Annotated in this window: 102 protein-coding genes and 2 pseudogenes; 47 read left to right on the forward strand and 57 right to left on the reverse strand. The window is 68.3% G+C overall.

All coding sequences use genetic code 11. The features are described 5' to 3' along the window. Nucleotides 1–126, forward strand: a pseudogene (locus tag DIE15_RS22140) (electron transfer flavoprotein subunit alpha/FixB family protein); the annotation flags it as partial. A gap of 207 nt (nt 127–333) precedes the next feature. Further along, the gene (locus DIE15_RS22145) at nt 334–1,764 is read left to right on the forward strand and encodes a cytosine permease (protein WP_124834349.1); all 1,431 of its coding nucleotides are present in this window, start codon (nt 334–336) and stop codon (nt 1,762–1,764) included. On the opposite strand, the gene DIE15_RS22150 is transcribed toward DIE15_RS22145, so the two are convergent. Next, complete coding sequence (locus DIE15_RS22150; protein ID WP_260428303.1) at nt 1,738–3,240, reverse strand: PLP-dependent aminotransferase family protein; 1,503 nt, start codon at nt 3,238–3,240, stop codon at nt 1,738–1,740. The two genes, DIE15_RS22145 and DIE15_RS22150, sit on opposite strands and share 27 nt — an antisense overlap. Before the next feature lie 126 nt (nt 3,241–3,366). Between DIE15_RS22150 and DIE15_RS22155 the strand changes: the two genes are divergently transcribed. Continuing rightward, complete coding sequence (locus DIE15_RS22155) at nt 3,367–4,254, forward strand: DMT family transporter (RefSeq protein ID WP_057929404.1); 888 nt, start codon at nt 3,367–3,369, stop codon at nt 4,252–4,254. A gap of 65 nt (nt 4,255–4,319) precedes the next feature. On the opposite strand, the gene DIE15_RS22160 is transcribed toward DIE15_RS22155, so the two are convergent. The 7 genes from DIE15_RS22160 to DIE15_RS22190 form a co-directional block, all read right to left on the reverse strand. Continuing rightward, the gene (locus tag DIE15_RS22160) at nt 4,320–4,937 is read right to left on the reverse strand and encodes a hypothetical protein (RefSeq protein WP_057929403.1); all 618 of its coding nucleotides are present in this window, start codon (nt 4,935–4,937) and stop codon (nt 4,320–4,322) included. 70 nt (nt 4,938–5,007) lie between these two features. Next, nucleotides 5,008–5,625, reverse strand: coding sequence for a hypothetical protein (locus DIE15_RS22165; protein ID WP_057929402.1), 618 nt, complete (start codon nt 5,623–5,625; stop codon nt 5,008–5,010). Between the two features lie 111 nt (nt 5,626–5,736). After that, nucleotides 5,737–6,357: a hypothetical protein gene (locus DIE15_RS22170; RefSeq protein ID WP_057929401.1), complete on the reverse strand. Its 621-nt coding sequence runs from the start codon at nt 6,355–6,357 to the stop codon at nt 5,737–5,739. Further along, nucleotides 6,354–6,590, reverse strand: coding sequence for a hypothetical protein (locus DIE15_RS22175; RefSeq protein ID WP_057929400.1), 237 nt, complete (start codon nt 6,588–6,590; stop codon nt 6,354–6,356). The genes DIE15_RS22170 and DIE15_RS22175 overlap by 4 nt, the downstream gene beginning before the upstream one ends. A gap of 167 nt (nt 6,591–6,757) precedes the next feature. Beyond that, entirely contained in the window at nt 6,758–7,204 is a 447-nt protein-coding gene (locus DIE15_RS22180; protein ID WP_057929399.1) for a lysozyme, read from the reverse strand. Next, nucleotides 7,188–7,880 carry a DUF2589 domain-containing protein gene (locus DIE15_RS22185; protein WP_260428304.1) on the reverse strand — a complete coding sequence of 231 codons (693 nt, stop codon included), beginning with the start codon at nt 7,878–7,880 and terminating at the stop codon, nt 7,188–7,190. Before DIE15_RS22185 ends, DIE15_RS22180 begins: the two co-directional genes overlap by 17 nt. A gap of 213 nt (nt 7,881–8,093) precedes the next feature. Further along, nucleotides 8,094–8,789, reverse strand: coding sequence for a DUF2589 domain-containing protein (locus DIE15_RS22190; protein ID WP_124834350.1), 696 nt, complete (start codon nt 8,787–8,789; stop codon nt 8,094–8,096). A 283-nt stretch (nt 8,790–9,072) separates the two neighbouring features. Here DIE15_RS22190 and DIE15_RS22195 point away from each other — a divergent pair, with 283 nt between their 5' ends. Then, the gene (locus DIE15_RS22195) at nt 9,073–9,756 is read left to right on the forward strand and encodes a response regulator transcription factor (RefSeq protein ID WP_057928878.1); all 684 of its coding nucleotides are present in this window, start codon (nt 9,073–9,075) and stop codon (nt 9,754–9,756) included. 224 nt (nt 9,757–9,980) lie between these two features. Here DIE15_RS22195 and DIE15_RS22200 read toward each other — a convergent pair whose 3' ends face one another. The 7 genes from DIE15_RS22200 to lysA form a co-directional block, all read right to left on the reverse strand. Then, nucleotides 9,981–10,325, reverse strand: a complete 345-nt coding sequence (locus DIE15_RS22200; RefSeq protein ID WP_057928877.1) for a DUF3088 domain-containing protein — start codon at nt 10,323–10,325, stop codon at nt 9,981–9,983. Between the two features lie 77 nt (nt 10,326–10,402). Next, nucleotides 10,403–11,590 (reverse strand): cystathionine beta-lyase, encoded by a 1,188-nt coding sequence (metC, locus tag DIE15_RS22205; protein WP_057928876.1) that lies wholly within the window; start codon nt 11,588–11,590, stop codon nt 10,403–10,405. Nucleotides 11,591–11,639: 49 nt separating this feature from the next. Then, on the reverse strand, nt 11,640–12,365 hold the full coding sequence (locus DIE15_RS22210) for an amino acid ABC transporter ATP-binding protein (RefSeq protein WP_124834351.1): 726 nt from the start codon (nt 12,363–12,365) through the stop codon (nt 11,640–11,642). Between the two features lie 44 nt (nt 12,366–12,409). Beyond that, nucleotides 12,410–13,069, reverse strand: coding sequence for an amino acid ABC transporter permease (locus DIE15_RS22215; RefSeq protein ID WP_057928874.1), 660 nt, complete (start codon nt 13,067–13,069; stop codon nt 12,410–12,412). Between the two features lie 87 nt (nt 13,070–13,156). Beyond that, nucleotides 13,157–13,957 (reverse strand): transporter substrate-binding domain-containing protein, encoded by an 801-nt coding sequence (locus DIE15_RS22220; protein WP_057928873.1) that lies wholly within the window; start codon nt 13,955–13,957, stop codon nt 13,157–13,159. Nucleotides 13,958–14,118: 161 nt separating this feature from the next. After that, nucleotides 14,119–14,385 carry a hypothetical protein gene (locus DIE15_RS22225; protein ID WP_124834352.1) on the reverse strand — a complete coding sequence of 89 codons (267 nt, stop codon included), beginning with the start codon at nt 14,383–14,385 and terminating at the stop codon, nt 14,119–14,121. Between the two features lie 143 nt (nt 14,386–14,528). Next, nucleotides 14,529–15,767, reverse strand: coding sequence for a diaminopimelate decarboxylase (lysA, locus tag DIE15_RS22230; protein ID WP_059600097.1), 1,239 nt, complete (start codon nt 15,765–15,767; stop codon nt 14,529–14,531). Between the two features lie 108 nt (nt 15,768–15,875). Here lysA and DIE15_RS22235 point away from each other — a divergent pair, with 108 nt between their 5' ends. Then, nucleotides 15,876–16,790, forward strand: coding sequence for a LysR family transcriptional regulator (locus DIE15_RS22235; protein ID WP_124834353.1), 915 nt, complete (start codon nt 15,876–15,878; stop codon nt 16,788–16,790). Nucleotides 16,791–16,858: 68 nt separating this feature from the next. Further along, nucleotides 16,859–17,458 (forward strand): GNAT family N-acetyltransferase, encoded by a 600-nt coding sequence (locus tag DIE15_RS22240; protein ID WP_057928870.1) that lies wholly within the window; start codon nt 16,859–16,861, stop codon nt 17,456–17,458. Between the two features lie 109 nt (nt 17,459–17,567). Here the strand turns inward: DIE15_RS22240 and DIE15_RS22245 are convergent, their stop codons facing one another. The 4 genes and pseudogenes from DIE15_RS22245 to DIE15_RS22260 all read right to left on the reverse strand — a co-directional run bounded on the left by DIE15_RS22245 (nt 17,568) and on the right by DIE15_RS22260 (nt 19,910). Next, the gene (locus DIE15_RS22245) at nt 17,568–18,140 is read right to left on the reverse strand and encodes a DUF4142 domain-containing protein (RefSeq protein ID WP_057928869.1); all 573 of its coding nucleotides are present in this window, start codon (nt 18,138–18,140) and stop codon (nt 17,568–17,570) included. A gap of 397 nt (nt 18,141–18,537) precedes the next feature. After that, on the reverse strand, nt 18,538–19,161 hold the full coding sequence (locus tag DIE15_RS22250) for an HAD hydrolase-like protein (RefSeq protein WP_057928868.1): 624 nt from the start codon (nt 19,159–19,161) through the stop codon (nt 18,538–18,540). 223 nt (nt 19,162–19,384) lie between these two features. Next, nucleotides 19,385–19,653, reverse strand: a pseudogene (locus DIE15_RS22255) (Txe/YoeB family addiction module toxin). Further along, complete coding sequence (locus DIE15_RS22260) at nt 19,650–19,910, reverse strand: type II toxin-antitoxin system Phd/YefM family antitoxin (protein ID WP_057928892.1); 261 nt, start codon at nt 19,908–19,910, stop codon at nt 19,650–19,652. Before DIE15_RS22260 ends, DIE15_RS22255 begins: the two are co-directional and overlap by 4 nt. A 152-nt stretch (nt 19,911–20,062) precedes the next feature. Between DIE15_RS22260 and DIE15_RS22265 the strand changes: the two genes are divergently transcribed. Both DIE15_RS22265 and DIE15_RS22270 read left to right on the forward strand, forming a co-directional pair. Next, complete coding sequence (locus DIE15_RS22265) at nt 20,063–20,506, forward strand: GNAT family N-acetyltransferase (protein WP_124834354.1); 444 nt, start codon at nt 20,063–20,065, stop codon at nt 20,504–20,506. Between the two features lie 65 nt (nt 20,507–20,571). Beyond that, on the forward strand, nt 20,572–20,790 hold the full coding sequence (locus tag DIE15_RS22270; RefSeq protein ID WP_006751720.1) for a DUF1653 domain-containing protein: 219 nt from the start codon (nt 20,572–20,574) through the stop codon (nt 20,788–20,790). A gap of 127 nt (nt 20,791–20,917) precedes the next feature. Here the strand turns inward: DIE15_RS22270 and DIE15_RS22275 are convergent, their stop codons facing one another. Both DIE15_RS22275 and DIE15_RS22280 read right to left on the reverse strand, forming a co-directional pair. Next, the gene (locus DIE15_RS22275) at nt 20,918–22,129 is read right to left on the reverse strand and encodes a winged helix-turn-helix domain-containing protein (RefSeq protein WP_124834355.1); all 1,212 of its coding nucleotides are present in this window, start codon (nt 22,127–22,129) and stop codon (nt 20,918–20,920) included. Nucleotides 22,130–22,477: 348 nt separating this feature from the next. After that, nucleotides 22,478–23,866, reverse strand: coding sequence for an MFS transporter (locus DIE15_RS22280; RefSeq protein ID WP_057928863.1), 1,389 nt, complete (start codon nt 23,864–23,866; stop codon nt 22,478–22,480). Between the two features lie 330 nt (nt 23,867–24,196). Here DIE15_RS22280 and treA point away from each other — a divergent pair, with 330 nt between their 5' ends. Further along, nucleotides 24,197–25,909 (forward strand): alpha,alpha-trehalase TreA, encoded by a 1,713-nt coding sequence (gene treA, locus DIE15_RS22285; protein WP_057928862.1) that lies wholly within the window; start codon nt 24,197–24,199, stop codon nt 25,907–25,909. A gap of 93 nt (nt 25,910–26,002) precedes the next feature. Here the strand turns inward: treA and DIE15_RS22290 are convergent, their stop codons facing one another. Continuing rightward, nucleotides 26,003–27,493: a carbohydrate porin gene (locus DIE15_RS22290; protein WP_124834356.1), complete on the reverse strand. Its 1,491-nt coding sequence runs from the start codon at nt 27,491–27,493 to the stop codon at nt 26,003–26,005. A 114-nt stretch (nt 27,494–27,607) separates the two neighbouring features. Beyond that, nucleotides 27,608–27,877 (reverse strand): hypothetical protein, encoded by a 270-nt coding sequence (locus DIE15_RS22295; RefSeq protein WP_057928860.1) that lies wholly within the window; start codon nt 27,875–27,877, stop codon nt 27,608–27,610. A 1,066-nt stretch (nt 27,878–28,943) separates the two neighbouring features. Here DIE15_RS22295 and DIE15_RS37095 point away from each other — a divergent pair. Continuing rightward, a complete protein-coding gene (locus tag DIE15_RS37095) occupies nt 28,944–29,081 on the forward strand; it encodes a hypothetical protein (protein WP_185734531.1) in 138 nt (45 codons plus the stop codon). Between the two features lie 108 nt (nt 29,082–29,189). Then, complete coding sequence (locus DIE15_RS22300) at nt 29,190–30,836, forward strand: NRAMP family divalent metal transporter (protein WP_124834357.1); 1,647 nt, start codon at nt 29,190–29,192, stop codon at nt 30,834–30,836. Nucleotides 30,837–30,919: 83 nt separating this feature from the next. Here the strand turns inward: DIE15_RS22300 and DIE15_RS22305 are convergent, their stop codons facing one another. After that, nucleotides 30,920–31,825 (reverse strand): LuxR family transcriptional regulator, encoded by a 906-nt coding sequence (locus tag DIE15_RS22305; RefSeq protein WP_057928891.1) that lies wholly within the window; start codon nt 31,823–31,825, stop codon nt 30,920–30,922. A 278-nt stretch (nt 31,826–32,103) separates the two neighbouring features. On the opposite strand from DIE15_RS22305, the gene DIE15_RS22310 reads away from it, so the two are divergent. The 15 genes from DIE15_RS22310 to asnB all read left to right on the forward strand — a co-directional run bounded on the left by DIE15_RS22310 (nt 32,104) and on the right by asnB (nt 48,446). Next, nucleotides 32,104–32,937, forward strand: a complete 834-nt coding sequence (locus DIE15_RS22310) for an autoinducer binding domain-containing protein (protein ID WP_124834358.1) — start codon at nt 32,104–32,106, stop codon at nt 32,935–32,937. Between the two features lie 238 nt (nt 32,938–33,175). Then, a complete protein-coding gene (gene sctV, locus DIE15_RS22320) occupies nt 33,176–35,389 on the forward strand; it encodes a type III secretion system export apparatus subunit SctV (RefSeq protein WP_057928890.1) in 2,214 nt (737 codons plus the stop codon). Continuing rightward, entirely contained in the window at nt 35,386–35,664 is a 279-nt protein-coding gene (gene sctS, locus DIE15_RS22325) for a type III secretion system export apparatus subunit SctS (RefSeq protein WP_006751731.1), read from the forward strand. The genes sctV and sctS overlap by 4 nt, the downstream gene beginning before the upstream one ends. Next, nucleotides 35,664–37,703, forward strand: a complete 2,040-nt coding sequence (sctC, locus tag DIE15_RS22330; protein ID WP_124834359.1) for a type III secretion system outer membrane ring subunit SctC — start codon at nt 35,664–35,666, stop codon at nt 37,701–37,703. The genes sctS and sctC overlap by 1 nt, the downstream gene beginning before the upstream one ends. Further along, a complete protein-coding gene (sctD, locus tag DIE15_RS22335) occupies nt 37,684–39,033 on the forward strand; it encodes a type III secretion system inner membrane ring subunit SctD (RefSeq protein ID WP_124834360.1) in 1,350 nt (449 codons plus the stop codon). The genes sctC and sctD overlap by 20 nt, the downstream gene beginning before the upstream one ends. Before the next feature lie 141 nt (nt 39,034–39,174). After that, nucleotides 39,175–39,384, forward strand: a complete 210-nt coding sequence (locus DIE15_RS22340) for a hypothetical protein (RefSeq protein ID WP_057928855.1) — start codon at nt 39,175–39,177, stop codon at nt 39,382–39,384. 124 nt (nt 39,385–39,508) lie between these two features. Next, nucleotides 39,509–39,991, forward strand: a complete 483-nt coding sequence (locus DIE15_RS22345; protein WP_057928889.1) for a hypothetical protein — start codon at nt 39,509–39,511, stop codon at nt 39,989–39,991. A 47-nt stretch (nt 39,992–40,038) separates the two neighbouring features. After that, nucleotides 40,039–40,905 carry a type III secretion system inner membrane ring lipoprotein SctJ gene (gene sctJ, locus DIE15_RS22350; protein WP_057928854.1) on the forward strand — a complete coding sequence of 289 codons (867 nt, stop codon included), beginning with the start codon at nt 40,039–40,041 and terminating at the stop codon, nt 40,903–40,905. Further along, nucleotides 40,902–41,642: a SctK family type III secretion system sorting platform protein gene (locus DIE15_RS22355; RefSeq protein WP_057928853.1), complete on the forward strand. Its 741-nt coding sequence runs from the start codon at nt 40,902–40,904 to the stop codon at nt 41,640–41,642. The genes sctJ and DIE15_RS22355 overlap by 4 nt, the downstream gene beginning before the upstream one ends. After that, entirely contained in the window at nt 41,624–42,241 is a 618-nt protein-coding gene (gene sctL / locus DIE15_RS22360; protein WP_124834361.1) for a type III secretion system stator protein SctL, read from the forward strand. Before DIE15_RS22355 ends, sctL begins: the two co-directional genes overlap by 19 nt. Further along, nucleotides 42,238–43,623 carry a type III secretion system ATPase SctN gene (sctN, locus tag DIE15_RS22365; RefSeq protein ID WP_057928851.1) on the forward strand — a complete coding sequence of 462 codons (1,386 nt, stop codon included), beginning with the start codon at nt 42,238–42,240 and terminating at the stop codon, nt 43,621–43,623. The genes sctL and sctN overlap by 4 nt, the downstream gene beginning before the upstream one ends. Continuing rightward, a complete protein-coding gene (locus DIE15_RS22370) occupies nt 43,616–44,371 on the forward strand; it encodes a hypothetical protein (protein WP_124834362.1) in 756 nt (251 codons plus the stop codon). Before sctN ends, DIE15_RS22370 begins: the two co-directional genes overlap by 8 nt. Continuing rightward, complete coding sequence (sctT, locus tag DIE15_RS22375; RefSeq protein ID WP_057928849.1) at nt 44,365–45,174, forward strand: type III secretion system export apparatus subunit SctT; 810 nt, start codon at nt 44,365–44,367, stop codon at nt 45,172–45,174. The genes DIE15_RS22370 and sctT overlap by 7 nt, the downstream gene beginning before the upstream one ends. Nucleotides 45,175–45,198: 24 nt before the next feature. Beyond that, nucleotides 45,199–46,230 (forward strand): EscU/YscU/HrcU family type III secretion system export apparatus switch protein, encoded by a 1,032-nt coding sequence (locus tag DIE15_RS22380; RefSeq protein ID WP_057928848.1) that lies wholly within the window; start codon nt 45,199–45,201, stop codon nt 46,228–46,230. A gap of 248 nt (nt 46,231–46,478) precedes the next feature. Then, nucleotides 46,479–48,446 (forward strand): asparagine synthase (glutamine-hydrolyzing), encoded by a 1,968-nt coding sequence (gene asnB, locus DIE15_RS22385; RefSeq protein WP_124834363.1) that lies wholly within the window; start codon nt 46,479–46,481, stop codon nt 48,444–48,446. A 56-nt stretch (nt 48,447–48,502) separates the two neighbouring features. Here the strand turns inward: asnB and DIE15_RS22390 are convergent, their stop codons facing one another. From DIE15_RS22390 to DIE15_RS22410, 5 genes are all read right to left on the reverse strand, one after another. After that, nucleotides 48,503–62,002: an LWXIA domain-containing protein gene (locus DIE15_RS22390; RefSeq protein WP_124834364.1), complete on the reverse strand. Its 13,500-nt coding sequence runs from the start codon at nt 62,000–62,002 to the stop codon at nt 48,503–48,505. Between the two features lie 252 nt (nt 62,003–62,254). After that, entirely contained in the window at nt 62,255–63,058 is an 804-nt protein-coding gene (locus DIE15_RS22395; RefSeq protein WP_124834365.1) for a lytic transglycosylase domain-containing protein, read from the reverse strand. Continuing rightward, nucleotides 63,055–63,729, reverse strand: a complete 675-nt coding sequence (gene sctR, locus DIE15_RS22400; RefSeq protein WP_057928844.1) for a type III secretion system export apparatus subunit SctR — start codon at nt 63,727–63,729, stop codon at nt 63,055–63,057. The genes DIE15_RS22395 and sctR overlap by 4 nt, the downstream gene beginning before the upstream one ends. A gap of 3 nt (nt 63,730–63,732) precedes the next feature. Further along, on the reverse strand, nt 63,733–64,905 hold the full coding sequence (sctQ, locus tag DIE15_RS22405; RefSeq protein ID WP_057928843.1) for a type III secretion system cytoplasmic ring protein SctQ: 1,173 nt from the start codon (nt 64,903–64,905) through the stop codon (nt 63,733–63,735). 366 nt (nt 64,906–65,271) lie between these two features. Further along, the gene (locus DIE15_RS22410) at nt 65,272–65,670 is read right to left on the reverse strand and encodes a winged helix-turn-helix domain-containing protein (protein WP_057928842.1); all 399 of its coding nucleotides are present in this window, start codon (nt 65,668–65,670) and stop codon (nt 65,272–65,274) included. 434 nt (nt 65,671–66,104) lie between these two features. Between DIE15_RS22410 and DIE15_RS22415 the strand changes: the two genes are divergently transcribed. Beyond that, on the forward strand, nt 66,105–67,307 hold the full coding sequence (locus DIE15_RS22415; RefSeq protein ID WP_124834366.1) for a Fic family protein: 1,203 nt from the start codon (nt 66,105–66,107) through the stop codon (nt 67,305–67,307). A gap of 114 nt (nt 67,308–67,421) precedes the next feature. On the opposite strand, the gene DIE15_RS22420 is transcribed toward DIE15_RS22415, so the two are convergent. Both DIE15_RS22420 and DIE15_RS22425 read right to left on the reverse strand, forming a co-directional pair. After that, entirely contained in the window at nt 67,422–69,632 is a 2,211-nt protein-coding gene (locus tag DIE15_RS22420) for a xanthine dehydrogenase family protein molybdopterin-binding subunit (protein ID WP_124834367.1), read from the reverse strand. A 2-nt stretch (nt 69,633–69,634) separates the two neighbouring features. Continuing rightward, complete coding sequence (locus DIE15_RS22425) at nt 69,635–70,096, reverse strand: (2Fe-2S)-binding protein (RefSeq protein WP_124834368.1); 462 nt, start codon at nt 70,094–70,096, stop codon at nt 69,635–69,637. 180 nt (nt 70,097–70,276) lie between these two features. On the opposite strand from DIE15_RS22425, the gene DIE15_RS22430 reads away from it, so the two are divergent. Beyond that, the gene (locus DIE15_RS22430; RefSeq protein ID WP_057928838.1) at nt 70,277–71,203 is read left to right on the forward strand and encodes an AraC family transcriptional regulator; all 927 of its coding nucleotides are present in this window, start codon (nt 70,277–70,279) and stop codon (nt 71,201–71,203) included. A 1,430-nt stretch (nt 71,204–72,633) separates the two neighbouring features. Here DIE15_RS22430 and DIE15_RS37100 read toward each other — a convergent pair. After that, nucleotides 72,634–73,143 carry a hypothetical protein gene (locus tag DIE15_RS37100; RefSeq protein ID WP_185734533.1) on the reverse strand — a complete coding sequence of 170 codons (510 nt, stop codon included), beginning with the start codon at nt 73,141–73,143 and terminating at the stop codon, nt 72,634–72,636. Between DIE15_RS37100 and DIE15_RS22440 the strand changes: the two genes are divergently transcribed. The 6 genes from DIE15_RS22440 to DIE15_RS22465 all read left to right on the forward strand — a co-directional run bounded on the left by DIE15_RS22440 (nt 73,142) and on the right by DIE15_RS22465 (nt 78,468). After that, nucleotides 73,142–73,465 (forward strand): hypothetical protein, encoded by a 324-nt coding sequence (locus DIE15_RS22440; RefSeq protein ID WP_057928888.1) that lies wholly within the window; start codon nt 73,142–73,144, stop codon nt 73,463–73,465. The genes DIE15_RS37100 and DIE15_RS22440 overlap by 2 nt on opposite strands. Nucleotides 73,466–73,576: 111 nt before the next feature. Then, the gene (locus DIE15_RS22445) at nt 73,577–74,167 is read left to right on the forward strand and encodes a hypothetical protein (RefSeq protein ID WP_124834369.1); all 591 of its coding nucleotides are present in this window, start codon (nt 73,577–73,579) and stop codon (nt 74,165–74,167) included. 74 nt (nt 74,168–74,241) lie between these two features. After that, nucleotides 74,242–74,514, forward strand: a complete 273-nt coding sequence (locus DIE15_RS22450; RefSeq protein WP_082664857.1) for a hypothetical protein — start codon at nt 74,242–74,244, stop codon at nt 74,512–74,514. Nucleotides 74,515–74,558: 44 nt separating this feature from the next. Continuing rightward, nucleotides 74,559–76,196 (forward strand): chemotaxis protein CheA, encoded by a 1,638-nt coding sequence (locus DIE15_RS22455; protein WP_124834370.1) that lies wholly within the window; start codon nt 74,559–74,561, stop codon nt 76,194–76,196. 155 nt (nt 76,197–76,351) lie between these two features. Further along, nucleotides 76,352–76,936 (forward strand): hypothetical protein, encoded by a 585-nt coding sequence (locus tag DIE15_RS22460; RefSeq protein ID WP_057928836.1) that lies wholly within the window; start codon nt 76,352–76,354, stop codon nt 76,934–76,936. A gap of 110 nt (nt 76,937–77,046) precedes the next feature. Next, nucleotides 77,047–78,468 (forward strand): sigma-54 dependent transcriptional regulator, encoded by a 1,422-nt coding sequence (locus tag DIE15_RS22465; RefSeq protein ID WP_057928835.1) that lies wholly within the window; start codon nt 77,047–77,049, stop codon nt 78,466–78,468. A gap of 58 nt (nt 78,469–78,526) precedes the next feature. Here DIE15_RS22465 and DIE15_RS22470 read toward each other — a convergent pair whose 3' ends face one another. Then, the gene (locus DIE15_RS22470; protein WP_124834371.1) at nt 78,527–79,018 is read right to left on the reverse strand and encodes a hypothetical protein; all 492 of its coding nucleotides are present in this window, start codon (nt 79,016–79,018) and stop codon (nt 78,527–78,529) included. 361 nt (nt 79,019–79,379) lie between these two features. Between DIE15_RS22470 and DIE15_RS22480 the strand changes: the two genes are divergently transcribed. After that, a complete protein-coding gene (locus tag DIE15_RS22480; protein ID WP_124834372.1) occupies nt 79,380–80,033 on the forward strand; it encodes a response regulator transcription factor in 654 nt (217 codons plus the stop codon). A gap of 133 nt (nt 80,034–80,166) precedes the next feature. On the opposite strand, the gene DIE15_RS22485 is transcribed toward DIE15_RS22480, so the two are convergent. Then, nucleotides 80,167–81,720, reverse strand: coding sequence for a methyl-accepting chemotaxis protein (locus DIE15_RS22485; RefSeq protein ID WP_057928832.1), 1,554 nt, complete (start codon nt 81,718–81,720; stop codon nt 80,167–80,169). 275 nt (nt 81,721–81,995) lie between these two features. Here DIE15_RS22485 and panE point away from each other — a divergent pair, with 275 nt between their 5' ends. After that, nucleotides 81,996–82,934 carry a 2-dehydropantoate 2-reductase gene (gene panE / locus DIE15_RS22490; RefSeq protein WP_057928887.1) on the forward strand — a complete coding sequence of 313 codons (939 nt, stop codon included), beginning with the start codon at nt 81,996–81,998 and terminating at the stop codon, nt 82,932–82,934. 77 nt (nt 82,935–83,011) lie between these two features. Here panE and DIE15_RS37105 read toward each other — a convergent pair whose 3' ends face one another. The 7 genes from DIE15_RS37105 to DIE15_RS22520 all read right to left on the reverse strand — a co-directional run bounded on the left by DIE15_RS37105 (nt 83,012) and on the right by DIE15_RS22520 (nt 88,748). Beyond that, complete coding sequence (locus DIE15_RS37105; protein ID WP_162840573.1) at nt 83,012–83,155, reverse strand: hypothetical protein; 144 nt, start codon at nt 83,153–83,155, stop codon at nt 83,012–83,014. A gap of 200 nt (nt 83,156–83,355) precedes the next feature. Beyond that, on the reverse strand, nt 83,356–83,940 hold the full coding sequence (locus DIE15_RS22495; RefSeq protein ID WP_124834373.1) for an NTP transferase domain-containing protein: 585 nt from the start codon (nt 83,938–83,940) through the stop codon (nt 83,356–83,358). A 366-nt stretch (nt 83,941–84,306) separates the two neighbouring features. Beyond that, nucleotides 84,307–84,702: a type II toxin-antitoxin system VapC family toxin gene (locus tag DIE15_RS22500; protein WP_057928886.1), complete on the reverse strand. Its 396-nt coding sequence runs from the start codon at nt 84,700–84,702 to the stop codon at nt 84,307–84,309. Then, nucleotides 84,699–84,938, reverse strand: a complete 240-nt coding sequence (locus DIE15_RS22505; protein WP_057928830.1) for a type II toxin-antitoxin system Phd/YefM family antitoxin — start codon at nt 84,936–84,938, stop codon at nt 84,699–84,701. Before DIE15_RS22505 ends, DIE15_RS22500 begins: the two co-directional genes overlap by 4 nt. Nucleotides 84,939–85,059: 121 nt before the next feature. Further along, nucleotides 85,060–85,743, reverse strand: a complete 684-nt coding sequence (locus DIE15_RS22510) for a Fe2+-dependent dioxygenase (protein ID WP_057928829.1) — start codon at nt 85,741–85,743, stop codon at nt 85,060–85,062. Continuing rightward, a complete protein-coding gene (locus DIE15_RS22515; RefSeq protein ID WP_124834374.1) occupies nt 85,740–86,501 on the reverse strand; it encodes a tetratricopeptide repeat protein in 762 nt (253 codons plus the stop codon). Before DIE15_RS22515 ends, DIE15_RS22510 begins: the two co-directional genes overlap by 4 nt. A 3-nt stretch (nt 86,502–86,504) precedes the next feature. Further along, the gene (locus DIE15_RS22520; RefSeq protein ID WP_124834375.1) at nt 86,505–88,748 is read right to left on the reverse strand and encodes a TonB-dependent siderophore receptor; all 2,244 of its coding nucleotides are present in this window, start codon (nt 88,746–88,748) and stop codon (nt 86,505–86,507) included. 322 nt (nt 88,749–89,070) lie between these two features. Here DIE15_RS22520 and DIE15_RS22525 point away from each other — a divergent pair, with 322 nt between their 5' ends. Then, nucleotides 89,071–89,310, forward strand: coding sequence for a FitA-like ribbon-helix-helix domain-containing protein (locus tag DIE15_RS22525; RefSeq protein ID WP_057928885.1), 240 nt, complete (start codon nt 89,071–89,073; stop codon nt 89,308–89,310). Beyond that, entirely contained in the window at nt 89,307–89,726 is a 420-nt protein-coding gene (locus tag DIE15_RS22530) for a type II toxin-antitoxin system VapC family toxin (RefSeq protein WP_057928826.1), read from the forward strand. Before DIE15_RS22525 ends, DIE15_RS22530 begins: the two co-directional genes overlap by 4 nt. A 137-nt stretch (nt 89,727–89,863) precedes the next feature. Here DIE15_RS22530 and DIE15_RS22535 read toward each other — a convergent pair whose 3' ends face one another. Continuing rightward, entirely contained in the window at nt 89,864–91,159 is a 1,296-nt protein-coding gene (locus DIE15_RS22535) for an aspartate carbamoyltransferase (protein ID WP_057928825.1), read from the reverse strand. 235 nt (nt 91,160–91,394) lie between these two features. On the opposite strand from DIE15_RS22535, the gene DIE15_RS22540 reads away from it, so the two are divergent. Continuing rightward, complete coding sequence (locus DIE15_RS22540; protein WP_057928824.1) at nt 91,395–91,529, forward strand: entericidin A/B family lipoprotein; 135 nt, start codon at nt 91,395–91,397, stop codon at nt 91,527–91,529. 98 nt (nt 91,530–91,627) lie between these two features. Here DIE15_RS22540 and DIE15_RS22545 read toward each other — a convergent pair whose 3' ends face one another. From DIE15_RS22545 to DIE15_RS22555, 3 genes are all read right to left on the reverse strand, one after another. Further along, nucleotides 91,628–92,200, reverse strand: a complete 573-nt coding sequence (locus DIE15_RS22545; protein ID WP_057928823.1) for a hypothetical protein — start codon at nt 92,198–92,200, stop codon at nt 91,628–91,630. 125 nt (nt 92,201–92,325) lie between these two features. Beyond that, a complete protein-coding gene (locus tag DIE15_RS22550; RefSeq protein WP_124834376.1) occupies nt 92,326–93,285 on the reverse strand; it encodes a DMT family transporter in 960 nt (319 codons plus the stop codon). Nucleotides 93,286–93,483: 198 nt separating this feature from the next. Further along, entirely contained in the window at nt 93,484–94,278 is a 795-nt protein-coding gene (locus DIE15_RS22555; RefSeq protein ID WP_124834377.1) for an AraC family transcriptional regulator, read from the reverse strand. Between the two features lie 170 nt (nt 94,279–94,448). On the opposite strand from DIE15_RS22555, the gene DIE15_RS22560 reads away from it, so the two are divergent. Together DIE15_RS22560 and DIE15_RS22565 are read left to right on the forward strand one after the other, a co-directional pair. Beyond that, nucleotides 94,449–95,282 carry a molybdenum cofactor biosynthesis F family protein gene (locus DIE15_RS22560; RefSeq protein ID WP_124834411.1) on the forward strand — a complete coding sequence of 278 codons (834 nt, stop codon included), beginning with the start codon at nt 94,449–94,451 and terminating at the stop codon, nt 95,280–95,282. Further along, a complete protein-coding gene (locus DIE15_RS22565) occupies nt 95,279–96,088 on the forward strand; it encodes an SDR family oxidoreductase (RefSeq protein WP_124834378.1) in 810 nt (269 codons plus the stop codon). Before DIE15_RS22560 ends, DIE15_RS22565 begins: the two co-directional genes overlap by 4 nt. Nucleotides 96,089–96,196: 108 nt before the next feature. Here the strand turns inward: DIE15_RS22565 and DIE15_RS22570 are convergent, their stop codons facing one another. The 6 genes from DIE15_RS22570 to DIE15_RS22595 all read right to left on the reverse strand — a co-directional run bounded on the left by DIE15_RS22570 (nt 96,197) and on the right by DIE15_RS22595 (nt 101,569). Then, nucleotides 96,197–96,874, reverse strand: a complete 678-nt coding sequence (locus tag DIE15_RS22570; protein WP_124834379.1) for a dihydrodipicolinate reductase C-terminal domain-containing protein — start codon at nt 96,872–96,874, stop codon at nt 96,197–96,199. Nucleotides 96,875–97,036: 162 nt separating this feature from the next. Then, entirely contained in the window at nt 97,037–97,813 is a 777-nt protein-coding gene (locus tag DIE15_RS22575) for a DUF4410 domain-containing protein (RefSeq protein WP_124834380.1), read from the reverse strand. 201 nt (nt 97,814–98,014) lie between these two features. After that, nucleotides 98,015–99,367, reverse strand: a complete 1,353-nt coding sequence (locus tag DIE15_RS22580) for an ATP-binding protein (RefSeq protein WP_124834412.1) — start codon at nt 99,365–99,367, stop codon at nt 98,015–98,017. Then, on the reverse strand, nt 99,361–100,074 hold the full coding sequence (locus DIE15_RS22585; protein ID WP_057928818.1) for a response regulator: 714 nt from the start codon (nt 100,072–100,074) through the stop codon (nt 99,361–99,363). The genes DIE15_RS22580 and DIE15_RS22585 overlap by 7 nt, the downstream gene beginning before the upstream one ends. A gap of 44 nt (nt 100,075–100,118) precedes the next feature. Next, nucleotides 100,119–100,424, reverse strand: a complete 306-nt coding sequence (locus tag DIE15_RS22590; protein WP_124834381.1) for an EF-hand domain-containing protein — start codon at nt 100,422–100,424, stop codon at nt 100,119–100,121. A 107-nt stretch (nt 100,425–100,531) separates the two neighbouring features. Further along, the gene (locus DIE15_RS22595) at nt 100,532–101,569 is read right to left on the reverse strand and encodes a hypothetical protein (RefSeq protein WP_124834382.1); all 1,038 of its coding nucleotides are present in this window, start codon (nt 101,567–101,569) and stop codon (nt 100,532–100,534) included. Between the two features lie 810 nt (nt 101,570–102,379). Here DIE15_RS22595 and DIE15_RS22600 point away from each other — a divergent pair. After that, nucleotides 102,380–103,288, forward strand: a complete 909-nt coding sequence (locus DIE15_RS22600; RefSeq protein ID WP_124834383.1) for a sterol desaturase family protein — start codon at nt 102,380–102,382, stop codon at nt 103,286–103,288. A gap of 103 nt (nt 103,289–103,391) precedes the next feature. After that, complete coding sequence (locus DIE15_RS22605) at nt 103,392–104,105, forward strand: SDR family NAD(P)-dependent oxidoreductase (RefSeq protein WP_057928816.1); 714 nt, start codon at nt 103,392–103,394, stop codon at nt 104,103–104,105. Nucleotides 104,106–104,134: 29 nt separating this feature from the next. Here the strand turns inward: DIE15_RS22605 and DIE15_RS22610 are convergent, their stop codons facing one another. Then, nucleotides 104,135–104,545 carry a RidA family protein gene (locus DIE15_RS22610; RefSeq protein ID WP_124834384.1) on the reverse strand — a complete coding sequence of 137 codons (411 nt, stop codon included), beginning with the start codon at nt 104,543–104,545 and terminating at the stop codon, nt 104,135–104,137. Nucleotides 104,546–104,654: 109 nt separating this feature from the next. On the opposite strand from DIE15_RS22610, the gene DIE15_RS22615 reads away from it, so the two are divergent. Continuing rightward, nucleotides 104,655–104,864: an oxidoreductase-like domain-containing protein gene (locus DIE15_RS22615; RefSeq protein ID WP_409364312.1), complete on the forward strand. Its 210-nt coding sequence runs from the start codon at nt 104,655–104,657 to the stop codon at nt 104,862–104,864. Between the two features lie 82 nt (nt 104,865–104,946). Here DIE15_RS22615 and DIE15_RS22620 read toward each other — a convergent pair whose 3' ends face one another. Further along, complete coding sequence (locus tag DIE15_RS22620) at nt 104,947–106,407, reverse strand: MFS transporter (protein WP_124834385.1); 1,461 nt, start codon at nt 106,405–106,407, stop codon at nt 104,947–104,949. Nucleotides 106,408–106,562: 155 nt separating this feature from the next. On the opposite strand from DIE15_RS22620, the gene DIE15_RS22625 reads away from it, so the two are divergent. Then, nucleotides 106,563–107,435 carry a LysR family transcriptional regulator gene (locus DIE15_RS22625; RefSeq protein WP_124834386.1) on the forward strand — a complete coding sequence of 291 codons (873 nt, stop codon included), beginning with the start codon at nt 106,563–106,565 and terminating at the stop codon, nt 107,433–107,435. A gap of 48 nt (nt 107,436–107,483) precedes the next feature. After that, entirely contained in the window at nt 107,484–107,804 is a 321-nt protein-coding gene (locus DIE15_RS22630) for a hypothetical protein (RefSeq protein WP_057928811.1), read from the forward strand. A 211-nt stretch (nt 107,805–108,015) separates the two neighbouring features. On the opposite strand, the gene DIE15_RS22640 is transcribed toward DIE15_RS22630, so the two are convergent. Beyond that, complete coding sequence (locus DIE15_RS22640; protein ID WP_124834388.1) at nt 108,016–108,915, reverse strand: LysR family transcriptional regulator; 900 nt, start codon at nt 108,913–108,915, stop codon at nt 108,016–108,018. A gap of 99 nt (nt 108,916–109,014) precedes the next feature. On the opposite strand from DIE15_RS22640, the gene DIE15_RS22645 reads away from it, so the two are divergent. After that, the gene (locus DIE15_RS22645; RefSeq protein WP_124834389.1) at nt 109,015–109,995 is read left to right on the forward strand and encodes an NAD-dependent epimerase/dehydratase family protein; all 981 of its coding nucleotides are present in this window, start codon (nt 109,015–109,017) and stop codon (nt 109,993–109,995) included. A gap of 122 nt (nt 109,996–110,117) precedes the next feature. Here the strand turns inward: DIE15_RS22645 and DIE15_RS22650 are convergent, their stop codons facing one another. The 3 genes from DIE15_RS22650 to DIE15_RS22660 all read right to left on the reverse strand — a co-directional run bounded on the left by DIE15_RS22650 (nt 110,118) and on the right by DIE15_RS22660 (nt 112,967). Further along, entirely contained in the window at nt 110,118–110,819 is a 702-nt protein-coding gene (locus tag DIE15_RS22650; RefSeq protein WP_124834390.1) for a DUF2848 domain-containing protein, read from the reverse strand. A gap of 49 nt (nt 110,820–110,868) precedes the next feature. Beyond that, the gene (locus tag DIE15_RS22655; protein WP_124834391.1) at nt 110,869–112,188 is read right to left on the reverse strand and encodes an MFS transporter; all 1,320 of its coding nucleotides are present in this window, start codon (nt 112,186–112,188) and stop codon (nt 110,869–110,871) included. 89 nt (nt 112,189–112,277) lie between these two features. After that, nucleotides 112,278–112,967: a DUF4286 family protein gene (locus tag DIE15_RS22660; protein ID WP_124834392.1), complete on the reverse strand. Its 690-nt coding sequence runs from the start codon at nt 112,965–112,967 to the stop codon at nt 112,278–112,280. Nucleotides 112,968–112,970 lie beyond the last annotated feature (3 nt).

Here is a 112,970-nt window from a genome sequence, read left to right on the forward strand (position 1 = left end):
ATGAAGGATTCGAAGGTGATCGTCGCGATCAACAAGGATCCGGAAGCGCCGATCTTCAGCGTGGCCGATTACGGCCTGGTCGGCGACCTGAACGAGCTTGTTCCGGCGCTGACCGCGTCGGTCTGATTTCCGTAATCGTCAGGATCGACCGATCCTGCACGCACGCCGTGTCGTCGCGACTGGCGCGCAACCCCCGCGAAGGACCGTGTCCGCTTCACCGGCCGGCCGTCGTCGACGAGCATGCGGGCATGTCATCGCATGCCGTCGACCTGGCCCGATGTCGGCGGTCCGAGCGACCCACAAGCGCAGTTTTCCACCGGTCGGGAGCCGAGCATGGAACGTACCGCTTTACCTGTCGCCAATACATCGCTGATCGAGCGCCGCTCGATCGACTATATCCCCGAAGCCGAGCGCCACGGCAACCTGTTCAGTCAGTTCACCCTGTGGTTCGGCGCGAATCTGCAGGTCACGGCGGTCGTTGTCGGCGCACTGGCTGTGGTGCTCGGCGGCGACGTGTTCTGGTCGCTGGTTGGCTTGCTGGCAGGCCAGGTACTCGGCGGCGCGGTGATGGCGCTGCACGGCGCACAAGGGCCGCAGCTCGGGCTGCCGCAGATGGTCTCCAGCCGCGTGCAGTTTGGTGTGTACGGCGCGATCGTGCCACTCATGCTCGTTTGCGTGATGTATGTCGGATTCTCTGCGGGCGGAACGGTACTCGCCGGGCAGGCGATTGCGGAACTGTTGAACGTTGGCCATACCACCGCGATCCTGATCTTCTCCGCGCTCGTCGTTCTGCTCACCGGCCTCGGCTACCGAACGATTCATGCGATGGGGCGCGTATCGAGCATCGTCGGCACGCTCGCATTCCTGTATCTGTTCGCGAGCCTGTTGCAAGGACACGCGTTCGCAGCGTTGCTGGCGAATCGTCACTTCACGCTCGCATCGTTCCTGCTCGCCGTGTCGTTGTCCGCGTCGTGGCAGATCGCCTACGGACCCTACGTCGCCGACTACTCCCGCTATCTGCCACGCACGACGTCGCCGGCGAAAACCTTTGCCGCCGTGTTCTGCGGCACCGTGATCGGTGCGCAGGTGTCGATGACGTTCGGCGTGCTGGCCGCCGCGCTCGCCGGTGACCGCTTCTCGGGACACGAGGTCGCCTTCATCGTCGGCCTCGGTGCGACGGGCGCCATCGCCGCCGTGCTTTATTTCACGATCGCGCTGGGCAAGCTGACGATTACGACGCTCAACGCGTATGGCAGCGTGATGTCGGTCGCAGCGATCCTGACCGGCTTCGGTGGGCGGCGCGAGATCTCGCCGCGTACCCGCATCGCGTTCGTGCTGCTGAGCGTCGCCGCGTCGAGCGGCATCGCGCTGGCCGGGCAGCATGATTTCCTGAAAGCGTTCTCGTCGTTCCTGTTGTTTCTGCTCGTGTTCTTCACGCCGTGGAGCGCGATCAATCTCGTCGACTACTACTGCGTCACCCGGGAACATTACGACGTGCCGGCGCTGTTCGATCCTGACGGACGATATGGCCGCTGGAACGCCGTGGGCATCGCTGTCTACGCGATCGGCGTACTCGTGCAGATGCCGTTTGTCGCGACGGGGTTCTATACCGGGCTGTGGGTCGACGCGCTGGGTGGCGTCGACGTGTCGTGGATCGTCGGCATCGTCGTGCCGGGCCTGCTGTACTACGTCGCGTCGCGCGGAGCACGGGCGAGCGCGCCGGAGCGCCTGATCATGTCAGATTCGGCCGGTGACATCGAGTGAGACGCGGTTCGAGTGCGATTGCGTCGCCTCCGGCGGCGCTTCGGTATCGCGCGCGGCGCGGCGCGCCGCCTCCATCGCCCGAGCAAGCGCATCGAACACCGCCGGCCCCTTGCAGCGCGACACGTTGAAGCGCATGAACGATGTCGCGCTGTGCGATGCGCTGAACACATCGCCCGGCGCGAGCACGACATCATGGTCGAGCGCATGGCGTGCGACGCGTGCGGCATCGAGCCCGTCGGGCAGCTCGGCCCACACGAACAGGCCGCCGCGCGGTTCCGTCCAGATTCCGAGTCCGGCGCGCGCGAGCCGTCGGATCGTTTCGCCCATCGCATCGGCCAGCAGCGCCCGCAGGCTGTCGAGATGCCGCCGGTACGTGCCGTCGACCAGCAGCCGATGCACGACGTTCGCGCCGATCTGCGCATTGCCGAACGACGTCGCGAGCTTCAGGTCGACGAGCGCATCGATCCATTCGGGGCGCGCGGCGACATAGCCGCACCGGATCGCGGCCGACAGCGTCTTCGAGAAACTGCCGATCGATACCACGCGCGACAGCCCGTCGAATGCCGCCAGGCGCGGCGCGGGCGTGCTCTCGAAATCCGCGAAGATGTCGTCCTCGACGATCAGCAGGCCGTGCTCGGCCGCCAGCGTCAGCAGCCGGTGCGCGACCGGCGGCGCGAGCGTCGCGCCGGTCGGGTTGTGCAGCGCCGAGTTGGTGATGTAGAGCCGCGGCCGGTGTTCGGCGAGCACCTGTTCGAAGCGCGCGAGATCGGGGCCGTTCGGCGTGTACGGCACGCTGACGATCCGTGCGCGATGCGCGCGCAGCAGCGCCTGGAAGTTGAAGTAGCACGGATCGTCGAGCACGACGGTGTCGCCCGGCTCGAGCAGCAGCCGGTACACGAGATCGAGCGCATGCGTGCCGCCGTCGGTCAGCATGATCTGCGTGGGTTCCGCATGGACGCCGTGCTGCGCGAGCCGCCACGCGAGCTGCTGGCGCAGCGCGGGCAGCCCGAGCGGCGTCGCGTAGTCGGTCAGCGCGTCGGGTTCGTCGCGCGACACCGCGCGCAGCGCGCGGCGCAGGCTCTCGTCCGGCAGCCACGACGACGGCAGCCAGCCGCAGCCGGGCTTCACGGAACTCGGCGCGGCTTCGAGCGCCTGGCGCGACAGCCACAGCGGATCGAGTTCGCGATCGAGGCGCGGGCCGAGTTCGCCGAGCGCAAGCGGCGGTGCGTGGCCCGATACGTAGAAGCCGGAGCCGCGCCGCGCGACGAGCGCGCCTTCGCTCGCGAGCCGCTCGTAGGCGTCGACGACGGTCGATTTCGATACGTGCAGCGCGTCGGCCATCATCCGGATCGACGGCACGCGCGCGCCGGGCATCAGCGCGCGGCTCGCGATCCGCGCGCGCAGCGTGTCCATCACGGTTTCCACGCGCGTGCGCGACGGCGCGGGCGGAGCGGGGTTCGGCACGGAGCGGTTCATGGCGAGAAGGAACTGTACGGCCAGTTGTCCAGTACAGTTTGTCCGAATTGTATTGGGCTGTAGCTTACGCGCTTTTCGCGGGCGGCGGATCATCGGTCATCCACCTTTTTTCGACCAGGATTTACCGTGCAAAAGACGACCGACGGATGGCTCAGCGGCTTGCTGGGCGTGATCATCTTCAGTGGCTCGCTGCCGGCGACGCGCGTCGCGGTGCAGGGGCTCGACCCGCTGTTCCTCACGTTCGCGCGTGCGACGATCGCCGGCGTGCTCGGCCTGAGCCTGCTCGTCGCGCTGAAGCAGAAACGGCCGACGCGTGCGGAAACCGCGTCGCTCATCGTCGTCGCGCTCGGGGTCGTGGTCGGTTTTCCGCTGCTGACCGCGCTCGCGCTCAAGCACGTGACGTCCGCGCATGCGATCGTGTTCGTCGGGCTGCTGCCGCTCGCGACCGCGCTATTCGGCGTCTGGCGCGGCGGCGAACGGCCGCGGCTGCCGTTCTGGATCTTCTCGCTAGTCGGCAGCGGCGCAGTGGCCGCGTTCGCGCTGCGTAACGGCGGCAGCGCGTCGGTGCTGGGCGATGCGCTGATGCTGGCCGCGATCGTCGCGTGCGGGCTTGGCTATGCGGAAGGCGCGCGCCTGTCGCGCCAGCTCGGCGGCTGGCAGGTGATCTCGTGGGCGCTCGTGCTGTCGCTGCCGGTGATGCTGCCGCTCGCGTGGTTCACGTGGCCCGCGACGTTCGACGGCGTCGATGCCGCCGCGCTGTGGGGGCTCGCGTACGTGTCGCTGTTCAGCATGCTGATCGGCTTCGTGTTCTGGTATCGCGGTCTCGCGCTCGGCGGGATCGCGGGCGTCGGCCAGCTGCAGCTGCTGCAGCCGTTCTTCGGCTTCCTGCTCGCGGCCGGGCTGCTGCACGAGACGGTGCCGCCGTCGATGCTCGTCGTGACGGTCGTGGTCGTCGGCTGCGTCGCGGGTGCGAAGTACTTCTCGAAGATGGCGCCCGTGCAGCGCGCGGGCTGATTCACGCACCGCGCCCGCGCGACGACGCGACGGGCGCGACCCGTTCGCCGTCGCGCGCGCGCCGTTTACCCCATCACCACGTTGGCGAGCCGGAACTGGTACGCGGTCGCGGTGGTGCCGCCGCCGCCGCCCGTCATCACGATGTCGGCGCTCTTGATCCCCAGCAGCGACAGTTCGGTGTTGATGTCGGACAGCACGGCCGAATTCATCACCGCGCCCTGTTCGATCTGCGACGCGGTGCCGATCCACAGCGTCGGCTTGAACTCGAACACGGCCTTCTGGCCCGGCACGATACCCGTCTTGTTGGCGAGCAGCCGGTTGTCCTTGAAGACCGACGCGGTGATCGCCCCCTGGCTCAGGTCGTTGCGCAGCTGGATCTCGCGCGACGTCGGCGCCGCGCCGGCCAGCGCGAGCACGTTGCCCGATGTCGAGCGCGACACGTTGAAGACCTGTCCGTTGTCCGCACGCTTTTGCGGCATGTAGTTGCCGTCGGCATCGCTCGCGGAGACGGTCGTCAGCATCGGGAACACGAACGGATGATTGTCGCCGCGTCCGCAGTTGGTGATGACCTTCCACGCGATCGCGAGCTCGTCGAAGTCCGTCGACACGTTCTTCTGGAAGATCACGATCTGGCTGTTGTTGACGTCGTTCGACAGGTTGACGAAGTTGAGATTGATGTCCATGAGTCACCTTGCTTTGCTTTGGATAACTGATTGAGTGGGCGCCGGCCGTGCATCTCCGGCGCACGGGCCGTTACGCCATCACCACGTTTTCCAGCCGGAACGTGAACGGCATCGAGCGCGGGCCCGGGCCGCCGCCGGTCATCACGATGTCGGCGCTCGCGATGCCGAGCAGCGACAGTTCGGTGTTGATGTCGGAGATCACCGCGGAGTTCATCAGCGCGCCCTGTTCGATCTGCGACGCGACGCCGATCCAGATCGTCGGCTTGAACTGGAACACGGCCTTCTGGCCCGGCGCGACGGACGTCTTGCGCGCGAGCGCGTTGCCGTCCTTGTAGATCGTCGCGTTGATCGCGCCGGCCGGCAGGTCGTTGCGTACCTGCACCTCGGAGCTCGCGCCCGGGTCGCTGCCGAGCTGCAGTACGTCGCCCGAGCTGGAGCGCACGACCTGGAACACCTGGCCGTTCGCCGCGATTTGCTGCGGCATGTAGTTGCCCCAGCTATCGCTCGCGCTCACGCTCATCGTCATCGGGAACTTGAACGGATGGTTGTCGCCCTGGCCGCAATTGCGGATCACCTTCCACGCGATCGCGAGTTCGTCGAAGTCGGTCGCCACGTTCTTCTGGAAGATCACGACGCTCGAGTTGTTCGCGTCGTTCGAGCGGTTGATCAGGTTCAGTTGGATATCCACGTCGTTGCTCCTTGAGTTTGAAAAAACGGCAGTCGGTCTGCCGCACACCTTTCCCGCCGGCCCGGCCGTGAAGCCGTGCCGTCAAGCCGGTCCAAACCGTGTCGGGCGACGCTATGCGCGCACGATGTGTTCGAGCACGAACGCGAACGGCTGCGCGTCGGTGCCGGTGCCGCCGCCCATCATCACGATGTCGGCCGCGGCCACGCCCGCCAGCGGCAGCAGCGTGTTCGCGCTCGACATCACCGCCGCGTGCAGCGCGCGGCTTTCCTGCACCTGCGACGCCACGCCGATCCATAGCGCCGGCGTGAAGCGGAACACTGCCTTTTGCCCGGGCACGACCGCTTCCTTCACCGCGATCAGCCGGCCCGCGCTGAACGCGTTGACGTTCACTGCACCGCGCCGCATCCGGTTGACGACCTCGATGTCGCCGCCCGGCGCGTCGGCCGGGTCGGGCACGAGCCGGCCGCGTCCGGTCGGCTGCGCGTCGACCACGAAGCGCACGCCGGCGGGTGCCGTGACGCGCGGCGAGAAGTTGCCGTGCTCGTCGCCGAGCGCGACGTCGATATCGGTCGAGTAGTCGAACGGATGAAAGCAGTCGCGTCCGCAATAGCGGATCACCTTCCACGCGATCGCGAATGCGTCGAGATCGGGGATCACGTCGCGCTGGAACAGCACGACCTCGCTGTTGCCGCAGTCGTTCGAGCGATTGATGAAGCGGAGCTTGATGTTCATGACATTTGCTCCTGATCGGGCGTGCCGCGTGCGTCGCGCGGCAACCCCGCCCCCGACGTGCGCTGCAGGTCCGCCGCATAGGCGGGCAACGGGGCGGCGGCAACGAGGGCGTGCGGCGCGGCCGTTGCCGCGGTGGCGACGGCGACGCAGGCGGCGCCCGGCGTGCGGCGCGTCGCATGCGAGACGACGAGGCGCGGCGGCATCGTGGGGCCTGGCGAGCGAATGACGTTCATGCGGGACTCCTGTCGTGACGAGTGGCAAATGACGAATGATTGGAACGGATCAGGTGCGGCAAGATTTCAGCGACGGTTTCAGCTTACGGGCAGCCGACGTCATGCGAAATGGCGCGAACGACATGCGCGGCGACCCGTGACGTTCGGCCGGTGCGGCGTCACGGCGCTCATGACAGAAACAGCGCACGTTCGGCACGGCGGCGCTTCGTGAGCCCCGCGAGCGGCTTGCCTCCGGCCTTGTTCCAGACGAGGAACTGGTCGGCCGCGCGCGCGCTCGCGCCGGCGTTCAGGTAGCGCAGCAGCGTGGACGAGCGCAGCCGTCCCGCGCCGAGATTGAAGACGAACGACATCAGCGCATCGAATTGCTGCTGCGTGACCGGCACGTGCAGCAGCTTGCGCAGGTTCAGCTCGGCGCCGCGCAGGTCGCGCCGCAGCAGCGCCTCCGCCTCGGCTGGCGTGAGCGCCCGCGTGAAGCGCTCGTTGGGCAGGATCAGGTGCCCGTAGCCGATCGTTGGCTTGCCGACCGCATCGAGATAGCGCGAGAGCCGCAGCCCCTCGAACTGCTTGATCAGCGCGATGCCTTGCGCGCCGGTGCGTTCAGGCTGGGTCGCCATCGTCGTTCTCCTTGCTGCCCGGCCGTGCGCGCGGCACCAGGTGATGCGTGTATTCGTCGATCACGCGCATGATCGCTTCGGGCGGCGGCAGCGCCGCGAACTGCATTTCGATGTCGATGTGCTCGGTGTCGCGTTGCCGCGTGGTCCCCTGCGCGTCCTTTTTCCCGGAACGCGGCGCGAACGTCACGTAGAAGCGGCCGCGCTGGTCGTCGTTACCCGCGACGCCGCCGGCCGGCAGCGCCTCGGTGAAGTCGCCGCGCACGGTCAGGTGCACGACCATCCGGTCGAGCGCGAGCCCGCGGGGCGTGGCGAGCGCGACGAGCGGCACCGGCATCGTGTGCTCCGCGTCGAGCGCGACCGTGACCTCGCGCGGCGCGAGCAGGCCGTCGTCGCGCAGGTCGAAGAACTGGTCGAGCACGGCCGTGTACTGGTGCGCGAGCAACTGGTTCGCGGCGGCGGCGGCATGCTGCATCCCGCGTGCGATCTCGTCGAGCGCGATGCCGCGCGGCGGCGGGCGCGTATCGTCGGCCGGCGCGCCGGGCGGAGGGGCCGGGGGCGCCGGTGGGGCGGGAGGCGCGGGCGGCAAGCTGCCGGCGGACGCGTCGGGCTCGGCGCCCGGCGTGTCGCTCGTGCCCGATGCGGCGCCGGCCGGCCCGCCAGCGCCATCCGGCGACACGCGGCGCGCCGGATCCGCGGCTATCGCCGCCGGTGCGGCGGCATCCGCGCTCGCGCCGGCGTTGCCCGCTGCCGGCGCGGCCGTCGGCGGGACCGGCCCGTCTGGTTCCTGCCGGGGGTTGCCGCCGCCCGGATGCGCGTCCCCGTCGTCGTGCCCGCCGCCGCCCGCGCGGCGTGACCGCCTGAAGAGCCTGAACATGGCCGGCCCGCGCGCTTACGCGTGCGCCGGCTGCTGGGCATCCGCACCGGCACCGGCGGCAGGCGCGGCTGCCTTGGCGTCCGACCCGGACGCATCGCCGACCAGCTTGCCGTCGGTCGGCGTCGCCGGCAGCGGCTTCACGTCCTTCGCGTTGCCTTCGGTGACGACCGGCTTGGTCGCGGCTTCGGTCAGGAAGTCGATCACGCGCATCAGCGCTTCGGGCGGCGACTGGCGCTTCACCTGCGTATGGATCGAGTATTTCGCGCGCGTATCGGTGCTGCGCGTTTGCTCCGCCTTGTGCGACACGCGCCCCGACACACTCACGCTGATCGGCCCCCAGCCGAGCTTCGCCTGGAATTCGCCGCCGGCCTCGGTCGACGACGACGACTTCTCCGACTGCGTGATCTCCATCTCGAAGTCGATCGTGCCTTCCTCGATCGCGATGATCGGGTGGACGATCGCCGCGAGCAGCGGAATGCGCATGGTCTTCTGCACGACACCCTTCGATACGCCGCTTTCGTCGACCAGCGTCTCGTCGTAGTCGAACTGGACGGCCACCGCCTTGCCGCCCTGGATGCAGACCTGCATCAGGAAATCCGCGTAGCTCTTCGCAGCCTGCGTCTGCGCGCTGATCATCGCTTTTAACGGGCCGGCGATCATTTGGTCCATGGGTAAAGCGTTAATCACTGAACCGATGAAATTCGCGTCCATGAATAAACTCCTCTTCGTGTCGAAGACAACGGAAATTCGCTGTCGTTATTCACGTTAGGAAATTGAAGACGTTTACCAAATATGACGTCCGTCACGACCGGCGGCCCGGGCCGGCCCGCGACGGGCATCGGCATGCGTGGCGGGGTCCGGCGTGGACGAATTAGGCCATTCGTCACGGAGCGACGGGCCTAGTGCGCGGTGCGGAAAACAGCGGTAAAAAAAACGCCGGGTAGGGAAGCAAAAAAACCTAAACCGAGCATCCCGATTTCGAGGAAACCGCGCAATGAACGTTCTGATGATCGATAGCCCGCCGTTGTTCGTCGCGGGCGTGGCGGACGTACTGTGTAAACGCGATGTCAACTGGCATGTGTGGTCGGCCCGCTGTCCCGAGGACGTTTTGCGCTTGCGCGACGCGTTGCTGCCCGAGACGGTCGAGGCGATCACGATCGAATGCGACGAGCACGCCGCGCGGCCGAGCTGGCCGCACCTGCTGCACGAGACGTTTGCCGGCGCGCCGTGGCTGTGCGTGGTGGCCGCCGTGTGCCGCCGCACGATCGCCGATGCGCTGCTGGCAGGGGCGGCCGGCATCATCGACCGGCATGCGAGCGCCGACGAGTTCGCGGACGCGCTCGGCCGGGTCGCGGCCGGCGCGATCTATGTGCCGCCGAACGACGGCGGCGCGACGCAGGCGCGCCCGGGCGGTGTGCCCGCCGGCGACGATCGCGCGTTCGAACGCCTCACGCCGCGCCAGCGCGACGTGCTGCGGCTGCTGGCCGAAGGCAAGTCGAACAAGCAGATCTGCCGCGTGCTGAACGTCGCGGAAGGCACGATCAAGAACCATCTGTATGCGCTGTTTCGCCAGATCGGCGTGAGCAACCGGACCGAGGCCGCATTGTGGCTCGCGCGCCACGTGCCGTCCGAACCGGCTGCATTCGCGTTCGCGCCTGCCGGCAGTTCGCCCGGCTGACGCGGGCCGCGGCGGGCTCCGGTGCGTGCCGGCATCCGGTGTCGTGTTGCGTTGAAGGTCGTCCGGCCGGGGGGCGGGGTGCCCGGGCCGATCATCGGTAGCGGTGAGTCCGCGTGGCCGAGTACATGGCGCGCGTGGCGACGTGCCGACCGGAAGCGGCGAACGGGCCGCGCCGGCCGCGCGTCCCGTTCGGCGGCGCCCGTCGACAGCGGGCGCCGGCATGCTTACGCGACGTGCGCGACGCCGTATTGCGAGGACAGATAGCGCCGGATATCGGCCGGCGAATCGATGAAGCGACGGCCGTTGTGTTCGCGAATCGCGACCGCGTCGTCCTTCGGCGTCTGCGCATCACCGAGCACGAGCACCGGCGCGGACTGGTTGTCCTCGCCGATCAGCGCGACGATCGGCTGGCGCGGCCGCGGTGCGTCGATATACTCGACCGCGACGGCGTCGCGCAGTTGCGGATAGAAACTCAGCAGCCCTTCGACGGCAACCGAGTCGCCGCAGTAGAACGGACCTTCGGAGTCCTTGAAAAAGCCCGGACGGAGAATGAACAGCGTGTCTTTCATGATGGCCTCGCTATCAGTGGTGGTCGAACGTTGAAAAAAAGGGGAGTGCGGGATGACGCGGCTGGCGTCGACCGATTTCAGGCTTCCGCGAGTGCGGCCACGGCGGCGCGCATCCTGGCGAAACCGGCGTCGAGGTCGGCAATCATGTCGTCCGGATGCTCGAGCCCCGCGTGAATGCGCAGCAGCGGGCCGGCCGCCTGCCATTGCGTCGCGGTACGGTGGCGCGACGGATTCGACGGGATGATCAGGCTTTCGAAGCCGCCCCAGCTGTAGCCCATCCCGAAGCACGTCATGCCGTCGAGCAGCGCGCGTACCGCTTCGTCGGGCTGCGGCTGCAGCACCAGGCCGAACAATCCGCATGCACCCGTGAAATCGCGCTGCCACAGTGCGTGGCCGGCATCGCCTGGCCGCGCCGGATACAGGATCTGCGCGACTTCGGGCTGTCGCGCGAGCCATTCGGTCAGCACGTGCGCGTTGCGCTGGTGGCGCTCGAGGCGCACCGACAGCGTGCGCAGGCCACGCAGCGCGAGATACGCATCGTCGCCGCTGACGGTCATGCCGAGCTGCCGGTAGCAACGCGTGACTTTCTGCGCGAGCGCTTCGGTCGTCAGGATCACGCCCATCAGCACGTCGGAGTGTCCGGCGATGTATTTGGTCGCCGCGTGAATCGACACGTCGACGCCGTGCGAGAACGAGCGGAAGTTCAGCGGCGTGCCCCACGTGTTGTCGAGCAGCACGACCGCGCCGTGCTGGTGCGCGACGCGACAGATCGCGGGGATGTCCTGCACCTCGAAGGTCAGCGAGCCCGGCGATTCGGTAAAGACCGCGCGCGTGTTCGGCCGCATTAGCGCCGCGATGCCGGCGCCGATCGACGGATCGTAGTACGTCGTCTCGATGCCGAGGCGCGCGAGCGTCTCGTCGCAGAACGAGCGGGTCGGGTCGTACACTGAGTCGGCCATCAGCAAGTGGTCGCCGGGATTCAGCACCGCGAGCAGCGCGGTCGTGATCGCGCTGAGCCCGCTCGGCGTGAGCAGCGCAGTGTGCGCGCCTTCGAGGCGCGCGAGCGCCTTCTCGAGCGCCCGCGTGGTCGGGCTGCCGTGACGTCCGTATGCGAGCGGCGTGCCGCGCACCGCGTCGAGCGCGTCGGTGCCGTGAAAGAGCAGCGTCGACTGGCGATACACGGGCGGGTTCACCGGCGAGCCGGGCTGGCCGTGCGAGCGGCCTTCGTGAGCGAGCAGGGTGTCGGTCGAATGCAGATGGTTCAAGATGTCGTCCTTTGAAAGTCAGTCAAATCGGAGCGAGACCGCCGCACGGTCAGTGCAGGATCTTGTCGAGGAAGTCGCGTGCGCGTTCGGAGCGCGGCGCGGCGAAGAACGCGTCGCTCGCCGCATCCTCGACCACCGCGCCCTGGTCCATGAAGATCACGCGATGCGCGACCTTCCTCGCGAAACCCATCTCGTGCGTGACGCACACCATCGTCATGCCGTCGCGCGCGAGTTCGACCATCACGTCGAGCACTTCGTTGATCATCTCGGGGTCGAGCGCGGACGTCGGCTCGTCGAACAGCATCGCGACCGGGTTCATCGACAGTGCGCGCGCAATCGCGACGCGTTGCTGCTGCCCGCCGGACAACTGCCCCGGATACTTGTTCGCATGGGCCTTCAGGCCGACGCGGTCGAGCAGCTTCATCGCGTTCTCGATTGCCTCGTCCTTGCGGCGGCCGAGCACCTTGACCTGCGCGAGCGTCAGGTTGTCGGTGATCGACAGATGCGGGAACAGCTCGAAATGCTGGAACACCATGCCGACGCGCGCACGCAGTTGCGCGAGTTTCGCGGCGGGATCGCCGAGCCGCATGCCGTCGACGACGATGCTGCCTTTCTGGAACGGCTCGAGACCGTTGATCGTCTTGATCAGCGTCGACTTGCCGGAGCCTGACGGCCCGCAGACGACGACCACTTCGCCTTTCGACACCGCCGCGCTGCATGCCGAAAGGACCTGATGCTTGCCATACCACTTCGATACGTTGTCGAGCGTAATCATGGATTCTCCGTGGTTGAGGTTCGGGTTGGATGACGTACGCATGCTCAATGCGTGGACGGCAGCGAGAGGCGCGTCTCGACGCGGCCCTGCAGCCGTGTGAGCAGCGTGCTCAGCACCCAGTAGATCGCGGCGGCCGCGAGGTACAGCGGCAGCGGCTGGAACGTCGCGGCGATCACTTCCTGCGTCGAGCGCAGCAGCTCGGTGACGGTGATCACGGATACGAGCGACGTATCCTTGATCAGGCTGATCAGCGTGTTGCCGAGGCTCGGCACCGCGAGGCGCAGCGCCTGCGGGCAGACGATGTAGCGCAGCGTCTGCACGTGCGTGAGGCCGAGGCTGTGCGCGGCCGCCCATTGCCCGCGGCCGATGCCGAGGATCGCGCCGCGCATGCTTTCGGACAGGTACGCGCCGGCGTTGAGCGTCAGCGTGAAGATGCCGGCCGTCGTCGGGTCGAGCGTGATGCCGAGATCGGGCAGCCCGTAGTAGACGACGAACATCTGCACGAGCAGCGGCGTGCCGCGCATCAGGCTGACGTAGCCCTGCGCGAGACCGGACGCGAGCCGGTTGCTGCCGATCCGCATGATCGCGACCACGAGCCCGACGACGAGGCCGAGCGCCATCGACGCCACCGCGAACTTCAGCGTGAGCAGCGCGCCCTTCACCATCACGGGCAGGGTATGAATGACCAGATCGAGTGCTTCCATCGCGTGTCTCCTGATTGTGTGTCGTGTGCCGCCGAGGTGTCGGCGGGCCGCCCGCGCGTTCGTGCGCGCGGGCGCGTGATGGTTGCGTTATTGCGCGATCGGCTTCGTCGTGTCGGCACCGAACCACTGCATCGAGATCTTCTTCAACGTGCCGTCCTGCCGCAGCGACGCGACCGCGTCATCGATCGCCTTCGCGAACTTCGGATTGCCCTTGCGGAACGGGATGCCCATCCGGTCCTCGCCGCCGGCGAGCACGGAGCCGGGACGCAACGGCAGGTGCGAGTTCTTGATCAGGTAGCTCAGCATCAGGCGGTCGTTCACTGCCGCGTCGATGCGGCCCGCCGCGAGGTCGCGCAGGTTCTCCGGCGTGCCCGGATAGACCTGCAGATCGACCGCTGGCACCGTCTTCACGAGATCGACGTAGTTGCTGCCCATCGTCACGCCGACCTTCTTGCCCTTGAGCTCGTCGAGCGACTTGAACGCACGCGTGTCGTTCTGGCGTTGCAGCAGTTGCGCGGACGAATACACGTACGGCGTGCTGAAGTCGAGCGCCTGCTGGCGCGACGGCGTGATCGCGACCTGGTTGACGATCACGTCGAACTTGCCGGCCTGCAGCCCCGCGAGAATCCCGCTCCATTCGGTCGTGACGAATTGCGGCTTCACGCCGAGCCGCGCGGCGACCGCCTTCGCGACGTCGACGTCGAACCCTTCGAGCTGCCCGTCGGCGTTGCGGTAGTCGAACGGCGGGTACGTGCCTTCGAGCGCGATCTTCAGCACGCCGGCCTGCTTGACGGTGTCGAGCAGGTCCGCCGCATGCGATGCCGTGGCGGCCACGCAGAGGAGGGCTGCGGCGAGGGTTTGCTTGAGCGTCGGGGTGAAGGGCTTCATGGTTGTCTCCGGGTTGTTGTCGAAACGTCGTTGTCGAAATTTTTGGGCGTACGTATCCGCGGCGACGCGCGGCGTCGCCGTGGGCGGGAAGCGGGCCGCAGTGGAATGCGGCGCGGGAAAGGGAGCGGCGAGAGACGGCGCGAGCCGTTTGCCGCGATGCGTTACGGCAGGCGTTCGCGCGCGGTGGCGTAACGGTGCGCGGCGAAGAGTTCAAGCATCGTGTTCATGAGTGCCCGTGCGGCTTGCGAGTGGGGTAGATCGGCTGCATCGTCGATGCGTATCCGGCGACGCAAATGCTGAACGACTGAGGGCAATCTTAGATTTGTCAAAAAGGAAAGTGCTTCCAAAAATGCACGGACTTTCCGCGTGGCGTGGAATGTTTTTCTCCCTGCTTGGAGTGCGATGCATGCGATCTGCTGCGGTTGCACGGGGTGCGCAGCATCCGGTGCTACGCCATGCGCGTGCGGTTGCCCTGAGGGCAACCGCCGAAAAGCAAAACGGCCAGGCATGCCGGTAGCGGCAAGCCTGGCCGTTGGCGTCCGGTGCGTCGGACGCGGCGCGTAGGCGCGTGTTACTCGAACGTTTCGAGCGCGAGCAGTTCGTCGATCGTCTGCCGGCGGCGGATCAGCCGCGGCGTGCCGCGATCGACGAGCACTTCCGGCGCGAGCGGCCGGCTGTTGTAGTTCGAGGACATCGATGCGCCGTACGCGCCTGCATCGTGCAGGAACAGCAGGTCGCCGATCTGCGGTTGCGCGAGCTTGCGGTGCGTGACCACGCCGCCTGCGTCCTGCGTGAAGACGTCGCCGGACTCGCACAGCGGCCCCGCGATCGCGATGTCGACGAGCGGCCGGCCCGCGGGCAGCGCGCCGTCGTGCGTGTGCACGGACACCGCGTGGTAGCTGCCGTACATCGACGGACGCATCAGGTCGTTGAAGCCCGCATCGATCAGCACGAAGTCGTGCTTCGGCCGGTGGTTCACGGCCTGCACTTCGGTGACGAGCGTGCCGGCCTCGGCGACGAGGAAGCGGCCCGGCTCGATCTCGATGCGCACCGCGTGGCCGAGATGCCGTTCGATCCGCTTGCGCGCGGCGTCCCACTGGCTGAAGTAGTGACCGACGTCGACGCGCGGTTCGCCGTCGCGATACGGGATCGACAGCCCGCCGCCGGCGGAGATGGCTTCGATGTCGTGGCCGAGCGACGTGACGAGGTCGACCATCGCATCGCACACCTGCGACAGGTGGCCGTAGTCGACGCCCGAGCCGATATGCATGTGGATGCCGACCAGCTTCAGGCCATACTGGCGCACGATCTCGATCGCGCGCGGCACGTCGTCGATCCAGATCCCGTGCTTGCTCTGCGGGCCGCCGGTGTTGGTCTTGTTGCTATGGCCGTGGCCGAAGCCCGGGTTCACGCGCAGCCACACGCGATGGCCGGGCGCATGCTCGCCGACGCGCGCGAGCATGTCGAGCGAGCCGGCGTTCACGGTCACGCCGTGCTTCAGCACGGCCGCGAGCGTCGGCCGGTCGATCAGGTCGGCCGTAAACACGACGCCTTCCGGCTCGCCTGCCGGACTGAACCCGGCCGCAAGGCTGCGCTCGATCTCGCCGAGCGACACGGCGTCGACGCACGCGCCTTCGTCGCGCATCAGCTTCAGGATATGCAGGTTCGAGTTTGCCTTCTGCGCGTAGCGGATCACGTCGAACTGACGCAGTTGGGCGATGCGGTCGCGGATGACGTCGGCGTCGTACACCCACAGCGGGGTGCCGTATTGCTGCGCGAGCGCCGCGAGCTGGCGGGAATCGAGGGACATGGCGGATGAGTCTGATCGAATGAACGGATAGCGTGATGATGCGCCTGAACGCCTATACAGTAAAATGCCTGTTTATCGACATTCGATTCATTTTTGATATAGAAGATCATGCTCACACATCGGCACATCGAGGTCTTCCGCGCGCTGATGGTCACCGGCAGCACGACGCGAGCGGCCGAAATGCTCTACACGTCGCAGCCCACGATCAGCCGCGAGCTCGCGCGGATGGAGCAGGTGGTCGGCTTCGCGCTGTTCGAGCGTTCGCACGGCCGGCTGCGGCCGACGATGGCCGCGCTCACGCTGTTCGACGACGTGCGGCTCGCGTATGTGGGGCTCGAGCGCGTCGCGGCGACGGCCGCGCGGCTGCGCGAGTTTCGCGACGGGCAGCTGTCGGTGATCGCGCTACCGGCGTTTTCGCACGCGATCCTGCCCGGCGCCTGCCGGCGCTTTCATGATGCGCACGCGGGTGTCAGCGTGTCGGTCGCGACGCAGGAGTCGCCCGTGCTCGAAGAGTGGCTGACCGCGCAGCGTTACGATCTCGGGCTGACCGAGCACGACGTCGCGCCGGCCGGCACCGTGCTCACGCCGCTGCTCGAAGTCGACGAGGTGTGCGTGCTGCCCGACGGCCATCCGCTGCTCGCGCAGCGCGCGATCGATCTCGCGGATCTCGCCGATCGTCCGTTCGTGAGCCTGTCGCTGAACGACCCGTACCGGATCCTGATCGACGAGGCGTTCGCGCAGCTCGGTGTCGCGCCGCGTTCGGTGGTCGAGACGCCATCGGCCGTGTCGGTGTGCGCGTTCGTGCGGCAGGGGCTCGGCGCCGCGATCGTCAATCCGCTGACCGCGCTCGATTTCGTCGGGCGCGACCTGCACGTGCGGCCGCTCACGCGCTCGTTTCCATACCGCGTCAGCGTGATCGTGCCCGAGCACCGGCCGAAGAGCCTGCTCGTCGACGCATTCGCCGATGCGCTGCGCGACGAAGCGAAGGCGATTCGCGAGCGGCTCGCTGCGCTGCCGCGCTGACGCTCGCCGTATGATGGCGTGTCGCTGCGCGCAGCGTCATCCTCCTCTTCACGGAAACGGAACCCGTCATGACCGACGCTTCATCTTCTGTCGAACAACCGACACTCACGGGCGAGCGCATCGTACTGCGGCCGCTCGAGGCATCCGACCGGCAGGCGCTGCTCGATGCCGCCGCGGACGGGCAATTGTGGAACCTGAAGGTCACGGTCGTGCCGGGAGAAGACACGGTCGACGCGTATCTCGACAGCGCACTGCAAGGCCGCGCGGCCGGCACCGTGATGCCGTTCGTGATCGTCGAGCGTGCGTCGGGCCGCGCGATCGGCAGCACGCGCTTCTGGAAGATCGACCGCAAGAATCGCAAGCTCGAGATCGGTCACACGTGGCTGAGCGAATCGGCGCAGCGCACGCACGCGAATACCGAAGCGAAATGGCTGCTGCTGGCATACGCGTTCGACACGCTGCACTGCGTGCGCGTGCAGTTCACGACCGACGAGCTGAACGAGACATCACGCGCGGCGATTCTGCGGCTCGGCGCGAAGCAGGAAGGGATCGTGCGCCACGAACGGATCATGCCCGACGGCCGCAAGCGCAATTCGGTGCGCTTCAGCATCATCGACGACGAATGGCCGGAAGTCAGCGAACGATTGAAAGCGAAGCTCGCGACGTAACGTCGGTCGCATATCGCGTGCGGGATGTGCGTCGCGCCGCCGGAGAGGGGAACGGCGACGCGACGGGGGGAAGCGGGGTGCCGCGCACGATGCGCGGCGGTGCATCGCGTTACTGCGCCGATGCGAGGTGATGACGCTGCGCGAGCTTCTGCGCGTCCGCGTAGTGCGCCTGCAGGATCGGCAGCGCCTGGCGTGCGACTTCCTTCAGCTTCGTGTCGCGGCCCGACGCGATTTCGGCCTGGAATGCCGAGATCGTCTTCTGCTGGCCGGCGAGCGCGACCTGCTCGATGTACGCCTTGTCGAATTCCGCGCCGCGCAGGTTCTTGATGCTGTCCAGCACGGTCGTGTCGGGATTGTTGGCCGGCACGTCGATGCCGCGCGGGCTGGCCGCGCGCATCGCCTGGATGATCTTCTCATCGTCGGTCGACACGCGTTGCGCGAATGCCTTCACCTGGCTGTCCGACGTGCGCGAATCGGCGATGCGCGCGGCGTCGTGCTGCGTCGACACGGTTTTCGTGCCGTCCGTGATGAACGTCTGGTCGGCTTCGTGGATGCGTGTTTGCGTGGTGGTGGCCGGTGCGGAAGGCGCCGGTTGCGCGGTTTGCGCGGTCGCCGTCACGGCGACGAGAAGCAGGCCAGCGGCAGACAGTGCAAGGCGCGAGATTTGGGGAAAGCGGTTCATGGGACCTCCTTTCGATCGGGGCTCTGATTAACGGGCGGATCGCGTGATCCGCAGCTGTGCGAGAGACCGGGCGCGCCCGGGCCGGACTCGATTGCCGCTCTGCCGCGGCGGCGTTCGAAGTGTTTCCCGGCCCGACTGATTCTAGGAGAGCGATCCGGTAGCAGGTGCAACCGCGCTGTGGTTTGTGTAACGGTTGGTAAGACGAATCGACGCGTGCGCGTGCGGACAGGTAGTGCGTACTTGTCGCGTGCATCGCGGCGGCAATTCTTGCGTGCGCGACGCGTATTTAACCGATGCGATGTGCCCGCATGTCATCGGCGTTTCATCGTCGTGCGTGCAGGGCATCCGTGGTTACTTCACGACGCGTCGAGTCGAACGAGCGATTCGCGCGGCACCGTCACACGCGATCGAGCAATGCGTCGAGGCTCGGCAGCAATGGCGTCGCGCAATGCGCCTGCAACGCGTCGGGGGCCGTGTAACCCCAGGCGACGCCCTGGAACGCGACGCGCGCGCGGCGTGCCGCTTCGGCATCGCGGATTTCATCGCCGACGTACAGCACGTCGGCGGGCTGCACGCCCGCTTCGCGCACGAGCGCGCGCAGCCGGCGCGCCTTGCCGAACAGTGGAATGCCGCACGCGAACGTATCGACGCAGCGGCTCGCGTGCGGGCCGAGCCGGTCGCGCACGATGTCCTCGGTGTTCGACGTGGCGATCGCGATGCGGATGCCGCGCGCGGCGAGCGCGTCGAAGGTTGCGTCGACGCCGGGGAACAGCGTCACGTGTGCGATGCGCGGCCGCATCAGCCGCCGCATGTCGATCGTCACGCGCGGCACTTTCCACATCGGCACCTCGAGCGCGCGGATGATCTCGCGTGCAGACATGCCGCGCAGCGCAGGGCGCAGCTCGGGCGTCGCATCGCGAAAGCCGTGCATGCGTGATGCCTCCGTCAACGCCGCGAGAAAGCAGTCGAGCGAATCGGCGAGCGTGCCGTCGAAGTCGAACGCGATGAGTCGATAGGGCATGAAGCGATGCGGGAGGTTGATCGAGCAGGCGACGATATCACCGAATCGGCCCCCCGTTGCTGCAAGATCAGTTGTGCCTGCGGCGAAGCGAGATAGTTGAGTCGCCGCCGAAGATCATCGCGCGGGGTTCAGTTGCCTGACTGGTAGCGACGAGCAAGCGAGCGTGGCGTCCCGGCCGCTGCCGGCGCCGTAAGCGGGTGAGGAGAGGGCGGGAGGATTGACGCTACTCGTAATGATAGCGGCAGGACACGATGCTGATCTGAAGATCGTCCGCTTCGTAAACCAAACGGTTCGTATCGTCGATGCGGCGCGACCAGAACCCGGACAGATTGGCCTTCAGTGGTTCGGGTTTGCCGATGCCTTCGAACGGCGCACGTTGGGCTTCGCGAATGAGCTGGTTGATGCGCTTGAGCGTCTTGCGGTCTTGCGGTCTTGCCAATAAACGTAGTCGTCCCACGCGTCGGAAGTAAAGAGCACGCGGCGTACGCTCATTCATCGTCCCCCGTCAGCTTGTGCTCTTTCGTCTTGCCCTTGCGCAATTGCGCAATCGAGCGTTCGAGGTGGGCGACGTTGGCCGGCGAGCGGAGCAGGTGAACCGTCTCCATCAGGCTGTCATAGTATTCCTGCGACATGATGACCGCGTTCGGCGCGTCGCGACGCGTAATGAGCGTCACGTCGGCGTCGTCGACGACCTGGTCGATGACCGTCTTCAGATTGCCGCGGGCATCCGAAAAGTGAATCGTGCGCATGATTTTCCTCACTTGTACTATAAGCCGTACAAGTGTGGCACAGGTGGATGTGTTGTACGGGATATTGTACGTGTCGGGCTGGGCGTCGCTTGTGGCCCACCCCACACCGCGCTATCGTTGCTGCTCCGCCCCGATCCTCCCGGAGAGCCGACGTGCCCGACGCCCCGCCCGCCACGCTGAGATTTTCCACCGACAAGCGCGAACTCGACATCGACGCGATCTTCGATTTCCTGCATCGCGACGCGTACTGGTCGCAGGGCATTCCGCGCGATGTCGTCGAGCGTGCGATCGACGGCTCGCTGTGCTTCGGCGCGTATGTCGAGGACCGCCTCGTCGGGTTCGCGCGGCTCGTGACCGATCACGCGACGTTCGCGTACCTGTGCGACGTGTTCGTATTGCCGTCCGAACGCGGCAACGGCTACGGCCGCGCGCTGATCGACCATGTGTTCGCGCAGCCGATGGTGCAAAGCCTGCGCCGCATCATGCTCGTGACGACCGACGCGCACGAGCTGTACCGGCCGGTCGGCTTCGAGCCGTTAGCGAACCCCGAGCGGCTGATGGAGATCCGGCGCCCCGATATCTACGCGAAACGCTGACGCGCGGCGAGTGCAGGCGAGCGCATACAATACGCGCTTTCGTTTTTGCCGAAGGGAAGCAGATCATGACCGAACAGGAAGCCGAACAACTCGCCACGCATCGTCACTACAAGGGCGGGCTGTATCGCTATATCGGCGTCGCCCGTCATTCCGAAACCGAGGAATCGGTGGTCGTGTACGAGCATCTGTGGCCGCATGCGCGTGGCCTGTGGGTGCGGCCGGAAGCGATGTTCAACGAGAACCTGCCGGACGGCACCCCGCGGTTTCGCAAGCTGCGCGACTGAGCGGCAGAGCGGCAGAGCGGCAGAGCGGCAGAGCGATAGAGCGGCAGAGCGTGGCTGGCAACGCGCGCGCTGTCGGATATGCGCAAGCGGCCCGCGCATCGCCGCCGCTCGGCGCGATTCCACCGGCTTACGCGCCGGCCAGCGCCTTCGTCAATTCGGGCGGCGCGTGCGCGACCGTCACCTCCGGCGTGCCATGCCACGCCGCGAGCTTCTTCACGGCCTTCGCGACGTCGGCCGCGAGCCCGGTGCCGAATCGCACGCCCGGCTCGACATGCACCGCCTTCAACTCGAACGTGCCGAGCGCGCGATGCGCTTTCGCGTCGACGCGCCCGATCAGTCGGCCGCGATGCAGCACCGGCAGGCAGAAATAGCCGAAGCGCCGCTTGTGCGCGGGGGTATAGCACTCGATCGTGTAGTCGAAGCCGAACAGCGTCGACGCACGCCGGCGGTCCCACACCACCGGATCGAACGGCGACAGCAGCGTCGTGACCGTCGAGCGCAGCGTGTCGGCCGCAGCGGCCGGCAGCAGCGCTTCGAACGAGCGATGCACGTAGGCCGGCTCCTTCCAGTCGGCGATTTCCACGGGAATCAGTTCGCCCGCGTCCGCGAGCCGGTCGAGCTCTGCGCGGTACGAACGACGCGGCAGGCGGTAGTAATCGGCCACCCAGTCCGCACGCACGACGCCGAGCGCGCGGCATGTGTAGTCGAGCAGCGCGGGCAGCACCGTATCGCGCGGCGGCAGGTCGCGCGCATCGTCCCAGCCCGGCAGCACGCGTTCGCGCACGTCGTAGATGCGCTGGAAATTGCGGCGCTCGGACACCATCAGCTCGCCGGTCGTGAACAGCACTTCCAGGTGCTTTTTCTCGGGCTTGCGGTCCCACCATCCGTTGCCTTTCACACCGTCCTCGCGAGCGAAATCCGCCGACCGCACGGGGCCTTCGTCGCGAATCCGCGCGAGCATCTGCTCGATGTCCGCGCGGTTCTGCGCGTGCCATTCGGCCGCGTATTTCCAGCCCATCCCCGACGGATCGAGCATCTTGTAGCGCATCAGCCCGAATTGCTCGACCGGCAGGAAGCACGCTTCGTGCGACCAGTATTCGAACAGGCGTGCCTCGGCGAGATGTTCGTCGAGCCACTGCGGGGCAAAGTCGCCGAGACGGCTGAACAGCACGAGATACGGGCTACGCGCGACGACGTGAATGGTATCGATCTGCAACTGCGCCATCCGGCGGATCGTGTCGAGCACGTCGGCCTTGGTGGCCTTGCGGCGGGGCGGGGTCAGCAGGCCCTGCGCGGCGAGATGCAGCGCGCGGGCGGCGGCGGGCGAGAGCGTAAGCATCGGAGCGGCGGCTGAGGGTGGCGGTCGGGCACCACTTTAGCGCGAAAGCGGCGCACGTGTGCGACCTGCGCACGCACCGCGTCTGACAATGCTTGACAGATGCGCGGCGCGACCTTCCCTATAGTGCAGACATGGCGCGACGAAATGTGCGCGCAACGATTCCGCTTCCGACGCACATATGTCCATGGCACGCAGGAAGCAGATCCGGGATTCTCAACCCCCAACGAGAGACCCGGAGCCCTGAGCGGACATCCATGCGGCTGTGCACCGGCCCCGTGTGGATGTCCGCTGATTTTTTTGTTTTCCGGTGTTTTCAGCCGCCTGTTTTTTCCCGCCCGCCTTGCTCGTTCATTGCCGCTTGCCGCGCGCGACTTCGTCGCCGGCGCCGAGCGGCAGCCGCCGCGTGATCGGAATCGACGCGAACGAACACAGCCCGACCACGACGAACGCGGGCCAGAAATCCGACCACACCATCGTTTGATGGCCCTGCAGCCAGTGCGACACGTGCAGCACGAGGCCGGCGACCGTCACGCCGAGCCCGAGCGACATCTGTTGCACGACGCTGCCGAGGCTCGTCGCGCGGCCCGCGTCGGCCTGCGAGATATCCGCGTAGATCATCGAATTCAGGCTCGTGAACTGCAGCGCGGGGAAGATGCCGCCGACCAGCACGATCGTCCAGATCGCCCAGGTCGGCATGCCCGGATGGAACAGGCCGTAAGCGGCGATCGCGAGCCCCGCGAACGCGGCGTTGTAGATCAGCACCGTGCGAAAGCCGAAGCGGCGCAGCGTATGGGTGGCCGTCGAGCGGCTCATCGCGCCGCCGAGCGCGGACGCGCAGGTGATCAGCCCGGAGTGGAACGCGCTCATCCCGAGGCCTTCCTGCAGTGCCAGCGGCAACAGGAACGGCACCGCGCCGAGGCCAATGCGGAACAGCGAGCCGCCGACCACGCTCGCGTGGTAGGTCGGGATCTTCAGGAAACTGAGGTCGAGCACCGGCCGCTCCTTGCGGCGCGCGTACGGCACGTAGAGTGCGAGCATCACCGCGCCGGCCGCACACATCGCGAGCGCATTCGTGCGCGACGTGAGCGAGCCGTCGATCAGCGTGAGGCCCATCAGCAGCAGCGCGGCGCCGCTCGCCGACAGCAGGAAGCCGAACCAGTCGAGCGGGCCGGGATCGGGCTCGTGCGTGTTCGCGATGTGCTTGCTCGCGAGGTAGATCCCGTAGATGCCGATCGGCACGTTGATGAAGAAGATCATCCGCCAGTGCAGGTAGGTCGTGATGAAGCCGCCGACGAGCGGCCCGACCGTGGGCCCGAACAGCGCGGGAATCGCGAGGTAGTTCATCGCGCGCACGAGATCGGAGCGTGGCACCGCGCGGAAGATGATGATCCGGCCGACCGGCACCATCATCGCGCCGCCGACGCCCTGCACGAAGCGCGCGAACGTGAGCACGCCGAGGGAATTCGAGGCCGCGCACATCAGCGAGCCGGCGACGAAGATGCCGATCGCGGTGCGGAATACGGAGCGTGCGCTGAAGCGGTCGGCGAGCCATCCGCAGATCGGGATGAATACGCCGAGGCCGACCACGTAGGCCGTGATCGCAATGTTCAGTGTGACGGGATTGTGCCCGAAGTCCCTCGCCATCGCGGGCAGTGCGGTGACGATGATGTTGGCGTCGACGCTTTCCATGAACAACGCACAGGCAACGATGAGCGGTGCTAGAAAGACGGGCGACATGGGCAGGGCGCGCGGTAAAGGCGCCATTATGCCCACAATGTGGTCGTCGCGTCACGTGAGACAACGCTTGTTCCGCATGTTGCAACAGTCGTTCCTGTTGCCGCGCCGGCAAAAAGAGACGACTGCCATGCCGTCGCAATGCATGACGTCACATATGACGCAGCCGGGCAGGCACGGAACCGAAACTTGCGTGCGATGCGCGTTTCATGCGACAGTCGGAACTCATCTGCGGAATACAACGACGCGCATCGATCGACGGCCATCGAGACGAGCGCACGCGCGAACGAGACCCCTGCCGATCCACTTACCATCGAAAGGAGGGGACACGTCATGACGTCACGTCGTGCCGCATCGACCGCATCGCATCCTGCCTCGCATCCGTCCGTGTCCGTAGTCGCACCGCGCCTGCGCTGGGCCGCCGTCATGGCCATCGCATACCTGGCCGTCGCCGGCTGCGCCGCGCAAGCCGACAGCGCGAATCATGCGGCCGCGCAGGCGGCCGTGCCGGCGTCGGCGGCGCTCGCGAACCCGGCCTCCGGCAGCACGCTGCTGCCGCCGCCGAGCCAGCTCTACGGCGACCTGTTCGTCGCGGTGCAAACGGCGCAGCTCTATCCCGACCAGAAGACCTTCGTCGATGCGACGCCCGATACCGATCCGGCGACGATCGTGCAGTTGTATCAGCAACAGAAGTCGCAGCCGGGCTTCTCGCTGAAGACGTTCGTCGACCAGCACTTCACGCCGCCGCCGCAAGGCGGGGTCACGCCGCCCGCGAACCAGACGCTGCGCGAGCACATCGACTGGCTGTGGCCGCAGCTCACGCGTACCAGCACGACGGTGCCGCCATACAGCTCGCTGATCCCGATGCCGAAGCCGTACGTGGTGCCGGGCGGCCGGTTCCGCGAAGGCTACTACTGGGATACCTATTTCACGATGCTCGGGCTGCAGGTGTCGGGGCGCGAGGATCTCGTCGACGACATGCTCGACAACTTCGCCTATCTGATCGACACGATCGGCCACATCCCGAACGGCAACCGCACGTACTACGCGAGCCGCTCGCAGCCGCCGTTCTTCGCATACATGGTTACGCTCGCCGCGCAGGCCGAAGGCGACAAGGTCTACCAGAAATACCTGCCGGCGCTGCGCAAGGAGCATGCGTACTGGATGCAGGGCGAAACCACGACGCCGCGCGGGCAAGCCGCGCGCCACGTGGTCGCGATGCCGGACGGCGCGGTGCTGAACCGTTACTGGGATGCGAGCGATACGCCGCGCGACGAGTCGTACCTCGAGGACGTGACGACCGCGAAGGCCGTGCCGAATCGCCCCGCGAACGATGTGTACCGCGACCTGCGCGCGGGCGCCGAAAGCGGCTGGGACTACAGCTCGCGCTGGTTCGGCGACGGCAAGACGCTCGCGACGATCCGCACGACGTCGATCGTGCCGGTCGACCTGAACAGCCTGATGTTCCATCTCGAGAGGACGATCGTGAAGGGCTGCACGGTCACGCACGACATTGCATGCGTCGCGGACTTTTCCGGACGGGCGGCACGCCGCGCGGCCGCGATCAACCACTATCTGTGGAACCGTCGCGGCTATTACGGCGACTACGACTGGCAGTTGCGCAAGCCGCGCGACAGCGTGACGGCCGCGGCGCTGTATCCGCTGTTCACCGGTGTCGCATGGCCCGAGCGCGCGAAGGCGACCGCGCGCGAGGTGCGCAAGACGCTGCTGCAGCCGGGCGGCCTCGCGACGACGACCGAGAACACGGGCCAGCAGTGGGACGCGCCGAACGGCTGGGCGCCGCTGCAGTGGATCGCGCTCGACGGGCTGCGCCGTTACGGCGAACCGGCGCTCGCGAAGGACATCGGCACGCGCTTCCTGACCGACGTGAAGCATGTGTATGCGACCGAAGGCAAGCTCGTCGAGAAGTACGTGGTCGAGGGGGCCGGCGAGGGCGGCGGCGGTGGCGGCGAATATCCGCTGCAGGACGGCTTCGGCTGGACCAACGGCGTCACGCTGAAACTGCTCGGGCTGTACGGCGAGTGACGGGCCGCGTGCGCCGCACGCGGGCACGTGAATGCGCAACGGGCCGGATCGCCGCGCAAGCGGGAGTCCGGCCCGCGTCGCATGCGCGGTGCGTCAGAACGTGATCGTCGTGCGCACGCCGACCACCGTTTCGTCGCCGATGCGCGCGCCGGCCGCATTCGGGTTCGGGATGCCGCCGCCCGGCCGGAAGAAGTGCTGCAGGTCGGCCTGCAACTGCCACCACGGCGTGACCTGGTACTGGTAGGTCGCCTCGATCACCGTTTCCGCGCGGCGCACCGGATAGCCGGGCGTCGTGTATGCGCCGGTGTCGCCGTCGAGCGCACGCGCATGCGAGCCGATCTTCGCGTAGCCGACCGCGAGGCCGGCCGTATCGTCGTCGCGTCCGACGAACGGCGCCTTCAGCGTGACACCGGCATTCGCCGCGAAATCGACGACGTTGCGATCGCCCGGCGCGCCCATCACGCGTGCGAACACGCCGACCGAGCGCGGGCTGTCGGCCGACGGCCGCCATACCATCTGATCCGCGACTGCATAGAAACCGTAGTTGCCGCGATGCGTGGCGGGCATCCCGTTGCTCGCAGGATTCGCGAGCGACAACCCGTCGGTGCCGACGCGCGGATCGTTCGCATGCTGCGACTGATACCAGAAGCCGAGCCTGTACGTGCCCGGCAGGCCGGCGGGTTGCGGCGCTTTCGGATCGGCGGGCGGCGCGTTCAGCGCGTACTGGAGTTCGCCGATCACGAACGCGCCGCTGCGCAGGTTGAGGTTGGTGCCGTGCGCGTTCAGCGCCTGCGCGTCGCCGTCGCTGCGGCCGGCCGGGTTGCCGTCGAACACGCCGACCAGCGCGGTCCACGCATCGGCCGGCTTCACGCGCAGCCGCACGCCGAGCGACGACAGCGGATACGCAGGGCCGCCGGCCGGCAGGTCGGTTGCCGGCAGCACGGGCCAGCCGAACGTCGCGTTCATGAACGTCGTCGCGTACTGGCTCACCATGAATTCCTGGTCGACGCTCTGCTGGCCGACCTTCACGTCGGCCTTGCCGTCGAGAAAGGCCTGCTGGTACCAGAGCTCCCACAGCCGCGTGGTCGAATTCGCCTCGATGCCGGTCGCGGTCTGCAGCGTCTGCAGATAGCGCTGCGTGAGGTTGGTGCCGTGGATCTGCAGCCCCGACACGTTGAACGTGCCGCCCGGCAGCCCGATCGCCTTCTCCGTATCGACGTTGAAGCCGAATTGCGTGAGGCCCTGGTACGCGCCACCGCGCTTCGTGCCGCCCGCCGCGTTGTACAGGTATTCGCCGGTTTCCTGCAGGCTCAGCGTGACGCCGTGGTCGCCGAGCACGTCGCGCAGGCCGCCCATGTTGCCGAGCAGGTTCGAGCGCGCCCAAAAGCCGGTGGGGGCGGGCGCGGCAGCATCGGCGGCCGGTGCGGGGGCGGCGGCGGTGTCGCCGGCACCGGCCGTCGGTTCGGCGGCAGTGGCCGGCGACGACGATTGCGCGAATGCGGGTGCGGCGGCGAGCGACAGCAGAAGCGTCGCGAGCGCATCGAGACGTGGTTTGCGCGGCGTGGGTTCGAAGCGATGTTTCATGCGGGCTCCGTTGTTTGATTGTGTGGTTGTCTGGCTGGCGAAATAAGGGACGGCGTGAGGCGGTGGCATAGGCACGGGCGGCGCGGAGGATACCCGGCCGCTTGGCGCCGACGTTTACGGCAACCAGCCGCCGATACGCCATACCTGCGTGAAGCCGAGGCGCGACGCGGCCGTGCAGAGCAGCGCGACGAGCGCGACGGCGGCCGCCATCGCCCCGACCAGCGCGCAGTCGAGCGGGCGCGGTGCCGCCGGCGTGTGCGCGAGCGCGCTGCCGCGCCAGTTGCTGAAGGTTCGGGCGAGCGGCGACAGGGCCGAAACGACCGAGCGGTCGCATGCGACGTGTACGAGTTGCTTGAGTCTGACCGCGAACGATTGAAAGAACATGACGTACCTCCGTCCGGTCCCGCGAATGCGGGACGACGTGATCGAGCGCGGGCGCATGGCGCGGCCTGCGATCGGCGGTTGGAACGTAACGGAGCGTGCGACGGACGAACCGGCGATGCCGGCCCGGGAGGAAGCGCGCTAACCCGACGAATGCGAGCTAGCGGCAATGACATGCTGGCTGCTATCTCGCGATGGCTTGGCCGGCCTGGACCGGCATCGAACTGCAACTGGAGCATGTGTCCACGGAGGGACTCCCTTGATGAATCGGGGCGGATTGTAGTCGCGAGTTTTGCTGCGGTGCAAGCAAAAAACGTCGTTCTTGCGCATATCGCGACGGCGTTGCAGCGGCAGCGGGGGGGCGGCCGACGCGCAATACAGCCTTCCGGCGCCGGCTCGCGGCGACTGTTGCTCACACGCATCGGTGCTCCCCATCCGCTCGCGCGTTGAAAGGTTGCGGCGCGTCATTCCGGGCGCAAATCTTTCAGCGCGTGCGTGCCCGAAAAAATATTCCCCGGAAGGCGTTCCAAAGGGTTGACTTCCGTTTCGGCCGGTCCATAGAATCCGCCATCTTCACTCTTGGGGCCGCCGCCTTGGACGCCTGCAGTAGTCGATCTTCGAACGAAGTTTCCGCCTGAGCGACCGACGTCCGCGCCTCATCGAAGCCGCCGTTTGTCCCCCCAGGCAAACGGTGCGCGCAGCAGCAATTTCGCAGCAACTCCCTACGTGCACCCTGATTCGCGCCGGTTAGCGTGATGCGTTTGCGCATGCGCCGTCCGGTTTCGCCGCCGCCCGGTGCGCGGCCGCGTTCGCGCATGCGTGTCGCATGCACCCGAACAGCGGTCCGTGCGCCGGACGGCGGCCAATCGTGTTCTCCGGAACACCGCACAGGAGCCGCCATGAACGACAGTGACAGTTGTCCCTTATGCCCGTTGCACCAACAGACCCTTTTGAACCCGGGTCGCAGGGACACGCCGGCCGACTAGCCTGACACGCCGTTCAGGCCCCGGACTGGCCCCGCGCCCACCACGCGGCCGGCACGCATGCCGTCGCCGCCAGGAGCCAGACCATGAACTTCGGCCTTCTGCTGTCGAATCTCCCGCAGGTCGCGCACTCGCGTCCGCACTACGACGCGATGCTGATGCTCGACGCGCGTCCGCGCGTGTTCTCCCGTTGGGTCGCCCGGTTGAAATCGCTGCTCGACTGAACCGACACGCCGAGCGCGTCTCGGCATGCGCATGCGGGCCCGTTCCGCGCGCGTATGCCAAGGCCACACGCTTGGCCGGATAAAAAAACCAGCCGTACGGAATTCATCATGTCCACGCCATCCAACGTCTCTCCACCGATCGCCGTCGAACGCAGCGCCGTGCTCGACGAAGCCCACCTGGGCGACATCCGCGGTGCCCTCGGCACGATCTCGCATCACGACACCGCCGCACGCGGCACATGGTGGGCACGCCTGCGCACGCTGCTCGCGATCGTCGGCCCCGGCCTGATCGTGATGGTCGGCGACAACGATGCCGGCGCATTCGGCACCTACACGCAGGCCGGCCAGAACTACGGCACGACGCTGCTGTGGACGCTGCTGCTGCTCGTGCCGGTGCTGTACGTGAACCAGGAAATGGTGCTGCGCCTCGGCGCGGTCACCGGCGTCGGCCATGCGCGCCTGATCTTCGAGCGCTTCGGCAAGTTCTGGGGTGCGTTCAGCGTGATCGACCTGTTCCTGCTCAATGCGCTGACGATCGTCACCGAGTTCATCGGCATCACGTTCGTGCTGGCTTTCTTCGGGCTCCCGAAGGTTGCCGGCGTGTGCGTGGCCGCCGCGCTGACGATGGCCGCGGTGAGTACCGGCGACTTCAGGCGCTTCGAGCGGTTCGCGATCGGGCTGTGTGTGCTGAGCCTGCTGCTGGTGCCGGTGCTCGTGTCGATCCACCCGCCGGTGTCGCAGATGTCGCGCGACTTCTTCGTGCCGAACTGGCCCGCGCATGCGAAGCTGTCCGACGTGATGCTGCTCGTGATCGGCATCGTCGGCACGACGGTCGCGCCGTGGCAGCTGTTCTTCCAGCAGAGCTACGTGATCGACAAGCGCATCACGCCGCGCTTCATGAAGTACGAGAAGGTCGATCTGTGGATCGGCATCGCGTTCGTGCTGATCGGCGCGGTCGCGATGATCGGCTTCAGCGCCGCACTGTTCGGCGGCCATTCGGAAGCAGGCAACTTCACCGACGCGGGCGGCGTGATCGCGGGCCTCGAGAAGTATGCGGGCCGCACGAGCGCGACGTTGTTCGCGGTCGCGCTGCTCGATGCGTGCATCATCGGCGCGGCGGCGGTGTCGCTGTCGACCGCGTACGCGATCGGCGATGTGTTCAAGATCCGCCATTCGCTGCATCGCGGCGTGTCGGATGCGAAGGGTTTCTATCTCGTCTACTTCGGGATCGTCGCGGCCGCTGCCGCGCTCGTGCTGATTCCGGGCAGCCCGCTCGGCCTGCTGACCGAAGCCGTGCAGACGCTCGCGGGCGTGCTGCTGCCGAGCGCGACGGTGTTCCTGCTCGTGCTCTGCAATGACCGCCAGGTGCTCGGCCCGTGGGTCAATTCGACGAAGCTCAACGTGTTCACGGGCGCGGTGGTCTGGGTGCTCGTGCTGCTGTCGATCATCCTGACCGCATCGGTGATGTATCCGGACATCAGCGGCGAAGCGATCGTCGACGTGCTGGTCGGCGGCACGGTGCTCGCGATCGTGGGCTATCTCGCGACGGTGCTGATCCGCCGCAACAAGCGTGTCGTCGAGCCGGGCATCGACCGCACGCTGCGCGACACGTGGCGCATGCCGCCGCTCGACACGCTCGAGCCGCAGAACATGACGGTGGCCACGCGCGTCTGGATGGCCGTGCTGCGCGGCTATCTGGTGGTCGCGGTCGGTCTCGTGATCGTCAAGGTCGTGCAGATGACGCTGCTGAAGTAACGGCGTACGGCGTCATCCGTCGAAGTGCGCACATGCCGGCCCGCGAGGCCGGCATGTGCGTTTACGCGGGCAAATGGCATGCGTCAGATCAGCTCGAGCTTCGACGTCAGGTACGTGAGCTGGATCCGGTTCGCGACGCCGAAGCGCTTGCGCAGCTTGCGCAGGTGATAGTCGACGTTGTGCGCGCTGGTGTCGAGGCGCCGGCCGATCTCCTTGTCGGATGCGCCTTCCGCGATGCCGAGCAGCAGTTCCTGCTCGAACGGCGTGAGCCCGTTGACCGCGCGTTCGCGCGATGTCGCGATCAGTTGCGGCGACGCGAACTTGTGTACCGACAGCCCGATCGACAGCGCCTGCTCGATCGTCGCCGGCGTGATCCACTCGCGCGTGCGGCGCGGTGCGGTGAAGCTCATGAATGCGTGCAGCCGCGTGCCGGGCACGGCCATCGAATACATGATGCCGCTGCACATCCCGTCGTCCTGCATCGTCTGCAGGAAGCCGTCGAGCGCGGCCGGCGTCACGCACGGGCCGTCGTCGCGCTCGCGATGTTCGCGGCGCAGCTGCTGCAGGTCCCACACGATCGGCATGTTGCACACGCGCGCGTCGAGCGTGCGCGGATCGATGTCGTGATGGTTGTGCCGCACGTAGTCGCCGCGATAGGTGGTCGGCGTGAACGCCTCGTGCAGGTAGAGACTCTCGACGCGCTCCCGCGAGAATTCGAGCGCGAAGTACGCGAACGTCGAGAAGCCCGTCAGGTGCAGCAGGCTTGCGACGATCCGGTTGCGCTCCGCGGTGCTCTGCGCGTGCGCGAGCGTATCGGCGACGCCGAGCTTCGGCGCATTCGGTTGCGCGATGTCGCCGCGCTTGACGTCATCGCACCAGACGACCTGCACCGGGCGCTCTCTCGACGCGTCGGTGCAGGCGACCGTCCGCCGGGGCGGGCGGGACATGGTTGGGGCGACCGCTTCTTCATGCAATGCAATATCGGACATGAGCCATCCCTCGGAATCGACGCGCATCGCGTGGCGGCAGCCGTGTCGTGCACGGCACCGCGACGATGCGATCGAGCATCTTTATGATATGCGCCGATCGTCATCCAGACGAAACGCGGGGGCATTGTACAAAAATGCCTGTGTGCGCGTAATATGCCGTAATACTAATGCGGGCGAAAGGTTCATATTCGCCACGCTATAGAGACGACCAGAAAATCATAAAGAAAAGACCAAAGCGTGACGGGGCAAGTTCACATATTGGGAAGGGTGGGCTCCTCATGACCTATGCTGACGACGCGCCACGCGTCGAGTGGTTCTCGCAAGCGGATATTGCGGCGGCTGCCGCTTATTCGAAAGAAATTCATACATTCGATCGCGACGTTTTTACCGGCATTCAAGTTGTGCCAGGTAAATCCGACCTGAATCCCGTCGATTTTGCGCAATGCCATGCGCGACTGCGGCAAATCGGTTTCAGCACGCTCGGTTACGGCGCGTACGAGATGATCGGACGGCGCATCCTGTGTGCGCATTTGCTGCGCGATCTCGCGCCCGCGACGTTCATGCAGCCATATATCGAGGGCATGCTCTACGAGAGCGACCCGCGTTTCGCGCAGGTGCGGCAGAGCGGCTTTCCGGTCGCATGGCGGCTCGACGAGATCGAGTCGGCCGCGCAGGGCAACGGCGATCGCAAGGTGCTCGCGCTGGCCGGCCATTTGCGTGCGCATGCAATGAACAGCGGCGTGATCTTCAGCCTGTCGGCGCCGCGGCTCGACCTGCGCGTCGCGGTGAACGTCACGTCGGAGGCACACGGCACCGAGTGGATCGACGATCGCGTGATCGGCGGCGCGCTGTCGGTGAGTCTCGCCGTGCATCGCGTCGCGCTGCCGTTTCTCGAGGCGCGCATCGCGCGCATGCGCGGCTTCGCGCTCGGCGACGAGCAGCAGCAGGTGCTCGAGCGCCTCGTGCACGGACTGTCCGACCAGGAGATCGCGAGCGCGCTGCGCACGTCGCTGCACAAGGTCGGGCACCATATCCGTTCGCTCGAAAAACTCTTCAACGTCCAGAACCGCGCGCAGCTCGCGTATCTCGCCGCACGCCGTCTGGAGTCCTGACCCGTTGCGCCCGCGCGGCGCCCGCCGCGCGATGGAAGCGGTTCCGGCGATGCGCGCGCGCAGGCGCCGCCGGGTTTCGTAGTCCGATCCGATCGTCGCGGGAAAACCGCCGCGCCGCTACGAGGCGCGTCCCTTTTTAGGCGGTTTCGCGTCGCTACACTCGTCCCATTCAACGGTCCGCGCGACACGGGGCATGACGGCCCGCGCCCGCCGGCGACAACGACAGGACGACGGCACGATGGCAGAACCGAAGGCGCTCCCTCGCGACTGGCAGCGGATCTTTTCCGCCGGCCGCAGCGTGTCCGGGCGGCGTCTCGGGGCATCGCCGCGCGCCGATCTGTTTCTCGCCGCGTTCATCGTGTCGGTGGTCGCGCTGTTCATCCTGCCGCTGCCGCAGGTCGCGCTCGACGGGATGATCTCGCTGAACCTCGCGGCGAGCGTCGTGCTGCTGACGGTGTCCACCTACGTGCCGTCGGCGGTCAGCTTCTCGTCGTTTCCCGCGCTGCTGCTGTTCACCACGCTGTTCCGGCTCGCGCTGAACATCGCGTCGTGCAAGCTGATCCTGCTGCACGCGAACGCGGGTCACGTGATCGATGCGTTCGGGCGGCTCGTGGTCGGCAATAACGTCGTGGTGGGCGGCGTGGTGTTCCTCGTGATCGCCGTCGTGCAGTTCATCGTGATCGCGAAAGGCTCGGAGCGGGTCGCGGAAGTCGGCGCGCGCTTCTCGCTCGACGCGATGCCGGGCAAGCAGATGAGCATCGACGCGGACCTGCGCGCGGGCATCATCAGCGCCGACGAGGCGCGCGAGCGCCGCGAGAAGCTGGAGCAGGAATCGCAGATGCACGGCGCGATGGACGGCGCGATGAAGTTCGTGAAGGGCGACGCGATCGCGGGCCTCGTGATCGCGTTCATCAACATCGTCGCGGGGATCGCGGTCGGCACGCTGATGCACGGGATGGATATCGGCCAGGCGCTGCAGCGCTACGCGATCCTGACGGTCGGCGACGGGATGGCATCGCAGATTCCGTCGCTGCTGGTATCGATCGCGGCCGGCATCGTGACGACGCGCGTCGCGACGCGCGACGCGCGGCAGCGCCAGCTCGGCGAACAGCTGGGCGAGCAGCTCGGCGCGCATCCGCGTGCGCTGTTGATCGCGGCGCTGGTGCTGGCCGGCTTCCTCGTCGTGCCGGGCTTCCCGAAGTGGTCGTTCGCGCTGATCGCTGTCGGCCTCGGCGTGTTCGCGTTCACGCAGCTCAAGCGCAAGACGACCGCGCCGAGCTTCAACCTGATTCATATCGCCGGACGCGTCGGCGCGGCCGACGACGGCCAGCCCGCGAAGGTGTCGCATGCGGCGGGCGTCACGTCGCTGATCGCGGTGTCGCTGTCGGACGACCTGCGCACGACGCTGAACCTCGCGCAGCTGCAAGCCGCGCTGTCGAGCGCGAAGGCGCGCGTCGACGCGGATATCGGCACGGTGTTTCCGCGCATCACGCTGAATGACGACGAGGGCGCGCCGGCCGGCACGTACCGCATCTATCTGCAGGACGTGCTCGCCGCGCATGGCGCGTTGAAGCCGGGCTGGCTGCTGTGGGATGGCGTCGCGCCGCTGCCGGAGCGCGCGGAACGCCAGCCGGCCGAGGCGTTCGGCCCGTTCGCGACCGCGCTGTGGATCAAGCCCGACGGCGCGGCGCCGGACGGCAAGTGGCTGACGAGCGAAGGCGCGCTCGCCGCGCACGTCGAGCAGATCGTGCGCCAGCACGCGGACGAATTGCTCGGCATCCAGGAGACGCAGGCGCTCGTGCATCTGGTGCGCCGCGAGCACCCCGAACTCGTCGGCGAACTGACGCGGCTCGTGCCGCTGCAGCGCGTGACCGAGGTGCTGCGCCGGCTGCTCGCCGAGCAGGTGCCGATCCGCAACCTGCGCGTGATCTTCGAAAGCCTGATCACGTGGGCGCCGAACGAGCCGGACGACGTGATTGCACTGGTCGAGCTGGTGCGCGTCGACCTGCGCCGGATGATCACCGATCGGCATGCGGGCGCGGCGCGCCAGCTGCGCGTCGTGCTGTTCGAGCAGAACCTGCAGGAGCGGATCGAGAACGCGGTGATGCGCACCAAGCAGGGCAATTTCCTCGCGCTGTCGAGCGCGATCAAGCAGGATATCGGCGAGCAGGTGCGCGCGATCGTGCAGGCCGCAACGGCAACACAGACGGCCGGCCCGGGCGGCCACGGCAACCCGCAAGGCACCGCGCGCCTCGCGGTGATGGTCGCGCTCGGCGCGCGCCGCTACGTGAAGACGATCCTGCAGCCGGTGCTGCCCGAACTCGCGGTGCTGTCGTACCAGGAGGTCGAGGAGGACGTGCAGCTTCATACGGTCGGGTGGGTGAAGAACCCGCCGGACGACGGCACGCTCGGTGCGGGCGCCGGCGTGCGCACGCCGGGAGTCGTGCAATGACGAGCTCGACGATCCTCGACCTGACCCGGCAGGCGCTGATGCTGGTGCTGCTGCTGTCGCTGCCGATCGTGCTGATCGCCACCGTCACCGGCCTGGTCGTCGCGATCCTGCAGGCGGTGACGCAGGTGCAGGACGCCAACATCGGCATCGCGGTGCGGCTGATCGCCGTGATGGTCGCGCTCGTGCTGCTGTCCGGCTGGCTCGGCAGCGAGGTGCTGCGCTTCGCGCAGCAGGCGCTGGAACGCATGTTCGTTTCTTCCACAGGAGTGCTTTGATGCGTCGACGCGTCGCCCCGATCCGGTTTCAACCGCGCCGTCTGCAACGGGCCGCGCTCGCCATGTGCGCGACCGCGCTGCTCACGGCATCGCTGTGCATGACGGTCGCGCAGCCGGCGCGTGCGGCCGACCTGCGCTGGCGCAACAAGCCGTTCACGATCGTCGCGAACGGCAAGAAGATCGGCGACTTCATTCGCGAGCTCGCGTCGTCGCAGGGCGTGACGGCCGTGGTCGACCCGAAGGTGGACGGCGTGATCAGCGGCCGCTTCTCGGGCACGCCGCAGCAGACGCTCGATACGATCTGCTCGACCTACGGGCTCACGTGGTACTACGACGGTTCGTTCCTGTACGTCGATCCGGCCGATCAGTCGCAGACGCAGATGATCCCGATCCCGCCGAACGCGGCCGGCGAGATCGGCCGCGCGCTGCAGGCGATGCAGATTCCCGACAAGCGCTACACGCTCGTGATCAACGACCGCGCGAACAGCGTGTACGTGGCCGGCCCGCGCCGCTACGTGGAACTTGTGCGGCAGGCGGTCGGCTCGGTCGGCGATCCGTCGGCGAACGGCGCGCATGCGGACATCCGCGCGTTCCGGCTCAAGTACGGCTGGGCGTCCGACTTCACGATCAATCGCTCGGGCAAAGAGGTGACGGTGCCGGGCGTCGCGACGATCCTGCGCCGGCTGTTCGGCAAGGGCGGCGGCACGAATGCGCCGCCGTCGAGCACGCCGCTCGGGCAGGCCGCGCGCCAGGTCAAGCTCGGCTCGGGGCTGACGATCGCGGTGCCGCGGCTCGACTTCCCTGATATGTCCGGCGGCCCGCGGCAGGGCGGCTATGGCGGCACGGACAGCGCTGCCGGCGGCTTCTCGCCGTTCTCGGCCGGAGGTGGTGGCGACACGCTGCCGCAGATCGTCGCCGATCCGGCGATCAACGCGGTGATCGTGCGCGACCTGCCGGAGAACATGTACCGCTACCAGTCGCTGATCGACCAGCTCGACGAGCGTCCGCGCATCGTCGAGATCAACGTGACGATCATCGACATCAACGAGGATTCGCTCGACAGCCTCGGGATCGACTGGCGCCTGCACACGACGCACGGCGACGTGCAGATCGGCAACGGCCAGAACCCGCTGAACGGCAACACGCAGTACAACGGCGCCGGCAATCCGCCGCTCACGTTCGGCATCGGCGCGTCGGAGGCGGGGCAGACCGGCACCTTCATGCCGACCGGCATCGCGCTGACCGCGTCGATCGGCGGCTCGCTGCGCAACTACCTGCTCACGCGCGTGAATGCGCTCGCGCAGAAGGGGCAGGCGCAGCTGCGCTCGAAGCCGAAGGTGCTCGCGCTCGACAATACCGAGGCCATTCTCGAGAACCTCACGCAGTTCTACGTGCAGGTGCAGGGCTACCAGGATTCGTCGCTGTACAGCGTGACGACCGGCACCAGCATCAAGGTGACGCCGATGATCGTCGACGAGGCGATCCGCAACGCGGCCGCCGTCTCAGGCAATCCGCAGAGCGTGATGATGTCGATCGATATCCAGGACGGCAACATCGTGCCGGGGCAGGCGGTGTCGAACGTGCCGGTGATCCAGCAGCGCAACATCGTCACCAAGACGATGATCGACGAAGGCAAGAGCCTGCTGATCGCGGGCTTCAACGACGACGAGGTGCGGCTGAACAAGAGCGGCGTGCCGTGGCTGTCGGACATCCCGCTGATCGGCAACCTGTTCAAGTACACCGACAAGTCGGGCAACCACATGGAGCGGTTCTACCTGCTGACGCCGCGCGTGGTGACGACCGCGTCGATGTATGCGCCGGACGGCTCGCCCGTGAACCCGGGCGCGGACGGGCCGGCCGATCCGAACGGCACGTCGATGTATCGTCCGCCGGACAACGACATCGCGGTACCGCTGACGCCGACGCCGCTGCCCGGCACGAAGTTCGGTCCGCCCGCGCTGCCGCAGCCGTTGGATTCGGCGTCGCAGCCCGCGGCGACGACCGCAGGAGCGTCCACCCATGTCGACGACCATCATTGACCCGCACGGCGACGGCGCATTGCCTGGCGGCGCGGCGGCCGGGTCGGCCGCGCTCGCGTCGCCGTGGAACCTGTGCTTTCTCAGCGGGCCGATGTACGGCCGCACGATGTCGCTCGCGCGCGGCGCGAACTGGGTCGGCACCGCGGCCGATTGCGAAGTGATCCTGCCCGATCGCGAGATCGGTGCGAAACAGGTGTGCCTGCAGGTCGGCGCGCTCGCGGTGACGGTGCAGAACCACGGCGGCGACGGCGGCGCGCCGGTGCTGTTCAACGACGAGCCGCTCGGCGCGGGCCGCCGCTCGATGACGCCGCAGGATGTCGTGACGGTCGGCTCGATCAAGCTCGGCATCGCGCGTCACGCGCAGGCGAGCGTCGCGGTGCCCGACGAGGCCGATGCGCCGGACGCCACGCGCGAGGCCGCGTGGCTTGGCTGGCTCACGGGCGGGCTGCGCCGTCTCGGCAGCCGGCGGCTCGTGATCGCGGTCGTCGCGCTGTGGGTCGGCGTGCTGCTCGGCGCGCTCGGCTACGGTTTCGTCGCATGGTCGGGGCGCCTGCCGTGGCAGCACGAATCGGTGCTCGCGCGCACGCACCGGTTGCAGCAGCTGCTGCATGCGTATCCGGAACTTGCCGTCGCACCGCACGACGACGGCGTGATCGTGTCGGGCTATGTGAGCGACCCGGCCGCGCGCGAGCGCGTCGCGCAGATCGTCGCGGGCGTCGACAACGCGGCGCTCGGCAACCTCTACGTGGTCAGCGATCTCGTCGCGACCGCGCAGACGTATTTCAGCGACACGGCGCTGACGGTCACCTATCTCGGCCGCGGCCGGATCGAGCTGACGGGCGCGGCCGAGCGCGCGCAGATCGAGCCGCGCATCCGCAACTACATGAAGGATGCGCGCCCGGCGCTCGAGGTGGTCGACCACGTGCGCGATGCCGATGCCGCCGCGCCGCGCACGGCGACGACGCTTGGCGGTGTCGCGGGCATTCCGGAGATCACGACGGTGTTCGCGGGCGACGGCGACCAGCGCTACATCGAGACGGCCGACGGCAGCCGCTATTTCGAAGGTGCGCGGCTGAAGGAAGGGCCGACCGTCGTGTCGATCGGCCCGGACGAAGTTGTGTTCGAGCGCAACGGGCAGCGCATCACGATGCCGCTCGGCGGCCCGTCCGCGAGCGCGCCCGAGCAGGCGCCGGCGTCGCCCGTGCCGCCGCTCGCGAGTGGCGCGGCGGCCGGCGTCGCGCAGCCGGTGCCGGGGCCGACGCTGTTGCCGGATGCGCCGGCGACGCCGGCTGTTGCGGCCGCCGGCGCATCGAAGCCAGCGGCGCACTAGCGCCGCGACAGGACTTGCGCATCGCGTATCGCGCGGTGCGCGCATTACGCGACACGCCGCGAGCATGCGGCGCGTCACGTCGCCGGCGGGGCATGGGGCCGCCGCCGGAAGTGGGACGCAGTTCACGTAAAGGAGCGAAACATGAGTACCCCCCCGACCGGTGCCACCAACACGAACCAGGTCCAGCAGCAGGCCGACGACCTGACCAAGACGCAGCTCGAACTGACGAAGATCAACTTCCAGGTCCAGCAGTCGACCGCGACGTTCGAAACCAGCAACGCAGTGACCGCGCAGGAAGGGACGGCGAACGCCCAGGTTGCGCAACACCTGAGTTCCGCCGGCCGCGCATGACGCCGGTCGCCGGCCGTGCCGCGCGACGCCGGATGCCGGGGCCGCCCGTGTCGGGCACCCGGCGGGGCGTGTGCGCGTGCCGGCCGGCTCGTTCCCGGCTCTGCCGGTCAAGGAGGACATGATCATGTCTGTAACAGGCGTAGGCGCGGCACCGCCGGGCGCGGCCGCGCTCGCGGGTGCCGCGCAGCAGGCGGGCACGGCGTCCGATCCGGCGCAGGTGCGCCAGTTCGATGCGTTGATGCAGCCGGGCGCGACGCCGGCCGCGCCGTCGGCGTCGGGCGTCGCGATGTCGCGCGCGCCGGCCGATGCGGCGCCGGCGGTGCAGATGACGCCCGCGACACCCGCACAGGCGAACCATTCGTCGCTCGTCGAGCGGTTGCGCACGTACGGCAACGATCTCGACACGCGGTACGCGAACATCGACAGGCATCGCACCGAGATGCTGACGTCGATGGCGGACAACCGCAGCGATCCGTTGATGACGATGGTGCAGGCGATGGATTTCCAGTGGACGGCGACCACCACGATTTCCGAATACCAGTTGAGCCTGTCGGTCGCGCAGGCGGCGAACGGCTTCACGCATACGGTGCTGAAGACGCAGGAGTGACGAGCGCGCAGGCCGGCAACGGCCGCGCGCGATGAAGCGGACAAACGATGACGACGATCGATTCGACGCCGCGCATGCATGCGTGGCGCAGCCGGGCGGCACGTGTGCTGCTCGCGGGACTGCTTGCGCTGCTGGCCGGCTGCCAGAAGGAGCTTTACTCCGGCCTGTCGGAGCGCGACGCGAACCAGATGGTCGCCGTGCTCGGCGACGCGGGCATCAGCGCGTCGAAAGACAACGACGCACGCGACACGTCGGATCGCAACGCGTGGCTCGTGAGCGTCGCCGACGGCGACATGCAGCCGGCGCTGACCGTGCTTCAGGCGAACGGGCTGCCGAAGCCGAGCTATGCGAGCCTCGGCGAGCTGTTCCAGAAGCAGGGGCTCGTGTCGACGCCGGCCGAAGAGCGCGTGCGCTACCTGTATGGCGTGTCGCAGGACCTGTCGCGCACGCTGCAGGACATCGAGGGCGTGGTGGTCGCGCGCGTGCAGGTCGTGATTCCTGAGAACGATCCGCTCGCGGACAAGATCAAGCCGTCGTCGGCGGCGGTGTACATCCGCTATCGGCCCGGCGTGGACCTGCGCGCGATGGCGCCGATGGTCAAGGATCTCGTCGCGCACAGCATCGAGGGGCTGCAGTACGACAACGTATCGCTGTTCCTGCAACCGGCCGCCGCACGCACGACGCGCGTGGACGGCATCGGCAGCGCGGTGTCGGACATCCTGCGGCTGCGCTCGCCGCTCGGCTGGCTGGTGTTCGCGCTGATCCTGCTGACCTGCGCGGTGATCGCACTGTCGGCCGCGCGGCGCGGGATGTTCGGCGCCCGGCTGGCCGGGCTGCTCGGCTCGGCGCGCGGCGCAAGCGGTTCGGGCGGCGGCGGGCTGCGCACGCCGGACGGCGCGCGCGACGGTGCATGAACGATCCACACGCGCTGCCGCCGGGTGCTGCAGCCGACACCACGCCGCTGCCGTGGCTGCAGCCGCTTGCACCGCCGCCCGACGGGCGGCGGGCGGCGTTTCACGCGCTCGTCTGCGAGTTCAACCTGCGGCCGGACCGCTATCTGCACGTGACCCGCGTGCCGGCCGAGTGGCCTGCGCGCTATCGCTCGCCCGATGCGTTCGGCCCGGCAGGCCGCAAGCTGCTCGCGCGTCACCTGCTCGACGCGAACGGCGTGGCCGGCCATCACGACTTCGACGTCGCGAATCCGTGCGCGCGGCTCGCGCTGCTGCCCGGTGCGGCGCTCGAGCAGCTCGCGTCGTATGCGGGGCTGCTGCTGCATCGCGGCTGGCTGCGCGAGGCGCTCACCGTGCGGCGCATTCGCGCGGAAGTCGCGGCGAAGCTCGGCGGCGATGCGCTGGAGCTCGCGCTCGAGCGCGCGCCGGAATTCGGCGCGCTCGCGGAAACGCTCGAACCGTGGCGTGCCGATCCGGCCGCGCTGCCGGTCGTGATCCGGGCGCGCGGCGGCCGGCTGCTCGCGGATTTCATCGGCGTGGCGGGCGACGCGGTCGCGCGGCGCGCGCGTCTGAAGTTCAATCGCGCGATCGACGACGAAGCGCCGTACTGGCTGAACCGCGCGCAGCGCGACCAGTTCGGCGAGTTGCTGTTCCTGTTTCTGATTCCCGAGAGGCTTGCGTCATGGGACTGGCTTTTCTGATCACGAGCGACAACCTGCAGCTGCTGTCCGAGCGCAAGGTGCTCAAGGAGCGCGAATACGCGGCGCTGCTCGATGCATCGGCGGTGATCGCGACCGCACGCGACGAGGCCGCGCGCATCGTCGCCGACGCGCAGCGCGAATTCGACAAGCGCCAGGCGGCCGGCTACGACGAAGGGATGCGCCGCGCGCAGCGCGAGCATGCGGCGCAGGCCTACACGCAGGCGCTGGCCGCCGCGCGCACGATGGAGTCGATGAAGGATTCGATGGCCGACATCGTCGTGAAGGCCGTGCGCGCGATCGTCGGCGAGATGGGCACGCAGAAGCTGTACGAGGCCGCGCTCGCACGGATCGCGCCGCTCGTGCGCGACGAAGCGTTCCTGATCGTGCGGGTCGCGCCCGGCCGGCAGGACGAGATGCGCGACGCGCTCGACCGCGCGTTCGCCGGCCAGTCGAACCGGCAACGGATTCGCATCGTCGAGGACGCGCAGCTCGAACGTCACGCGTGCACGGTCGAGACGCCGTCCGGGCGCATCGACGCGAGCCTCGATCTGCAGATCGACGCGCTGCGCCAGGCGATCCGTCGCGACGCGCCGCGATGAACGCGCCGCTCGACGATCCGCTGCCGTTCGGCCGCGAAAGCGACGACGATGCCGCGCCGCTCGATCGCGGCCGCCTCGTCGGCGACCTCGACGCGGGGCTCGCGTTCTTCTCGCCGGTGTCGGTGCAGGGCCGCGTCAATCACGCGGTCGGGCAGATCCTCAACGCGACCGGCATCCGCGCGCGGCTCGGCGAAATCTGCGAGCTGCGCACACCGAACCAGCCGACGCTGCTCGCCGAAGTGGTCGGCTTCTCGCGGCAGACCACGTTGCTCACGCCGCTCGGCGACGTGGCCGGCCTGTCGCCGGAGACGACCGTCGTGCCGTCCGGGCGCGAGCATGTGTTCCCGGTCGGCGACGCGCTGTTCGGCCGCGTGCTCGACGGGCTCGGCCGGCCGCTCGACGATCGCGGGCCGGTGACGGGCGCCGCGTGGGTATCGACGCAGCAGGATCCGCCGAATCCGCTCGCACGCAAGATGATCGACACGCCGTTTCCGACCGGCGTACGCGTGATCGACGGCCTGATGACGCTCGGCGTCGGCCAGCGTGTCGGCATCTTCGCGCCGTCGGGCGTCGGCAAGAGCACGCTGCTCGGGATGATCGCGCGCGGCGCGCAGGCCGACGTGAACGTGATCGCGCTGGTCGGCGAACGCGGCCGCGAAGTGCGCGAGTTCATCGAGCACAGCCTGTCGCCCGAGGTGCGCGCGCGCTCGATCGTCGTCGTGTCGACGTCCGATCGTCCGGCGATGGAGCGCGTGAAATCCGCGCTCGTCGCCACCGCGATCGCCGAGCATTTCCGCGATGCGGGCAAGCGCGTGCTGCTGCTGGTCGACTCGCTGACGCGCTTCGCGCGCGCGCAGCGCGAGGTGGGCCTAGCGAGCGGCGAGCCGCCGACGCGGCGCAGTTTCCCGCCGTCGACGTTCGCCGTGCTGCCGCGCCTGCTCGAACGCGCGGGGCAGGGTGCGACGGGCTCGATCACCGCGCTGTACACGGTGCTGGTCGAAGGCGATGAGGAATCCGATCCGATCGCCGAGGAAGTGCGCTCGATCCTCGACGGGCACATCGTGCTGTCGCGCAAGATCGCGCTCGCGAACCGCTATCCGGCGATCGACGTACTCGCGAGTCTGTCGCGCGTGATGCCGCTGGTCGCGAGCCGCGCGCATCAGCAATCGGCCGCGCGCGTGCGCGAGCTGATCGCGAAGTACCAGGAAATCGAGCTGCTCGTGCAGATCGGCGAGTATCGCGAAGGCAGCGACCGGCTCGGCGATCTCGCGCTGCGTGCGCGCGATGCCATCGGCGCATTTTGCGCGCAGGCGTCGCACGACGACGTGCGCTTCGACGCGCTGCTCGCGAAGCTGACGAAACTCGCGAACGACCATGTCTGAAGCAGACGATCGTCTCGTGCTCGCGACGCTCGCCCGCCTGAAGCGCGTGCGCGAGATGCGCAGCCAGATCGCGCGGGTCGCGGCCGCGCGCCAGCAGGGCATCGCCGCGCAGAGCCGTCGCGCGCTCGACGCCGCGCACGCAGAGCTCGCGCAGCAGGTCGCCGCGAAGGCCGCGATCCAGACGCGGCTCGCCGACGACGTGCGCGAGGCGCGCGCGCTGCAGAACGCGGCGGCCGACACGCGCACGTTCGACCGGCATATCGGCGTCGCGAACGCGTCGGTCAGCGAGGCCACGCACGTGCATCGCGATCACGAGGCGACACTCGCCGACCTGCAGCGCGCCGCGCGCAAGGCGAAGGCCGCGGAGGACAAGCTCGACAAGGCCGGCGAGAAGGCGCTGCAAGCGCGCGCCGCGCGGGTCGAACGCGACGCCGACGAAGTCGCGGACGCGCACGCGGTGCGGCGCTTCGCGACGGCCGGCGTGTGGGCAGGCGACGTGGAGGGCCATGCGCCGGGGCAGCCGGACATGGCCGCGGCGTTCGACGCGGAGATGGCGTCGCGACCGGCCGATGCGGACACCGCGGACGCTACAGGCACCACAGGCACCACAGGCACCACAGGCGCGACGGACGCCGCCGACACGATAGACTCGGCCGCTGCAACCGCTGCAACCGCTGCAACCGCTGCAACCGCTGCAACCGCCCCCGCCGACGACACGGCACGCGCCGCCGCGGAGCGCCGATGCTAGACCACGCGGCGAACTTCAACGACATCGCCGGCACGCTGCGCCCGCTGCTTTACGTGATGCCGCGCCTGCTGCCGATCATGTTCGTCGTGCCGGTGTTCAACGAGCAGATCATCACGGGCCTCGTGCGCAACGGGATCGCGGTCGTGATCGCCGCGTTCGTCGCGCCGGTGATCGACCCGGCCCAGGTCGCCGCGCTGCCGTTCCTGATGTGGTGCCTGCTCGTCGCGAAGGAGGCGGTGGTCGGCATGCTGCTCGCGGGCGCGTTCAGCGCGGTGCTGTTCGCGATCCAGGGCGTCGGCTACCTGATCGATTTCCAGACCGGCAGCGGCAGCGCCGCGTTCTTCGATCCGATGGGCGGGCACGAGGGCGGCCCGACATCGGGCTTCCTCAATTTCGTCGCGATCGCGCTGTTCGTCACCGCGGGCGGCCTGCAGGTGCTCGTGCAGCTGTTCGCGCAGTCGTATGCGTGGTGGCCGATCGGCTCGCTCGGCCCGGATTTCTCGTCGATGCTGCAAACCTTCGTCGTGCGGCAGACCGACACGATCTTCGAATGGATGGTGAAGCTCGCCGCGCCGGTGATCATCGTGCTGGTGCTCGTCGAGCTCGGCATCGGCCTCGTCGGGCGCGCGGTGCCGCAGCTGAACATCTTCGTATTTTCGCAGCCGTTGAAGAGCGCGCTCGCGGTGCTGATGATGGTGCTGTTCCTGCCGGTGGTGTACGCGGCGCTGCATGCGTTGCTGAGCCCCGACAGCGGATTGATGGCGCTGCTGCGCGCGCTGTTCGCCGCGCACGGCGGCGCGTGAGCATCCGACGGAGCCGGAGCGACCATGGCCGAAAAGAACCAGCAGCCGACCGCGAAGCGCCTGCGCGAGGCGCGCGAGAAAGGTGACGTACCGAAGAGCGCGGAGACGATCTCGTCGGCGTTCTTCGTGGGCGTGTGCGTCGCGCTCGCGGTGGGGCTCGGCACGCTGTTCGCGCGGCTGCAGGCGCTGTTCCGGCTCGTGTTCGACGCGGCCGGCGCGGCCGATCCGTCCGCGCGGCTCGCGGTGCTGATCGACGGCGCCGCGCGCGATTGGGCCATGCTGTCCGCGCAGATCGTCGCGGCCGGGCTGCTGGCCGGCCTGCTCGCGGGCTTCGTGCAGGTGGGCGGCGTGATGGCGTGGAGCCGGCTCGTGCCGCAGCTGTCGCGGCTCAATCCGGCCGAGGGGCTGAAGAACATGGGGTCGATGCGCAACCTCGTGAACCTCGCGAAGATGCTGCTGAAGACCGTGCTGCTGGTCGCGACGCTCGGCTGGCTGATCGTCGAGTCGCTCGACCCGTCGGTGCAGTCCGGCTTCACGCGGCCGATGTCGATCCTCGCGCTGATCGTGAAGCTGCTGATGCTGCTGTTCGGCTGGGCCGCGCTGATCTATGTCGTGATGGCGCTGATCGACATCGTGCACCAGCGGCACGAGTTCAACCAGAAGATGAAGATGTCGATCGACGAAGTGCGGCGCGAGCACAAGGAGGACGAGGGCGATCCGCATATCGAGGCGAAGCGCCGGCAGCTCGCGCGCGAAGCGCAGTTCGCGTCGCTGCCCGACCGGATCGGCTTCGCGTCGGTGGTCGTCTATTCGCCGCGCGTGGCGGTCGCGCTCTATTACGGCGGGATCGGCACGCTGCCGTGGGTGCTCGCGCGCGGCGAAGGCGAGGCGGCCGAGCGGATCGTGCGGCACGCGCGCGACGCGCTGCGCCCGACGCTCGCGAACGTCGGGCTCGCGCAGGCGCTGTACGAGACGACGCCCGAGAACGGCACGATCCAGCAGCAGCACTTCCGCGAGGTCGCGCAGTTGCTCAAGTGGGCGACCGGCGCGAGTTGAAATCGCCGCATGATGGGGTCCGATCCCTTCCCGGTTCGGACGACGCGGCGTCGCGCGTCGGTCGTGCGTTTTTTCCTGGATGCCGTGCCGGTGCTTGACGCCGCTTTATTTTTCGATTTCGGCTGGCGTTCACCCACGAATTATTGCTGATTTATTTCTTCGTAATATGGCTCGACCGTCAGCAGGACGGCGGGCTACGAAGTTGCGCCGCCGCTGACGGAACAGGTTAACAGGGGCAGGCAAATCAAATGTGCGGAATCGACGGCTTTCTGAATAGCGTCGCCTTCGATGAGGAGACAGCGCGCGGCACGCTCGCGCGAATGACGGCGAGCCTCGCGCATCGCGGGCCGGACGCGCAGGGCCTCTGGGTCGACCCGGAAGCGGGTATCGCGCTCGGCCACCGGCGGCTTGCGATCGTCGATCTGTCGGTCCACGGCCGGCAGCCGATGGCATCCGCGTGCGGCCGCTACGTCATGGTCTTCAACGGCGAAATCTACAACCATCGCGAATTGCGCGCGGAGCTCGAGCGCGCGGGCCGCGCACCGGCGTGGCGCGGCCACTCCGACAGCGAGGTGCTGATCGCGGCGATCGCCGCGTGGGGCGTCGACGCGGCGCTGCGGCGCGCGACCGGCATGTTTGCGTTCGCGCTGTGGAATCGCGCGTCGCGGGTGCTGACGCTCGCGCGCGACCGGATCGGCGAAAAGCCGCTCTACTACGGCCGGATCGGCGACGCACTGGTGTTCGCGTCGGAGCTGAAGGCGCTGCGCGCCTATCCGGGCTTCGACGGCACGATCGATCGCGATGCGCTGTGCCTGTACCTGCGCCAGTCGAGCGTGCCCGCGCCGCATACGATCTATCGCGGCATCAGCAAGCTGCCGCCGGGCACCTTCATCCAGTTCGAGCATGCGCGCGACACGCCGCGCTTGCGCGCGTACTGGACGCTCGAGCAGGCGATCGAGGCGGGCCGCGAGCAGCCGTTCGAGGGTAGCGCCGACGAAGCCGTCGGGCAGCTCGACACGATCCTGCGCCAGGCCGTCGCGCGGCAGATGGAAGCCGACGTGCCGCTCGGCGCGTTCCTGTCGGGCGGCGTCGATTCGTCGGCGATCGTCGCGCTGATGCAGGCGCAGTCGGCGAACCCGGTCGACACGTTCACGATCGGCTTTCACGAGGCCGGCTACGACGAGGCCGGTTACGCGAAGGCGGTCGCGCGCCATCTCGGCACGCGGCATACCGAGCTCTACGTAACGGCCGATCATGCGCTCGGCATCGTGCCGAAGCTGCCGTCGATCTACGACGAACCGTTCGCCGACGCGTCGCAGATTCCGACTTTCCTGGTGTCGGAGCTGACGCGCCGGCACGTGAAGGTGAGCCTGTCCGGCGACGGCGGCGACGAACTGTTCGGCGGCTATACGCGCTACTTCCTGACGCCGCGCCTGTGGCGCAAGCTGCATCGCGTGCCGGCGGCGGTGCGCGCGCGGATCGCCGCCGCGTTGCACGCGCTGCGCCCCGATCACGCGGACCAGCTCGCGGCGGTCGCGCAGGGTGCATGGGGCGGCGTGGAAGCGCGCGATTCGGCGAGCCGCATCGGCGACCGGCTGCACAAGCTCGGGCACGTGATGACGGCCGAGAGCCGCATCGGGCTGTACCGGCTGCTGATGTCGTCGGTGCATCATCCGGAGCGCATCGCGCTCGCCGGGCAGGAGCCGCCGACGCCGCTCGATACGGTGTCCGCCTGGCCCGCCAACCTGAGCTTCGCCGAGCAGGCGATGGCGATCGACACGCTCACGTACCTGCCGACCGACATCCTCGCGAAGGTCGACCGCGCGGCGATGGCGGTGAGCCTCGAGACGCGCATGCCGTTCCTCGATCATCACGTCGTCGAATTCGCGTGGCGGCTGCCCGCGTCGGTGCGTTTGCCGGAAGGACAGTCGAAGGCGCTGCTGCGCCGGCTGCTCGACCAGTACGTGCCGTCGGCGCTGATCGACCGGCCGAAGCAAGGCTTCTGCGCGCCCGTCGATCACTGGCTGCGCGGCGCGTTGCGCGACTGGGCCGACGCGCTGCTGCAGCCGTCGCGGTTGCGCGACGAGGGGTTCTTCGATGCGGCGGCGGTCGAGCGGCTGTGGCGGCAGCACCAGACGGGCCGGATGAACTGGCAGCACCAGCTGTGGACGGTGCTGATGTTCCAGGCATGGCTGGAGGGGCAGCGCGCGGGATGAGGCGGCGCGCTGCCGTCGGCCGGATCGGCCGGGATCGCCGGCCTGCCGGTTGACGCTCAGCCGACGTTCAGCGGCAACCCGATCTGCAGGTGTGCGGAATCCGCCGCGGCCGCCGGATTGAGCTGCACGATCTCACGGAACGCGGCCACGTCCTGCTGGCCGACCGACATCTTCTGCTGGTCGGCGCGCGACACGTGAGCGGCATCGAGCAGCGACTGACGGTGGCGATCCGCGATCACCCACAGGGAGTCGCCGTCGACGACGATATAGGGCTGTGGTGACGGCGACGGTTGCGTGCTCGACGGCGACGGCGTGGCGCTGGCCGGCGGCGACGCCGGGGTGGTCGGCGAGGCGCTCGGCGATGCCGTTGGGGACGCACTCGGCGATGCACTCGGCGATGCGCCGGGCGCGAGATTCGACTGCGACGACTTCGGCTGATTCGACGATCCGGACCCCGATCCGAAGAACGTCGTCCACAAGCTCTCGATCAGCTTGTACGCGAACGCACCGACCGGGATCAGCACGACGGCCGTCGGGATTTTCTTGATCAATGGCGTCGCGTTCGGGAAATGCGTGTTCAGGCGCCCGCCGAGCAGCAGGGCGGTCGATACGCCGGTCGCGATCGCGAGATCGTAATGGCCGCCGCTCCACTGCACGCCGGTGCCGAGGCCGCCGTACGCGACAGCCATGAAGTCGCTCGCCGAATCGGTGAAGCGTACGATGCGGCTGCGCTTGTCGGCATTCACGCGGTGCGCGCCGATCGTGTAGACGAGCCCCGCATAGGTGGCGCCGAACGCGCCGCTCGCGATGGCGGCCGAGCCGTACGCGAGATCGAACGCGCCGTGCGCGTGCACGACGCCGCTGATGCCGACCGCGAGCGTGGCGGTCGACGTGATCGCGGCGCCGGCGCGGCCCGCGATCCCGAACAGGTGACGCGGGTTGCCGGTATGGAGCTGCTGCAGCGACGTGCCGCCGACGGTGCCCTGCATCTGCGCGAGCACGTCCGCGGCGAGCGCCTTGATGTGCGTGGTCGCATCGTCGAAGCTCATCAGCCCGACCCGATTCAGCTCGACATACTGCGCGGCCAGCGTGCGCGCTTCGTTCGATACCTGCTCGAGCTGGGCGCGCCGGTTCTGGCCATAGTCGTGCGCGCCCGACCGCAGTTGCCGCGACAGCGTCACTTCGAGCCGCGTGAGCACCGCCTGCGCGGCCTTCGGGTCGCCGGCCTGCAGGCTGCGCACCGCACCCTGGTGCATCACCTGGAACACGCGGCCCAGACGCGAGCCGAGCAGGAACGACGACGTCGCGCTGCCCAGCATGTCCTGCCGAAGCAGATGCGTCGCGCCGAGCGTATCGGCGATCACGAGCGCACCCGCACCGGTGACGAGCGAGCTGAAGCCGATCGACTTCCACAGCTCCGCCTTGCGGAACGACGGTCGGTGCACGCGCAGTGCGTTGATCTGCGCGAGCGCCTGCATTTCCTCGATCACCTTCGCCTGTTTCGGGTTCGCCGCGATCTGCCGGCCGACGCTGATCGGCTTCGACGGGTCGTTCTTCAGCGCTTCGCGCTCGACCACCGATTGCCAGTACGCGCGGCTGCCGGCAAGCGGACCCGCGGGATCGGCGGTCGACACGACGGTGCCGCGCGCGGGAGCCCGAGTGCCGGCGTCGGCGAGCCAGCGTTCGCCGAAGCGGCGGGCGAGCTTTTCGGTGCGCGTGGCGGGCGGGTGATTCGCCGCTGTCCACTGCGTCATCGCGTGGTCGATGGTTGCCTTGCGCGCCTGGTTGACGAGCGCGGTCGTGTTGCGTTCGTACAGCTCGCCGCGCAGCGTCGCGAGCGTATCGTCCGACAGGCCTTTCGACTTGCCGATACGCGAGATCTCCGCGAACAGCACCTGCTGCTGGTTCGCGAATGCCTCGGGGCTCACCGGTTCGAACACGCGCGTGAGCGCGTCGGCGCCGTGCAGCCGTGCGAATTTGCCGTCATGGTCGGTCTGGTAATAGTCGACGATCCGTTCCGCCAGCGCGCGCGTCAGATCCTGGTTCGCGACGAAGTCGGCGCCGTGCGTGCCGTACGACAGCCCGACATGCAGCCAGTCGATCGCCTTGCGGTCGAGCAGCGCATCGAGCAACTCGACGTGGCCCGCGCCCGGAACGGGTTCGAGCACGGCGTCCCAACCGTGGAAGCTCAGCATCACGTTCGGCGCGGGCTCGCCGGCGTGATCGTGCGACCACGTCTCGAACGACGTCATGAGCCGCGCGTACTCGGCGTAGCTGTCGTTCGTGCCGGCGATCGTGCGGCGGTCCTCCGCGGACACGAGCGGGCGGCCCGACGCCGCTTCGAGACGAAGCTGGAAGCCGTAGCGCGATGACGCGGTGAGCCATTGGTGCAGATGCGCGACGTCGTCGAGTTCAAGCGTGCGCGTGGTGCCGTCCGGCGCCTCGCGCGTGATCGTGGCGTCGGCCTCGTTGTAGCGCGCGCCGATCGGGGAGCCGAACTGGCGCGCGCGCCGGATGAACGCCGGATCGTGCTTGCCGCCGCGCGCGGCGGCGAGCGTGTGCGGATCGACCGGAATCGACACGACGGGCATCGCGCCGCCGTATTGCTCGATCTGGCGCACCGCGAGCGCGGGATCGTCGCGCAGGTTGAACGCGCGCGCCATCGGCGCGACGCGGTCCTGGATCTCGGCCGGTGCGCGCACGAACGCCTGGATCACGCGCTTGTCGATCATGCGCGCAGCACTGTGGCGCGTGGCGTACGCCTGCATCCACTTCACGAACCGGTTGTGATCGCCGGCGGGATCGGCGACCGGCCCGCGCGACGGCATGCTCGACACCTCGCGCGCGAGACCGATGCGGTTGCCGAGCGCCTTCCACATCGGCGCGTCGGCCAGGATCGTCTGCGGCTCGTCGTTCAGCGCGAGGCCGCCGGCATCGGGCTGGCGTTTGCGCGCGGCGACCGCCTTCACGCGCTCGACCGTCGGGAACCATTCGGACACCTTCGCGGCGCCGTAGCGCATCACCCATTCCGCAACCGTGCTCGAACCCAGGCTCGGCTGGTACGGACGCAGCGTCAGCGGCTTGGCTGCGGGCGTCTTCGGTGCCTTCGGCGTGGCCGGCGTGTTGGCGGCGCGGTTCGCCGCACGGCGGCCGCGCAGCCTGCCGCCCTTGCCGCGTATCGCATTGCGCATCCGGCCGGCGGGGCCGGTGGCCGCGCCGCCGGCAGCGGGCTGCGCGGCCTGCCGCGCGGCTTGCTGGGCGGCGGCGAGGTCGGCCTGCGCCGCTTTCACGCGATCGATCTGGCCGGCGATCTGCGTGCGGATCCAGCGCGTCGCGAGGTCGAACTTCTGCGGCAGCGCGTCGAAATACGACTTTTCGTCGAGCAGCTGCGCGAGGCGTTGCGCGAGCGCGGCCTTCTGCGTGGCGATCGCGCGCGGGTCGAACGCTTCGGGCTTGAGCGTCGACAGCAGGAAGTGCTGGTTCGCGCCGAACGGGCCACGGCCGAGCGGCATCTCGTCGAGCGGGCGGCCCGCATCCGGGTGGTCGCGAAGCTGCTCGGCGTCGTCGTACCAGCGTGCATTGCCGTCGTGGATCGCGATGATGCCGCGACGCGTGTGCAGCGATTCGGCGACCGGATGGTCGGTCTCGTACACGTACACGTAGTGATCGCCGGGGATTGCCTTCAGCTCCAGCGCGCGCATCAGGTGCAGCGTGTTCGCGCCGCTGAAGTCGACCGCGAGCTGCTCGCTGTCGGGGACGAGCTTCGGCGGCAGGAACGGGCTGTCGGCGCCCTCGATCTCGGCGATCTTGCGGCGCACGCCGGGATCGGCTTTCGCGAGGCCGCGCTGCACGCGCGTGCCGAGTTTCTGCACGGGCGCCTTTTCGTCGCCGAGCGCCTTGCGCATTTCCGCCGGCGCGAAGCCGCCGTAGCGCTCGACCGTGTCGTGCGCGACGTCCGTCACGACGAACCGCACGCCGCGCCGGCCGCCGGACAGGTCGCGCGCACGCCTGCGGAACGCGGCGCCCAGTTCGCGCGGCGCGATCGTCGCGTCGCCGAGCGACGTCGACTCGTGATAGGTCCAGTCGTGCGCGGCGTCGCGCGTCGCGTAGCCGAGCACCTTGCCGGTCTTCTTGTCGATCGCGTAAAGCGTCGCGCCGTCGCCGGCTGCCTTCGCGGCCTGCTTCGGCCGGCGAAAGCGCGGTGCATCGACGAGCGACTTCAACGTCGTGACGACGTTCGCGTCGGGCGCGGCCGCCGCCTGCTCGGCTTCCCATGCGCGGCCGTCGCTGCGCGCCGTGATGCGAGCGGCGCCGCCATACTCGCGCAGTTCCGCGAGCGGAACGGGCGACACGTAGAAATCGACGTCCGCGCGCTCCGCGGTGCCGTTGTCCTTCAGCGCACGATAGACCTCGTCCCGAATCGGCACGGCCGGATCGGCGGAGGCCTTGTCGACGAACGTGCCGTTCTCGTCGGTGCGCAGGCTCGCGACGAACTTCGGCTGCGGATGGCTTGCATCGACCGCATCGGCCGGCCGTTGTTCATGCTCGGCGATCAGCACGTACGCGTTCGTGCCGAACGCGTCCTTCATCTGCGCGAGCGACGCGAGCTGCGAGCCGTCGATACGGATCAGGTCGCGCTTGCCGTGCGACGCGAGATGATCGAGCGCATGCTGCCGGCTCGCGGCGTCCGGCGTCGCGGCAGGGACCGGCGCGTTCGACGCCGGCTGCGGCGCGGGCGCCGGCATCTCGCGCGGCATGCCGCTTGCATGCATCGTGTCGGCCTGGCTCGCGTAGTAGGTGCGATAAGTCGCGTGGCCCGGCACGGATGGTGCGACGTCGCCGAATGCGGCCGCGAGCCGGCGCAGCCCGGTTTCGTCGCCAGGCGTCACGCGGTCGGCCTCGCGCGCGATCGCGTCGGGCAGGCGTGCGTCCTTCGCGATGTCGATACCGGCGTCGTCGAGGATCTCGCGGCGCACCGCGAATGCGTTCGCCTGCGCGCGCGCTTCGGCCATCAGCGCACTGTCGGTCAGCGCTTCGGGAGACGAGCGATCGAGCCCGAGCCGGTGCGTGATCGTCTCGACCGCGTGCTGTGCTTCGTGCGCGAGCGTGTAGACGAGCGTGCCGGTGCCGTGGAACTGCCCGTCGAGCACGATCCGCTGCTTCGCGGTATCGATCCGGCTGCCGCGTCCGGCGCGGCCAACCACGACTTTCCAGCCGGCCTCGTCCGCAAGCGCGAGCTGCTGGCGCAACAGGTTCGAGCGGTCGACCAGCGCATGCGCCGCCTTCGGCAGCGGCGCGCCGCCGAAGCGCATCCGGATCCGCGTGATGACGGACGGCTTCTGCACGAACGCGTCGGGCGGCAGGTGTTCGGTGATGCCCGGATGCGCGAGCTCGATCGCGCCGCGCGCGATGCCGTCCTCCAGCATCACGCGCAGCGTGCCGATCTCGCGGACGATCCCTTCGACGTTCAGCTTCGGCGCATCGGCCATGACCGTCGACGGGTCGCTCAGATAGAAGTCGCCGCGTGCGTCGAACACGCCTTCGAAGTCGTAGTAGAGGCGGTGCTGCGCGGTGATGTCGCGTGCGCGGTCGAGCTGCGCGAATGCGTCGCGCGTGACCCGCGACGGCAGCACGCCGGCCATCACGTCGTGGCTGCTGAGCGACGCGAACGGCGCGTACATCACGGCCACGCGATCGAACGCCGCGAACGGGCCGCCGACCGTGAGCGTGCGCAGCCCGTGCGCGCGCAGCGCCGCGAGTCCTTCCTGCTCGAGCCGGATCGATTCGATGTGGCCGAGGATCGCGCGATTGTCCGTGCCCTGGTAGAGGCCGATCGCGTTGCGCCGGCCCAGTTCGAACACGGTCTTCTCGATGCCCGCGCCGGTTGCCGCGCCGGTGAAGCGCTCGACCGGCAGGCGCGCGCCCGGATCGCCGCTCGCGTGGACGCCGTTGCCGTCGACGTCGAGCGGGCCCAGGTCCGGACGCTGGTGTGGCGCCGGATCGTAGCGCAGCCACGCGTTCGTGTGGCCGAGCCGCGCTTCGGCGCCGAAGCCGACCGCGATCGTCGGCGGTGCGTAGACGGGGCGCTGCCAGATGTTCGCGAGCCATGCCGCGGCGTCGCGACCGTTGCGCGCCGACAGGATGACGGACGAGCCGGGCAGGCCGAGCACCGAGCGGTGCGCGAGCGTGACCTCGACCGGCGTGTACGGCTTGCCGTCCGGATCGACGAGGCGGCCTTGCGCGTCGGTGACGCCATGCACGATCACGATGCCGCCGTCGCGATCGTAGGACAGCGGGCCCGAGCGGTCGAGCGTCAGCGCGTCGACGCCGGCTGCCGCCTTGCCGTCGAATGGCGATGCCTTCACGGGCCGCGCGCGCGACCATGCCGTTTCGTCGGCAAGCGTGGCGGCCGTGTCGCGCGCGGGGGCCGGCATCGTGACGCCGGCGCGCTGCGCAGCCTGCGCCTGGCGTCGATACAGTTCGCCGTAGGTCACGCCGCCGTCGAGCGACGTGGGTGCGTGCTCGAACGCGTCGGCGAGGCGCGCGATCGACGCGGCGTCGCCGGCCCGCGCGCGGCCGTATTCGTTCGCGATCGCGTCGGGCAGCGCGACGTGGCTGCCGATATCGATGCCGAGGTTCGCGCGGATCTCGTCACGGACCGCAAAGGCATTGACTTGCGCGCGCGCTTCCGCGAGCAGCGCGGAGCGCACGTAGCGCTGCGTCGATCCGTAGTCGAGCCCCAGCGTGCCGGTCGCGGCCTCGACCGCGTGGCGTGCTTCGTGCGCGAGGACGTAGACCATCGAGCCCGCCGACTGCAGGCCGCCGTCGATCGTGACGCGCCGCCGCCGCGTATCGATCTTGCTGCCGCCGCCCGGCTTGCCGCGCACGACCTTCCAGCCGGCCTCGCCGCCGAGCCGGAGTTGTTGCGACAGCAGGCTCGATGCGTCGATCAGCCGGTACGCTTCCTTCGGCAGCGGCGCGCCGCCGAAGCGCATCCGCACGCGCGTGATGACCGACGGCTTCTGCACGAACGCATCGGGCGCCGGCGTTTCGGCGAGCCGCGGATGCGCGAGTTCGATGTTGCCGCGCTCGAGGCCCTGCGTCAGCGCGCGCTCGATCACCGCGAGCCGCTGCAGCGCGGTGAAGTGCTCGCCCGCGCCCATGCCGATCGGGCCCGGGTCGCTCAGCAGGAAATCGCCGTCGCGCGTGAACATGCCTTGCAGGTCGAAGCCGATGCCCGTGCTTTCGACGACGTCGCGAATCTGCCGGATGTGCTCGAGTGCCGCGCGCGACACCACGCGCGGCAGCGCGCCCGTCTCGAAGCCGAAGCTGTGGAACACGCCGAGCGGCCGGTACAGCACCGCGACGCGGTTCAGCGCGGAGAACGGGCCGTTCATCGTCACGGTCTTCAGCCCGTAGGAAGCGAGGTCGTCGAGCGCGATGCTTTCGTCGATTGCCGCTTCGATCTGGCGGCCTTCCGACGTATGCGGGCCGGTGTCGTAGACCGCGAGCGCGGCATCGTGGCCGAGCGCGAACACGGTTTTCTCGCCGCCCGAGCCGAGCAGTTCGCCGACGTGGCGCTCGACGTCGATCCGCGCGGCCGGGCTGCCTTCGACGTGCACGCCTTCGGCATCGGCCGCGAGCGGGCCGAGGTCGTGCGGTGCCGCGGGCGCCGGGTCGTAGCGGCGGAACACGCCGGTGTCGAGCAGCGCCGCGCGCTCGCCCACCGCGTGCGCGGGCGGCGCATACACCGGGCGCTGCCACAGGTTCGCGAGTTGTGCGGCGGCGGCATCGCCGCCGTGCTTCGCGGACAGCACGATCGAATAGCCGTCCTGCACGAGGAACGCCGGCGCCTGGTCGAGCGCGTATTCGTGTACGCCGGCCGGCCGCCCGCCGGCGAGCAGCGTGCCGTCCGGCAGCGTGTCGGCGTGCAGCATCAGCACGCCTTCGTCCTGCAGCATCGTGAAGTGGCGGCTGCGGGCCGCCTGCAGGTCGGCCACGGCAGGCACCGGCCCGTCGCCGAACGGCGACGCGTATTCGGCATGCGCGCGGCTCCACGCGACCCGGTCGTCGAAGCTGCGCACGCCACGCGGCGCGTCGCCGGTCTCGCGCGTCTGCGGCGCCGGCATCCGGCGCGGAATACCGCCGCGGCGCTTCTGGCGCGACCACACGTCGTCGTAGAAGTCGCGGTAGGTCTCGCCGTCGCGGCCCGACACGGGTGAATCGGCGAAGGCGTCGACGAGGCGTCCGACCGTGCCCGCGTAGTCGTGTGACGGCGCGCGCCATGCGGCGCCTTCGCGCTCGATCGCATCGGGCAGGCGCACGTGCGCGGCGATGTCGCCGCCGCCCGCGAGCTGGATCTCGTAGCGCGCCTCGAACGCGTTGATCTGCGCGCGCGCCTCGGCTTCGAGCGCCTTGCGCGTGAAGCGGCTGCGGTTGCCGTAGTCGAGGTTCAGCACGCCGGCCATCGCCTCGACGGCATGCCGTGCCTCGTGCGCGAGCGTGTACGTGATGCTGCCAGGATGCTGGAGGGCGCCGTCGATCGTCACGCGGCGCTTGCGCGGATCGATGCGGCTGCCGCCGCCGCGCTTGCCGAGCGTCACGCGCCAGCCGGCGTCCTGCAGCATGCGCAACTGCGTCGCGAGCGTGCCGGACTGCATCGCGAGCGCCTGCGCGGCCTCGGGCAGCGCCGCGCCGCCGAAGCGCATCTGCATCCGCGTGATCCAGCCGGGATTCGATGCCCCGTGGTCGGGCGGTGCGGTTTCCGTCGTTTCGGGGTGCGCGGCGGCGAGGCCGATGTCGTCGTTCGCCGCAGTGCGACGCTCGCCGCCCGCCGGCGCGCGCGCGGCTTTGCCGTCGGCGGTGCCGGGCGCGCGCGGGCCGCGATCGGCGGCGGTCGTGTCGCGCTCCGCCGCGCGCTCGGGCGCGCCCGAGCGATCCGGCTTGACGAGCACGAGCACGCGGTTCGGCGCGCTGAACACGCCGTCGAGTGCATTGACCGGCTCGGCAGGCGCGGCCGTACGCGGCATCGCCGGTTCGTTCGGGCCGCGCTTGCCGGCCAGTACGATCACCGTGTCGTCGGCGGCGGCGGCGCGCGGCGCCGACGGCGACGCTTCGTCGGGCGCGACGCCGGCCGGCAGGCCGGTTTCGTTCGCCGCGGCCGTTTCCGGTGCGGGATCGAAGCGCAGCACGCGCGCCTGCGCGTGCAACTGGCCGTCCGCGTTGAACGCGTCGGGCGCGGCCGCATAGACGGGCTTTTGCCAGCGGTTCGCGAGTTCGGCCGCGAGCGCCGCGTCGTGCTCGCCGGCAACGACGATCACCGGTTCCTCGAGATCCTGCGGGCGCGGCGCGGACGGCCGCGCACCGGGCGCGTCAGGCGTCGCGCCGCTGCGCACGACGTAGACCGTGCGATCGCCGACTTCCATCGGCTCGGCGCTCGGCCCGCGCGGCACCGCGATGCCGGCCGGGTCGGAAGTCGCCGTTCGCATGGCGCTCGCATCGTCCGCCAGGTCGATGACCTTCGCGTTGACGCGCGGCGGCGCGCCGTCCGGCTTCGCGCGCGTGCCGGGGCCGGTCGCGTCGTCGGTCTCGACAGGGCGCCAGCGCATCGATTGCGTGTCGGCGCTGCGCCGATTCGTGCTCGCGGTGGTGCTGCGTTCGGCATCGGTTTCGTCGCGCTGCTGCTGGACGCGTGCGCGCGCCTCGCTGGTGCGTCGCGTGCTGCGTGCGTCGGCGGACACGCTCGCGGTCTCGCCTTCGGCCGCCGTTTGCGCGAGGCGGCGTGGCGCCTGCGTGCTGGCGGCCGTCTGCCGGTACGCGTCGCTCGCCTGGTCGAGCACATGCTGCAGGATGTCGAGCGGGGCTTTCGCGACGATCTTCGGCGTCACGCTCATCTCGCCTTCGGGGCCGAACGACATGCGCTCGCCGGTGCCGGTCACGTCGTCGACGCGCGTGCCGTTGGTCCAGTTCTTCGGCGACGCCGACACGACGGACAGCGTGCCGTCCTCGCCGAGCACCACCGATTCGCCGGGCGGCAAGCGCCTGGCCGATGCGCGGTCGAGCACGCGAATCGGCTTGTTGTCGTAGGTCAGCACCTTGTCGCCCACGCGCAGCGTGCCGTCCGGCGACACCTTGACGGCTTCGCCGTCGAGCGTCACGCGGGTGCGGCCGGCCGCGAGCGACGACGCGTCGGCGCCGTTGAGAATCCGGCCGATCGTCTGGCTGTCGACGGTGACGGTCTTGCCGTCGGTCCCGCGGATCGGCACCGGCCGGCCGGTGCGCGTGCGCACCGACGTCACCGCGCGCTCCTTGAGGCCGCCCGCGGCCATCAGCGCGACGTTGGTGAGCCCGGACTTGAGTTCCTCGCCGGCCGCCTTCTTGTCGCCGGTGACGAAATAGTCGTAGCCGGCTTCGCCGAACGCCTCGACCGCGCCGCCCACGCCCGTCACGACGGCGGTGGTCCGCGCGCCCGTGGCCAGCACCGACGCGACTTTCGGCGTGCGCGTAAGCGCGGTCACCGCGCGTGTGAACAGCTTGCTGCCGGCGAGCTTCGCGGCGCCTGCCGCGCCCATCGGCACGAGATTGATGAAGTCCGCCCGCGCGCCCGCGTCGGTAAACGGGTTGAGGCTGCGCCCGTGCTCCGCGCGGTTTGCCAGGTCGAGCCCGGCGCTCGTCATCGTCGCGCCGATCGCCGTGTACATCATCCCCGCGCCGAGGATGTTCAGCGGCACGCCGACGATCGCGCCGATGCCGGTGCCGTCGAGCAGCGTGCCGAGACCTTCGAGTGCCATCCCGCCGACCATCATGCCGATGTTCAGGCCGGTGCTGGTCAGCGTATTGAGGAAACTGTCGAAGCCGCTTTCATGATGCGCGGCCCTCGACACGAGTTGCAGCGTGCCGTCCGCGTTGTGGCCGGTCGCGATATCGACGGTCCCGTCCTTCGACAGCTCGTTGTTGTCGATGTAGTCGTTGATGTCGTCGTAGGTGCTCGCCGTCTCGTCGACGTATTGCGTGCCGTCCTTGCCGCTGACCTTGAAGAGCGCGCTCGTGGTCATGCCGGCATCTTTCGCCGCATACACCATCGGCAGCACGCTGACCTGCGTTGTCGCGCCGCCGCCGATCGACAGCAGCTTGTCGCGCACGCCGTTGATCGTCGACAGCTTGTCCTTGTCGGTGAAACGCGCGACGTCGTCCTTCAGTGGCGATACGGCATCAGAACCGTCGCCGGACGATGCGTCGTTCTGGACGTCGGGTTGCATCCCGAGCGCGACGCCGATCAGGTTGCGCTGCTCGTTGTCGGTCAGCTTGCCGAACGCGATCGTGCCCCCGTTGTTCGTGCTCGCGCTCGCCGCGTCGAGCAGCGAGTTCGACAACTCGCCGCGATGCGCTTCGTAGAAATCGTGCAGCGCCTTCGTGTAGTCCTTCTCGGCGTCCGAGCCGGACGCCGCGTAGCGCAGCCGTTCGTCGAGCCCCGCGTCGAACTGGTCCATCAACACCTGCTGGTGCGACGTCTCGCTCAGCAACTGCAGGCGCTGCACCGCGTTGTCCGTCTGCGTGACGGCCGCCTTCGCCTTGTCCAGCTGGTCCTGGTACAGGTTCGGGCGCGGCATCGACGGCGCCGGAATCATGTCGTCGCCCGCGACATAGCGGAAGCGCACGGGCGGCGGATTCGCAGCCGCCCAGTCGTCGTACTGCTGCTGCACCGACGCGAGCGTGCTCTTCGCCTGCGTCTGCTGGATACGCGCCTGCGACAGCGCGGCCTGGGTCGCGCGCTCGTTGACCGAATCCGACAACCGGCTGTCGGCCGCGCGGATCGCGCCCGCGGCCACCTGCATGCGCTTCACGTCGAGCATCGTCGGGCCGGTCGGCGCGGCCGACGGGTGCGCGGACTGCGGCAGCAGGAACGGGCTGTCGAGCAGCGGCGATGCAGGCAGCGACGACGTGCCGTTCGCGCTCGACAACGTCGGCGCTTGCAGCGGCGACGCACTCGGCAGCGCCGGCGTGCCGGTGGGGGCGGCGGACGCTGCCGTCGACGGCGACGACGCGGGCAGGGGCGGCAGGCCGCTCGCGGTCGACAGCGACGGCGTCAGCAGCAGCGACGGGAGCGTGGGCTTCGTCAACGGCGATTGCGCGTCGACCCGCGCCTTGATCTGCGATGCCTGATCGTCGTACTGCTGCGCGAGCGTCGCGCCGTACGCGGCGACGAAGCCATCGTGCGCGATGCTTGCCTGCTGCTTTGCCTGGTCGAGCTTCGCATACGCGTCGCCGAGGTCGAGATCGACCTGCGGATCCTTGATCATCGCGTGCGGATTGTCCTTGTGCCACGCGGTGGATGCGTCCTGCTTCTTCGTATAGTCGGCCTGCAGCGTGTCGACCTGACGCTGCGCGGACAGCATCTGCAGATAGCCGCCGCTCGTGTTCGCGGCCGTCTGCGCGCGGGCGAGCGCGGTCTTCGCGTTCGACACCGCATTCGGGACGATCACCGTCGGCCCTTCCTTGCCGCGGGCCGAATCGTATTGCTGCTGGGCGTTCGTGAGCGTCAGGCTGTCGTTGGCCGCGCCGTACGCGGCATTCGCATAGTTCGCATCCTTCGCGGCCGACGTGACGGCCTGCTGTGCGTCGTCCCGCGAAGCGGGCGCATCGGGCATCGTGACCTGCAGCTCCAGCGGCTGCAGCGCGTCGTTCAGGCGGCCGACGCCCGCATCGAGCGCGGCCTGGTAGTCCGGATCGGCGAGATAGGACTGGAACTGCGTATACGCGAGGTTCGAATTCGCGACGTCCGCGTAGTACTTCGACGCGCCGACGGCCGCCTTCGCGCTCGCGGTCTGCCAATCGTCGTAGAGCCGGATCTGCAGCGGGTTCTTGCAGTCGCTTGCCTGCGGCACCCAGTTCGGATCGTTCGCGTGATCGGGGAATGCCGCCAGCAGCGTCTTGAATTGCTGGTCGGCCGCGTGTTGCGCGTCGCCCGGGTCCGTCACCTTGCCGGAATCGTCGATCTTCATCCCGGCCGGCATGTCGGCGTTCGCCTGTTCGCCGTACAGGATCATGTAGCCGGCGTCGGTCGTCACGTTCAGCTCGCGCTGCGCGGTGTCGGCCGACGTGCGCGCCTTCGCGTAGTCGGCTTGCGCGGTCTTGCGGTCGTCGGCCGTCGACTCGGGGTCGCGATTGACCAGGTGCAGGACGTTCTGGGCGCCCTGCAGCGTCTGCGACGCGTTGTCGTACTTCGTCTGCGCGTCCTGGATCGCCTTCTGCACCGCGCGCGTCTTGTCGTTCTCGACGGTGATGTCGGGCGGCGGCGCCGTATATTGCGCGGCCATGCTCTGGATCAGCGACGTCGCGGACGTGATCTCCGCGTTGGTCGGCTTCGACGGATCGGTGGCGAGCGACGCGCTGACGGGAATCGGCGGTGCGGCGGTGGGGTTCGCCGGCCCCGCGGCCGGATCGTCCTTCTTCGGCGGAGGGGGAGGCGGGGGCGGCGGCGCGACGACCGGATTCAGCGTATCCGACAGGAAGCGCTGCCAGTTGACACCCAGTCCCAATCCGTCGATCAACAGCATGCTCGTCTCCGTTGAACCGCGCGATGCGCGGCACGCACGACGCCCTGCACGTCGCGACGCGATCGTTCGAGTGTACGGACGCGCATTGCGGCGCAGATACCGCTGTTTCGTAGCGGGGCGAGGCGGCCGGCGTACGGGCGCGGCGCGGGCTACGAGACGGGCGCGGGGTGCGGTGGTGCCGCCGCGCCGCGTCGTTCGGACCCCTGAAAACGGCACGAACGCGGGCCTGCGGTGCCGCGCGCGATCATTCGGTCACTGATCGAGACACCGTACGCATAGCCGCTTCGCCTGGCTCGCCGGCAACCCGCGGCACATCATCACGACGGGGCGCGCATGGCACGACGGCGCGTCGGCCGATGCCGCCGGCGACGCGAGCCGTCGCGCGCGCTCGGGCGGCGTGGTCGCGACGGCGTCCATGCGCCGTTGTCGCGCGGGCGGCGGCGTATCGCTGACCACCGGAATCGGCTCGACGCCGCCTTCGCGCGCGTTGCGCTGCGCGCTCGCGACGACGCGGCTCACATAACCGCTCGAGAAACCGGTCGTGAAGTTGCCGCTGTAGTAACACGACAGCGCCGCGCGCAACGCGGCCTGCGCGGCGCGGCCGGTGTTCGACGAACGCGCGAAGCATTCGGTCAGGATCGCGCCGCCCGCCCGCAGGTTGCGGCACGGCTCGAACATCGTCGTGTCGTCGAGGCCGTATTTCGCGAAATTGCGCTCGTTCACCTGCGCGAGGCCGACGCTGTAGCTGAAGCCGCGCGCGGCCAGCTCGCTCGCCGTCGCGCGCGCTTCGTCGAGCGACGCGGGCTGGCGCGTCAGGTGGCCGCCGACCACGCCGATCGCATACGGATTGAAACCGGACTCGGTGCGTACCAGCGCGGCGAGCGTGTCGGGATCGACGTTCGGCGCGCAGGCGCGCGCGAGCTGCGCGAAGCCTGCGGCGCTGCCGGCCGCGTGCGCGCTGCGCGGCTGCATGCCCGCCCCGGCGAGCACCAGTGCGAGCGTCGCGATCAGCGCGCACAGGCTCGCAACGGCGGAGCGCCGGCCGCGCGCGTTCATCCCGCCCCCGCCACGCGATACGACAGCACGAGTCCGTGCACGAGCAGCGACCAGCCGTCGAGCGCGACGAACAGCAGCAGCTTGAACGGCACCGAGATCGTCGTCGGCGAGATCATCTGCATCCCGAGCGCGAGCAGGATGTTCGCGACCAGCAGGTCGACCACGATGAACACGATATAGATCACGAAACCGATCTGGAATGCCTTGGTCAGCTCGGCGAGCGTGAAGCTCGGCACCAGCACGAGCAGGTCGTCGTCCTTGATGCCGTCCGCGCGATTCTTCGGCCAGACCGACGTCGCGGTGCGCACGAAGAATTCGCGATCGCGCTGCCGCGTATGCGACACCAGGAAATCCTTGATCGGCGGCAGCGCGGCATCGGCGAGCACGCCGATATCGGCGGTCGACAGCTGCCCCGATGCGTCGAAGTGGCGGGACTGCAGCGCGTCGCGGATCGACATCCCGACCGGCGCCATGATGAACAGCGACAGGATCAGCGCGATGCCGTTCAGCACGAGGTTCGGCGGCACCTGCTGGATCCCGAGCGCGGAGCGCAGCAGGCCGAGCACGACCACGAGTTTCGTATAGCTCGTCACCATCAGCGCCGCGAACGGCGCGATGCCGAGCGCGGCGATCACCGCGATCAGCGCGACCGGATTCGGCAGGCTGCCCATCGTTCAGCGCTCGCGCGGCGCGGGCTGCGTCAGCGTGACGACGCGCACGCCGAGCTTCTGGCCGACCGCGATCAGGTGGCCGGTGCCGATCAGCATCCCGTTCGCGACCAGATGGATCACGCTCTGGTTGATGCCCTGCTGCAGCTCGATCACCGCGCCGGGTTGCAGCGCGCCGAGTTCGCCGAGCGGGATCGACGTGGGCGGCAATTCGAAACGCAGGTCGACCGCGAGGCCGTCGAGCGAGCGCGGCGCATCGTCCGGCGACGCTTCGTGCGCGGTCGCGGGCGGGGTGTCGGTGCGGGTCGGTTCCAAAGGCATCTCCCTGATTCGTTCGACGGTCAGCCGGTTGCCCGACGGCCGTCCGGTGATCTCCCATGCCGGCGCGGCCGGCACCCGCGCGACGCACAGCAGGTTCTGCTCGTGCGCGCGCCAGCGCTCGATCGCGATGATGTCGCCGCCGACGACGTCGGCCAGCTCGGCCGTCGTCAGCTCGGTCCGGCCGATCTCGAATACCAGCGGCACCGGCAGGCTCGCATAGGCGGCGCGCGTATCGGGCCGCGCGGCGGCCGGCGTCGCGAAGAACACCGCGAGCGCATCCGGCGCATCGAACAGCAGGGCGCCATGGCAGCGCCATGCGCCGTCGGCGCGACGCAGCTCGAAGCGCAGCGCGGCCGGCGCGGTGCGCCACGCGGGCACGCTCGCCGGAGGTGGCAGCAATTCCACGCGCTGCCGCGTCGCGGCCTGCAGCACGGTCGCGAGCGGCGCGGCGAGGTCGGCGAGCAGCGCCGCGCGGATCACGGCCGGCACGGCCGGGTCGGCCGCGTCGCCGAGCCACTCGCCTTCCGCGACCGGGTCGATCCACAGCGAGCCGGCGGCCGGGCCGACGACGAAGCGGTACGCATGCGCGTCGGCGGCCGGTTCGGCATCGACGCGCCAGCGCACCTCGTACGCGTGTTCGCCGAGCGTGACCGGCACCGCGGCCGTTGCGCCGTATGCATGCGACAGCCCGCGCGCGGCGGCGGCGGACAGGCGCGGCAGGTGGGGCGACGCGTCGAGCGCGACCGCGACCGGCGCGGGCGCGATGGCGGGCGCGGCGACGGCCGGGCTGGCAGCGGCGGGCGGCGCCCGGTTCGCGGCGTCGCCGGCGTCGGCATTCGTCAGGGACAGCGCAGGCACGGGCGGGATCAGGGCGGATTCGGCGTTGGTTCGACGGGTTGTTGTGGCCGGCGGCGCGGAAGGCGCGCGGCTGCTGCGTCGATTGTAGGGACGGCACCGGTCGCGCGCCGCGCCGGAATCCGTAGTCGCGCGCATCCGGCGGACGCGCCAGCGGCGGCGAGCTACGAAGGCAGTTGCGCGGCGGCGTGGCCGCGTGCGGCGTCGCCCGCCCAAATGCGACCGCCGCCCGGAGGCGGCGGTCGTGTCGCGGCCGGGCAGGCGTGCCGGGCCGCGAGGCGCCGCACGTCGAATGCGCGGCGCGGCGAGGGGAGGCTTGCCGGCGCGCCGCGCAGGGGCTGGCGGCGCGCGGGTGAGCGTCGTTACGCGTTACACGTAGTCGGCGGCTAGCGCCAGTTGCGGGGCGGCGCGCAGGATCGGCGCCACGTCGTGGCGCTCGACGTGCGTCATGGCCGCGCCGAACAGCACCAGGCGATAGCCGACTGCATAGATCGGGATGATCCGCAGGTTCTTGTCGTGATCGAGCTGCAGCTTCGAGCGGATGCGCGAGATGTGGGTGTCGAGCGTGCGCGACGACACGCCGAGCTCGCGGCCCCAGACCGCTTCCTGGATCGCTTGCCGCGGCACGATCTTGTTCATGTTGTCGAGCAGGAATTCGACGACATCGAATTCACGCGGCGTGACGTCGACGACTTTGTTGTCGATTTCGATCGTGCGGCGCACGAAGTTGATTTTTATGTTGTCGATGTACAGGTATTTGCAATCCATGTTGGCCCTCGCATGTCCGTAAAGGAGTGTTTGCAGGTCATGTACCGCAACTTCCGGGCCAGGGACGGACTGGGGGGGAACGAAGGACGGGGGGGCGAGGCGTGCGGCGCGCCAGCCTTGAATCTAAAAGAATTTTTAACGCGAGGCACGTGGCCGGTTTCGGAAGGGTCGGAGCAATATTGAAGGATTGTTACGTAGCATCGATGGGGAACGTTACGGGCGTTACGGGGGGGCGTAACGTGGGGACGAGCCGATGACGAGTCGCCGGCCCGCCGCGCCGCGTGCTGCGCGTTCCAGCAAAAAACCCTACATGGAACCCTACATAAAACCCGACTCGGTATTGAGAAAATTTCATATAAATCATGGATATAAGTTGCTAAAATTGGCGACTTGAAACCCTACATCAAACCCTACATGGAACCCTACGGCGAAGCATGACGACAGTTGCTACCTTCGAACCGCTGTTTCCCGAGGACCGTGTCCTCGATCCGCTGCTTGACCAGGCCGGGCAACTCGTTGATGCGTCGCAGCGATTGCTCGCAGTGAGGGATACGCCATTGGCCCGCGCGCTCGTTCCCCAGTTACGCGCAATGAATTCGTACTACACGAACAAGATCGAAGGCCAGCATACGACCCCGGCCAGGATCGAGGCCGCGCTTCATCGCGATTACTCGTCCGATATCGTCGAGCGCAGGAAGCAACGCTTCGCGGTCGCGCATATCGCAACGGAAGCGGCGCTCGAGGAAGAATGGGCAGCCCTTTCGGTCGCCGCGCTGTTCGAGCCCGCGCGAATCTCGGCCATCCACGCGCGGTTCTTTTCCTGTTTGCCTGCGGATGAACGACTCGCCGAGGGTGGACAAATCATTGTTCCCGGCGAGCTTCGGCGGTCGCATGTGACGGTCGGACGCCATCTGGCGCCGGAGCCGGAGATGATCGAGCCGTTGCTTCAGGCCTGGGCGGCACGTTACGCGCGTATCCGTCCGAAGGAATATCAAGTGATCGGGATCGCTTGCTCGCATCATCGCCTGGCATGGGTGCATCCGTTCATGGATGGTAACGGCCGGGTGGCGCGTCTGCATTCGCATCTTGGATTCCGTGCCGCTGATCTCACCCATGGGCTGTGGTCGCCGCTTCGCGGGTTGGCGCGCGAGCATGAGCAGTATTACGCGAGGCTGAGCGAAGCCGATCAGACTCGACGCAACGATCTGGACGGACGGGGCAACTTGTCGCAGGAAGGGCTCGTCAAGTTCGCCCGGTTCTTTCTGGACTGCTGTGCGGATCAGGTCGGATTCATGGTCCATATGACAGCGTTCGACGGCGTGACGGCGCGTATGCTGGACCTGTTACGTTACTTGGAATTCAATCCTTGGAGCATCCGCTCGGAAAAATCGGTCATCAAGGCGGAAACCGCAGCGTTGGCCATGGAATTCGTGGCGCTGCGTCGTGCCGTCACGCGCGCGGAATTCACGCAGATGCTTGGTGTAAGCGACGTGCTGGCGCGCCGCATCGTTCGATCGCTGCTCGATTTCGGGCTTCTGACTTCTCCTTCTCACCGCGGCGAGCTTTCCTTCGGGCTGCCGCTTGCGGCACTTCGATTTCTTTTCCCTAGGTTGTGGCCGGAAGTCGAACAGGAGTAAGCGATCCGGGCTGTCGCATCGCATTCCGGGCGGCGGATGGGCGCGCGATACAAAAAAACCGGCCGCGCAACGTTCCCGTTACGCGGCCGGCCCGGCGTTCCGCCTTTCCGCCCGTCAAGCCTTCGCGTGATCGCCCGAATCGAACGGCAGCACGTAATGCCGCTTGCCGGTCGCCGCGAAGATCGCGTTGGCGACCGCCGGCCCGATCGGCGCGACACCCGGCTCGCCGACGCCGGTCGGCGCCTCCGCCGACGGCACGATATGCACCTCGACCTTCGGCATCTCCGCCATCCGCAGCACGTGGTAGCCGTCGAAGTTGCGCTGCTCGACCTGGCCGTCCTTCAGCGTGATCGCGCTGTGCAGCACCGCGCCGAGCCCGAAGCCGATGCCGCCTTCCATCTGCGCGGCGACGATGTCGGGGTTGATCGCGATCCCGCAGTCGACCGCGCACACCACACGCTCGACCTTCACCTTGCCGTCCGCGTCGACCGACACCTCGGCCACCTGCGCGACATAGCTCTTGAACGCCTCGGCTACCGCGATCCCGCGCCCGCGGCCCTTCGGCAGCGGCTTTGCCGGATCCCAGCCGGCCTTCTGCGCGACCAGCTCGAGCACCGCGCGCATCCGCGGCTCCTTCGCGAGCAGGTCGCGGCGGAACTGGTACGGATCCTTGCCGGCCGCGTGCGCGGCTTCGTCGATGAATGCCTCGACCGCATACGCGGTGTGCGAGCTGCCGACCACGCGCCACCACAGCACGGGCAGGCCGACCTTGGTGGTCGTGAGTTCGACCGACACGTTCGGCACCGCGTACGGCAGGTTCGCCGCGCCCTCGACCGACGTCGCGTCGATCCCGTTCTTCACCATGAACGGCTCGAACGGCGTGCCGGCGAGGATCGACTGGCCGACGATCCGATGACGCCAGCCGACCAGCCGGCCGTCCGCGGTCAGCCCCGCGTCGAGCTTGTGGAAGTACATCGGGCGATAGAAGCCGCCCTGGATGTCGTCCTCGCGCGTCCACTGCAGCTTGACTGGCTTGCCGTCCGCGCCGAGCGCCTTCGCGATCGACACGGCCTCGACCACGTAGTCCGACCACGCGTTCGCGCGCCGGCCGAAGCTGCCGCCCGCGTACAGCGTGTGGATCTGCACCTGCTCGGGCTTCAGGCCCGCAACCTTGGCCGCGTTGCCCTGGTCGACCGTCTGGAACTGGTCGCCGGCCCAGATCTCGCAGCTGTTGCCCGTCAGCTTGACGACCGCGTCGAGCGGCTCCATCGGCGCATGTGCGAGATACGGGAATTCGTAGGTCGCGCTGACCTTGCGCGCGGCGCCCGCGATCGCCGCGTCGGCATCGCCGTCCTTGCGCGCCGACGCGCCGGGCTTGGCGGCGAGCTGCCGGTATTCGCGCATGATCTCGTCCGAGCCGCGCTTTTCGGCGTTCGCTTCGTCCCAGTCGATCTTCAGCGCGTCGCGGCCCTGTTTCGCGGCCCAGAAGCCGGTCGCGACGACCGCGACGCCGTGCGGCACCTGCACGACCGCCACGACGCCCGGCACGGCCTTCGCGGCCGTCGCGTCGAACGACTTGACCGTCGCGCCGAAGCGCGGCGGGCGCTGCAACAGCGCGACGCGCATGCCGGGGAACGTGGTGTCGAGCGTGAAATGCGCGGTGCCATTCGACTTGGCCGACGCGTCGACGCGCGGAATGCGATGGCCGATCAGCTTGAAATCGGCCGGCTGCTTCAGCGTGACCTTGTCGGGCACCGGCAGTTTCGATGCGTCGGCAACCAGCGTGCCGTAGGCGGCCGTCTTGCCGCTCTTCGCATGCGTGACGACGCCGTTCGCGGTGGTCAGCTCGCCGGCCGGCACCTTCCAGCGGGCCGCCGCGGCCGACACGAGCATCGCGCGCGCCTTGCCGCCTGCTTCGCGCAGCTGCTGCCACGAGTTCGACATGGCCGAGCTGCCGCCCGTGCCCTGCATCGTGCCGAACGCGAGGTTCGCATAGCGCTTCGCATCGGCCGGCGCGCTTTCGACGCGCACGCTCGACCAGTCCGCGTCGAGCTCCTCGGCGACGATCGTCGCGATGCCCGTGTATGCGCCCTGGCCCATCTCGACGTGCTTCGCGATGACCGTGACCGCGCCGTCGGGCGTGATGCGCAGGAACGCGTTCGGCGCGAAATCGGCGGCGGGTGCCGTCGCGGCGAGCGCGCGGCGGCCGAGGCCGGCCCATTCGAAGCCGATCGTCAGGCTGACGGCGGCCGCGGCGCCCGCGGCCTTCAGGAACGTGCGGCGCGACGGTCGCACCGAACCGGGATTGTCGAGTTCGATCGTCATGGTCAGGCTCCCAGCGTCGTGGCCGCGTCGTGGATCGCGGCGCGGATGCGGGCGTAGGTCGCACAGCGGCAGATGTTGCCGTTCATCGCGGCATCGATGTCGTCGTCGGTCGGCTTCGGATTCTGTTCGAGCAGCGCGGTGGCCGACATGATCTGGCCGGACTGGCAATAGCCGCACTGCGGCACCTGCAGCTTCACCCAGGCGGCCTGCACGGCCTGCGCGGGCTTGCTCTGCAGCCCTTCGATCGTCGTGATGTGCTTGCCCGCGATGCCGGCGAGCGGCAGCACGCACGAGCGTACGGCCTGGCCTTCGAGATGGACCGTGCAGGCGCCGCACTGCGCCATGCCACAGCCGAACTTCGTGCCGGTCAACCCCGCGTGTTCGCGGATCGCCCAGAGGACGGGCATCGACGGATCGGCGTCGAGCGTGACGCTCTTGCCGTTCAGGACAAACGTGGTGGGCATTTTTTGTCTCCGTGGGGAAAACCCGGCATGCGCCGGATCAGGTGGCAGTGTGCGCGAACGGTCGGTCTTTACGGCTACCCAATCCTGCAAATTTATTGAACAATCCTGCAAATCCCCGGCGCGGCGGCGAGCGATTCGCTATGCTCCCGCGATTCAGGGAAATCAAGCGAGGAATCCGTCATGGACATGACCGATATCGCGGCGTCGCGCGAATCCGGGCGGCGCGAGCTGGCGTCGCTGATCGGCCGTTTCGCGCCCGCGGACGGTTCCCACTCGACGGCCGTGCCGGCACTGATGCTGCACCGGCATACGCATCCGGTCGATCTCGGTTGCGGCGTGTCGCGCGCCGCGCTCGTGATCGCCGCGCAGGGCGCGAAGCGCGTGATCGTGGCCGGCCAGGCTTACGAATACGACACGCGGAATTGCCTGATTGCGTCGATCGACTTGCCGATTCTCTCGCGCGTCACGCAGGCGTCGCCGGACGCGCCTTATCTGTGCCTGTCGCTCACGCTCGATCCGCAGCGCATCGTCGAACTCGCGGCCGAGATGCGGCTGCCGGAACCCGACGCGGGCCCCGAAGGCGAGGGCATCGCGCTTACCGAGCTGACGCCGCCGCTGCTCGATGCCGCGCTGCGGCTGTTGCGGCTGCTCGATACGCCAGCCGACATTCCGGTGGTCGCACCGCTGATCGAAAAGGAATTGCTGTATCGGCTGATGACGAGCGGGCAGGGCACGCGGCTGCGGCACATGGCCGTCGCGGGCAGCCAGACGCACCGGATCGCGCGCGCGATCGAGTGGATCCGCGATCACTACGCGGAGCCGATGCGCGTCGACACGCTCGCGCAGGCGGTCAACATGAGCGTGTCGTCGCTACACCATCACTTCAAGCACGTGACCACGCTGAGCCCGCTGCAGTACCAGAAGCAGTTGCGGCTGCACGAGGCGCGGCGGTTGCTGCTGCGGCAGGGCGGCGACGTCGGTTCGGTGGCCGCGACCGTCGGCTACGAAAGCGCGTCGCAGTTCAGCCGCGAATACAGCCGGCTGTTCGGTGCGCCGCCGATGCGCGACGTCGTGCACCTGCGCAAGAAGGAACTGCTCGGCACGTAACTGCGGTGTCGGCCATGTTGCGATGGCGGTCGTTTTCCGGAACGACGCGGCGATTCGTGGCCCCGCACGCGGGTCGCACTGGCGCACATCGAAATCGAATCTCGAGCAATCGGCATGCCAGGGACGCCAATTGCATGCTGCATCCGGGCCGCATACCGCGCAGCCGCGCTGCACATGTGCTTCGGTTTCACGCATGAATCCTGCGATCTGGCGCACGGATGCGGCATTTTCCGGCCCGGTACGAAGCGGCCTGTCGAAATGCGCAAAAAATCGTATTACGGCGGATTTCCAGTGGTAAATCCAGCGTTGCACGAGCATGTTTCAGCGATGAGAATTGCTGCCGATGTCCCCATTCGGAAATGTTTCCTCCGCGTATCGCGCGTCGTCCGATCCGGCGTGAAGCCAGCGGGATTTGCGCATTGAAACGCGACGGTCGCCGGCATCGGCTGTCGGCGAGTCGAATGAGAAAAGTAAAGATGGATCAGGCGTATTGAAGGGCGGTGCGCAAGCGTCACAGGTTTTTCACAAATATGCGGGCGGATGAAAGTCGTGCTGGCCCGAACTGAATCTGCTTTTTTGTCGCTCGCTTGCGTTGTCGCTCGACGCTTGATCCCGTCGGTATTTTCACGGATGAATCAAACGCGTGGTGGGCTCTGTGCGGTACGCACATCCGGCAGCGCCTCGATGCCCGTCGCATCGGCGTACGAAAACGGATGTCGCGCGATTCGATGCGTGCTCGGCGCGGCACCGAAACGCCGTCGAATCGGGCGCAGCAGGCGCTTCGCGGGCGAAAAGTGCGCATCGACCGGAATATGCGACAGTGCATTCTCAGGTTTGAAACACCCGTTCAGTTGCGCCTTTCACGAGGCCCGATGCGCCGTATTCGTCGGCCTTTCCGGCATTGCTTCGTGGCATTCAAGGATCGATGCATGTCGCCGGCCGTTGTTGCGATACATTCCTGAAACAAAAAGCGCGGGTTTCGGCGAGATGACGGGGCGACGCAGGCGGGTCGCGACGCGCAAAGGTCGGTGGATTCATGCGTGGCATGCTGCTTGCGGTATTGGACGTACCGGCGAGCGGTCGACCTGAAGCAACAAAGATGGGGGGCGGCCAACTCGTCAATAAGCAGTCGGGGAAACGGCAATGAAGACCAGAAGCGGTATCTTGATCCGCGCATTCCTTGCGCACTCATGGGGTAGTCAGACAGCTTGGGGTACGACTTGCGATGCAGTGCCAGCGTCGCGGGTTCGTCGCTGCCGGTTTCCCCACATCCGCGCGTTCCGCACGGCAACCGGCCGACAGCGGTGCTTCCTTTCATTCGGTTCGTCCGGAAGGACCAGGCTGTTCGTGCCGGACAGCTTGACGCCGAATCGTCTTCGACCGTGCAGGGCCGTATCGATTGCGCCGGGCGCATGCCGGCGCTGTCCAGATTAGCTCGAACGCTCGTCGGCCGGATTGCCCGGCAGATCGTTGGTCGATAGCTCAGGGAGAAGCGATGCCGCCTGACTGTAATGCAGGCCTGTTATAGCCACGATAACTCGCATGTTTTCGATGGCGCTGCATTTGCGGTGCAAAACCATATTCACGTATTTTCGATCGCTGAATCGGATGCCATGTGCCGGCATTCCGTGTGAGCAAAATATCGAAAAAATTAATCCCGAACGGCGAATGCACGTTTGCGGGTGTGAGAGGCAATTTGTTTTCCGATAATCCAAAAATCGATAGTAATTATCGAAAATACCTATAAAAAAGTTCGGAAAACTAAAAAATACGAACCTAAAATTCGACTGGCCGAAATTGCGGTATATCGAATTATCGGTGAATCTATTTTTTGTAATTTGATAGTGATCCTTATTTTTTGAGGATTGCTCAAGGCAGGGAAGTTGAAGGCGTGCAGCTTTCCTTGCTTGTTCCGTCCACGCCGTTATGGAGTCGACCATGAAGAAGCTTCTGATTGCAGCAGCAGTGCTGGCAGTTTCGGGTGCAGCATTCGCCGGCAGCGGCACGGTGTCGAGCACCAGCTCGTCGAGCGGCGGTTCGACGATGGCCGGGGTCGCCGGGTTCGGCCACTTCACTGCGACCGATTCGGGTGCCGCACTCGGCGCGGCCGGCGCGATTGCCGGAGGCCCGGGCAGCGGTTCGATCTCGTACACGAACCACACCCAAACGTCGACGGTGGGCGGCTTCGGCTTTGGCGGCGCACAAGCGGGCGGCAACAGCGGTGCGAATGCCAGCTCGATCGGCTGGACGTATCACCACTAAGCCGCGGCGCGTAGCGTTCGTCATTGGCTGGCGGCGCGGATGCCGGGTTCCGCTCGATCGGGGCAGACCCGGCTCCGCCACCGCCGAACCTTCTCAGAGCAAGGGATTGCTATGAAAGCCAAAGTCATTTTAGCGACAGCGCTTACCGTCCTATCGTCGGCCGTACTGGCCGCCGGATCGACCACGACCAACCAGACGCAATCCGTTGCAGCGGGTGTCTCCGGTTCGGTACTGATCGGCTCCGGCAGCTATACGAGCAATTCGAATTCGGTCGCTGGCGCGAACGCAGGAAGTACCGTGACACCCGCTGGTTCCACCGGCACGGCAACCGCCTTTCACAACTCGACTTCGACGGCCAGCGGCTGGGGCTCGAACGGGGGCGCGTTCGCGGCAGGCGGCGGTATCGGTGCCGCAGGCTCGTACGGTGGAAACAGCAGCACGAACGAGAACGCGAATGCGCTGTCGGGAGGGGTGACCGCCACGATCGTACTCGGCGCGAATCACTACACGGCCTCGGGCGGGAACGACCAGGGTATTGCCAACGCTGGGGCCACCGGGTTGACGGGTATGGGCGGGTCCGGTGCGATCGCGGGTTCGAATCACACCAACTCGTCGACCGTGTGGAGTACCGGTCCGGCCGGCTCGCCGTCCGCATCGGGCGGAAGCCAGGGCAGTTCGAGCGCGACCGGAAGCAGTCAATAGACAGGTGCGGGGGGACCAGTTTCCCAGCGACTCTGGTCTCTTTTCTCGCGCTTTTGTTCAAGTAAGGAGTTGGCATGAAGCAGAAACTGATTGCCGCCGCTCTGATGCTCGCGTCTCTGACGGCATATGGCGCTGACCGTGCTGCCGAGGACGTGCAATCAAATTTGCAGACGTCAAACCCTACAACCAACCCGTCACAACAACAAACGCTTTCGTCGGGCAGTGCCATCGGCACACCGGACTCCCAGGCATGGCCGGGAATGTCGGGCGGCTCATGGTCCCAGCTGGGTAGCGGCTGGAAGCAGTTCGGGGAAGCGGGCAAAGCTGAAGGAATTCAGGGGAATTAGTACGGTTGCCTGGGTGGGAGGTCAAACCTCGTCCGGAGAGTGAAATGAACAGCAACAAGATCAGGGTGGCATGTGCGGCAATGTTCGCGATGGCCACGATCGGTGCCCAAGCGCAAACAGCGGATTCGACCTCGAGTTCGCAATCGTCAAGCGGTTCGACTGCGATCAGCCAGGGCGGCGGCTCGAGCATGAACACGAACACGACGAGCTCGCGCGGCGGCAATGCCACCAGCAGCAGCGGGGTTCGCAGCAGCGGCAATTCGAGCGTGCAGGTCAACTTGACGATGCCGTCCTCCACGAGCGGCGGCTCGAACGTGACGCCGCAGGGCGTGAGCGCGCTTCAGTCGGCCGGTTCGCCCGGCACCAACCCGTACAACACCCAGGCATCGGAAAACGTCAACTACTCGGGTACCCAGACGATCAAGACGAACCCGGCGATCCAGGCGCCCGGCCTCACGACCACGCTGTCCGATACCTGCATGGGTTCGGTGAGCGTCGGCGTGTCGTTCCCGGGGTTCGGCGCGACCGGCGGCACGACCCTGGTCGACCAGGCATGCGTGCGTCGTCTCGATGCGCGTGAATTCCGCGCGATGGGGCTGACCGACGTCGCGCTCGCGCTGCTCTGCCAGAGCGATGCGAACCGGCGCGCGGTGGAGGCAACCGGACACCTGTGCCCGGGCACGACCGCGCCGCTCGCACGTTCGAACGTGGCACCTTCCGCCGAAGCGACCGTGGCCGACGACGTGAAGTATCGCGATCCGATCGTGCGCAACCGCATGGGCCTGCCGCCGCTCGACGCGGCCGCGCCGGTGCAGACGCGCCCGGTGGCGACGACCGCGGTCCAGACGGCGCCGATCCCGGTGCCGGTGCCCGCGCCGTCGATCGCCATGCCGGCCGTCAGCGCGGTGCCTGCCGCGACGCAGGCAGCCGCCGTGAAGGCGTCGCAAGCCGCTGCCGTCGTGCCTGCCGCCGCACCGGCTGTCGCAGCCGCACCGGCTGTCGCAGCCGCACCGGTTGCCGCAGCCGCACCGGCGGTGAGCGCCGTGCCCGCCGCCGCACCGGCCGCGATGAGCGCGGTGCCTGCTGCCGCGATCGTGGCAGCGCCGGCCGTCGCCGACAAGGCGCCGGAACAGCCCGCACCGGCGGTTGCCGACAAGGCACCGGAACCCGCACCGGCCGCAACCGACGCCGCCGCGCAAGCGGCAGCGGCGCCGGCGGTCGACACGAAGGCGCCGGAACCCGTGCCGGCAGTTGCCGACAAGGCGCCTGAACCGGCACCGGCTGCAGCCGACACCGCAGCGCAAGCCGCGGCAACGCCGGATGCCGACGCGAAGGCGCCGGACACCGCGCAAGCCGCACCGGCCGCGACCGACGCCGCGCCGCAGGCTGCCGACGCAGCAGCGCCCGCGATCGATGCGAAGGCAGCCGAACCGGCTCCGCAGGCAGCAGCCGAAGCGCCCGCGCCGGAAGCCGCGCAGCCTGCCGCAGCGGCTGCGGCGGCCGACACGCCGGCTGCCGACGCGAAGGCGACGGACGCGGTCGAATCCGCTGCCGCGCCCGCACCGTCGGCCGAGATGCCGGCCGCATCCGATCCGGCGCCGGCCACGGTCGACCAGCAGGCTAGCCCGGCCGTACCGGCGATGCCGGCCCCGACCGTCATCTCGACGAGCACGTCGTCGTGAGCCTGCGGGCCCGGCTCTCGTGCGATCGGCATGCCGGTCGCACGGGAGCAGCCGGATCCGCTGCGCGACGCACGTCGCAAGTTTGACGGGTGTTGGTCCCATCCCCGAGGTCAACACCTCTTTTTGCCTGACGAGGGTACAAGGAGGCCTCAATCATGAGGATCTTTTTGGTCGCTCTGCTGTTGTGCGGCACACAAGCCGCTGCGCAGTCGGTTTTCCAGAACCCTGCGGTCTTTGTCATCCTGAGCGAGCAGACCCTCGCGAACGCCGCGAGCGTCCAGCAGGCGCTGACGACGCTCGGCCGCCCGGACAACACGGCATGCGTGCCGATGATGATGGTCGGCGATCCGCAGATGATTTACATGATGCCGGAGGAAGGACACGCGCCATCATGGCGATCGCCGGTGTACGGCCGCGGCGCGCCGTTCGAAGCGCAGCGCGGGCCGACCCCGACCGGCAAGACGGTCGGCGCGATGCAGCACGCGGAGGACATGCAGACCCAGCCGTGGAGCGATAGCAGCGCGATCACGCAGAAGATCGCCGGCGAGTCGAGCCTGTCCGCGTCGGCGCGGGTCGACGACTGGCAACGCAAGGGGCTGAACACGATCGAGACGGCGCCCGCGACGGAAGTGACGGTGAACGGCAAGACCTACCGTGCCTACCGCGAAGAGCTCAACCAGGCCGCGCGGCCCGTCGTCGAACCGCAGATCTATACGCAGCGTGTCGTGTTCTGCCGATAACGAAACGTTCCCGAGCGGACACGCAGGCAGCACAGCGCAGCGCGGACAGGGAGGCCCGCCGCGCAGCGCGCCGCCCACTCCGCCGGACAACCCTATGCAATGAGGTCATCGTGAACCATTGCTGTCCGATCAGACTGTCAGGCCCGCAGGAGCGGGAACGGGCCGCATGCGCGCCGCCGTTCGTCGCGGTCCGGGCTCACCACACCGCGCCGTCGCGCCCGCTCGTCTATCTGTCGCAGCATCCCGACGCGGAGCTCGTCGACTGTCTCGCATCGCGCGGCTGGGACGTATGGCGCGCGAAGTCCGTTGCGGACGCACTCAATCTCGTCAAGACGAACCGGCTGCATGCGGGCGTCGTCGATTTTGGCGATTTCGCGTCACCCGACGTCGCATCGTTCGAGGCGCTGCTGCGCGATCCGCGTATCGGCTGGGTCGCGCTCGCCGATGACGAGCGGCTGCGCGACGCCACCATCGCGCGCCTGATCCGCCAGTGCTGCTTCGACTACGTGCGCAACGCGACGGCCTACACGACGATCGGCTATCTCGTCGGCCATGCGTACGGGATGCTGAAACTGGCGGAAAGCGAACCGGATGCCGATGCCGCGCCGCCCGGCGGTGCGATGATCGGCGCATGCGACGCGATGCGCCGCCTGTTCGCGACGATCCGCAAGGTCGCGAGCACCGAGGCCACGGTGTTCATCGCCGGCGAATCCGGCACCGGCAAGGAGTTGACCGCGGCGGCGATCCACCAGCATTCGTCGCGCGCCGACGCGCCGTTCGTCGCCGTGAATTGCGCGGCCATCCCGTCGACGCTGCTGCAGGCCGAGCTGTTCGGTCATGAACGCGGCGCGTTCACCGGCGCGCACCAGCGCAAGATCGGCCGCATCGAGTCCGCGCACGGCGGCACGCTGTTTCTCGACGAAATCGGCGACATGCCGTTCGAGAGCCAGGCGAGCCTGCTGCGGTTCCTGCAGGAGGGCAAGATCGAGCGACTCGGCGGGCACGCGTCGATTCCGGTGGACGTGCGGATCGTGTCCGCGACCCACGTCGATCTCGAGGCCGCGATGCAGGCGGGGCGATTCCGTGCGGACCTGTATTACCGCCTGTGCGTGCTGCGCATCGACGAGCCGCCGCTGCGCGCGCGCGGCCGCGACATCATGCTGCTCGCCGACCACGTGCTGCGGCGCTATCGCGACGACGCCTCGCACCGGATTCGCGGCTTCATGCCGTGCGCGATCGAGGCGATCCACAGTTATGCGTGGCCAGGCAATGTGCGCGAGCTGATCAACCGGATCCGCTTCGCGGTCGTGATGACGAACGGCCCGCTGATCTCGGCCGTCGATCTCGAACTGAACCAGTACACGTCGCACCGGCCGCCTACGCTCGTCGACGCGCGCCGGCAGGCAGAGCGGCGCACGATCGAGGAAACGCTGTTGCGGCATCGGCGCCAGTATGCCGACGCCGCGACGGAACTCGGGGTTTCGCGCGCGACGCTGTACCGCCTGATGATCGCGCACGGCCTGCACGACTGACGCCGGTTGCGCCCGCGCGGCACGCGGCCTCGCATCGCGCGGCCGCCGGCCCGTGGCGTCAGGCCGGCCGTTCGAAGTCCGATTCGACCCAGCGTGCGGCGCTGGCCTTGTTGAGCTTGAACCCGGCGGACACCTTCGCGTCGGCCAGCAGCTCGCCGTACGGGTCGAACGCCTTCAGTTGCGCATACGGCTCGAACTCGTCCGGCACGATGTCGAGCGTCACCGACACATCCTGCCCGTCGTCGTCCTGGACCGTCACTTCCTTGTGCAGCATCGCGCGGCGCTGCTGCTCGTGACGCATCAGCACCTCGGTCGCGGTCTTTACCAGCGTGCGGAACGCGTTCGCGTCCATCGGCTTCGGGTTCTTCTTGTCGCGACCCATCGTCCACGGGCCGACGAGCGCGGGCTCGGCTTCGCCGTCCTTGATCATCTCGACGGCCCAGCCGTCGTCGTCTTCGTTCTTGATGATGCGGGCCATCCAGCCGTTGTCGCGCCAGAGGCCGTCTTCGTGGATGGTGGTGTCGTCGGATTGCAGATCGGATTCGGTCATGGAGGAAGCGTGGCGAACGGGCGGGGCGCGCGGCCGCGAGCGGCGCGCTGCCCGCGGCCGGTCGCCCGGAGTGGCATGCAAAGGCCGCAATTTTACCCCGTGGGCCGTCCGTGCGGCCCGTGCCGCGTGCGATGTCGGCCGTCCGGCCGACTCAGGCTGCCGCCGATCGGTCGGACCGGTGCAAATATCAAACTCGTATTACGTTCCTGCGGGCCAATCTATACGTCGTCCGATATCCCGGCCGCGCGCCGCTTCCTAGAATAACGGTCGGGATAAAAATATCCCGACCGTCGATTCAACGCCGATCCGGCCGCGCACGCATTTCGCGTCACGCGGCCCGGCGAACCTTCTGGAATTGCGCATGGGGAAATTCAGTATTCGCACAGTTTTCGCATACGACTGGCCGCTGACGCTGGCCGGCGTGGAGCACATTGCCGGCGGCATGTGCGCGATCGATCTCGTTGGCGTCTCCCGGACGCCGGGCGAACTGGTCGAGGCGCTGGGCAGCATCGACTGCGATATCGCGCTGGTCGACTATGCGATCGGCCGTGACACGCAGATGGACGGCCTCGCGCTGTTCGACTGGTTGCGCCGCTCGCGTCCGAACATCGGGATCGTCGCGCTGGTCGGGAACGAGAATCCGTTGATCTTCCGCTCGATCCTCGCGCAAGGCCGCGCGAGCCTTGTCAGCAAGTTCGACGAAGTCGGCCACATCGTCACCGCGATCCATTCGAGCTACAGCGGCGGGCGCTACCTGTCGCCGCTCGTCCGGCGCGCGCTCGATGCGCTCGTCGAACACGATCAGCCGCCGGTGAAACTGTCGACGCGCGAAATCGAGGTGATTCGCCTTTATCTGGCCGGCGTGCCGATCAAGACGATCGCGCAGCGGCTGAACAAGGGCAAGCAGACGGTCAGTGCGCAGAAGGTCAGCGCGATGAAGAAACTCGGCGTGACCAACGATATCGAGCTGGTCCAGCGGGCGGCGGGGCTGGGGTTCGGTGGCGCCAAGCCGTGAGCCGGCCAACCGGCGCGGGGTAGGTGCGAAAGAGGCGCGGGAGAGGCGCAGGCCGGGGCCGGCACCGCGCGGTGTCGGCCCGCCAGGCGAACTCCGCCGGGTTAGGCGGGGAGTTCGCTCGGCTCGGCTGATGTCAGGCCGGCAATGCGAACCGCGTGACCGCGTCGCGCAGCGCTTCGGCCTGGTCGCGCAGCGAATGCGCGGCGGCAGCGGCTTCCTCGACGAGCGCCGCGTTCTGCTGCGTGACCTGGTCCATCTCGCCCACCGCGCGGTTGACCTGCTCGATCCCCGCGCTCTGCTCGCGCGACGCATGGCTGATCTCGTCGAGGATCTCGTTGACGCGCCGTACCGACTGCACGATTTCGGCCATCGTCTCGCCCGCGTGCGTGACGAGCGTCGCGCCGTGCTCGACGGTCTCGTTCGACGACACGATCAGCGACTTGATCTCTTTCGCGGCCGTCGCCGAGCGTTGCGCGAGCGAGCGCACCTCGGCCGCGACCACCGCGAAGCCGCGGCCCTGTTCGCCCGCGCGCGCCGCTTCGACGGCCGCGTTCAGCGCGAGGATGTTGGTCTGGAACGCGATCCCGTCGATCACGCCGATGATGTCGCCGATCTTGTGCGAGCGGTCGGTGATTTCGTTCATCGTGCGCACGACATCGTCGACCACTTCGCTGCCGCGCGTCGCGACCTGCGCGGCCTGGCTGGCAAGCGTCGCGGCCTGGGCGGCGCTGTCCGCGTTCTGCTTCACGTTCGCGGTCATCTGGTCCATGCTCGATGCGGTCTGCACGAGCGCGGCCGCCTGTTCCTCGGTGCGCTGCGACAGGTCGGTGTTGCCCGACGCGATCTCGCTTGCGCCGACGTTGATGTTCTCCGTGCCCAGCCGCACGCGCGACACCATGTCGATCAGCCCGCTCTGCATCGTCTGCAGTGCATGCAGCAGGCTGCCGCGATCGTCGTGCTTCACGTCCACGCGCGCGGTCAGGTCGCCCTGCGCGATCCGCTGTGCGGCGTCGAGCGCGACTTCGAGCTCGCCGCCGAGGTTCGCGCGCACGCTTTTCAGTACGAGCACCATCACGGCCGTCGCGATCGCGCCGAGCACGGCCGTCATCGCGAACCAGCGGCCGATGCTCGCGAGCACGGCCGAACGTACGTCGTCCATGTACATGCCCGTCACGAGATACCAGTCCCACGGCGCGAAGCGCTGCACCGCGCTGGTCTTGTCCTGCGGCTTGTCGGCACCCGGCTTCGGCCACAGATACTGGACGAAGCCCTTGCCGCCTTCCTCGTTGCCGGCCTTCACGATCTCGACGAACAGGTGCTTGCCGTTCGGATCCGCGAAATTCGACACGTCCTTGCCGTTGAGTTCGGTCTTGATCGGATGCATCACGATCACCGGCTTCGAGTCGTTGATCGAGATGTAGCCGTCGGTGCCGTAGCGCATCGCGGCGATGGCTTCGAGCGCCTTCTGCTTTGCGTCGGCTTCCGGCAACGCATTCTGCTGCGACAGCTTGTAGTAATGATCGGCGACGTTCGTCGCCTGCGCGACCAGCGACGCAAGCTGGTCGCGGCGATCCGTGATCATCGACGCGCGCGTCTGCCACGCGCCGATGCCGGCGATCACGAGCAGGCCGAGCCACAGAATGACGATCATCGAGGCGAGTTTCTGGTTCAGGGAAAGGGTGCGCATGGGTAGTGAGGTTGGTCGGTCGAACAAGCGCGCCGGGACGGCGTGACGGGATAACTCTTTGACGGCGCGCAACGCACGTTGCCGTAGGCGGGAAATCCCTGAGAAACGTCAACCGGGGGCAACCGGGCGATACCGTCGAGCCCGCCATGGGTATCTATGCATATACATATGCAGCATCGCTATACTGTCGGGCGATGACGGCTGCGCATCGTGCCCGGACGGCGGGGCGCGGGCCGGCGACGTCGAACGAACCCGAAAGCCGAAAGGAGGCATCGATGAGAATTCTGGTGGTGGGGGCCGGCGCGGTCGGCGGATACTTCGGCGGCCGGCTCGCGGCGGCGGGGCGCGACGTGACGTTCCTGGTGCGCGACGGCCGCGCGGCCGCGCTCGCGCGCGACGGGCTCCTGATCCGCAGCCCGCGCGGCGACCTGACGCTCGCGAACGTGCAGACGGTGCGCGCGAGCGATGCGGCCGCGCCGTTCGACCTGGTGCTGCTGAGCTGCAAGGCCTACAGCCTCGACGATGCGATTGCGTCGTTCGCGCCGTTCGTCGGGCCGTCGACGCTGATCCTGCCGATGCTCAACGGGATGCGCCATCTCGACGTGCTGCGCGATCGGTTCGGTGCCGCGCAGGTGCTGGGCGGCCTGTGCGTGATCGCGGCGACGCTCGATCGCGAGCAGCGGATCGTGCACCTGAACGACACGCACGGGCTGTCGTTCGGCGAACTCGCCGGCGGCGCATCGGCGCGCGTGCGCGCGGTGGCCGACGTGCTCGGCGGCGCGGGCTTCGATGCGACGCTCAGCGACGACATTGCCGCGCGGATGTGGGACAAGTGGGTGTTTCTCGCGACGCTCGCGGCGAGCACGTCGCTGTTTCGCGGTTCGATCGGCGACATTCTCGCCGCGCCGGACGGTCGACGCCTGCTCGAGACGATGCTCGACGAATGCAATGCGATCGCCGCGCACAACGGTTATCGGCCCGATCCGGCGGCGGTCGAGCGGATGCAGCGGATGGTGCTGACGCCATCGCCGCTGACCGCGTCAATGCTGCGCGACGTCGAGAACCGCGCGCGGGTCGAGGCTGATCACGTGATCGGCGACCTGCTCGCGCGCCGCGACCCGCAGGCGGCGGATGCGCTGTCGCTGCTGCGAATCGCGTACAACCATCTGAAGACGTACGAGGTACGCGCCGCGCGGGAAAGCGCGGTGGTGTAGCGGCAGGCGCGTCCGGCGCGTGGTTCCGCGTCCGTTTGGGGAACGCGCCGACCAATGCGACGGCTGCCGATGCGCGGCTAAATGGGGTCCTTGCTCGGCGGTCCGTCCGGTTGCTGCGGGTTGTCGTGAGGATGCCCCGGCGGCGGTGGCGACAGCGGATCGTCTTCCGGATCGCGGTTCGGGTCGGCCGGGGGCTCGGGCATCGGGGTCGTGTGGTCCATGGGGAACTCGCGCAATGCGTGACGGCGGTGGCGCGGCGGATGCGCCTCGTCTCCGTTATAGGCAATCGGGCGGGTCTTTGCAGCGCGATTCTCGTGGCGGCATGCGGATTGGCGGCGACATGCGAGCTTCTGCAGGTGTCGCGCCGGCTCGCGCGACGACAGGCATCCGCGATGCACGATGCGGCTGGCGGGCGCCGATGTCAGCGCAGATCCGCGGGCGTATCGACGTCGCGCAGGATGCCGGGATCGTCGACGTCGAGCAGGTTCACCGGCGCGCTGGCGAACAGCGCACGGGCGCCGGCATCGCCGTCGAGCGCGGCGAGTGCATCGTAGTGGTGCGCGGCGAAACCGACCGGATGGCCGCGCATGCCGCGATGCACGGGGGCGACGATCGATGCGTCGTCGGCGTCTAGGGCGCGCGTGACCGCTTCGTAGGTGGGCGCGGCGATCCACGGCATGTCGCCGAGCGCGACCAGCCAGCCGGTTGCTTCCGGCGTGGCGCGCACGCCGGCTGCAAGGCTTGCACCCATGCCGCGCGTCGCGTCGAGCGCATAGACGACCTGGCAGCCGGCTTCGTTCAACAGGATCGCGAGCTTTTCGGCGCCGGGACGCACGACGGCGATCACGTCGGCCGTGGCCGCCGCGAGATGGCGCGCGGCCGCGACCGCAACGGGCGTGCCGTCGGGAAGCAGCGCGAGCAGCTTGCTGTGCAGACCGCTTGGGTCGAAGCGTTGACCGAGACCGCCGGCGAGCAGGACGCCGGTGGCGAGTGACGCATAGGACATCGGCGCGGGGGAGGAAGGCAGGTGGCCCGATTGTGCGGGAGCGGGCGGGGATCGGCAAGTGCGGATGTTACCGATGCGCGGGCATGGCAGCCGGAAAGAATGTCGGTGGGGGCTTCGGTGCGCGTGCTTTCGTCGGTTGGGCCGTAAACGGCGTGCGATTCGCGTTGTATTGCGGCCCAATAGCGGTTACCGAACGACCAATGCCGCCGTTCGGACGCGTAATTCGTGAAACAGGTGCGTGGTAGAGCGCCGAGCGGTAGTTGACGGTTTCGTGCGACCATCGCACTCGGTTCGATCAGACGAATCGCCTGTCGAATTGCGGCCGTGGGTGCCCGTGTTGCGATTCGGCCGACGCGTATATGACCGTCACCAAAGTGTCTTGACGTGTGCGTAAGCGCGGATCTTTTCGTCACGCGTGACCAGCGGCGCGCCGAGCCGCCGTGCGGTCGCAACGATCATGCGATCGGCCGGATCCTTGTGGAACGTGCCGGGCAGGGCGGTGGACTTTGCGGCGATGTCGGCGTCGATCGGCACGAAGCGCATGCCATCGATCTGAGCGACCGTCGCGAGCCACGCATCGACGTCCATCGTCAGCGCGAGGCGCTCGTTGCGCACCAGCATCGCGATTTCCCATGCGGAGATCGCGGACGCGGCGAGCGTGCCCTCATTGCGCGCGCGATCGATCGCGCTTCTGGCCTTCTTGCTGAGCGACGGATCGCCCGCCACCCACCACACCAATGCATGCGTATCCAGCACGATCACCGCGACGCCTCCCAATCATCATCCGCAATCGGATCGAGAGGATTGTCGTAGCGCATGACCGAGCCGCGCAATATGTCCAACGGCTGAGCTTCGCGGGCGTGGTACGGCCGGATCTCGAGCGTCGGCTTGCCGTGATCGGTGACGATGAGGCTTTCGCCTGACGCCTCGACGAGCCGGAAGTACTCGAGTGCGCGAGCCTTGAATTCGGATTTGGAGACGGGAGCGTGTGGCATCATGATATGAGCATGGTCATTTGACGATGGTCATTTTAGGCCGGCGTGGCGACCTGATGCAAGCGACGAGCGGGACGGTCTCGGCCGGCGTTTTCCGTGACGGCAACGGCTTTACCGGTTCACCCTACGCATCCGCCCACTTCCTCAACAGGTTGTGATAAATCCCCGTCAATGAAATGACCGTCGGATCCGTCGCGCCTTTTTCCGCAGACAACCCCTGAATCTGCGTATCGAGTTGAAACAGCAGCGTGCGGTCGCCATCGTCGCGCACCATGCTCTGGATCCAGAAGAACGATGCGACGCGCTCGCCGCGCGTGACCGGCGTCACCCGATGCAGGCTCGATGCCGGATACAGCACGAGATCGCCTGCCGGCAGTTTCGCGCGATGCACGCCATACGTATCTTCCACGCACAGCTCGCCGCCGTCGTACGCATCGGGCTCCTCGAGAAACAGCGTTGCCGACAGATCGCTGCGTACGCGAAAATCCGTGCCGCGCAGCAGCCGGATCGCGTTGTCGACATGCGTGCCGAACGTCTCGCCGCCTTCGTAGCGATTGAACAGCGGCGGAAACACCTTAAGCGGCAGCGCTGCCGAAAAGAACAGCGCATGTCGCGCCAGCGCATCCTCGATCGCATCGCCTACCGCACGCGCGACGGGCGAGCTTTCCGGCAATTGCCGGTTGCGTTTCGCGAGCGCCGATTGCGCACCCGACGTTGCGTTGCCGTCGATCCATTCGGCGGCATCGAGCAGGTCGCGGCATTGCGCGACCTGTGCCTTGGTCAAGACCTCGGGGATGTGAAGCATCATGTTGCGGATTCCATGGTCGTGGCGTGCGGCTGCAGTTGCATTGCCGCCGTCCGAAAAGCGTCGACCGGCGATGACGCGAGATACGCGACCATCTTCGCGACGAACGCTGGTGTCGCGGTGGCCGGCACGCGCGCGAGCCACATGAGTGCATCGTCGATGCGCCCGCGCTCGCCCAGCAGCCGGGCGTAGTTGAACTGGCCGCGGAAGTCGCCGGCCTCGGCCGCGCGGCGATAGTGGTCGAACGCGATGTCGGTATCGACAGCCACGATCCAGCCATCCTCGTAGAAGCCGCCGATCAGGTTGATCGATTTCGCATGGCCGAGCGCGGCCGCACGCTGGAACCAGTCGAGCGCGGCGGCGCGATCCTCGTCGACGCCGTTGCCGAGCGCGAGCGCCGTCGCGTAGTTGTACATGCCCCAGTCGAGCCCTGCCTGCGCGGCGAGCCGGTACCAGTACACGGCCACCGGCGCGCACGTGGCCGTACCCCAGCCGAACTCGTAGCAGCGGCCGAGCATGTTCATCGCCATCGGGTGGCCGGCTTGCGCCGCATGCCGGAACCAGCCGAATGCGGCAGCCGGATCGCGCGCGACGCCGCGCCCGTCGAGCAGGTACTGTCCGTAGACGGCCTGCGCGTCGACGATGCCGTGGTCGGCCGCCACCGCGACCCACGCGACGGCACGCTCGGGCGGCCCGGCCAGGATGGCGGCGAACTCGCGCGGCGATACCGACGCCAGCGCCTTCAGCGATACGGCTTCCATCGATCAGTAGCGCGCGTTCAGCGTGACGAACGCCGAGCGGCCCGGTGCGATCGACGCGTAGTGCGCCGGATACGCCTGATCGAAGTACGTGCGGTTGAACAGATTGTTCACGTTCAGCTGCAGGTCGAGCTTCTTGTTGATCCGGTATTGCGCCATCGCATCGAAACGCCAGTACGACGGCACGGCGCGCAGGTTCGCGGGATCGCCGAACACTTCCGACATGTAGAACGCACCGCCGCCGACGGTGAACTTCGGCGTCACGTCGTAGTTCGACCACATCGTCAGGCTGTGCTTCGGCGTGTTCGGGAAGCGGTGGCCGTTGTTGGCGGCGTCCTTGCCGTTGTCGCGCAGCTCGCTCTTCATGTACGTGTAGCCGCCGAACACCTGCCACTGCTTCGTGATCTGGCCGGCGACGCCGAGTTCGAGACCTTGCACGCGCTTGTTGCCGACCATCGCGTACTGGTTGTTCGGCAGCGTCACGCGCGCATTCGTCGTGTCGATCTGGAACAGCGCGGCGGTCAGCGACAGCTTGTCGTTGAGCACATTCCACTTCGTGCCGAGCTCGATGCTGCGGTTTTTCTCCGGCGCCATCTGATCGGCGTTCGGGCCGACGCCGCCGCGGCCCGGCGTGAGCGACTGCGTTTCGCTGCCTTCGCCGAGCAGCATGCCGGCCGGCGTCGACGAGGTCGCATACGACGCGTAGAGGCTGCCGTTGCGCGCGGGCTTGAACACGAGGCCGGCTTGCCAGTTCACGAGCGTGTCGTCGCGCGTGGTGGTCTTCCCGCCGTTCGCCCGGGTGTCGGTGAAGCGGGTCGAGTAGTCGTCGACGCGCACGCCGGCGTTCACCTGCCAGCGCGGCGCGAGCTCGATCGTGTCGAAGCCGTAGATCGACTTGGTCGTGGTGCGTGCATGCGCATAGTCGTTGTTGCGTGTGACGGACCCGGCCCACGGGTCGTTCGGGTTCGGCGACCACAGGCTCGTGCAGTTGTAGCCCGACGGCGCGCCGATGCCTTTCTGGCAGATCGTGCCCTTGTCGGTCGCGACCGTGTACGAATCGCGCTTGCCCCATTCGCGCGACAGCTCGATGCCGGTGGTGAAGCCGTGCTTGAACGGGCCGGTGCGGAATTCGCCGAACAGTTCGGTCAGGTTCGCGAGACTGTTGATCGCGCTGTTGCGATTGTTATTGCGGCGCCAGACCTTGCCGTTCACTACGTTGCCCTGGCTGTCGTCCGGCTGCGTCCAGATGTAGTCCTGCGTCGATTCCGTGTAGCGCGTGGTGTTGCGCACCGTCAGCCCGGGCGTGATGTCGTGCTCGATCTTGATCGTGCTGATGTCGGACGTGGTCTTGCGGAAGTCGCGGTCGATCAGGCCGTAGAAGTTGTGGCGGTCGACGGGCGCCGGATAGATCGTGTCGACGTTCGCGGGCTTGTTCGACGTTGTGTAGAAGTACGGAATGCCGCCGTCGGGCATGTCGTCCGTCTGCAGGTGGTAGTAGCTCGCGGTCACGCGCGTCGGCGTGCCGAGGCCGAACGCGATCGACGGCGCGACGCCCCAGCGCGCGTTGTTGACGGCGTCGCGGCCGGCGACGTCGTTGTTGTGGCTCATCAGGTTCAGGCGGAACGCGGCATGATCGGCGAACTGCCAGTTGCCGTCGGCGGTGAAGCGGCGGTAGCGGTCGGTGCCGAGGCCCGCGCTCGCGGCGGCGGTCGTGCCGAGATGCGGTGCTTTCGTGATCAGGTTGATGCTGCCGCCCGCGCCGCCGCGGCCGCCGTACGCGCCGTCGGAGCCCTTGGTGATCTCGACGCGCTCGGTGTTGAATATCTCGCGCGTGGTCGCGCCCGTGTCGCGCATCCCGTCGACGAACATGCTGCCCTGCGTGTCGTAGCCGCGGATGAACGGACGATCGCCGAGCGGGTTGCCGCCCTCGCCGGCGCCGAACGTGATGCCGGGCACGGTGCGCAGCGCTTCGGTCAGCGTTGCCGCGCCGCTGCTCTGGATCAGTTCCTGCGGGATCACGGTGACGGATTTCGGCGTGTCGACGAGCGGGGCGGTGAATTTCGCGGATGCGGAAAAGTCGGCCTTGTAGCTGTGCTCTGTCCTGCCCTGGATCTCGATCGGCGCGAGATGGCCCGCGGTGCCGACCGGGGCGGGCGGCGGCGTGCCGTCGGCGAACGCCGGGCTCGCGGCGAGCACGCTGCACAAGGTGGTGAATTTGCCGAGCTTCGGCTCTTCGGTACGGGACTTCATGGTGCGCTTCGACCTCGCAGTGTGGCCCCGGAGACGGTGTGCTACGGAACTGTGCATGCCGCCGGGAATTATTACGATTTGTTTTCAGGTTGCATTCTAAGTAATTTAATTGCAAATGAGAAGCATTCTTGTTTTTGTTGGTGGGAAGAATGTTGACGAATGTTGCGGAGGCCTCCGGGGCTTGCGGGGCGGGCGAGGATGGCCGAATGGCCGAGTATGAAGACCTGATCGAGCGAGCTACAGTGGCTGCATCTTCATTCGTCCATGGTGACAGCAAGGCGATAAAATGCATGCATTGAAAGCAACGGTGGCGGGGTGCATCATGCCTGTGATTACCGTTCGAAATTTGCCCGACGAGGTACATCGCGCGCTTCGAATCCGCGCGGCGCAACATGGTCGCAGCACCGAAGCGGAGGTGCGCGACATCCTCGAGCAGGCCGTTCGGCCCGGCGGGCGGCCCCGGCTGGGAACGTTGCTGGCTGAAATCGGGCGAGAGGCGGGTGGTTTCGATTTCGAGGATCCGCGCGACAGGTCGCAAACCGATCCGATGAGCTTCGAATGATCCTGGTCGATACCAACGTCATTTCCGAGCCGCTGCGGCGCGAGCCGAGCCCGGCCGTGATCGAATGGCTCGATGCGCAGAACGTCGAGACGCTGTTTCTTGCAGCGATCAGTCTCGCTGAAATGCGATTCGGCGTGGCCGCTCTGTCGGAAGGGCGACGACGTGACTGGCTCGAGCAAAGCATCGAGCAGCGCGTCGTGCCGCTGTTTCGCGGCCGCATCCTGCCGTTCGACGATGCGGCCAGCAACGCGTATGCGAGCCTTCGTGCGAAGGCTCGCGCAGCGGGCAATGCGATGGCGTCTGCCGAGGGCTTCATCGCTGCAACCGCCGCAGCAAATGGCTTGATCGTGGCCACACGCGACGTCGCGCCGTTCGAAGCAGCTGGCCTGCGCGTCATCGATCCGTGGGCCCGGTAATACCTGTCGGATTGCCCAGCATCATCCGCGCCGAAAATGCAAACGCGCCGTGCGAGGCGGCGCGTTGTGCGTGACGTCAGCGTGCGCGGCCCCTGAACTGAATCATTCAAGGGTAGCCGCGCGACGCGGGAGGCGGGTCAATCGATTCCGTGAAACACCGCATCCTCCGGCCCGAGGTATGCCGGCGGGCGCCACGTCGCGTCGCGCATCGAATGCTGGACGAGATTCTCGACCCCGAGCAGCACCGCGAAGATCGCCATTCGCACCGGAATGCCGTTGTCGGTCTGCCGGAAGATCGCGAGACGCGGGTCGCGGTTCAGGTCGACCGACAGGTCGTTCGCGCCGGGCCGGCTGTCGCGCGGCAGCGGGTGCATGATCAGCGTGTCGGGCTTGCAGGCGGAATCGACGAGCGCCTGGTTGATCTGGAAATCCGGCGTGTAGCCTTCGAACGACTCGTCGGTGAAGCGTTCCTTCTGGATCCGCGTCGCATAGACGACGTCCGCGCCGCGCAGCCCGGCCGCGAGGTCGTTCGTCTGCTCGATCACGTGGCCGTTCGTCGCGATCTGGTCGATGATGTACGCCGGCATTTCGAGCGTCGGCGGCGACACAAGCGTGAACTTCAATCCGCGGTACAGCGCGAGCAGCTTGACGAGCGAGTGCACGGTGCGGCCGTATTTCAGGTCGCCGACGAGCGCGATATGCGCGCCGTCGACGATCTTGCCGAGCCGCGAGAATTCGCGCTGGATCGTATAGAGATCGAGCAGGGCCTGGCTCGGGTGTTCGCCGGGGCCGTCGCCGCCGTTGATCACCGGCAGGTTGGTCGCGCGCGCGAATTCGGCAACCGAGCCTTTCTCCGGGTGGCGGATCACGAGCGCGTCGACATAGCCGGCCATCACGCGGCTCGTGTCGTAAATCGATTCGCCCTTGGCCATCGACGAGAACGTGAAGCCGGTTGTGTCGCACACCGAGCCGCCGAGCCGGCAGAAGGCCGCGCCGAACGACACGCGGGTACGCGTGCTGGCCTCGAAGAACAGGTTGCCGAGCACGGCGCCTTCGAGCACGCGCGAGATCTTGTGGCGGCGCGCGATCGGCTGCATCACGTCGGCGACGCGGAACAGCGCCTCAACCGAGTCGCGCGAAAACTGATCCACCGAGATCAATTGCGGCTTGCCTTCGAACAGGAACTGCTTCGCGAGCCCTTGTTTGTCTACGCTTTGCGTATAGTCCCCGCCATCCGGTGCCGAGCGGTCGACGATTTCCGACACGAAGCGCTCGACAATCTCGGGCATGCCGCGCGATTCCTGCGAGTCGTCGGGCAACAACCATGTATCCAGCGCGCGGCGGCTCACGCCGATGCGACTCGCGAACACTTCGCGGGTCATGTTGAGGCGGCGCATCGCGTCGCGCAGGAAGGCTTGCTGGGGAACGGTCATCGGCGGCACCTGATGAAAAAATATACGCGGTGCGTATATTAGTTCGCGGTGCGCCGAAGTCAAGAAAAATCTCGCGCGGCCGGCTGCATGGTCCGCGTGACACCGGTTCGGCCGGCACTGGCGCGCGGCGGCCGTCTCCGTATAATCAGGTCAGGCCCCGTGCCCTGCGAACTGCAGGGCGCCCCGCCGCATCCGATTCGCCCGGTCGGGCTTGTTGACTCGAAGGAGAGTGAGAATGACGCGTACGATTGCTGCAGTGCTGCTGGTGGTGACCGCCGCGCTCGCCGGTTGCAATACCGTTGCAGGCATGGGGCAGGACATTTCGAAGGGGGGCCAGGCGATCAGCGACTCGGCTGAAAAGGCCAAGTAAGCCGCCGGGTTCCGGAACGCAGAAGGCGCCGGGCCAGTTCGCGAGTGCGGGCTGGCCCGGCGCCTTTTTTATGGTTCGCGGTGAAGGCGGCGGCGGTGTCAGGCGCTTTCCACGAATGCGTAACGCCCGTCGACCTTGCGCGGCGTGAACCAGCCGAAGTCGGGGAACAGCCGGTTGCGGACGAACCAGACGTAGCCCACCAGGATGACCGTCACCCCGAGGCTCGGCAGCGCCGACGACGGATCGTGCCCGAGATCGGCGAGGATCTTCGGCAGTTGCAGCAGCGACAGGATGATGAACGCGTGATACGCGCCGACGCGATGGGTCGCGAAGCCCCAGATGAACAGCAGCGACAGCGGCACGGTCAGCACGAGGAACAGCACCGCAAGTCCTTTGCCGAGCGTACCTGCGCCACCGAGTTCGTTGGCGGCGGCCGAGAAGAGATAGGCGAGCACGAGGCTGATCAGCAGTTGCGCGATGCCGAGCCCGATGAGGATCCAGGTATGCACCTTGTTCTTTCTGCACAGCGCGGGGTCGGGGCGCGACGCGATCAGGCGTGCGAGCACGCGATCCTTGAGGCCCTGTCCGGCCAGCTCGGCCAGCACGTCGGCCTTCCTCGCGCCCGCGGACAGCAGCGCCGCGATTCTTGTTCTGGCTTCCTTCTTGTTCATGGCGATGCGAATGATTGTTCGATGGTTGTCGAATGGCCCGGTCACGCGAATATTGCATCTTGCGCGACGGTACGCAACGGCTTTGCCGTGCGCGGACACATTCCTACAGTCATCGCTCGCACGAATCAATCGGTAGCGCTCGACGTGGAGGCTGCCGGCCCCGTCGGCAACCTCGGCGGAGCGGCCGTTTCGCGTGTGGGTGGTTCACGTCGCCGCGTCGCGCCCACCAGCATTCCCGCGACGACGAACGCGATGCCGAGCAGCCGCGTGCCGCCCAGCGGCTCGCCGAACAGCGCGACAGCGAACAGCACGGCCGAGACCGGCGCGACGGCCGTGAACAGCGCGGCCTCGGTGCCGCTCGTGCGTGCCGAACCCGCATACCAGCACAGGTAGCCGAGCACGGTCGGCACCAGTGCGTAGTACGCGATCGCCGACACCGCGCCGACGGTCCATCCGGTCGCCAGCGCGTGCCATTCGAATGCGGCCGGCACCAGCGCGAGCATGAAGCCGAGGCCCGACATCGCCGTCGATAGCGCGAGCGGCGGCAATGGCGCCGACAGCCGCCGGTTGAGCAGGATGAACACGGCTTCGCAGGCGACGGCGGCCAGCACCAGCGCGTCGCCGGCGAGTGTCCGGAGCGACGGCATGGCCTGGCCGGGCGCGAACGTGACGAACAGCACGCCGGCGGTGGCAAGCGCGGCCGCGCCCCAGTCGCGCGGCGTCTGCCGCTCACGCAGCACGACCGCCGCGATCAGCGTCGACATCGCCGGCAGCGTGCCGAGCATCACGCCGGCATCGAGCGGCGACGACAGCCCCGTGCCGCTGATCAGCAGCACCGTATAGCCGACCCCACCCGCCGCGGCCTGGACGACCAGCAGCACGGCATCGCGTGCGGAGATGCGCGGCCATCGCATTCGTTGTGCACGCATCAGTGCGTACAGCAACGGGGTTGCGATCAGGAAGCGCAGCGCGGTGGCCGCGAACGGCGGCAGGCCGTCGGCCGCGAGGCGGCTCGCGATGACGGTGCTGCCGACGCCCGCCATCGCGGCGGCGAGATAGAGATAGCCAATCAGTCGTGTCTTCATGCGCCGCATCATCGCGTGGGGCGGTGTATGCGTCTTGAACGAAATTGCAGCGGTGATGGCGAGCGGAGCGAGGGGGCCGGGCGCGGCGGCCGCTGTTTCCGGATGGCGGGGAGCATCGCCAGCAAGAGCGGCTGATACCGAGCGGCAGCGATCGACGTCGTTGCGCCCGTGGTAACCGTGCCGGGGCAGGGAAACCTGTCAGCCGGCCTGCGTGAACCGCCCCGGCGTGATCCCGAACTGGCGTGCGAATGCACGCGTCAGGTGGCTCTGATCGGCAAATCCGGCTTCGGCCGCGGCATCTGCGATCGGTTGGCCGCTCGCGAGCAGTGCACGCGCCAGGCGAGTACGTGACTGCAAAAGATACGCGTGCGGCGTGATGCCGAGTTCGCGAGCGAACCCGCGCAGCAGCTGGAAGCGGCTCACGCCGCTCAGGCCGGCGAGTTCGGCCAGCGAAACGGGTGCGGCGGGTGCTGCATCGAGCCGCTCGCGTGCCACGCGGATCGCCGGCGCGATACCGGCGGCCGGCAGCGTGCGGTTCGAGTGCCGCGCAAGCAGCGCCGCGACCAGCGTGACGAGCGCCTCGTCGCGGGCGAGCGGCAGCGTGTCTGCCGCGACGATTCGTGCATGCAAGCGGCCGAAGGCGGCGGCGAGTTGCGTATCGCGCACGGCCGGATGCGCGAGCTCGACGCCGCCGAGACCTTCTTCCGCCGCGACGCCCGCGACCAGCGCGGGCGCGAGGTACAGCATCCGCCAGCGCCGGCCCGTGCCCGCATCGAGCGGCATGCCGTCGTGCATTTCGCCGGGATTGACCATGATCGCGTCGCCGGCCAGCGCATCGACCTGCCCGCGGCCGCTCCAGGACCGATGCGCGCCGCTGACGATCACGCCGATTCCGAATTCGTCGTGCGCATGCCGCGGAAACGTGCGATCGGACTCGAGGCTGATCGCCTCGATCCCTTCATCGTTCCGTCGGTAATGGGTGACACGGTGCATGGGTGCTCCTCGCGCCGGCAGCGGCGCGGATCACGTGCACTTTAGCGCGTTCCGGCGCCGCGCGCCCTTCATCCTTTTGGCCGATACCGCGCGGCGCGCGCAGCCCGCACCATGTGCACATGAGCAGCGTACACGGCCCGCCGGGCCTGAAGCTGCGCGGGAGACGGCAGGTGGAACGACAGGATCCGGTATTCATCCAGGTAGGCGCGCTTGCGGACGGCTTCGCGCCGGACGCGAACATCCTCGCGCCCGTGAACGCGCTCGTCGGGCGCTCGCTGGCCCTCGGCGACGCATCGGGCGCATGGCGCGTCTACACGTTCGACGCGGGCGCGCTGCAATGGCGCGACGCGGCGACCGACGCAAGCGGCCGTGCGCCGTGCCGCGTCACACGGCTTCGCGACGACCTGTACTTCGTCGACTATATCGACCCGGCAGCACGCGCGACGTCCGTCAGCCTCGTGATCGATGTCGGCAGCGGCGTGTGGACGTCGGTGGCCGGCACGCTGCCGACCGAGGCCGACACGCGTGTCGACGCGTTCACGCGCGTCGCGCGCGGGCTGCCGCTCACGGGCGTCGATGCGGCGTTCCGGCACGGCACGCTCGGCGGCCACACGCAGCCGGGCCCGCTGCATGGGCCCACGCGCGAACTGATCGGCAAGCGGACGATGTACTGCTACAGCCCCACCGAATGCTACGAGCACATCTACCTGAACGAAAACTTCTACGCATGGCAGTGTCTGCAGGGCGTCGAAGGCGGGCTGGCCGACGTCGACCGCTGCCATTACTTCAGGATAGCCGAGCAACTGTATCTGTTCGTGTGGCGCGAGAAGGTGGTGCCGACGCTCGGCGTCGTGCTGATCGACCTCGCGCAACGCAAGACCGACGGCAAGATCTTCGGTTATCAGGGCGGCGATTTCGGCACGCTGTCGAATTTCCCGATCGGCGCGCATGCGCAGGTGCTGAACGAGACCGAGCATCCGCTCGGCGGCGAGGCGCAGCGATGAACGCCGTGCTCGGCAGCGGCCGCCTGCGTGCGGATTTCGGCGGACGCGTCGTGCTGGTCACGGGCGCCGCGCAGGGAATCGGCGCGGCGATCGCGCGCCGTTTCGCGGAATCCGATGCATTCGTCGCGCTCGCCGATCTCAACGGCGACGCGGCTGCCGCGCAGGCCGACGCACTCGCCAGCGCGGGCGGCGATGCGCGCGCATATCGCGTCGACGCCGCGAGCCGCGACGAACTCGGCGCGCTCGTCGCGGCGGTCGAGCGCGACGGCGGCCGGCTCGACGTGGTCGTTCACAACGCCGCGTATTTTCCGCTGACCCCGTTTGCGCAGATCGACGAGCCGACGCTCGAGCGCACGTTGTCGGTCAACCTGTCGGCGCTGTTCTGGCTTGCCCAGGCTGCGCTGCCGGCATTCGAGCGCGCGGGGGGCGGGCGGCTGCTCGTCACGTCGTCGGTCACCGGGCCGCGCGTCGTCTATCCGGGGCTCGCGCACTACGCGGCGTCGAAGGCGGGCGTGAACGGCTTCATCCGCGCGGCGGCGCTCGAACTCGCGCGCCGCAACGTGACGGTCAACGGCGTCGAGCCGGGGATGATCCGCACGCCGGCGGCCGGCAATCTCGGCGACGCGTCGGTTGCCGCGCAGATCGCGCGCGACATTCCGCTCGCACGGATGGGTGAGCCGGACGACATCGCGAACGCGATGCTGTTTCTCGCGTCGGCCGATGCGGCGTATATCACCGGGCAGACGATCGTCGTCGACGGCGGCGCGACGTTGCCGGAGAGCGGGGCCGTGCTGGATGGCGGGTGACGCGAGCGTCGCCGATGGCGCGACCGCGGCTGTCGGGTGTGCCGGCAGGCGCGTCGCGGCGGCCGGCCCGCGCACCGTCGCACCTACGGCCTGCAGCGTTTACAGCGTCTACAGCCAGCCGTTGTGGATGAACTCGACGATCGAGTACCGGCGAGGTTCGAGCTCGTGCTGCCGGACGGCCTCGACGATTCGCGATACGCCGTCCGCGTAGGGCGACCCGCCGTACACGCGGGACTCGAACTGCAGGCTGCAGGCGCCATCCTCGATGCGGATCCGGTGGAACGCATGGCGGCCGAGCTGGTCGTCGGGAATCTGCAGTGCGTCGCGCTGCTCGTCGGGGTCGCGCACGGAGTGGATGTCCTGCGCCGGCACGCCGAGCGACTGGCCGATGCCGACCGCGGTGCCGGGCACGGAAGTTTTGCTGGCCTGGTGCGACTCCGTCACGCTGATCTGGCAGTCGCGAAACAGATGGCCGCTGGTTTCCAGCATGCTCATGAACTTGAGCATCAGGATATTCGTATTCGGACAGAGCACGACGGGGAAGTCGTGCGATCCGGTCTCGACGTCGGAGCCGGTGGACAGCTCGACGAGCGGCGAACCCGTTGCGCGGCAGAATGCGATCGCGGCGGGCAGCTCGCGGCCGGATCCGGCGTGCACGACGATCGAACGGGCGTCGATGCGTGCAGGGTCCGACCAGGCCATCACGCGACAGGTTGCCGGGTCGAGCCGGTGCGAGCCGAGCAGTTCGGTTGCCAGCTTGCCGGTGCCAACGACGAGTACTTGCATGGGATAGACGGGTTGAGATTCGGGTTTCGATACGGAAGCGGCACAGGCCGTTCAAGGGCCCGGCGCGATCACGGCGCACCGCGCGGCGCAACGTGATCGCGCATTATGCCCGTCCGCCCGCGAGTGCGCGCAATCGTGCCGCGCAGGCGCCGCGCAGGCGGATCAGCTCGCCGCCGAGGTCGCAACCCACGCGTTCGTCGTGTTCCTTGCCGCGAACTGTTTCGCGATCGAGCGTGCGAGACGGTCCGTATCCGATGCCACCGTGTCGTGCTTCGCTTCCGATGCGCCGTGCAGGCCGGCACCGACCGCCGCCGACGTCGCGACGTGTCCGGCCACCGCGCCGACACCCGCGGTTTCCACCATGCCGGGCATGTGGCCGCTGTTCGCGCTGGCGGAGAACGTGGCGAGCGGCTGCGGTGCGCCGTAGGCGGGCTGGAACAGCACGGCGACCGATGCGCCCACTTCGCTCTTGCCCGCGCCGAGCCCGATCAGGATGCGGCGGCGGCGATTGCCGGCGTCGATCGTGTCGAAGCGGCCCCGGACGACCAGCGCGTCGCGTTCGTTCGGCACCGGGCCGTCCGCGCGCAGCGCCGGAATGCCCTGCGAGCGGAGTTCGCGCACGAGCGCGTCGGCGAGTTGCTGGCGCGCCTTCAGCGCGGTCTGCTGCCGCTGCACGTCGGCGGACGAACCGCTCGCGAGCGTCGCGAGCTTGCCGATCATCCCGCCGTCGATCTTCACGTCGGTCGCGTCCACGTCGAACGTCGATACGTAGACGACGCCCGCATGAACCTGCGGCAGCGTGCGCGCGGCGGGTGCCGCGGCAGCGTTCGTCGTCGCGGCGGTCGATGCGCAACCGGTCATGGCGAGGGTGCCGGCGATCAGCGCGGCGCTGGTCAGACGTTTGGCGTGGGCGGCGAGTGCGTGAAGGGAAAGGGACATGTCGATCTCCGTGGCCTGGGTGAGGGTGCCGATACTGTCGCGGCATTCAGGAACGCGAACGATCGGAAGCGGGGCGTGGACGCGGGCGGAGCGGGAGGTCGATGCCGTTGCGCAACACGCAGGCGAAGTATGCGGAGATCGGGTGCAACACGCCACGCAGGAATTATGTCGGCGTATGTCATGTGCCGACGCGCGCGGCGGTCAGGACGAAAGCGGCGCGGCGGCCGGGTGGGGCGCGTCGAGCGGCAGCGCGACGACGGCCTCGAGGCCGCCGCCGTCGCGGTCACGGAACGTCAGCGATCCGCCGTGCAGCCGCGCGATCCGGTCGACGATCGCGAGGCCGAGCCCGGTGCCGCCCGAGTGGCCGCGCGCGTTCGCGCCCCGACTGAACGGCGCCTTGAGCCGTTCGAGTTCGGCCGCGCCGATGCCGTTGCCACGATCGCTGACCACCGCATACGCGATGCCGCGTTCGGTCCACGTGCGCACGCCGAGCCCTGTCCGGCCGTAGACGACCGCGTTCTGCATCAGGTTCATCAGCAGCCGCATCAGGCTGATCGGACGGAACGCGAACGGGGGCACGTCGCCTTCGTCGAAGTCGAATTCATGGCCGAGCCCCGCGAAATCCGCGACGAGCTGGCCGATCAGCGCATTCAGGTCGCCGGTTTGCGGCGTTTCGCGCTCGCCGCTGCCCGCATAGTCCATGAACTGCTGCAGGATCGTGTCGATCTGGTCCAGGTAGTGCTCGGCCGATTCGGTGAGCGCATCGTGCGTGCCGCGCGGCAAGGCCATCGCGATCGCAAGCCGGAGCTTGGTGAGCGGCGTGCGAATGTCGTGCGACACACCGGCGAGCATCAGCGAACGGGTCGTCTCCGCCTGTTGCAGCGCATCGGCCATCCGGTTGAACGCGCGGCTCACGTCGGCGATTTCGGTCGGCCCGTCGGTGGGCAGCGGCGGCGGCCGCTCGCCCGCGCTGACGCGTTGCGCGGCGCGCGCCAGCGCATCGAGCGGCCGGTTCAGGTGCAGCTGGATTAGGTAGCCGGTCAGCGCGGCGAGCAGTGCGAGCCCGACCGACAGCACGAGGGCGGTCGTGATCCCGCTCGCCTGCGCGTCGGCGGCCATCGGCAGCGGAACCCAGACCGGCGAGCCGGCCGCGTGCAGGCGGATCCACAGCCGTTCGTCGTCGCTCGACTGCCAGCGCGCCGGCAGCTCGGCCGGCAGATGACGCCCGAGCGCCTGCACGAACACGTCGCGCTGCCAGGTTCGGAAGAACGCCGACAGGCTCGGTGCCTGCGGCGGCTCGGCGGGCGGCGGCAGCGCCTGGCCGCCGAGCTGTGCGACCACCGTGCGGCCCTTGTCGGGCGGCAGGCTTGCAAGCGTGCGGTCGAGCAACTGCACGTAGTCGGAGAAAATGATCGACGCGCGCTCGATGCGCGGCCGCTGCACGTAGTGCAGCAGCACGACGAGCGAGCAGGCGAGCGACAGCGCGACGAGCGCGACCAGCAGCGCGATGTTGCGCGCGAGCAGCGAGCGCGGCAGCGGAAGGCGCTTCACGATTCGATGCCGGCCACCAGCATGTAGCCGATGCCCCACACGGTCTTGATGAAGCGCGGCTTCGCGGGATCGTCCTCGACGATCTGGCGCAGCCGCAGGATCTGCACGTCGACGCTGCGATCGAGCGCGGCGTGATCGCGCCCGCGGGCGCGGGCGAGCAGGTTTTCGCGGCTCACCGCGCGGTTCGGCGACGAACCCAGCGCGTGCAACAGCAGCATCTGCGCGGAATGCATCTCGACCGGCACGCCGTCGCGCAGCAGCGTCTGCTGGCCGACGTCGAACGTGAACGCGCCGAAGCGCAGCCGCTGCGACGTCACCGTCGGCTCGCCGGCCGCCATCTTCTGGCGTCGCAGCAGCGCACGCACGCGGGCGACGAGTTCGTCGGGGAGAAACGGCTTCGCGAGGTAATCGTCGGCGCCCGTCTCGAGGCCGACGACCTTGTCCGCTGCGTCGCCCTTGGCGGTGAGCATCAGGATCGGCAGCGTCTGGCCTTCCGCGCGCAGGCGCCGGCAGATGCTCAGGCCGTCCTCCGGCTCCATCATCAGGTCGAGCACCAGCAGGTCGTGCGGTTCGCGCTGCAGCAGGCGGTCGAGCCGCTTGCCGTCGGCGACCGCGCGGACCTGGAAGCCGTGGCCGGTGAGGAAGCGTTGCAGCATGTTGCGCAACTCCGCTTCGTCGTCGAGCACGATGATCCTGCAGGACTGTTCCATCGGCTGCCTCCATGCGTGGCGTGCGACCGGGTTGCCGTCCGCGGTCAGCGGGCCGCCATGCGCTGACGCATGAAGCCGGCGAGCTGTTCGAGCGTGACGTAGCCGTTGCGCTGCGTGTCGATCTCGTCGAAATGCTGCGCAACCATCGGCATGCCGGCGGCGGCCTGCTCGCGGGTGAGCTTGCCGTCGTGCGTCGTGTTCGCGTTCGCGAAGCGGGTCTGCAACTGCATGAGCGCACGTTCGACGCGAGCGCCGCCGTTCGCGGCGCCAGCCGGCATCTGCTGCGCCGATGCTGCTGCTGAGACGATACACAAAACGACGACGGCAATCATCTTCTTGATGGACTTCATGGGGGTTTCTCCTTGCGTGGCCGGCGGTCTGCGCCGGCCGGATGGTTGATGAAACGGATGGAAAACGAAACGAAACGGCTCGGTCGAGCAGCGGTGCCGGCGCCGCGTCACGCCCAGTGCGCGGGCACCCACACGCGGCCGGCCCAGTGGGCGGGTACCCAGACGACCGCCCGCGGCGGGTGGGCGACATACACGGCGCGCGGTGCGACATACACGGAACGCGGCAGCGGCGGCGCGAGGTACAGGACCTTCGGCGGCGTGACGACGATGGTTCTGGGCGGCACCGGTGCAATGACGACGGGGGCGGGCGGCGGCGTGGTGACGACGGCTGCAGGCGCCGGCGACGCGACAGCGACCGCCGTGGTTGCCGGCGGTGGTGCAGTCACGACCACGGCCGCCGGCGGGGGCGGTGCGACCGGAACGACGACCGGGGCCGGCACCGGGACAGGCACCGGGACAGGCACCGGCACCGCACCGGCGGCGACGACAACCGTGCCGCCTGCCGTCGTGCTGCCGTGGATCACGGCCGTGCCGCCGGTCGACACCGTGCCGCCATGCACGACGGTCGAGCCGCCCGACGTCGTCACGACGCCCGGCGCCACGCGCGTCGCGCTGCCGGAATGCGTGACGCTCTGGCCGTCCGCACCGGTCACGGTGCCCGAGCGCGAGCAGGTCGAGCCCGCGCAATTCGTCGCTGCGCTGTGGCTGGCCGTGTTGCCGTTCGCCCCGGTGATCGTACCGCTCGACGAATACTGGCCGGGGCCGTTGCGCGTCACGCTGCCCGACGTCGACGCACTGCGGCCGTCCGAGCCCGTCAGCGAACCGGTATGCGAGCAGGTGCCGTCCGCGCAGCTCGTGTCGCCGCTGTGCTGGACCGAGCGGCCGTTGGGGCTGACCGCCGTGCCGCTGTTGGAGAACTGGCCGGGCGCAGTGCGCGTGACGGTGCCCGTGTTGGTCGCGATGCCGCCGCCGGGGCCGATCACGCCGCCCGCATGCGAGCAGCTGCCGCCGCCGCAGAAGCCGGCGTGCGCGCCGCTGTAGGTGCCGTGCGGCGTGTAGGCGGTGCCGTGGCCGGACCAGCCGGCGAAGGCCGGTGCGCTGGCGAGCGTGACGAGGGTGGCGGTGACGAGGAGGCGGGTTTTCATCGGGTGTCCTTGCGGTTCGTTTCGATGCACGCGGTGGCGTGGCGACGGGACGAACTTTAGGACGGCGACGCGCGCCCGTCGCGTCATAAAAGATGTCGCGGTGTTACACGTGGCGCGGTTTTTTCGGTACGACGAATCGGATGCCGGGCGCGGTGGGGAGCCGGCGCTCCAGGCCTGGCGCGGCTCAGGCGGCGACGGTCGTGACCATTCGAACTGTGGCGCGATCCGGGAAGGTGTGTCACGCGCGGTCCGCATTCATGTCACGGCGACATACGGCGACATATTTGCCGACCGATTCGTGGATGGATGCTGCGGCGCCGGATTGTGCGATCGACGTAACAAGATGATGCACAGGCGCTTCGGATACCGAACGTCAACTGCCGAAGCGCAGCCGGATCGCCATTCACCGTGCCGTGTCCCGGCTTACCGTCGGATGAATGCCGCAGATATCCACGACCCGTAACAAGCCACGCCATTCGATCGTCGTGCGCATCGCGAAGCCGCGACACCCGAAATCATGTCGTGCTCCATCTTCGGCCACCGCCGCGTCATGACATACGCCGACATATTTCCCGCTGGCCGAACGCGACACGCGCCTGCAAACCCTCCCGGCCCCGCTCACGCAGGCCCACGGCCGCAATCCTGCCCGGCCCGCTGCTGCGGCGACGCACGGCGACGTATGGCGACATACGGCGACACATTTCCTCCGTGGCTTTACCGCGCCCCGCCCACTACAGTGCGTTCCATTCGACGCGACCGCGGCACGTGCCGCACATGACGCGTCCGACTCAACCGAAGGAACGACCCATCATGCTCACCTCCACCGGCAAGCTCGCGTACTACGTCACCCTGTTCATCATCGCCGTTTCGCTCGTCGAGGCGGCCGTGCTCACCTGGCGCCGCAGCCGCCAGTCCGAGCCGTTCGACTGGAACGAGGTCTGGCTGTCGCTTGCCGATCTCGCGGGCCGCAAGCTGCTTGCACTGGTGCCGCTGTCGCTCGCGACACCGATCTTCGATTTCGCATGGACGCACCGGCTGTTCACGATCCCGTTGCACAGCGTCGCGCTCGCGCTGCTCGTGTTCGTCGGCCAGGAGTTCTGCTACTACTGGTATCACCGCGCGTCGCACCGGGTTCGCTTCTTCTGGTCGACCCATGCGGTGCATCATTCGCCGAACCAGCTCACCTTGTCGTCCGCGTTCCGTCTCGGCTGGACCGGCAAGATCGCTGGCGCGGCAATGTTCTTTACGCCGCTCGTCTGGCTCGGCGTGCGTCCGGAAGCCGTGCTCGCGATCCTGTCGTTCAACCTGATGTACCAGTTCTGGCTGCACAACACGTGGATGCCGAAGCTCGGCTGGCTCGAATACGTGTTCAACACGCCGTCCGCGCATCGCGTCCACCATGCGTCGAACCTCGACTACCTCGACGCGAACTACGGCGGCGTGCTGATCGTGTTCGACCGGCTGTTCGGCACCTATGTCGCCGAACGTGCCGACGAACCGTGCCGTTACGGCCTCGTCACGCCGACCCGTTCGCGCAATCCGCTCGTCGTCGAGCTCGAGCACTGGGCGAGCCTGGCCCGCGACGTCGCGACGGCCCGCGACGTGTGGACCGCGCTGCGTTTCGTGATGCTGCCGCCGGGCTGGCGTCCGGACAACCAGGGCGAAACGACGGAGGAACTGCGCCGCCGCAAACTCGTCGCCGTGCGCACGGAAGCGTGAACGGCGCTACGCTGTCGAAACGCCGGCCGGACCCACCCGCGTCGCGGCCGGCATCGACCCTGAAACACGCATCAACCCATCCTCGACCCAGGAGAGCTCATCGATGGAACACGACCTGAAAGGCAAGGCAGTCGCGATCACCGGCGGATTCGGCCATCTCGGCGCCGCCACGGCTGCCTGGCTCGGCCAGCGCGGTGCCCGCGTCGCGCTGATCGGCCGCGGCGCGGCGCCGGACGCGCAGGCGTTGCCCGGCGTGCCGGCCGATGCGCTGCGCATCGGCGGCATCGACCTCGTCGATCCGCAGGCGGCCGTGCGCGCGCTCGACACCGTGAATCGCGAATTCGGCCGCGTCGACGCGCTGCTGAACATCGCGGGCGCGTTCGTGTGGCAGACGATCGCCGACGGCGATGCAGCCACGTGGGACCGCATGTACGAACTGAACGTGAAGACGGCGCTGAACGCGTCGAAGGCCGCGCTGCCGTATCTGGTGGCAAGCCCGGCCGGCCGCATCGTCAACATCGGCGCGGGCGCGGCGTTCAAGGCCGGCGCGGGGATGGGCGCGTACGCGGCCGCGAAGGCGGGCGTCGCGCGGCTCACCGAGGCGCTGGCGGCGGAGCTGCTCGATCGCGGCGTGACAGTGAACGCGCTGTTGCCGAGCATCATCGACACGCCGCCGAACCGCAAGGACATGCCCGACGCGGACTTCTCGCGCTGGGTCCGGCCCGACCAGCTCGCGGCGACGATCGGGTTCCTGCTGTCGGCCGACGCGCAGGCGATCACCGGCGCATCGATTCCGGTGAGCGGGCGCGTGGCGTAACGGGGCGGGCCGCACGCAGCACGGCATCGTCAAGGCATGCGAAATCTCGCACGCGGAATCTCAGCGACCGCAGTGATCTCGATCAGCAGATCGGGATGGTAGAGACGCTGGACCTGGACGGTCGTCGTCACCGGATAGGGCTCGGCGAAGTACGTCTTGCGGATGTCGCCGGCCTGCATGAACGCGTCGATGTCGGTCGCGTAATGCACGAGCGAGATCACGTCCTGCATCTGCCCGCTCATCGAGGCGAGCATGTCGCGGATGTTGTCGAGCGTCTGCCGCACCTGCGTGCGCATGTCGCCGTGGCCGACCACCTGGCCGTCTCGGTCGAGCGCCACTTGCCCCTTCAGGTGAACGATCCGGCCGTCGCCCTGGATCACGGCCATCGAGAACGCGCCGAACGGCGCCCAGACTTCCGTCGGATTCACTGCTTCAGCCATGACGCGGCTCCTTACCGTAGGGTCGGCGGCAGATGCGCATGCATGGCCCGGCGGGCGCGCGTACCCGCATGGCGTTGACCATCACCGTATACTGTTCGTCCGACATCGTGTGACTGAAGCCGTGACCAAGCCTGCCTCCCCTGCGGATACACCTGACGACGATCCGCGTCCGACCCCGCCCGAACAACCCGAACTGGAAGACTGCTGCAACAGCGGTTGCTCGCCGTGCGTTTTCGACCTGTACGACGAGGCGCTGGCGCGTTATCGCGTCGAACTGGCCGAATGGGAGGCGCGGCATCCGCAACAGAAGCCGCAGTGAAATGATGCCGATGCCGGCGAGCGGCCGTGCCGGCATCGTTCCCGTTTCGCTGTAGCCGGGGTGCGTTCCCGGCCGCGCAGCGTCACGCGGCGGCACGCGCCCGCAGATGCATCGGCCCCAACGCGGCCGACAGCGCGATGCACGCGAGCAGCAGGGCCGTCAGCGCCCACATCGCCGTCCGGAAGCCCGCGACGTAGTCGGCTGCGGCCGGATGTGCGCCGAGCCGCGCGAAGAACAGCCCGCCGAGCGTCGCCGCACCAACCGCCGCGCCAATCTGCAACATCGCGGTGACCATGCCCGACGCGACCCCAGCACGGGCCGCGTCGACTTCCGCGAGCACGATCCGCACGACCGACGGCAGCACGAGGCCTTGCCCGATCCCGATTGCCGCGATGCCCGCATAGAAGCCCGGGCCCGGCGCGTGTTCGCCGGCCAGCGCGGCCGCGGTCGCGACGCCGGCTGTCAGCATCGCGAAGCCGAGCGTGAGCACGCGATAGCCGCCGAACCGGCCGACGAGCCGCGGCATCAGCAGCGGGCTCGCGAGGAAGCCGATGCCGAGCGGCAGGATCGCGAGCCCCGACGCGAGCGGCGACCAGTTCATGCAGCCCTGCAGATAGATCCCGTAGCTCAGGAAAAACACGCTCAGCATGTAGAACAGGAAGGCGAGCGTGAGCCCGAGCGCGACGACCGGGTTGCGCAGCAGCCGCACGTCGAGCAGCGGATCGCGGCCGCTCGCGAGACGGCGCGCTTCGACCGCCAGCAACGCGCCAAGCACCGGCAGCGCACCGGCGACGCACGCGACCATCCACAGCGGCCAGCCGGCCTCGCGTCCGTGCGTGAGCGGATAGACGAGCATCAGCAGGAACAGCGACAGCAGCACCGTACCGGGCACGTCGATGCGCTGGCCGCGCGGCGGCCGGCTTTCCGGGATGAAGCGCCAGCTGCCGAGCAGCGCGAGGATGCCGATCGGCACATTGACCAGGAAGATCGCGCGCCAGCCGAGCCCGAACGGATGCAGGCTGATCAGCGCGCCGCCACCGAGCTGGCCGATCACGGCCGCGAGGCCGAACACGAAACCGTAGAAGCCCATCACGCGCACCTGCTCCTGCGGGCTGAACACGCTGCGGATCGTCGCGAGCACCTGCGGCGCGAGGATCGCAGCGAACAGGCCCTGCAGCACGCGGCCGCCGACCAGCACCGCGCCGCTGCCGGCGAGCCCGCACAGCGCCGACGCGACGACGAAGCCGGCCATTCCGACCATGAACATCCACTTGCGGCCGTACAGGTCGCCCAGACGGCCGCCGGTGATCTGCACGACCGCGTTCGCGCACGCGTAGGCCGACACGACGAGCTGCAACTCGGCCGGCCGCGCGCCGATGCCGTCGCGGATGGCCGGCAGCGCGAGATTCACGATGAAGTAGTCGAGCGGCGGCAGAATGGCGCCGACCAGCAGGACCACGAGCGCCCAGCCGTGATGGCTGCGCGGCGGTGCCGCGACGGCCGCGCCGGCCGGCGCGCAAGGGACGAGGGTGTTGTCGGTCATGAACGAAGGTCCGGAAGAATGAGGGCCGTATGCTGAATCCGATCGAAACGGGTTCAGGCGGGCCGTTGAACCGATATTCTGGGGACCGTCGATGATTCGGAAAAGCGGGAATTGGTGGTAGCATCCATCGGGTTATTCGATGGATGGAGAGGGCAATGCGCGGTTTCGACCTGGATCAGTTACGCACGTTCGCGGCGGTGGCGGATGCCGGCAGCTTGACGGCCGCGGCGCCGCAGCTGCACCTGTCGCAGTCGACGGTCAGCGAGCAGGTGCGCAAGCTCGAATCACGCGCCGGCGTGCCGCTGTTCGTGCGCAGCAAGCGCGGCGTCGAGCCGACACCCGCCGGCGCGCGCCTGCTGCAGCATGCGCGGCGCATCGTCGCGCTGAACGAGGCCGCGTTCGACGACCTGCGCGGACAGGCGATCAAGGGCGAATTGCGCGTCGCGATCACCGACTACTACCGGACGCATGAAGTCGCGGGCCTGCTCGCGCGGCTGCGGGAGTGCTACCCGCAACTGAGTCTGCATGTGAGCGCGATGAAGAGCACGGAGATCGAAGCCGCCCATGCGCGCGGTCAGATCGACCTCGGTGTCGTGATGAACCTGTCGAGCGGCCCGTTCCGGCCCGCGTCGGCCGATACGCGCTGGGTGCTGCGGCGCGAGCCGCTGTCGTGGGTCACGTCGCCCGCGCTCGCCGAGCAGTTGCCCGAGCCGCTGCCGCTCGTGCTGCTGCCGGACGACTGCATGATGCATCAGATCGCGGTGCGCTCGCTCGACGAGCAGCACGCGCCGTACGTACTGGTGCACAGCGCGTCGGGCGTCGCGGGGCTGCAATCGATGCTCGCGGCGGGGCTCGGCGTCGGCTGCCTGTGCGCGTCGGCGATCGGCGATGGCCTCGTGCGGCTCGGCGCGAAATACCGGCTGCCGGCGCTGCCCGACGCGGTGTTCTCGCTGACGCCGCCGATGCCGGGCGAACGCGAGACGGTCACGCAGGCGCGCGAGGTGCTGTCGCGGCAGTTGCTGATGTGAAGTCGAGCCGTCGGCACGTATCCGGCGAACCGGCAGGGGACGATACGCATGAACGACGAACTGAGAAGCCAGATGGCCGCGCGGTTGCAGCATGCGCTGGAGCGGGTGGTCGACGAGCGCTCGCTGATCCATTTCCTGCGCGTGCTCGGCCATGACTGGCACACGGAGCGCCAGCTCGAGGCCGACGTGCCGCCGGCGCCATACGCGGCCGCCGCGCTCGGCTGGGAAAACCGCTCGATCGGCGAGTACCTGGAGGCGATGGTCGACTGGGCCGAAGCGTCCGAGGAAGGGCTGCGCTGCTACGACCTGCCCGACAACCCGTGGCGGCGCATCGCGGACATCCTGTTCGCCGGCAAGATCTATGAGTAGCGCGCGCCGCGGCGATCCGCTGCGCGGCGGGTTCGAGCGGAAAGGCACGTTCCCCTGTTAGTAAAAAATCATTCGTGGGGCTGGCCTCCGGAAGGGCCGATCGCCGCGTCAAGCGCGTCGCGAATACGTCGAGTATTCGCTTCGTCGCATTCCTTGCGCTCGGCCCTTCCGGGGGCCAGCGCAAGCCCGTTATTAGCGTGAACAGGCCCTTCTAGTCGGCCGTCCCGTCGGCATATGCACGCAACCCGTTCGCCAGCGTATCGAACACGGCGCGGCAACGCGGGCTCGTTCGCAGATCTTCGTGCATGACCACCCAGGTTTCCAGTTTCATCGCGGGCCCGTCCGGCAGCACGCGCACGAGCCGCGCATCGCGTTTCGCAAGCCCGTTCTGGCAGAAGCCGATCCCGTAGCCCGCGCGGATCATCGCGAGTTGCGCGAGATTGCTGTCGGTGCGCAGCGCGAACGCATCGCGCTTCCACAACGGCATCCCGCGCCCGGCCGAGCGGATGAACGGCGTGACCGTATCGAAACCGATCAGCGCGTGATGCGCGAGTTCGCCGACCGTCGACGGCGTGCCGTTGTGCGCCAGATAGTCGTCGCGCGCATACAGCCCGATGTCGATCTCGCCGACGCGCCGCGCGACGAGCGCTTCCTGCGCAGGTGGCGCCATCCGGACCGCGATGTCGGCCTCGCGCTTGAGCACGTCCTGGATGCGGTCGGTCGGCACCAATTCGATCACGAGCCCCGGGTGGTCGCGCCGCAACTGCGCGAGCAGCGGCGGCAACACCTCGACCGCGATCACGTCGCTCGCCGAGATCCGCACGGTGCCGCGCACGCCCGCGCCGTGGCTCGCGGCCGCCCGCTCGAACGCGGCCGCCGCGCTGCGCAGTGCCTCGGCGTGGCCGCGCAGCGCGAGCGCCGCCTCGGTCGGCAGCAGGCCCGACGGCGAGCGCGTGAACAGCGTCTGGCCGAACGCGGCCTCGAGCGCCGCGACGTGGCGGCCGGCCGTCGGTTGCGTGATGCCCAGCGCGCGCGCCGCGCCCGACAGCGAGCCTTCCGTCAGCACGGCCAGAAAGGTGCGGTAGCGTTCCCAGTTCAGATCGATGGTCATGCATAAATGTATAGTCGATCCATCAGGTTAGGCAATTCCTTGCGAAGCCGACAAAGCCCAGAATGCGTGCTGACAACGGTTCATTCACGGAGAACGGCAATGACGGCGAACGCGGGCGGGACACAACGACAGGCACTCGTGCTCGGCGCGAGCGGAGGCATCGGCGGCGAGGTCGCGCGTCAGTTGCGCGACGCCGGCTGGCAGGTGCGCGCGCTCAAGCGCAGGCTCGACGCCGAGACGGTCGAGCGCGAGGGGATTGTCTGGATGCGCGGCGACGCGCTCGACCGCGAAGCGGTGGTCCGCGCGGCGCACGGCTGCAGCGTGATCGTGCATGCGGTGAACCCGCCCGGCTACCGGAACTGGAGTGAGCAGGTGCTGCCGATGATCGACAACACGATCGCCGCGGCGACGGTGGCGCAGGCAACCGTCGTGCTGCCGGGGACGGTCTACAACTACGGCCCCGACGCGTTTCCGGTGTTGCGCGAGGAGGCGCCGCAGCATCCGGTGACGCGCAAGGGCGCGATCCGTGTCGAGCTGGAGCGGCGGCTGCAGGCGGCGACCGCGCAGGGCGTCCGCACGATCGTCGTGCGGGCCGGCGATTTCTTCGGCGCGCACGCGGGCAACAACTGGTTCGGGCAGGGGCTCGTCAAGGCCGGGCGACCTGTTGCCGCCATCAGCGTGCCGGGCCGGCCGGGCGTCGGCCATCAATGGGCGTACCTGCCGGACGCCGCGCGCACGATGGTCGAGCTGATCGAGCGGCGCGACACGCTGGAGCCGTTCGCGCGCTTCCATCTCGGCGGTCACTGGGACGCGGACGGCACGCAGATGGCGCAGGCCGTGCGCCGCGTCGCGCAGCGGCATGGGCTGCGGCCGACGGTGCGCAAGTTCCCGTGGTGGCTCGTATGGGCCGCCGCGCCGTTCGTCACGACGATGCGCGAGATGATCGAGATGCGTTATCTGTGGCGCGAACCGCTCCGGATGGACAACGCACGGGTGACGGCGGTGCTGGGCCGCGAGCCGGTCACGCCGCTCGATACGGCGGTGGAGGCAGCGCTGATGGGGCTGGGGTGCTTGCGATGACGCCGGGCGGCGAAGGCGGATGGCGCAGGCGGGTGGCCAGCCCGCTTGCGGTTCACGTCCTTCAATGCCTGCACACCCGCCACGCGCCACCCACCGCCACCCGCAGCCCCCCCGTCACGCCGTCACGCCACGACCGGCAACACCTCGAGCGCGTATCGATGCCGCAGGCTGCGCCCGAGCACCGGATCGTGCAGTTCCATCTCGAACGCGTCACCGTCGCCCATTGCCGCGATCGCGCCGTGCACGGCGACGGTGCCGCCGAACATCGCGCAACGAGCCGGCATCGTGCGCCGGTCGTCGAAGCGCTGCCACAGCGCATCCGGCGCGAGCAGTCCGCTGACCGCGCCGTGCTGATACGCGATGCGTTCACCGTCGGGCCGAACCAGCCACGAACGCATCTCGATCGCATCCCAGTGATCGGCGACCTCCGCATGGCGCCATGCATCGCGGCCGAGCGGCTTCGCGCACACCTGTTTCGACACCGCGACGCCGTAGGCCTCGACTTCCCGATCCGTATGATCGGAGCCGACCGTCACCAGCGTGCCGACCGGGCTGTCGATCAACACGCACTCGATCTCGCCGCCCGAGCGCGCGCCGAGCACGCCGATCGACGGCGCCTGCGTGAGCAGCGCGGACGACACGCGATAGAAACACGGCGTGGTGGACGGCGGCGCGACGCCGAGTGCCGCGAGTTCGTCGATGTGAGCGCGGATCGCGTCCGGGTCGCGGCCGGCCCAGCCGGCGATCACGACGCTCGCGATCTCGACGTCGACGGTGTCCGGTGCGTGTTGCCGGGAAATCACGTTGAACGACAGGGTTTGCATGCGGGTATCCGTTTGAAGTGCGAAGGAATGCAACGGCTGGCTGCGACAATCAATCCGCGAGCGGCCGGTGCGCGGTTTCGCGCGCGGCGAGGAGCGCGATCGACGTGACGACCAGCGCGGCGGTGACGTACAGCGACACGGCCGTCGTCGTTCCCGTCTGGCGGAACAGCGTGGCGATCACGAGTGGCGCGAAGCCGCCGCCGACGATGCCTGCGAGCGTGTAGGCCAGCGACGAGCCCGCATAACGCACGCGCGTCGGGAACTGCTCGGTGACGAACGCGCCTTGCGGGCCGTACATCACCGCATGGATCACGAGGCCGATCGCGACGGCCGCGACGATCGCACCCGGCCGCGCCGTGTCGAGCATCGTGAAGAACACGAACGCCCACACGATCCCGGCGATCGCGCCGGTGAGGTACACCGGACGGCGCCCGAAGCGGTCCGACAGCGCACCGAAGAACGGCACCGCGAGCGCGTTGCAGGCCGTGCCGACCATCACGGCCGTCAGCGCAACGGGGCGCGACAGGTGCAGCACGGTCGTCACGTAGGTCAGCGTGAACACGACGATCAGCGCGTACAGCACGTCGGAGCCGATCCGCGAACCGCCGGCGATCAGCAGGCGCCGCCAGTGGCATTTCAGCACTTCGGCGACGGGCACGTCGACGGTCGCGTGCGATTCGGCGAGCTGCTCGAACTGCGGCGTCTCGTCGACGCCGCGGCGCAGCCAGAAGCCAAACACCACAAGCAGCGCGCTGGCCGCGAACGGCACGCGCCAGCCCCACGACAGGAAGGAGTCGGACGTGGTGGCCAGCGTCACGAGCGCGATGCAGCCGGTGCCGAGCAGCGTGCCGAACGACGGGCCGATCTGTGTCCACGACGCGGACAGCCCGCGCCGCTTCTGGTCGCCGTGCTCGACCGACAGCAGCACCGCGCCGGCCCATTCGCCGCCGAGCGCGACGCCCTGCACGAAGCGCAGCGCGACGAGCAGGATCGGGCTCAGGATGCCCGCCTGCGCATAGGTCGGCAGCGCGCCCATCAGCGCGGTCGTCACGCCCATCAGCACGAGCGTGAGCATCAGCACCGCGCGGCGGCCGATGCGATCGCCGAGGTTGCCGAACACGAAGCCGCCGAGCGGACGCGACACGTAGCCGACCGCATAGGTCGAGAACGCGAGTATCGTGCCGGCCAGCGGATCGACCGACGGGAAGAACAGATGGTTGAAGACGAGCGCGGCGAGCGTGTTGTAGATCGTGAAGTCGTACCACTCGAGCGACGTGCCGATCATGCTCGCGGTCGCGAGTCGGCTGTTGCGGACGCGGCGAGGCGCGTGGGCGGCGAGCTGGGCGAGAGTGCTCATGGTGTCGGGCATGTCGTGAAGGATGGCGGGGTGACGCGCGAGGGCTGGCGCGCCGGCCGAGAGCGGTGGACGCGCGGCACGGCCGGTGTCGCGATTCGGGTTCAGGCGAGCAGCGTGGCTGCTGTTGCCGGATTCGCTTCCGTGTTGCGGCGCGCAGCCGGCAGCGGCGCGGCCGCACGCCACAGCAGGTCGAAGGTGCGCACGTCGTCGTGACCGGCGATGGCGGCGGCGACGCGGCGCGTGGCCGCGGCGTCGCTGCCTTCGATCAGGACGAGCGCGTCGGCGGCCGGACGTGCCGCCGCATCGGCGCCGATCGGCGCGGACAGGTCCGGCGCGGTGCGGAACAGCCGTGCGGCATGGATGCCCGGTTCGCGCAGCGCCGCGTCGAAGCGCTCGCGCAGGTGCGGCACGTCGATGTGTTCGGGCGGCAGCACGAACAGCACGAGATGCATGCCTTCGCCGTCGCCGGCCTCGATCGTCAGGTCGCCGACGCGCCGCTGCGTGCCCGTCATGCGTTCGAAGTTCGCGAGCGACCACGCGGTCTGCTGCGTGAACGCGCGCCGGTACGCGTCGCTGCGGAATACGTCGAGCGTGTCCGTCACGTACAGCGCGAGGTATTTGCGCGGGCCGCTATCGGTCGCGCGAAACCGTCGCGCATGCGTGAAGCCGGGAAGCGCGACACGCTCCTGCATGTGCTCGCGGTCGTACCACGCGTTGAAGTCGGCTTCGTGCGCGGGATCGATATCCGTCCAGACGCAGAGCTGGCCGTGCGGAAGGGAAAGGCGGGTCATTGC

It is taken from the genome of Burkholderia sp. Bp9031, from assembly GCF_003857965.1.
GTDB classification, from domain to species: domain Bacteria; phylum Pseudomonadota; class Gammaproteobacteria; order Burkholderiales; family Burkholderiaceae; genus Burkholderia; species Burkholderia ambifaria_A.

Coding starts and splice junctions, on each gene's coding strand:
- DIE15_RS22310 (WP_124834358.1), top strand. CDS start 32,104: ATGACCTATGCTGACGACGCGCCACGCGTCGAGTGGTTCTCGCAAGCG.
- DIE15_RS22275 (WP_124834355.1), bottom strand. CDS start 22,129: ATGCTTACGCTCTCGCCCGCCGCCGCCCGCGCGCTGCATCTCGCCGCG.
- DIE15_RS22420 (WP_124834367.1), bottom strand. CDS start 69,632: ATGACGATCGAACTCGACAATCCCGGTTCGGTGCGACCGTCGCGCCGC.
- DIE15_RS22280 (WP_057928863.1), bottom strand. CDS start 23,866: ATGTCGCCCGTCTTTCTAGCACCGCTCATCGTTGCCTGTGCGTTGTTC.
- DIE15_RS22595 (WP_124834382.1), bottom strand. CDS start 101,569: ATGAAAACCCGCCTCCTCGTCACCGCCACCCTCGTCACGCTCGCCAGC.
- DIE15_RS22525 (WP_057928885.1), top strand. CDS start 89,071: ATGCCTGTGATTACCGTTCGAAATTTGCCCGACGAGGTACATCGCGCG.
- sctL (WP_124834361.1), top strand. CDS start 41,624: ATGGGACTGGCTTTTCTGATCACGAGCGACAACCTGCAGCTGCTGTCC.
- DIE15_RS22505 (WP_057928830.1), bottom strand. CDS start 84,938: ATGATGCCACACGCTCCCGTCTCCAAATCCGAATTCAAGGCTCGCGCA.
- DIE15_RS22630 (WP_057928811.1), top strand. CDS start 107,484: ATGAACGACGAACTGAGAAGCCAGATGGCCGCGCGGTTGCAGCATGCG.
- DIE15_RS22390 (WP_124834364.1), bottom strand. CDS start 62,002: ATGCTGTTGATCGACGGATTGGGACTGGGTGTCAACTGGCAGCGCTTC.
- DIE15_RS22590 (WP_124834381.1), bottom strand. CDS start 100,424: ATGAAGTCCATCAAGAAGATGATTGCCGTCGTCGTTTTGTGTATCGTC.
- DIE15_RS22540 (WP_057928824.1), top strand. CDS start 91,395: ATGACGCGTACGATTGCTGCAGTGCTGCTGGTGGTGACCGCCGCGCTC.
- DIE15_RS22530 (WP_057928826.1), top strand. CDS start 89,307: ATGATCCTGGTCGATACCAACGTCATTTCCGAGCCGCTGCGGCGCGAG.
- DIE15_RS22295 (WP_057928860.1), bottom strand. CDS start 27,877: ATGTTCTTTCAATCGTTCGCGGTCAGACTCAAGCAACTCGTACACGTC.
- DIE15_RS22175 (WP_057929400.1), bottom strand. CDS start 6,590: ATGAACGTCATTCGCTCGCCAGGCCCCACGATGCCGCCGCGCCTCGTC.
- DIE15_RS22305 (WP_057928891.1), bottom strand. CDS start 31,825: ATGTCCGATATTGCATTGCATGAAGAAGCGGTCGCCCCAACCATGTCC.
- DIE15_RS22395 (WP_124834365.1), bottom strand. CDS start 63,058: ATGAACGCGCGCGGCCGGCGCTCCGCCGTTGCGAGCCTGTGCGCGCTG.
- DIE15_RS22460 (WP_057928836.1), top strand. CDS start 76,352: ATGAGGATCTTTTTGGTCGCTCTGCTGTTGTGCGGCACACAAGCCGCT.
- DIE15_RS22235 (WP_124834353.1), top strand. CDS start 15,876: ATGCTCACACATCGGCACATCGAGGTCTTCCGCGCGCTGATGGTCACC.
- panE (WP_057928887.1), top strand. CDS start 81,996: ATGAGAATTCTGGTGGTGGGGGCCGGCGCGGTCGGCGGATACTTCGGC.
- DIE15_RS22345 (WP_057928889.1), top strand. CDS start 39,509: ATGTCTGTAACAGGCGTAGGCGCGGCACCGCCGGGCGCGGCCGCGCTC.
- DIE15_RS22300 (WP_124834357.1), top strand. CDS start 29,190: ATGTCCACGCCATCCAACGTCTCTCCACCGATCGCCGTCGAACGCAGC.
- DIE15_RS22585 (WP_057928818.1), bottom strand. CDS start 100,074: ATGGAACAGTCCTGCAGGATCATCGTGCTCGACGACGAAGCGGAGTTG.
- DIE15_RS22610 (WP_124834384.1), bottom strand. CDS start 104,545: ATGGCTGAAGCAGTGAATCCGACGGAAGTCTGGGCGCCGTTCGGCGCG.
- DIE15_RS37105 (WP_162840573.1), bottom strand. CDS start 83,155: ATGGACCACACGACCCCGATGCCCGAGCCCCCGGCCGACCCGAACCGC.
- DIE15_RS22380 (WP_057928848.1), top strand. CDS start 45,199: ATGGCCGAAAAGAACCAGCAGCCGACCGCGAAGCGCCTGCGCGAGGCG.
- DIE15_RS22555 (WP_124834377.1), bottom strand. CDS start 94,278: ATGCACCGTGTCACCCATTACCGACGGAACGATGAAGGGATCGAGGCG.
- DIE15_RS37095 (WP_185734531.1), top strand. CDS start 28,944: ATGAACTTCGGCCTTCTGCTGTCGAATCTCCCGCAGGTCGCGCACTCG.
- DIE15_RS22410 (WP_057928842.1), bottom strand. CDS start 65,670: ATGGATTGCAAATACCTGTACATCGACAACATAAAAATCAACTTCGTG.
- DIE15_RS22200 (WP_057928877.1), bottom strand. CDS start 10,325: ATGAAAGACACGCTGTTCATTCTCCGTCCGGGCTTTTTCAAGGACTCC.
- DIE15_RS22145 (WP_124834349.1), top strand. CDS start 334: ATGGAACGTACCGCTTTACCTGTCGCCAATACATCGCTGATCGAGCGC.
- sctN (WP_057928851.1), top strand. CDS start 42,238: ATGAACGCGCCGCTCGACGATCCGCTGCCGTTCGGCCGCGAAAGCGAC.
- DIE15_RS22625 (WP_124834386.1), top strand. CDS start 106,563: ATGCGCGGTTTCGACCTGGATCAGTTACGCACGTTCGCGGCGGTGGCG.
- DIE15_RS22495 (WP_124834373.1), bottom strand. CDS start 83,940: ATGTCCTATGCGTCACTCGCCACCGGCGTCCTGCTCGCCGGCGGTCTC.
- DIE15_RS22660 (WP_124834392.1), bottom strand. CDS start 112,967: ATGACCCGCCTTTCCCTTCCGCACGGCCAGCTCTGCGTCTGGACGGAT.
- DIE15_RS37100 (WP_185734533.1), bottom strand. CDS start 73,143: ATGGTCGACTCCATAACGGCGTGGACGGAACAAGCAAGGAAAGCTGCA.
- DIE15_RS22430 (WP_057928838.1), top strand. CDS start 70,277: ATGGACATGACCGATATCGCGGCGTCGCGCGAATCCGGGCGGCGCGAG.
- DIE15_RS22550 (WP_124834376.1), bottom strand. CDS start 93,285: ATGAAGACACGACTGATTGGCTATCTCTATCTCGCCGCCGCGATGGCG.
- DIE15_RS22425 (WP_124834368.1), bottom strand. CDS start 70,096: ATGCCCACCACGTTTGTCCTGAACGGCAAGAGCGTCACGCTCGACGCC.
- lysA (WP_059600097.1), bottom strand. CDS start 15,767: ATGTCCCTCGATTCCCGCCAGCTCGCGGCGCTCGCGCAGCAATACGGC.
- DIE15_RS22220 (WP_057928873.1), bottom strand. CDS start 13,957: ATGAAGCCCTTCACCCCGACGCTCAAGCAAACCCTCGCCGCAGCCCTC.
- DIE15_RS22510 (WP_057928829.1), bottom strand. CDS start 85,743: ATGATGCTTCACATCCCCGAGGTCTTGACCAAGGCACAGGTCGCGCAA.
- DIE15_RS22620 (WP_124834385.1), bottom strand. CDS start 106,407: ATGACCGACAACACCCTCGTCCCTTGCGCGCCGGCCGGCGCGGCCGTC.
- DIE15_RS22470 (WP_124834371.1), bottom strand. CDS start 79,018: ATGACCGAATCCGATCTGCAATCCGACGACACCACCATCCACGAAGAC.
- DIE15_RS22605 (WP_057928816.1), top strand. CDS start 103,392: ATGGAACACGACCTGAAAGGCAAGGCAGTCGCGATCACCGGCGGATTC.
- DIE15_RS22485 (WP_057928832.1), bottom strand. CDS start 81,720: ATGCGCACCCTTTCCCTGAACCAGAAACTCGCCTCGATGATCGTCATT.
- DIE15_RS22600 (WP_124834383.1), top strand. CDS start 102,380: ATGCTCACCTCCACCGGCAAGCTCGCGTACTACGTCACCCTGTTCATC.
- DIE15_RS22650 (WP_124834390.1), bottom strand. CDS start 110,819: ATGCAAACCCTGTCGTTCAACGTGATTTCCCGGCAACACGCACCGGAC.
- DIE15_RS22575 (WP_124834380.1), bottom strand. CDS start 97,813: ATGTCCCTTTCCCTTCACGCACTCGCCGCCCACGCCAAACGTCTGACC.
- DIE15_RS22570 (WP_124834379.1), bottom strand. CDS start 96,874: ATGCAAGTACTCGTCGTTGGCACCGGCAAGCTGGCAACCGAACTGCTC.
- DIE15_RS22415 (WP_124834366.1), top strand. CDS start 66,105: ATGACGACAGTTGCTACCTTCGAACCGCTGTTTCCCGAGGACCGTGTC.
- DIE15_RS22340 (WP_057928855.1), top strand. CDS start 39,175: ATGAGTACCCCCCCGACCGGTGCCACCAACACGAACCAGGTCCAGCAG.
- DIE15_RS22440 (WP_057928888.1), top strand. CDS start 73,142: ATGAAGAAGCTTCTGATTGCAGCAGCAGTGCTGGCAGTTTCGGGTGCA.
- DIE15_RS22455 (WP_124834370.1), top strand. CDS start 74,559: ATGAACAGCAACAAGATCAGGGTGGCATGTGCGGCAATGTTCGCGATG.
- DIE15_RS22640 (WP_124834388.1), bottom strand. CDS start 108,915: ATGACCATCGATCTGAACTGGGAACGCTACCGCACCTTTCTGGCCGTG.
- DIE15_RS22565 (WP_124834378.1), top strand. CDS start 95,279: ATGAACGCCGTGCTCGGCAGCGGCCGCCTGCGTGCGGATTTCGGCGGA.
- sctJ (WP_057928854.1), top strand. CDS start 40,039: ATGACGACGATCGATTCGACGCCGCGCATGCATGCGTGGCGCAGCCGG.
- DIE15_RS22535 (WP_057928825.1), bottom strand. CDS start 91,159: ATGACCGTTCCCCAGCAAGCCTTCCTGCGCGACGCGATGCGCCGCCTC.
- DIE15_RS22370 (WP_124834362.1), top strand. CDS start 43,616: ATGTCTGAAGCAGACGATCGTCTCGTGCTCGCGACGCTCGCCCGCCTG.
- DIE15_RS22515 (WP_124834374.1), bottom strand. CDS start 86,501: ATGGAAGCCGTATCGCTGAAGGCGCTGGCGTCGGTATCGCCGCGCGAG.
- DIE15_RS22245 (WP_057928869.1), bottom strand. CDS start 18,140: ATGAACCGCTTTCCCCAAATCTCGCGCCTTGCACTGTCTGCCGCTGGC.
- DIE15_RS22645 (WP_124834389.1), top strand. CDS start 109,015: ATGACGGCGAACGCGGGCGGGACACAACGACAGGCACTCGTGCTCGGC.
- sctV (WP_057928890.1), top strand. CDS start 33,176: ATGGCAGAACCGAAGGCGCTCCCTCGCGACTGGCAGCGGATCTTTTCC.
- asnB (WP_124834363.1), top strand. CDS start 46,479: ATGTGCGGAATCGACGGCTTTCTGAATAGCGTCGCCTTCGATGAGGAG.
- DIE15_RS22480 (WP_124834372.1), top strand. CDS start 79,380: ATGGGGAAATTCAGTATTCGCACAGTTTTCGCATACGACTGGCCGCTG.
- DIE15_RS22260 (WP_057928892.1), bottom strand. CDS start 19,910: ATGCGCACGATTCACTTTTCGGATGCCCGCGGCAATCTGAAGACGGTC.
- DIE15_RS22240 (WP_057928870.1), top strand. CDS start 16,859: ATGACCGACGCTTCATCTTCTGTCGAACAACCGACACTCACGGGCGAG.
- DIE15_RS22445 (WP_124834369.1), top strand. CDS start 73,577: ATGAAAGCCAAAGTCATTTTAGCGACAGCGCTTACCGTCCTATCGTCG.
- DIE15_RS22655 (WP_124834391.1), bottom strand. CDS start 112,188: ATGCCCGACACCATGAGCACTCTCGCCCAGCTCGCCGCCCACGCGCCT.
- sctT (WP_057928849.1), top strand. CDS start 44,365: ATGCTAGACCACGCGGCGAACTTCAACGACATCGCCGGCACGCTGCGC.
- DIE15_RS22210 (WP_124834351.1), bottom strand. CDS start 12,365: ATGATTACGCTCGACAACGTATCGAAGTGGTATGGCAAGCATCAGGTC.
- sctR (WP_057928844.1), bottom strand. CDS start 63,729: ATGGGCAGCCTGCCGAATCCGGTCGCGCTGATCGCGGTGATCGCCGCG.
- DIE15_RS22190 (WP_124834350.1), bottom strand. CDS start 8,789: ATGGACGCGAATTTCATCGGTTCAGTGATTAACGCTTTACCCATGGAC.
- DIE15_RS22520 (WP_124834375.1), bottom strand. CDS start 88,748: ATGAAGTCCCGTACCGAAGAGCCGAAGCTCGGCAAATTCACCACCTTG.
- sctC (WP_124834359.1), top strand. CDS start 35,664: ATGCGTCGACGCGTCGCCCCGATCCGGTTTCAACCGCGCCGTCTGCAA.
- DIE15_RS22290 (WP_124834356.1), bottom strand. CDS start 27,493: ATGAAACATCGCTTCGAACCCACGCCGCGCAAACCACGTCTCGATGCG.
- DIE15_RS22545 (WP_057928823.1), bottom strand. CDS start 92,200: ATGAACAAGAAGGAAGCCAGAACAAGAATCGCGGCGCTGCTGTCCGCG.
- DIE15_RS22170 (WP_057929401.1), bottom strand. CDS start 6,357: ATGAACATCAAGCTCCGCTTCATCAATCGCTCGAACGACTGCGGCAAC.
- DIE15_RS22215 (WP_057928874.1), bottom strand. CDS start 13,069: ATGGAAGCACTCGATCTGGTCATTCATACCCTGCCCGTGATGGTGAAG.
- DIE15_RS22270 (WP_006751720.1), top strand. CDS start 20,572: ATGACCGAACAGGAAGCCGAACAACTCGCCACGCATCGTCACTACAAG.
- treA (WP_057928862.1), top strand. CDS start 24,197: ATGACGTCACGTCGTGCCGCATCGACCGCATCGCATCCTGCCTCGCAT.
- DIE15_RS22450 (WP_082664857.1), top strand. CDS start 74,242: ATGAAGCAGAAACTGATTGCCGCCGCTCTGATGCTCGCGTCTCTGACG.
- sctS (WP_006751731.1), top strand. CDS start 35,386: ATGACGAGCTCGACGATCCTCGACCTGACCCGGCAGGCGCTGATGCTG.
- DIE15_RS22250 (WP_057928868.1), bottom strand. CDS start 19,161: ATGCCCTATCGACTCATCGCGTTCGACTTCGACGGCACGCTCGCCGAT.
- DIE15_RS22355 (WP_057928853.1), top strand. CDS start 40,902: ATGAACGATCCACACGCGCTGCCGCCGGGTGCTGCAGCCGACACCACG.
- DIE15_RS22150 (WP_260428303.1), bottom strand. CDS start 3,240: ATGAACCGCTCCGTGCCGAACCCCGCTCCGCCCGCGCCGTCGCGCACG.
- DIE15_RS22160 (WP_057929403.1), bottom strand. CDS start 4,937: ATGGACATCAATCTCAACTTCGTCAACCTGTCGAACGACGTCAACAAC.
- sctD (WP_124834360.1), top strand. CDS start 37,684: ATGTCGACGACCATCATTGACCCGCACGGCGACGGCGCATTGCCTGGC.
- DIE15_RS22195 (WP_057928878.1), top strand. CDS start 9,073: ATGAACGTTCTGATGATCGATAGCCCGCCGTTGTTCGTCGCGGGCGTG.
- DIE15_RS22180 (WP_057929399.1), bottom strand. CDS start 7,204: ATGGCGACCCAGCCTGAACGCACCGGCGCGCAAGGCATCGCGCTGATC.